Raw genomic sequence first — 111749 nt, forward strand, 5'->3', positions numbered from 1 at the left:
GGTTTGCCCTCGCCGAAGTTGTGCCACAGGCCGAGCGAGATGGCCGGGAGGAGCAGGCCGCTGCGGCCGCATCTGCGGTACGGCTGACGTTCGTAGTCCAAAGGATGACCTTCCCACCGATGAAAACGTTTTACGGGGCCACGTTACCGATGGCCGAGAACCTTCTCCACTTCACCGGCCCCGGGTCGACCTCGCCCACGGCCAGGACGACGTGCCAGGCCCGGCCCGCCGCCGCCCGCAGCACCGTGCGATAGAAGTCGGGCCGGTGGTTGTAGCCGGTGCCGAGCGAGACCAGCGCGACGGGCAGATCGCCGGCGGCTCCGATCCGCCCTGGTAGGCACGCTCGGTGAGGGCCGGGCCGACGGCCCCACCAGCACATCGGCCCGTCATGAACCACCAGGCCGGGACGCTCGGCCCGCTCCAGCCGGCCGAGCGTCGCCCTGGTCTCGTCCAGCAGCAGGCCCATGGCCCGGATGAACTCCTTGCCGCGCATCTGCGGCGGCTCGATGTCGCGTCCCTCCCAGGTGGAGGTGATCGGCACGACCTCGGCGCCGGTGTCGGCGACCCGCTCGGCGAGCGTCCCCGTGGTGGCGTAGGTGACGCGGTGGCCGCGCCCTGGACATGCCGGAGCTGGCGACCGTGCGCTACCACCTGGACCGGCTGGCGCAACCCTAGTTCTTTACTGATCTGTACAGAATCCGATTACCTCCCCTCATGGGCAGGCCGCGCGAGTTCAGTGACAGGGCGGTGGTCGACGCCGCGATGGAGGTGTTCTGGGAGAAGGGCTACGAGGCCACCACCACCCAGGACCTGTGCGCCCGCACCGGGCTCGGGCGTGGCAGCCTCTACAACGCCTTCGGCTCCAAGCACCGCCTCTACGAGGAGGCGATCCGCCGCTACGCCGAGACCCGGGCCGAGGCCCAGCTGGCGATGCTGGCCGAGCAGGGCTCGGTGCGGGAGCGGCTCAGGGACCTGATGCTGGGCGTGATCGACGCCGACATGGCCGACCCCGGGCGGCGCGGCTGCCTGGCGCTCAACGCCGCCACTGAGGCGAGCGGGCGCGACGAGGCCGTCGCCGGGCTGGTGCGCCGGCAGTTCACCGACCTGGAGCAGGCGCTGCACCGGTTGGTGGCGATCGGGCAGAGCACGGGCGAGCTGTCCGGCGACCGGCCGGCGCTGCAGGTGGCCCGGGCGTTCCAGAGTGCCTACTACGGCCTGCGCGTGCTCGCCAAGGTCACCGACGACAGGAAGGCCCTGCTGGACGTCGTCGAAGGCGCCATCGCCGCCCTCTGACCAGCCACGTAGCCGCTATGGGCATCTTTGTGCCCGTTTTCTGTACTGAACAGTCAAGAAAGAGAGTGACGTCGATGCGATCAGGTGTGGTTCCCTCGCTGATGGTGTGCGTCTTCGGCATCACGACGGGCCCCGCCGGGACGGCAGGCGTCGGCGGTGTCCAGGCTCGCGTTCGGCATGAACCTGTCGATGATCCTCGGCGCGCCGATCGGCACCGCCATCGGCGACGACCACGGCTGGCGGGCGACGTTCGCCGTCATCGCCGCGTGCTGCGCGCTCGGATTCCTGCTGGTGTGGTGGGTGGTGCGCGACGTCGGCGGGGCGACGCCCGCCACGTCCGCGGTGGCGGAACTGCGCGTGTTCCGCAGCCGGGACGTGCAGCTGGCCATCGCCGTCACCGCCGTGGCGAACGCGGGGCTGCTCATGGTGTTCACGTTCTTCGCGCCGCTGGTCACCGAGGTCGCCGGATTCGGCGCCGGCGCGGTCGCGGTGCTGCTGCTGGTGTACGGGGTCGGCGCCGCCGCCGGCAACCTGGTGGGCGGCCGGCTGTCGGACCGCGCGCCGATGCGGTCGCAGCTCGGCCTGCTGGCCGCCCTCGCCGGGGCGCTGGTGCTCATGTGGGCCGCCGGTGCCGGCGCGGCGGTCACCGCGGTCATGGTGTTCGTGCTCGGCGCGCTGGGCTTCTCCGTCATCCCCGGCATGCAGGCGCGGGTCCTCACCACCGCGGCCGCGGCGCCGACCCTGGCCATGGCCGTGAACGCCTCCGCCTATCAGCTCGCGGCAGCCTTCGCCGGCTGGCTCGGAAGCCGGGTCATCGACGGCGGGCTCGGCCTGCGCTCGATCTACCTCGTCGCCGCCCTGGTCACCGCCGCCGGGATCGCCGTGAGCGGCTATACCTGGGCCCGCGACCGCCGGGCCGTACGCGCATCCGCTGAATCCCCTGTGACGTGAGTCAGAAGCGAAGCCGCGCCCGGACGGCACTCAGCGTGCCGTCCAGCGTGGTGTGCACGACCTCGCCCGGGCGCGCGAGCCGCGCCTGCCAGCGGACGTCCTCGACCCGCCGGTACCCCGGGTCCGCCCCGATCGTCAGCCGGCGGGCGGGGTTGTCCAGCGCGGCCCCCAGCTCCAGCAGCGCGATGGGCTGATCGCTGTCCCCCGGCGGGAACCAGAACATCGTCAGCACCTCCGGCAGGTGCAGGTGGTGATGCTCCCACGCGATCTGCGCCGGCGCCTGCGCGGGATCGTCGATCGGGAAGCGGCGGCGGCGCGGGTTGAGCACGATCGCCCCGAGCCGCCCGAGCTCGGCCGCCGCCCGCCGCTGCCAGTCCTCGACCCCGGTGATCCCGCCCGCCAGGAAGACCGCGGGGGGATCCCCGGCCGCCGGCTCGTAGGGATCGGGGGCCTCGTAGTACGTGCGAATGACACTCATGGACTCATGCTTATTGACGTGCTCCTCCACATGAATGAATGTGGAGGATTCCTGTGCTGCTTACGCAGCAGCTCGCACCGCGGGTGCGGGCGAGACTGTGGGACAGGATGCTTGACGCTTCACAGGCCCCGGTATCCCGGAGTCTCCACGTCCTGTGACCGCCCGTCCGGCGGCAGAGTTGTACCGATGAAGCTGGTTTCGGGCGGCGTTGGTATCAGCGTTGCCGATCCATCCGCACGCCAGGTTCTTGCACGCGAACCGCGACTGCGTTTCGCGTGATCCTGGAGTGGTGGTGTGGCAGCGGTGGCACTCTTGGCTGGTGCCGTGCGGGCGGACCTTGGCGACCAGGCCGCCACGGTCTGTGGTCTTGTAGGTCAGGAAGTCCACCGTCCGGCCCCACGCCTCGCCTGCGATCGAGCGGTTCAGGCCCCGCTTTTGGGCGACGTTGGCCCCCGGCTCCTGCACAGTCCCAGACGCCGAGGCCATCATGTTGGTGATGTTCAGGTCTTCGACCAACCTCGCGCTGAATCGCCGCGCGAGGTTGGTCGTGCTCTGATGCTGCCAGTCGACGGCTCGGCGCTTGGCTGTCGCGCGGAGCCGGGCGATCTGGTCGTAGGTGCGGCGTTCCCGGTTGGAGACCGGGTCGCCTTTCTGGCGGGTGGCACGCTGACGGGCGCTTTTGCGCTCCAGGCGCAAGAGCCGCTCGCTCTCCCCGCTGGTGAGCCACGGGCCGTGCCGAAGGTGTTGCCCGTTGGAGAGGGCGAGGGGGACCGTGATGCCCCGGTCCATGCCGGCCTTCGGCCCGGTGTGCAGGACGGGTGCGGATACCTGCAGTTCGATACGGAAGACGATGTTCCATCCGTGGGCTTCTTTCACCAGGCGAGCCCCGGTGACCCTCCCGGATGGTCCGCCCTTGGTGAGGCCGGGCAGGTCTTTTGTCCACCGGAACTTCACCCGCCCGACCTTGGGCAGGTTCACCGCGCCCCACCTGCGGTTGATCCGGGTGATCTGCAGGTCGCGGGCCTGGGGGACGTCCACGGCCGGCCGGGATCGGAACCGGCCCTTGAACGTCGGGCGCTTGGCCGGGTGGTCGGGGTTGAAGAAGTTCGCCCACGCCTGCCGGTAGGTCTTCAGTACGGCTTGCGCGGCCTGAGCGGGGAGCTGTCCCATCCACTCGATCTCGTGGCGGGCTTGGCGAATCGCCGTGTCGCACTCCTGCAGTGATGCCAGCCGGCCCTGGCGGAAGGTGGTGAACTCATGAAGCAGGTTCCACAAGGCACGCGCGGTGTGGGCTTGACCGTCCAAAACGGCCACCTGGGCCGGGCTGAGGTCGAGTCGCGCCACGTGTGCACGCGTCCGCTTCACCTTCTCCACACACTGATCATCTCATTTGGTTTATGTCACCGCGATGGAATCCGAACCCCGATGTGAGAACGGGACGGCATGTCGTCTACAGCCTCCACGCCCATTTGGTTTTTGTCACAAAATATCGGCGTGGGGCCTTCACCGACGAGATGCTGATCCGCTGCGAGGAACTCATGCGCGAGGTATGCGCAGACTTCGAGGTCGAACTGCGCGAGTCAACGGCGAGCACGACCACGTCCACCTGCTGGTCCACTACCCGCCCAAGGTCGCCCTGTCCAAACTCGTCAACTCGCTGAAGGGGGTCTCGGCCCGGATGCTTCGCAAGGAATACAGCGCACACGTCCGCAAATACCTTTGGGGCGGACATTTCTGGTCTGGTTCCTACTTCGCCGGGTCGGTAGGCGGGGCGCCGCTCACCGTGCTCAAGCAGCACATCGAGCAGCAGAAACGACCTGTGTGAGTGAAGCTGCCGGCAAACCTGAAAGGTCAGGGCACACTCGCGCCCCAGCGGGCACTCCCGCGTGGGCCTTCACCCCCGGCGTGAACGCCGGAGCACTGGCCCACATTCTGGTAGATGACCGATCCATCCATCGTGCGGTTCTACAAGGACAACGGGTACGCGCTGGTCAAAGGCCTGCTCACCAAGGAAGAGGCGCGGGCGTACCGGGAGGAGTGCCATGGGGTGCTGGCGCGGCTGCGGCGGACGGACCCCACCTGGGGCAGCGCCCGCGAGATCGCCGGCCGCCCCACCGAGCTGCGGCACTGCCACGACGCGCAGTTCTACTCGGCGGCGTTCGCCCGGCTCATGGTCGATCCGCGTTTCACCGACGTGGCGGCGGCCCTAATCGGGTCGGAGAACGTGCAGCTCCACCACACCAAGATCTTCGTCAAGCCGGCGGAGAAGGGGTCGCCGTTCCCCCTGCACCAGGACGCCGCGCATTTCCCGCACACCAGGCACACGGTCGGGGCGGCGATCTTCCACTTCGACGACGCGCCGGAGGAGAAGGGGTGCGTGCGGGTGGTGCCGGGCAGCCACAGGAACGGGCCGCTGCCGCACATCGAGGAGGGCGGCTGGCACCTGCCGCCGTCGCAGTGGCCGCTGCAGGACGCCGTTCCCGTCGAGGCCGAGGCGGGGGACGTGCTGTTCCTCGGCTATCTCACCGTGCACGGGTCCGGGATCAACCGGGCGGACGAGGCCCGTACGACCCTGCTCATCCAGTTCCGCGACCCCGAGGACCCGCCCGCCGGCGACGTGCACCACTCGCGCGGACAGGGGATGATGCTGCGGGGCGTCGATCCGGCGATGCGCGGAGGGTGAACAAACCATGCGAGCGCGATGGATGTGGGCGGCCCTGGCCGGGCTCGTGGCCGTGGTCGTGGTGGTGGTCGTCGCCGTCGTGGTGTTACCCGGCTCCCCGGCCGGGGAGCGAGCGGGCGGCGCGCGGATCGTGGCGCGGGAGCAGGCCGGAGAGCGCGGTCAGGACCTCACCGTCCGGTCCCCGGGACTCGGCCGGGAGACTCCCGTACGCGTGCTGCTGCCGGAGGGGTGGACGCGGGGGTCGGGCCCGTGGCCGGTGCTCTATCTGCTGCACGGCTGCTGCACCTCCAGCCACCTCGTCTGGGTGGACGAGGGCGGCGCGGAGCGGCTCACGGCCGGGCTGCGGGCGATCGTGGTCGTCCCCGAGGGCGGCCCGGCCGGATGGTATTCGGACTGGCTCCGCGGCCCGAAGTGGGAGACCTACCACGTCAAGGAGCTCATCCCGCTGATCGAGGCCGAGTACGGCGCGGGGCCCCAGCGGGCGATCGCCGGGCTGTCGATGGGCGGGCTCGGCGCCATCGGGTACGCCGCCAGGCACCCCGGCACGTTCCGAGCGGCGGCGTCGTTCTCCGGGGTGCTCGACACGACCGGCGACCGCAGCGAGACACGCGCCCTCGTCAGACGCAACGGCGAGAACCCCGACGACCTGTGGGGCGACCCCCACAGGGACAGGCACGTGTGGGAGGCCCACAATCCCACGGCGCTCGCCGCGCGGCTGAAGGACGTCCGGCTCTACGTGTCCTGCGGCGACGGCCGGCCGGGCCCGCTGGACCCGCCCGGCGCGACGGCCGACTACGAGGGCGCGCTGCTGGACCAGGCGCTGACCTTCGCCGAGCGGGCCAAGGCGGCCGGCGCGCAGGTCACCACCGACTTCTACGGCGCAGGCACGCACAGCTTCCCCTACTGGGAACGCGCGCTGGAACGGGCGCTCCCGATGCTGCGCGCGGCCATCGGCGCGTAGCGCGTTCAGGCCTTGAGGTGCAGCGTCGCGGGATCGACCGCGTGGCGCAGCGGGCGCCCGGCCGCGATGCCGGCCACCTCCGCCACCGCGCCGGCGGCCAGCCGGTGCAGTTCGGTGCCCACCGAGCCGGCCACGTGCGGCGTGAGCAGCGCCCCCGGCAGCGTGAACAGGGCGTCGTCCGGCTCGATCACGTCCAGCACCGCGTAGACGCGGCCGCGGGCCACGGCCTTGGTGAGCGCGTCCTGGTCCACCAGCGAGGGCCGGGCGGTGTTGATCAGGGTCGCGCCGGGGCGCATCAGGCCGATCTCCTCCGCGCCGACCAGGTGGTGGGTCTCGGGCAGCGCCGGGGCGTGGATGGTGACCACGTCGCTGCGGGCCATCAGCTCCGGCAGCTGCACCAGCTCGGCTTCCAGCCCGTCGGCGGAGCCGAGGGTGGGGTCGTACAGGAGGGCGTGCAGGTCGAAGGGGCGCAGCAGCTCCAGGAGTTTGCGGCCGACGGCGGAGGCGCCGATCACGCCGACCGTGCGGCTCGCGTTGCCGCCCGCCGACCAGATCGTGTCGAGGCCGGGCGCGCGCCGGCTCTCGGTGTACGCCCGCGACAGCTGCCACACCTGCTTGTTGGCCAGCAGGATCATCGCCAGGGTGTACTCGGCCACGGGGACGGCGTTGGCCGCGGCCTGTGAGCTGACCTGGATCCCCCGGGCGAACACCTCCGGCCCGGCGATCCACTTGACCGTGCCGGCCGTGTGCACGACGTACCGCAGGTTCGGCGCGGCCTCCAGGGCCCGCGCGTCCAGTGGCGGCGCGCCCCAGCCGGTGAGGAGGATCTCCGCCCGCGCCAGCGCCGGGCCCTCGTACGCGGTCAGGACCAGCTCCGGGTCGATCTCGACGTGCCGGCGCAGCTCCGCCAGCAACTCGGGGGTGAAGAAGCGCTCGACCTGCGAGGGCGGATCGAAGACGAAAACCGCGATCATCCAGTCTGCTTTCCGTCGATGGGTGCTTGCCGGATCGGGCCGGGGTACGCCACGAGTGTTTCATGATCGGCCGTGGCCATGGGGGACAGGCGCGGGCTCAGTGCCGGTGGTATTGGTGGACCACCGCGTGCCCCTTGCCGCGCGAGATCATCCACTTGTTGATCGGCGTGGTCAGCACGAACGCCACCAGCAGCGACCCGGCCAGCGACCCCCAGAACAGCCAGCTGGCCAGGCCCGCCTCCATGGCGCCCGGCACGGTGAGCATCACCAGGTTGTCGAGCACCTCCATCACCGCGATCGACACGGTGTCGGCGGCCAGCGCGACCTTCAGCGCCGTGCGGAAGTTCACCCCGGCGCGCAGCACGCCGCGCATGGTGAGCGCGTATCCGAACACGAACGCCAGTGCCACGGCCAGCACCACGGTGGCGGCGTTGGACATGCCGGCCGCGGTGCCGATCACCATGCCGAGCACCTCGCCGATGGCGCACCCGGTGAGGCAGTGCGCCGTCGCCTGCGCCGCCATTCCCCAGGTGGCCGTGGCCGCGGCCGCGTTCTCGTGGTGTTCGTGGTGTTCGTGAACGCCGTGGTCCATGCGAAGTCTCCTCGGTAGTCGTATCAGAATACCCAGGCGGGGTATAGGGCAACGCTACTCGCACCCTGCCCGGAATGTCTACTACGTATGCTCGTAGACGCCGGCACCGCCGGGATCGGCGGCCGGGAAAACCGGTCGCCGAGCGCCCGGGACCCGCCCTAGCGTGATCACCATGCCGGACCTGCCCGACCATCCGCCGGACCGCCCCCAGTCGTGGGCCGACTGCGACCCCGACATCCGCGACCACGTCACCGGGACCCTCGACGCGGCCGGCGTCCCCCTGCTGGGCGCCTACCTGCACGGCTCGCTGGCCATGGGCTGCTACCACCGGGCCAAGAGCGACCTGGACCTGCTGCTCGTGACCCCCGGGCCGCTGACCGGCGCGCAGCGGGCGAGCGCCGCCCGGGCCCTCGCCCTCAGGAGCGCGGGCCGCCCGGTCCTGGGCGATCTGGAGGTGTCCGTCCTGACCCGCGAGCAGGCGGCGGCACACGAGCATCCCCGCCCGTACGAGGTCCACTACTCGTCCGCGTGGACCGAGGACATCCTCGCCGGCCGCGTGGACCACGACGCGCCGCGCGCCGACCCGGACCTGGCCGCCCACATCACGGTCGTCAGGGAACGCGGCGTCACCCTGCTCGGCCCGCCCGCCGGGTCCGTCTTCGCACCCGTGCCCCGGGACGACTACCTGGCCGCCATCACCGACGACCTCGCCTGGGCCGTGGAACGCTTGCCGCAGTCGCCGTACTACGGCGTGCTCAACGCGTGCCGGGTGCTCGCGGTCCTCGACGGCGGCCCGGCGACCGTGCCCAGCAAGGAGGAGGGCGCCGCCTGGGCACTGGGCGAGCTCCCGCACGCCCTGCGGCCGATCGTCCGGCAGGCGCTGAGCTGCTACCGCAGCGCGCGCCCGGTCTCGGCGCAGGACAGGGAGACCGACGGGCACGCCTGGGACGAGGACGCGCTGCGCGCGTTCGGCACGTACGTTCTGCGCCGGGCGGGCCCGTCCCCGCACGGTCAGGCTGGTGCGGTGGCGCCGTCAGTGGCCGTGCCCGTGGCCGACGAACGCCCCCGCGGGCTTGCCAGGCGGCACCAGGCCGAGTGACACGACGGCCGCGACCCCGGCCGCCACGGCGCAGAGCGTGAGCCCGGCGACGAACCCGCCGATACCCGTCGATCCGGGCGCCAGGCTGGAGGCGGCGACCGTGGAGACGACGGCCACGCCGATCGAGCCGCCGAGCTCGTGGAAGGTGTTGATGACGCCGGACGCGACGCCGTTCTCGCCCGGAGGGATGTTCGCCATCGTCGTCGTGGTGGCCGTCACGAACGCCGGCCCGATGCCCAGCGCCGCCAGCGCGAACCCGGGCAGCAACGTGGCGTACGCGTTCGCGTCGGGCGAGATGCGCGTCATCAGCAGCGCCCCCGCCGCCGTCACCACGAACGAGCCCACCGCCACCGGCCGCCCGCCGAGCCTGCCGATGAGGTGCCCGCCGAGTTGCGTGCCCAGCGTGATCGCGATCGCCACGGGGAGGAAGAGCAGCCCGGTCTCCAGCGCGCTGAAGCCCATCACGTGCTGCAGGTAGAGCGAGCTGAGGAAGAACAACCCCAGCATCAGGCCCGTGGCCAGCAGCATGACGAACGTCCCTGAGATCACCGGGCGCCGGGCGAGCGTCTCGGCGCGCATCAGCGGCGCCCGTACCGACCGCTCGACCACCACGAACAGCACGTAGCACAGCACCGCGCCGGCCAGCGGCAGCAGCGTGCCCGCCGACCCCCACCCGGCGTCGCCCGCGGTCACCAGCCCGTAGATCAGCAGCGCCGTCGCCGTCGTGACGACCAGGGCGCCCGGCACGTCGAGCCGCTCCGGCCTGCCGGGCGCGGCCGGCACGACGGCGGGCACGGCGGCGAGGACCAGCAGCCCGATCGGCACGTTCACGAAGAACACCCAGGTCCAGCCCGGACCCGCGGTCAGGATCCCGCCGAGGAGCACACCCAGGGCCGCACCGGTGCCGCCGATGGCCGCCCAGACGCCGAGCGCGCGCCCGCGCCGCTCGCCGTGGAAAGTGCTGGTGATCACGGCCAGCGCCGCGGGGGAGAGCAGCGCCGCGCCGACCCCCTGGAGCCCCCGGCCGGCGATCAGCACGGCGCCGCTCCCGGCCAGCCCGCACATCAGCGAGGCCGCCGTGAACAACCCGAGCCCGGCGAGCAGCGTCCGGCGGGCGCCGAGCGCGTCGGCGAGCCGCCCGCCGAACACCATCAGGCCGCCGAAGCACAGCGTGTACGTGGTCACCACCCAGGTCAGCGACTCGCGGTCGAGCGCCAGCTCCGCGCCGATCGTCGGCAGCGCCACCTGCACCACGGTGATGTCGACGATCAGCATGAACTGCGCCAGGCAAAGCAGGACCAGCACGGGCCATCCGCCCGCCCGCGCCTTGACGGGAGACGTGTCGGTTTTCATCCAGAACCTCCGCTAACTCGTACACTCATGTTCAAGTTAGCACACACGGCGAACCATACGCAGGTAGGGTTTCTGGAAGAGCCGTCGGAGGAGGGACCTCGCAGGCAGGAGTGCTCGCTACCGGGCTCGTCGGCAGTGTTCGGGCCTTCAGGCCGGGGCCGACTAGCCCGCGTAGCGGGGGCAAGAGCAGCCGATTCGCCGCCAGGCGGACCGGCGTCCTCCGGGCTCAGACCGGTCGATTCTGCTGCTCGATGTACTGGCGCACGATCGACAACGGTGCACCGCCGACAGAGCCGGCGAAGTAGGAGCCCGACCACAGTTTGCTGGCCCGGTAGTAGTGGGCGGCCAGTTCGGGGAACTCTTGCCGCATCCGCCGGGATGACACTCCCTTGAGGCTGTTGACCAGCTTGGACAAAGCGATCTTGGGCGGGAAATTCACCAGAAGATGGACGTGGTTGTCCGCGCCGTTGAACTCTCGCAGTTCGGTTTCGAAGTCGGCGCACACGGAACTCATGATCGCTTCCATGCGGGTCAGGTGGGTGCCGGCGAAGACCCGGTGGCGGAACTTCGTCACGAAAACCAAGTGTGCGTGGAGCATGAAAACGCAGTGCCTGCCGGTCCTGATATCACTGTATTCGGCCATAGCCCAACTGTAGGATGAGGCCGTGCAGCTTCGTTACTCCTTCCGCCTGGACCCGGCCCCCGCCCAGCGCATCGCGCTGGCGCGAGCGTTCGGGTGCGCGCGGGTGGTGTTCAACGACGCACTCGCGCTACGCCGCCAGGCGCACACCGACGGGCTGGCGTTCATCACCGATGGCGAGCTGTCCAAGCAGGTCATCACCGAGGCCAAACAACGTCCCGATCGGGCGTGGCTGGGCGAGGTGTCGGCGGTGGTACTCCAACAGGCCCTCGCAGACGCCGCCATGGCCTACCGTAACTTCTTCGCCAGTCTGTCCGGCAAACGCAAGGGACCGAAGATTGCCGCGCCTCGGTTCCGCTCCCGCAAGGACAAGCGGCAAGCGATCCGGTTCACCAAGAACGCCCGGTTCAAGGTCGGGGAGAAACTGACCCTGCCGAAGATCGGTGACATCGCGGTCCGCTGGTCACGCCCCCTGCCGTCCGATCCGTCCAGCGTGACGGTGATCAAAGACGCGGCGGGCCGGTACTTCGCTTCGTTCGTGGTCGAAGTCACCGAACGGCCCCTGCCCCGCATCGAGGCTGAGACCGGTATCGATCTGGGGCTGGGGCATTTCGCGGTGCTGGCCGATGGCCGGAAGATTGACTCGCCCCGGTTTCTGCGCCGGGCGGAGAAGAAACTCAAGCGCCTTCAGAAGGTGTTGTCGCGCAAGGAGAAGGGATCTGCGAACCGGGTCAAGGCCCGCAGGAAAGTGGCCCGTCAACATGCGAAGGTCGCCGATGCGCGCCGGGAGTTCCACCACCAGACCTCCACGCGGATAGTTCGCGAAAACCAAGCGATCTATGTGGAGGCCTTGGCGGTCAAGGGGCTGGCACGCACGAGGCTGGCCAAGAGCGTGCACGATGCGGGCTGGTCGGCGTTCGTGAGCATGCTGGAGTACAAGGCGAAACTGTACGGTCGCGCCTTCGCCCGGATCGACCGGTTCCATCCCTCCTCCAAGCTCTGCTCGGCGTGCGGGAACCTGGCGCAGGTGATGCCGCTGAACGTCCGGGAGTGGGAGTGCGCCTGTGGCGTGAGGCATGACCGGGATGTGAACGCCGCGATCAACATCCTGGCCGCCGGGAGGCGGCAGGTCGCCGCTGGACGGAAACCCGGACCTGAGATGGGCGGGAAGCGGAGACCCGAAACGCCTGTGGAGGCAGGTAAGACCCCACGCCCAACGCGCAAGCGCCGGGCACGGGGCGCGGCCGATGAAGCAGGAAGCCACCGAAGTGCCGCATGACACCATGTGGCACAGGCGGAATCCTCGGGATTCATCCCGAGGAGCGCGTCAATCGGTGCGGGACCGCACGCCGGACGTCAGGAGCGACAACATCGTCGTGACCAGCACCCGCTCCACTTCCTCGGATGCGATCCGCCCCGCCTCACGCTCCTGCGCGGCACTGTGGATGATCGCGAAGAACGTCGTCACCAGCCAGGGCAATGGCAGGTCGGTACGGAAGTCGCCGTCCCGCTGCCCGCGCACGATCAGCCGCTCCACCCGCCGCAGCGGCCGGTCGTGATGCTCCCTCATCCGCTCGGTGGCCATGACCCGATCAGCGGCCACGAACAGGCGGCGATGCCGGTCGAGGATCTCCCACGACGACCGCAGCAGGGCGGCCATGGCCTCGGGCGCCGGCGCCGTGTCGATGGAGGAGTCTTCCAGCACCGTGTCCGCCACCCCGACCGCGTGGTCCATCACGGCGTCCACCAGCGCCTCCCGCGAGGGGAAGTGCCCGTACAGCGTGACCCTGCCCACCCCGGCGGCCTTGGCGATGTCGGCCACGCTGGCGCCCGGATCGGCGCTGAGCAGGCGGGTCCCGGCCTCGAGGATCGCGGCGATGTTGCGCTCCGCGTCGGCCCGCCGGGCGGGTACGGGCTGCCGGGCGGGTACGGGCTGTCGTGCCGCGGTCTTCCCCATGCGACCACCCTACGACGCCGGGCGCGGAAGGCCGCACGACACGCTTGCATCGGACGCGGCGTCAGGGTCTACCGAGCGTTCGGCGGACGGGCACCGCGTCTCCGCCCCCGCGGACGTACGCGCAGCGCGGGACTGCCCCGGCCGCGCGTGCCGGGGCCGGCGTGACGTCGCTACCGCCGGGGAAACGTACGATCGTAGGCCAGGTCGAATGTCTGCTTGACCCAGCCGGGGGCGCCGCGCCGGCCGTCCGGGTCTGGGATCTCGCCGCCGACGATGGAGCGGCGGATCTCGACGATCTCGCGCGAGCGGTCCCGCCGCTCCGTCACGTGGCCGCCGTCCAGGACCAGCTCGATGACGTGCTCGTACTTCCAGCCTGGAGCGAAGCCCATGTGCATGTACAGGCCGCTGATGAAGTCCCGCGCGGCGAGCAGCCGGCCCGAGAACGGGATCTCCAGCCGCAGCGGCGCCGCGGTGTATTCGCCGTATCCGTCGTCCGCGAAGCCGGCCCCGAGGAATCTCGGACGGGCGGAGACCGGATGGCCGTGTACCGTCGTCTGCGGGCCGAGCGTCAGGGCGTGGAGGTGCAGGCGGCTGTCCCCCACCGTGTAGGCGCAGATGTGGCCTCGCCAGCAGCCGGTGTGCAGCATGGCGACCTTGATGCCGTGGCGGGCGGGATCGAAGAGGGGGCCGCCATCGATCGCCACGATCGCGTGCTCCGTGCCGTCAATGGCGACGGTGTCCGGGATCTGTGCGGTCACCGGGGCAGGGTCTCACGCCCTTCTGTAATCGGGTAGCCGTGGGGTGGGCGGGCACGGGAGCATGGCGGGTGATGGACGAGCGGCGCATGATTCGCATTTCGAAGTACCTGGCCCGGCATCTGCGGCACGATCCGCAGCGCATCGGCATCACCCTCGACGAGGGCGGCTGGGTGCCCGTCGACGTGCTGCTGGGGGCCGCCGCCGAGCACGGGTTCCCGATCACGGCCGCCGAGCTGTGGCACGTGGTGGAGTCCAACGACAAGCGGCGGTACACGATCGAGGACGGCAGGATCCGGGCCAGCCAGGGGCACTCGGTGCCGGTGGACCTCGACCTGCCCGCCGTCCAGCCGCCCGAGATGCTCTATCACGGAACCGTGGCGCGGTTCCTGGGGGCCATCAAGGAGGAGGGGCTGCGGCCGATGAGCCGCCATCACGTGCATCTGTCGCCGGACCGGGAGACGGCGACGCGGGTGGGGGCGCGCCGGGGTGTTCCGGTCGTGCTGGTAGTGGGGGCCGGGGCGATGCACGCCGACGGGCACGTGTTCCGGCGCAGCGCCAACGGGGTGTGGCTGGTCGATCACGTGCCGCCCGGTTACCTGCGCTTCCCGTCGTGAAGGGCGTCGCGGGCGGCCATCAGGGCGAAGCCGAGCAGATTCAGGCCCTGCCACGTCGCCGGTGAGGCGGCCCGCTCGTCGCCGGCCGTCAGCCCGATGCCCCACACCCGGTCGCGCGGGCTGGCCTCCACGAGGACCCGGTTCGCCGTGCCGAGCAGGAACGCGCACAGGTCCGCGTGCTGCCCGAACTTGGCGGCGTTTCCCCGCACGACGATCCCGAACCGCCGCGCCTCCCACGTCGCCTGGTCGAAGCCGCGTACGGTGCGGCCGAGCGTCTTGGCCTCGCCGGGGTGGCCGGCCGCGAGGATCTTGGCCGCGCTCTCCTCGTCACCGAACAGCCATGCCTTGTGCGCCATCATGTAGTGCTCGGCCGAGGCGAACGCGTGCCCGTCCTCGGTGAAGGTCACCGGCCACCACTGGCTGAGGCAGCCGGGGCCGACGCCGCCGTCCCGGGAGGGCTGGTGGCCCCAGAAGTACAGATATTTGAGCTGCCGGCCGGATCGCTCGGCGGCGACGGCCTCGTCGACGGTCATGGGGAGATCGGACATGTCCCCTACCGTGCCACAGGTCTCACCGGGCGGCGCGGCGGAGCCGGTCGGAGAGCTCGCGGAGCACCGGCACCAGCTCCGGCGGGTCGAGGACCTCGAAGTCGAAACCCTTGACCGCGATGTAGACGGCCAGCTCGTCGAGCGAGTTCGAGCCGGTGGTGTACAGGCACGTGTCCGCGTCCACGGCCTCCAGGCGTCCGGCACCCGGAGTTCGACCACGGCGGGCACTTCGCCGCCCTGGAGACGCCCGGCGTGATGGCCGCCGAGCTGCGCGCGTTCTTCCGCTCCCTCTCCTGACCTGCCCCGCCGCTGCCTTGGAGAGGGGGCGTCGATTCGGGGCCATCCGCCTGGCCTGTTACCTTAGTGCGCGGTGCGCCGGGAAGTCGGGTCGGCTCGGACTGTCGGCTGAGCTTCTCGCGGAGGGCGTTCACGGTGTGTGACGCGTATGGCGGTGATCGATGATGGCTGCGGCACCGCCGTTCTTAGCCAGGTTCGGGCATCCGACCCAGGCGGTGGCCGCCGGCTTCGGGCTGGCCATCGGGATCGGCACGGCCCTGCTGTCCCTGCCCGTCGCCACCACGACGGGTGAGTCGGCCGGCTGGGTGACGGCCATTTTCACGGCGGCCTCGGCCGTCTGCGTGACTGGACTGGTGCTGGTCGACACCGAGTCGCACTGGTCGGTGTTCGGCGAGCTGGTGATCGCCGGGCTGGCCCAGGTGGGCGGCCTCGGGATCATGACGATGGCCACGCTGTTCACCCTGCTCGTCTCGGGGCGGCTGGGGCTGCGGGCCAGGATCGCGGCCCAGGCGGAGACCAAGACGCTGAGCATGAGCGACGTGCGTCAGCTCGTGCGCAAGGTGGTCCTGTTCAGCCTGGTGTGCGAGCTGGTGGCCGCCGCCGTGCTCACCGGGCGCTTCGTCATCGGGTACGGCGAGCCGTTCGCCCGTGCGCTCTACCAGGGCGGCTTCCACGCGGTCATGGCCTTCAACAGCGCCGGGTTCACGCTCTGGCCGGACAGCCTCATGCGGTTCGTCGCCGACCCGTGGATCTGCCTCACGATCGCGGCCGCGGCCATCGTCGGCGGCCTGGGCTTCCCCGTGGTGTTCGAGCTGGCCCGCCACTGGCGGCGCCCGCGCAAGTGGACGATCCTGACCAGGATCACCGTCGGGGCGACGGTGTTCCTGCTGGTGCTCGGCACGCTGGTCTTCCTGGCCACCGAATGGCGCAACCCGAAGACGCTCGGACCGCTGGACGACTCAGGCAAGCTGCTGGCCGCCTTCTTCACCGCCGTCATGCCGCGCTCGGCCGGGTTCAACACGCTGGACATCTCGCAGATGTACCCGTCGAGCTGGCTGACCACGGATCTGCTGATGTTCATCGGCGGCGGCAGCGCGGGCACGGCGGGCGGCATCAAGGTGACCACGTTCGGGATGCTGGCCTTCATCATCTGGGCCGAGATGCGCGGCGAGAGCCGGGTGAACATCGGGCACCGGCGGCTGCCTGAGGCCACGCAGCGCCAGGTCATCACGATCACGGTTCTGGGCGTCGCGCTGGTGGCCTTCTCGACGTACCTCCTGCTCGCGCTCACCCCGCACGGGCTGGACCAGGTGCTGTTCGAGGTGATCTCCGCCTTCGGCACGGCCGGGCTGTCCACCGGCATCACCGCGAGCGTGGGGCCCGCCGGGCACGTCCTGCTGGCTCTGCTGATGTTCATCGGCAGGATCGGCCCCCTCACGCTGGGATCCGCGCTGGCGCTCAACCGGCGCGCCCGCCACTACGAGCTACCCGAGGAGCGTGTCATCGTTGGGTGAGTACACGAGTAACCCGGTCGTCGTCATCGGGCTGGGGAGGTTCGGCTCGTCGCTGGCTCTGGAGCTGACCCGGCGCGGCACCGAGGTCCTGGCCATCGATCACCGGCCCAAGATCACACAGGCGCTGGCGGGGCAGATCACCCAGATCGCGACCGCGGACGCCACCGACATGGAGGCACTGCGCCAGCTGGGCGTGCCGGACTTCTACCGGGCGGTGGTGGCGGTCGGCAGCGACATCGAGGCCAGCATCCTGACCACGTCGCTGCTGGTCGAGCTGGAGATCAACGACATCTGGGCCAAGGCGATCAGCACCCAGCACGGCCGCATCCTCAGCCGCATCGGCGCCCACCACGTCGTCTTCCCCGAGCACGACATGGGCGAGCGCGTCGCGCACCTGGTCAGTGGCCGGATGCTGGACTACATGCAGGTGGACGAGAACTTCGCGCTGGCCAAGACCAAACCGCCGAAGGAGTACGTCGGCCTGCCCCTGGGCCAGTCGAACCTGCGCCGCAAGTTCGGCGTGACGATCGTCGCGGTCAAGGCCCCCGGCGAGGACTTCACCTACGCCACCGCCGAGACCGAGCTGTCCTACGGCGACATCATCCTCGTGTCGGGGCGTACCGAGCAGGTCGAGCGCTTCGCCGAGCTGCCGTGAGGCCCGGTTTGGCTAGGCTGAGAAGCGGAGGCCATTGATGCGCGCACGCGATCTCGCCGTCGAGTTCCCGACGGTCACGCTGGACAGCCCGGCGCTGGAGGCGGCCAAGCTACTGGCCGAGCAGGACCTGCCGGGTCTCATCATCGTCGACGACGACAGCCGGCCGCTCAGCATCCTGCCCGGCACCCAGGTGCTGCGACTGGCGGTGCCACCGTACTGCCAGGATGATCCGGCGCTGGCGCGGGTGGTGGACGAGGCCCACGCCGACCTGTTCCTGCGCAGGCTGGGCGGCAAGACCGTCCGCCAGTGCCTGCCGGAGCAGTCCCGGGAGCTGCCGGTGGCCGATCGGAAGGCGACCGTGCTGGAGCTGGCGGCGCTCATGGCCCGCACGCGCAGCCCGCTCGCCGCCGTCGTGGACGGCGACGGGCGGCTGGTGGGCGCGGTCACGTTGCAGTCGCTGATGGATCATGCCCTGGAGCTGTGACCGGCCGGCTCTTCGGCTCGCTGGACGCCCCGTATACCGGCGCAGATCCAAGACGACAGCCACGACGGCTGATCAGTTCAGCCCCAACTGTCTCCGGACGGCCTTGATCAGTTCCAGCAGAGCGCCCATCCCGACGCCTATGACCATTTTGGTCTCGCCGGCGACGAGCAGGCTGCGAATGCCTTCCGGCGACGTGGACGGCTGCACCCTGACGAGTTCCTCGATGGACTTCCGGAGGGGCTCCGGGACAGGGCTCCCCAAGGAGGAGGGGCCTCTGCCCCCAGGGCGGCCCCTTAGTGGTTGGTTGGTCACGACGACGTAGAACGGCGGCACGTTGGGATTGCCCATGACGACCTCCTAGCGGGTCGCCCCAGACGCTAGGAAGCGCCTGCCCGGCAGGTCCATGAACAGTTACGGGCGCGAACCTGACGACGGGCCGCGGGAACCTGCCGGATCGGCGCGACGATCCTGGGCACTCGGCAATCTTGATGCTTAGGCTCGTAGCCTGTCCAGAAGGGATCTCCTGCCACCGGTGGCCGTCCACGTCGCGGTTGTCGACCGCCTGCCCATGTATCGGGAGGGGGTCGCCGCCGTCTTGTCCGCTGCAGGTCATGCCGTCGAGACGCCCGCGGATGTGCTGTCATGGGTACGCCACGGACAGCGCCGGGTGGTGTTGTTGACGTTGGAGCGCGAACACGATTGGGAGCTCCTCAGGAACTTGTGTCACACCGGCGGGACGCACGTCGTGATCGCACTGATCGGTGAGGAGTCCGCGGCGCTCGGGGCTCAGGCGATCCACGTCGGCGCCCGCTCGGTTCTCCCGCGTGGAGTGACGGCGGGAATGTTACGCCGCACGGTGGAGGCGACGTCCGAGGGGCAGTCGGTGATGCCGGCGGTGGTGGCAACCGCGCTCGCCGCCGGAACGGGCAGAGCCGGCGCCGCCCCGACGTCTCTCACCACGCAGAAGGTGTCGTGGCTGCGGCAACTGGCGGAGGGGTCGACGGTGGCCCAGCTTGCCAGGCGGGTGGGATATTCCGAACGCGCGATGTTCCGGCTCTTGCAGGCCCTCTACCAGGAGATGGGCGTGTCCACGCGCATCCAGGCGATCGTCCGGGCGCAGGAAGAAGGATGGCTCCGCGCCGAGGCGGACTCTCCCGAGGACGTGCGGGCGGGCTTCAGGCGGACGAGCGGCTGAAGCCCGCGTGCGGGCTCAGGCCTCGGCGGGACGTGTTCCCGCCGCCGGCAGAGCCTGGATGACGGGCTGCAGTCGTCCAGGTGACCCACCGTATTCATCAAGTCGTTCGAGCAGGCGGACGAGGGGATCGACGCGGTTCGGCGCGGGCGGAGTGGTCTTGACACAGGCCGTCTCGAACGCCTTGCGGGCGTCGTCGAGATCGCTCTTGCCGTTCAGACCGCAAAGGGCGAAGCCACGGTAGTTCCATGCAGTGATGTCCCGCCTGTCCCGCCTGTCGCGCTTGATCCGCTTCTCCGTCTCCGCGAGCAGTTGTCGGAAGAGCGTGGTGGCGTCGTCACTCTCGCTGACCTGTTCCGGTGCGGCCAGCGAGATCAGCGCGCGCAGTGCCGGCACGATGAGCGGGCCGCCCTGCCGCCGGTATCGGGCGGCGCCTTCGATGTGTCTCGCCGCTTCGGCGAGATCGATGTCGTCCCGCATCAGGTACGCGGCACCCAGGGTCGCCCGTGCCTGCGGCAGGGTGATCGGATCGCCGTATTTGAGTGCAAGTTCCACCGCTTGTTTCGCCGCGTCGATCGCTTGATCGAAGTGGTGGCGCTGGAGCCGGTAGCCGGCGAGCCCGGCCAGGTACGAGGCCCACAACCAGTCCTCGTTGCGTGCGTTCATCTCTCGCCCGGCGATCATGATGAGAGGCTCGACGGTATCCGTCTCGCCCAGTTCAACGCGCCATCGGGCCATCTTCAAGGTGATGCCGATGCGCCGGGCCGCGTGATCCCGCGCTTCGGCGGTGTCCGGGTACTCCGGCTTCTCGGGCACGCCGAAGGCCTCCTCGGCGAGCTGGATGGCCTCGTCGTACCGCCCCCAGTGCCGATGGCAATCGGCCATCTTCTCAAGGGTCCCCATCTGGACTATGAGGAGGTCGCGACAGCGCTCAGGGTCGCTGCGCATCAGCTCCTCGGACTCGTCCCGAGCCCGCGCGTAGGAGTCGTAGGCGCTGTTGACGTCGTTGTCCCACCAGTACGCTCCTGCCAGGTTGGCGCGAATCCTCGCCCGATTGTCGAGGTCTTGCCGGTCGTCCGCGCAGCGCAGCGCGTCGCCGTACGCCTTGCTCGCTTTGCTGAAGTCCCCGTCCGACGCGTAGAGATGGCCGAGCGCGTTCTCGTTGCGCATGAGCCGATCCGTGGTGCCGAGCTGCCGCCTGAGCGTTTCGCGCTGCCTGAGCAGCAGGAAGCCGCAGTTCCACCTGCGCAGCTCGCGGTCGAGGTCCTCGAGCCGCCGGAAGGCCCAGGTGGGCATGCCCGTCCGCATCATGGCCCGCAACTCGGCGAAGTGGAAGCGCAGGTCTTCGACGCCGCCGGGATTCCGCACGTGCCGATCCGCCAGTTCGATGCCGGCACGGATCAGCAGCTTCGTCCGCTTCTCGGCGTTGGGCCGGTCCGCTTCCGCGATGCCTTCCAGCAGCCAGGCGGAGTCGGACGGCGGCACGTAATACCGGCCATCGGGGGTTTCCCGCACGACGCGCTTGCTCACCAGCGACGTTAGCGCGTCCACCACCTCGTTCTCGGAATGCTCCTCGGCGAGGAGCGTGGAGACCGCGCCTGCGTCGATCGACGTGCCGAAGGCGTCAAGAGCTTCGAGAACGTGGGCCCCCGCTGGATCAAGGCTTCTGACCAGGTGTCCAGTGAGGACCCTCGAGACGTCCCCGGCCCCGGTCAGGCTCCTGGAGAGCCGGATGGGATCGTACTCCGGCGATTCGAGGATCGCGTGAGCCATCTCGGCAAGGCGGGGATTGCCTTGCAACCGGTCGTAGTGCCGGGCGAGTGCGCCGGTCAGACCGTGTCCGCACACGTCGTCCAGCGTGCGGAGGTATTCGGTGAAATCCTCGCGACCAAGCCCGCGGACCGTGATGGGAGGCCGCGCCGCAGGCCATTTACGGTGTGCGGGGGCTTTCGGTGGCAACCGGGTCACGAGAACCACGGTGACCCGGTGTTGTTGTGGAGCGGTCGTGAGAAATTCGAACGCCGCGTCCAGCTCGGAATCGAGGAGTTGTCCGGTTTCGGGGTTCAGCAGGTTTTCGGCATGGTCGATGATGCTCACCATGGAGACGTCCCCGAGCGCTTCCAGAGCCGCCTTGAGCCGATCGAGTGAAGACGCGCCGATGAAAGCGTCCGGTGCTGTGGGCCGCTCGTCGAGCAGGCGCCCCATGTCGCCGATCAGAACGTCGAGGCGCACCTGCAGGTCCGGGTCGGCCTCGTGCCGGAAAATTCGTGGGCAGGCCTGGCCTTGCCTCTCCTGGGAACTCTCCAGATCGGCCAGGACCTCCGCCACGAGCCTTGACTTTCCGACCCCTCGTCCGCCGCTGACCACGACGATGCCTCCTGGGCCGTCGAGCAGCCTCGACCGGAGTTCCGCCTGTTCGCCATCGCGGTCGATCATCTCCGTATCCGGGACGATCGTCTTCACAGGCGGTATGTCGGTGCCACGGTCCGGAGTCGCGGCGGGCTCGCTGCGGCCGGTTTCCTCCGCTCGTACCTCTCGGCGGTCTTCCTCGTCCGAGCTGGAGCGCGGCCGTTTGAGCGTTTTATCGAGAACGTAGAAAATGATCATGAGGAGGACGCCCACTATGGCCGCTATCCAGCTGGCCTGTTCCAAAGGAGGGTTGTTCTCCTCGGCGGCGGCCGCAATATGCCGCCGGTCCGCCTCGTTCGCAACAGCAAGGAGGAAGGTGATAACGCCTGTATTCGATGCCCCCCGTTGCCAATCTTGTCGCCCCACGCGGTCATCATTGCGCCATTCACAGCGCCGAAAAAGTCAGCATCATGACACCCTGCTCCCGGCGTCAGGAGTCGAGGCTCAGGGCCAGGCGGCGGGCCAGACCGGTGTTGCGGCGGTGGCCGATCCGGTGGACCGCCATCTCCAGGGCCTCGCGCTGCCCCACCAGCACCACCCACGCCTTGGCCCGCGTCACCAGCGTGTACAGCAGCTTGCGGCGCAGCATGATCCCCCCGGACTCGGCCACGATCGGCGCCACCACGAACGGGTATTCGCTGCCCTGCGACCGGTGCACGCTGATCGCGTACGCGTGGGTCAGGTCGTCGAGCTCGTCGAAACCATAATGGACGGTCTCCCCGTCGTCCGTCCGGATCGTGATCGTGCGCTCGGAGGGCACGACCGCCGTGACGGTCCCCGTCTCCCCGTTGAAGACGCCCTTGTCGTAGTTGTTGCGGATCGGCATGACCCGGTCGCCCACCCGGAACACGGTCGCCCCCGACCAGTGCTCGGGCTTGTCGTCGGCGGCCGGGTTGAGCTGGTCCTGGATGAGCCGCCCGAGCGCGGTGGCACCCGTCTCGCCCTTGCGCATCGGGCACAGCACCTGGACCTGGCCGGGCTCGACCCCCTGCTTGCGGGGGATGGCCACCATCGCCAGGTGGGCCACCCGCTGGGCGACCTGCTCGGGATCGTCCAGCTCCTCGAACCAGAACCCGCCCCGGCCCGGCGTCACCGGCATCCGGCCGGCGCGCACGCGGTGCGCCGCCTCGATGATGCCGCTGCCGCCCGCCTGCCGGAAGACGTGCGTGAGCTGGACCCGCGGGATCTCCGGGACGCGCAGCAGGTCGGCCAGCACGTCGCCGGGCCCGATGCTGGGCAGCTGGTCGCTGTCGCCGATGAGCAGCAGGTGGCTGCCGGTCGCGACGGCCGCCGTCAGCCGGGTGGCCAGGTGCAGGTCGAGCATGGACGCCTCGTCCACCACGATGAGATCGGCCTGCGCCGGCGTCTCGTGGAACAGCGTGTCCGGGTCGGGGTCGGGCTGCTGGGCGAGCATGCGGTGCACGGTCATCGCGGGCATCCCGGTCAGCTCGGACAGTCGCTTGGCTGCCTTGCCGGTCGGCGCGGTGAGCGTGACCGTGCCGCCGGCGGCCCGGACGGTGGTCGCGATGGCCTTCACCGTGTGGCTCTTGCCGCACCCCGGGCCACCGGTGATGACCGAGACGGTGCTGGTCAGGGCCATGGTGACGGCCGCGCGCTGGTCGTCGTGCAGCGTCGGGTCCTCGCGGAACGAGCGCAGCGGCAGCGTCGAGCGGGCCTGCGCCAGCCTGGTCAGCTGGGCGGCCAGCGCGATCTCCCGGGCGTGGACGTGCTTGGCGTACGCCACCATCTGGCCCGGCTGGTCGGGAGAGGTCTCGACGACCAGCCGGCGGTCGGCGACGAGCGCGTCCAGCATCGGCCGCACCAGGTCCTGGTCCTGCTCGATCAGCTCCGCGGTCTCCCTGACCAGCGCGGCCACCGGAAGGTAGCAGTGCCCGTCGCGGGTGGCGGCCGCCTCCAGCCGGTCCAGCAGCGCCGCCTTGACCCGCTGCGGGCTGCGCTCGGGCACCCCGGACTGCAGCGCGATCCGGTCGGCGATGCGGAACGCGATGCCCCTGACCCGCCCGATCAGGCGGTACGGGTCCGTGGCGAGCACCTCGTCGGCGTCCTGCCCGAACGCCTGGTAGATCTTGGCGGCCAGCAGCGGGCTGACCCCGAGCCCCTGCAACGTCACCATGAGCGCGGCGATGGCCTTCTGCTCCCGCCACGCCTCGACGATCTGCGCCTGCCGCGTGGGCCCGATGTTGACGACCTCCGTGAGCCGCCCGGGCTCGGTGTCGATCACCTTGAGCGTGGCCTCGCCGAAATGGTCGACGATCGCGTACGCCAGGCGCGGCCCGATCCCCCTGACCAGCCCCGACCCCAGGTAGATGCGGATCGCCCGCACCGACGACGGCGTCACCCGCTCGCACCCGGAGACCGCGAACCGCCGGCCGTAGCGCGGATGCCGGCCCCACTCGCCGAGGATCCGCAGCGTCTCGCCCGGCTGCACCCCGGCCAGCGCCCGTCCCGTGGCCACGAAGTCGGGCATGCCGTCGGCGCTCATGCGCGCGACGGTGTATTCGTCCTCCCGGACGTACACGAGCTGCTCGACCGAAGCCTCCACAGCAGAGATCAAACCACCCGCCACTGACAAACGGGTTCACCCGGCGGGTCACATCGCGGTGGGATACGTCTCCGGTTCGGCATCACCCCAGGGCTCGTTGTGCAGGGGATGCAGGGCCTTGGTCTCGTCGATCCAGAGGAACGCGTCGTAGCGGCGGCCCGCCACCGTGGGCACGTAGTTGCCCCAGCGCTCCCGCTCCGGGCGGTACACCACGCCGATGGCCCGGTGCCCCATCGGCTCGTCGTACCAGACGGGCCTGGGGCCGGAAGGGACCAGGAACAGGGCGCGCGGGGCGGCAAGGGACTCGTGCAGCAGCGCCTCCAGGGACGCGGGCCGCGCCGGCGGCACCGGCATGACGTGGTGCTGCTCGCCCCACCGGCTCCCGGCCACCACCGACCCCCGATGGCTGCCGAACCCCACCAGCACCGCGTCCTCGCCGTGCCGTTCCCTGGCCAGCTGCCCGAGGTTGGTCATCCCGGCGGCCGCCATGTCGGTGGCGCGGGCGTCGCCGATGTGCGTGTTGTGCGCCCAGACGACAGCCTTGGCGTCGTGGTGGCCGGCGAGCCGGTCGAGGGTGTCGGCCATGTGCACGTCCCTGACATTCCACGAGTCGGGGCCGCCGCGCAGCATGGCCCGGTAGTAGCGCTCGGCCCCCGCCACGACCTCGGCGTTCTGCCGGATCCCGAGCTCGCCGGGCGCGGCGCGGACCACGGCGGCCAGCAGGTTCACGACCTCGTCCTCGCACGTGCCGGGGATCAGCCGGGTGGCCATGCCGTACTGCTGGGGGTCGTGGCCGTAGGACTCGAAGCAGTACAAGGCGTCCATCACCGCGTCGAGCTCTCCGGGCAGGTTCGCCGCGGCGTAGCGGCGGATGGCGCGCAGGGAGTCCCACAGGCTGTAGACGTCCAGGCCGTGGAAGCCGCAGCGCTCGACGGGCGGCCGGCCCGCGTTCCAGCGGCGCAGCCAGCGGCAGAAGTCCACGACCTCGTGGTTGGCCCACATGAACGTGGGCCAGCGCGCGAAGGCGTACAGGGCCTCGAAGGGGTCCGTGTCGGACGTGACGGCCCGGTGCACCCGCTCGCAGTCGGGCCAGTCGCCCTCGACCGCGACGAACCGGAAGCCCTTCTCGGCGATCAGGCGGCGGGTCAGCTGGGCCCGCCAGACGTAGTAGTCGTGGGTGCCGTGGCTGGCCTCGCCGATCAGCACGAACCTGGCCTCGCCCACGCGGTCGAGCAGCGGGTCCAGGTCCTCGGGGCCGGTCAGCGGGAGCGCGGAGCGGCGTACCCCCTCCAGCTCTGTCATTCGTCCTCCTCCGCGAGCACGCGCAGGCATTCGCGGGCGAGCTGGAGCTCCTCGCGTACCTGCACCACCAGGACGGGGACGGCGGCGCCGTACGCGCTGACGGGGCCGTCGTCGTGACGGTCGCCCCGCACGGGCGGCTCGACGCCGAGCAGGCCGAGGCGGCGGCAGACCGCCTCGCGGACCTCGGGCTGGTCCCAGCCGATCTCCCCGGTGAACACCAGCGCGTCGATCCGCGTGAGCGACGTGGCCGCGGCGGCGATCTCGCGGGCGACCCGGTGGCTGAACACACGCAGCGCCAGCGCGGCCGCCTCGTCCCCGTCCCGCTCGGCGGCCACCAGCTCCCGCGTGTCCCCGGACCGCCCGCCCGACAGACCGAGCAGTCCCGAGCGCCGTTCCAGCCCGTCGCTCAGCTCGTCCACGGACAGGTGGCCCTCGGACAGCAGCCACATCAGCATCCCGGGATCCACGCCGCCCGAGCGTTTGCTCATGGGCACGCCGTCCAGCGGCGTGAACCCCATCGACGTGTCCACGCTGCGCCCGCCCGACACCGCGCACACCGAGCACCCGCCGCCCAGGTGCGTCAGCACCAGCTCCAGCTCGGTCACCGGCCGGCCGAGCAGCTCGGCAACCCGGTCGGCGGCCCACGCGTAGGACAGGCCGTGGAAGCCGTAGCGGCGCAGGCCGTGCCGCTCGCGCCATTCGGGCGGAAGGGCGTACGTGGCGGCCGTGTCCGGCAGGCCGGCGTGGAAGGCGGTGTCCGGGCAGAGCACGTGCGGGATGGCCGGGAGCTGCTCGCGGGCCGCCTCCAGCAGCGCCAGCGACGGCGGCAGGTGCAGCGGCGCCAGGCTCGTGATCTTGCGGAGCGCCGCCGCGGTCTCGTCGTCGGCCACCGCCGGTGTGCGCACGACCTCGCCGCCGTGCACGAGACGATGTGCCACGGCCTTGATGTCCCGGTCGAAGTGGCCGCCGAGGAACGCCGCCAGCTCCTCCCCGGCCGCCCCCTCGTCGACGGCGCGCTCGGCGTGCGCGCTGTCCAGCACGCTCCCGCCCTGCACCAGGTCCAGCCGGAGGCTCGACGAGCCGGCGTTGACGGTGAGTATCGCCGCCGACTCGGTCATCTGATCGTCGAACGCCTCGCCCATGCGGCACGGCTACCCGTCACCGTCATCACAAAACGGACATTCGGCTTTACCGCCCTCAGAGGTTGCCGCGTGAGGACGTCGGGTAGGCGAGCGCCATGGACATCACCCTTCAGGTCAACGGCGTGCCGCGCTCAGCGGACGTCGACCCCCGGATGTCGCTGCTCGACCTCCTGCGCGAACGACTCGGCCTGATCGGCTCGAAGAAGGGGTGTGACCACGGCCAGTGCGGGGCCTGCACGGTGCTCATCGACGGGCGGCGGGCCAACTCCTGCCTGGCGCTGGCGGTCGCGGTGGACGGATCTGAGATCACCACCGTCGAGGGCCTGGCGAACGGCGACGAACTGCATCCCCTGCAGGCCGCGTTCATCGAGCACGACGCCTTCCAGTGCGGCTACTGCACGCCGGGACAGCTCTGCTCGGCGGCCGGGATGCTCGGCGAGCCGGGGCCGAGCGCCGTCACCGAGGACATCCTCGCCGACCCGGGACTGACGCCCGAGGAGATCAGGGAGCGGATGAGCGGCAACCTGTGCCGGTGCGGCGCGTACGCCGGGATCGTCGGCGCCATCTCCGAGGTGGCATCCGGGGAGACGCGGTGAAGCCCTTCGAGTACGCCCGGGCCGGCAGCCCGTCCGACGCGGTGCGCCGGTTCCGGCCCGGCACCATGTACCTGGGCGGCGGCACCAATCTGGTCGACCTCATGCGCCTGGGCGTGGCCCGGCCGGAACGGCTCGTCGACGTCAGCCGCCTGCCGCTCGACGCCATCGAGCAGGTCCGCGACCGGCTGCGGATCGGCGCCGCCGTCCGCAACAGCGACCTGGCGGCCGACCCGCTCGTCCGCGGCCGCTACCCGATGCTCGCCCGCGCCGTCCTGGCCGGCGCGTCCGGGCAGGTCCGCAACATGGCGACGGTGGCCGGCAACCTGCTGCAGCGCACCCGTTGCGCGTACTTCCAGGACGTGAGCAGGCCGTGCAACAAGCGCCGCCCCGGCTCCGGCTGCCCGGCCATCGAGGGCGACCATACGAACCTGGCCGTGCTCGGCGCCTCGGACGCCTGCGTGGCCACCCACCCGTCGGACCTGGCCGTCGCGCTGGCCGCGCTGGATGCCGAGGTCCACGTCACCGGGCCGGGCGGCGACCGGATCGTCCCGATGCCGGGGCTGCACCGTCTGCCCGGCGACGCGCCCGAGCAGGACACCGTCCTGGAGCCCGGCGACCTGATCACCTCCGTCGAGCTGCCCGCGCCGCCGCCCGGCGCCTCCGCCTACCGCAAGGTACGCGAGCGCGCGTCGTTCGCGTTCGCCCTCGTATCCATCGCCGCCGTGCTCGACGTCCGCGACGACGGGATCGTCGGCGACTGCCGCATCGCCCTCGGCGGCGTGGCGCACGCGCCCTGGCGGGCGGAACGGGCCGAGCAGGCGCTGATCGGCGGCCCGGCGACCGGCGAGGCGTTCCTGGCGGCCGCCGAGGCCGAGCTGGAACAGGCCCGCCCGCTGCCGCGCAACGCCTACAAGATCCCCCTGGCCCGCAACCTGATCGTCAACACGCTCGAGGAGCTGGCATCGTGAACCGCGTCGAGGGCCGTGTCAAGGTCACCGGGCTGGCCACGTACGCCGCCGAATACCCGGTCGAGGGCGTCACTTACGCCTGCCCGGTGCAGTCGCTGATCGCCAGGGGCCGCGTCGCCCGCGTCGACGTGAGCCAGGCCATGGAGATGCCCGGCGTGCTCGGCGTGCTGTCCGTCGACGACCCGCCCGAGCTGGCCGAGGACGCCGACGGCGAGCTGGCCCTGTTCCAGAGCCGCGACGTCGCCTACCGTGGGCAGCTGATCGCCGCCGTCGTCGCCGACACCTACGAGAACGCCCGCGCCGCCGCCGACGCCGTACGCGTCGAGTACGAGCCCGCCGACCACGACGTCGGCCTGCGCGCCGACCACCCCCGCCTGTACCGTCCGGACGTCGTCAACCCGAACCTCCCGGCCGACACCGAGCAAGGGGACGTCGAGGCCGGGCTGGCCGGGGCGGCGACCGCTGTCGACGTGACGTACACGACCCCGGTCCTGCACAACAACCCGATGGAGCCGCACGCCTCGCTGGCCCTGTGGGACGTCGAGGGCAGGCTGCTGGTCTACGACTCGGCGCAGGGAGCCTCCCCGGACCGCGACACCATCGCCAAGACGCTCGGCCTGCCGCCCGCCCGGGTCCGCGTCGTGTCCCGGCACGTCGGCGGCGGCTTCGGCTGCAAGGGCACCACCCGGCCGCAGGCCGTGCTCGCCGCCGTGGCCGCCAGGGCCGTGGGCCGCCCGGTCAAGGTCGCGCTGACCAGGCAGCAGATGTTCGACGTGACCGGCTACCGCACGCCCACGATCCAGCGGCTGCGGCTGGGCGCGGACGACGAGGGCCGGCTGACCGCGCTGGAGCACGTCGCGTACGAGCAGAGCTCCACGCTCGTGGAGTTCGCCGAGCAGACCGCGACCCCGGCCCGCACCATGTACGCCGCCCCCGCGCTGCGCACCGCGCACCGGCTGGTCCGGCTGGACGTGGCCACCCCGTCGTGGATGCGCGCCCCCGGCGAGTGCCCCGGCATGTACGCCCTGGAGTCCGCCATCGACGAGCTGGCCTGCGCCGCCGGCATCGACCCGGTCGAGCTGCGCGTGCGCAACGACCCGGAGACCGAGCCGGAGAGCGGCCTGCCCTTCAGCTCCCGCAACCTGGTGGCCTGTCTGCGGGAGGGCGCCCGCCGCTTCGGCTGGGACCGGCGCGACCCGGCGCCGGGAGTCAGGCGCGAGGGGGAGTGGCTGATCGGGACCGGGGTGGCCGCCTCCACCTATCCGGCCAGGCGGCGGCCGTCACAGGCCGTGGCCAGGGTGCGTGACGGCGACTTCCTCGTCCAGGTGGCCGCCGCCGACATCGGCACCGGCGCACGTACCGCGCTGACCAGGATCGCGGCCGAGACGCTCGGCGTCGCCCCCGGCCGGGTGCACGTCGAGCTGGGTGACAGCGACCTGCCGGACGCGCCGGTCGCGGGCGGCTCCATGGGCACGGCCTCGTGGGGGTCCGCCGTGGTGCGCGCCTGCGAGGAGCTGATGAAGAACGGCAAGGAGGGCCGCGCCGACACCACCGAGGAGATCAAGGGCGAATCGGAGCTGGCCAGGCACGCCTTCGGCGCCCAGTTCGCCGAGGTCAGGGTCAGCGCGGTGACCGGTGAGGTCCGCGTGCCGCGCCTGCTCGGCGTGTTCGCCGCCGGCCGCATCGTGGACGCCAGGCTGGCGCGGTCGCAGTTCGTCGGCGGCATGACGATGGGCCTGGGCATGGCGCTGATGGAGGAGACGCTCACCGACGAGGAGTTCGGCGGTTTCCTGCGGCGCGACCTGGCGCAGTACCACGTCCCCGCCTGCGCGGACGTGGAGAGCATCGAGGCGGTCTGGCTGGACGAGCAGGACGACGCGCTCAACCCGATGGGCTGCAAGGGCATCGGCGAGATCGGCATCGTGGGCACCGCCGCCGCCGTCGGCAACGCCGTCCACCACGCCACCGGTCACCGCGTCCGCGACCTGCCCATCACCCCTGCCAAGATCCTCCTGCCGGCGTCCTGACCCGTCTGGTCGAGCAGGGTTTTCGAAGGGGAGGCCTTTCCGTCACTCCCGCCAAGGGGGTCTTGACCTTTCCCGGGGAGGAGGCCCGAGGTTTTGACCCGCTTTGGGGAGGAAGTAGAGGTCTCTTGTGGAGGAGGACGGAGGCCGCGTGAAACCGGAGTCGGAGCAGGCACGCGATCGCGGGGAGTCGGAGCAGGAGCGCGCGGACCGGAACTTCGTGGAGCTCCTGCAGGGCGCTCGCGTGGCGGTCACCGGCGTGCAGGTGCTGTTCGCGTTCCTGCTGACGGTGCCGTTCTCGCCGGGTTTCGCCCGGCTCGACCTGGCCGACCGATGGCTGTTCTACGTGGCGCTGGTCAGCGCGGCCGTCGCGTCCATCTGCTACATCGCGCCGACCGCGCAGCACCGGGTGCTGTTCCGGCAGGGCCGCAAGGAGACGCTGGTACGCCGCTCCAACTTCTACGGCATCCTCGGCGCGCTCGCGCTGGCGGTGTCGATGACCACGGCCACCATGCTCGTGATCGACTACCTCTTCGGCGTCACCCTGGCCTGGGTCACCGCCGGGATCCTGGCCGCGCTGTCCCTGTGGACGTGGTTCGGCCAGCCGGCGCTCAACCGCTCCGACGGGGACGATCAGGACGGCAAGGCGGTCCCGTCGCCGTCATCGTCGTCGCCCGACGACTGACGCGCGTAGGCGGCCCGCGCCACCATGTACGCCGCCACCGCCACGGTGACCACCTGAGCGGCGGCCACCAGCAGCAGCGGCCCCGCGGTCGCCCACGCCGGCCGGTGCAGCCACATGCCGAGCAGCACCAGCAGCACCCCGGCGACCTGCGGCTTCGTCCCGGCGTGCATGCGGTCCAGCGTGGTACGGAACCGCACCAGCCCCACCCCGGCCGACAACGCCAGCGCCGCCCCCAGCAGCAGGCAGCAGCCCGCCGCCGCGTTCACCGCGACGGCCCGGCGAAGAACCGGGCCAGCGACACCGACCCGACGAACCCCAGCAGCGACAGCACCAGCATGATCGGCAGGTCCGAGTAGTCGTCCCTGGCCACCGCGAACGCCCCCACCCCGCACATCGCCAGCGACGTCGCCACGTCCAGCGCCACCGCCCGGTCCAGCATCGACGGGCCGCGCGCCGCCCGGTAGAGGGTGGCCGCCGCCGCGCATCCGAGCAGCGCCAGCGTCACCGCGTACACCAAGGTCATCCCAGCTCCTCCCGGTCCCGGCGGGTGCCGAACGCCGCCACGATGCGCGACTCCAGCCCGGCCACGTGCGCCCGCACTCCCTCGGCGGCGTCGCCGCGCAGGCCGAGCACGTGCAGCAGCAGGCGCCGTTCCCCGACGTACGCCTCCACGACGATGCTGCCGGGCACGTTCGCCAGCGCCGCCATGATCAGCGTGATCATGGACTCGGACGAGGTGCGCAGCTCCACCCGGACGAACTGCGTCGGCGGCGGCCCCGGCCGCACCACCCACCACACCACCCGCGCCGTCGAGACCACCATGTCCCACCCGAACCAGGCCAGGAAACGCGCCAGCGCCACCGGCCGCAGCCGGATGCCGGGGTCGAGGAAGGGCAGCGGCAGGAGCCACGTCACCAGCAGCGCGGCCGCCACCCCGCCCAGCACGTTGCCCGGCGACACATCGCCCCACAGCGTCACCCACACCAGCACCAGCCAGCCGATCTGCAGCAGCCGCGGGCTCATCGCGTCCTCCCCAGCACGGCCGTGACGTAGGGGTCGCGGGCCATGAGCTCGCCGGCCGCCCGCTGCGTCAGCGCCGACAGCGGCCCGGCCAGCACCGTGAGCGACAGCCCGAGCGCCACCAGCGCCGCCACCGGAACCGACAGCGCCAGGGGGAGCGTGGTCGTGACGACGGTCGGTTCCTGGCCGGTGTACTCCTCGCTCTCCACCACCGCGCCCGCCCTGGCCTCCCTGGGCGCGCGCCAGAACGCCTTGGCCCACGTCTTGGCGACGGCGTACAGGGTGAGCAGGCTCGTCACCAGCCCCGCCGTCACGAGCACGACCGGCAGCGGCCCGCCGTCGGCCAGGCCCGCCTGCACCAGCATCAGCTTCCCCAGGAAGCCCGACATGGGGGGAATGCCGGACAGGTTCATGGCGGGGACGAAGAACAGCACGGCGATCAGCGGGGCCGTCTTCATCAGCCCGCCGAGCCTGCTCACCGAGGTGATGCCGGTACGCCGCTCGATCAGCCCCGTCACCAGGAACAGGCTCGTCTGCACGGTGATGTGGTGCATGACGTAGAAGATCGCGCCCGCCATCCCGGCCACCGTGGACAGGGCCACGCCGAACACCATGTACCCGACGTGGCTGACCAGCGTGAACGACAGCATCCGCTTGAGGTCCGTCTGCGCGACCGCGCCCAGCACGCCGGCCAGCATCGTGGCCAGCGCCACCCACATCAGCAGCGTCGACACCGGCCCGCCCGGGAACAGCAGCGCCTCCAGCCGGATGATCGAGTAGACGCCGACCTTGGTGAGCAGCCCGGCGAACACGGCCGTGGCCGGGGCGGGCGCCGTCGGGTAGGAGTCGGGCAGCCACGCCGACATCGGGAACAGGGCCGCCTTGATCCCGAACACCAGCAGCAGCATGAGCTCCACCAGCAGCTTCACCTGCTCGGGCAGCGTGGCGAACCGCTCGGCGAGGTGCGCCATCGACAGCGTCCCGGTGGCCGCGTACGTGACCGCCAGCGCGATGAGGAACAACATCGACGAGGCCAGCGCCATCAGCGTGTACGTGGCCCCCGCCCGGATCCGCGACTCGGTGCCGCCGAACGTGAGCAGCACGTACGAGCCGCTCAGCAGCAGCTCGTACGCCACGAACAGGTTGAACAGGTCCCCCGACAGGAACGCGTCCGCCACCCCCGCCACCATGACCAGGAACGCCGGATGGAAGATCGCCATGGGCGCGTCGTGCTCCTGCTCGGCGTAGGCGTTCGCCACCGAGTACGCCATCACGCACAGCGTCACCGCCGACGACACCACCAGCACCAGTGCCGACAGCCGGTCGGCCACCAGGCAGATCCCGATCGGCGCCGGCCACCCGCCCAGCTCGGTCACCAGCGGCCCGCCCGTGTCCACCGCCACCAGCAGCAGCACCGACACCACCAGCGACACGGTGAGCGTGCCGAGGCTGATCAGCGACTGCAGCCGCCGCAGCCGCCCGCCGATCGCCAGCTTCACCCCGGCCGCCAGCAGCGGCAGCAGCACGGGCACGCAGACGAGACTCCCAGTAATGTGCGCGGGCGCCGTCACGAGTCCTCGCCCTCCAGCTCGGGGTCCTGCGCCAGGGCCTGGCGTTCGAGCTCCTCCCTGATGGCGGCCCGCATCTGCCTGCGGGCCTCCCGCTGCCGCGCCTTGAGCCTCCTGCGCAGGTCCCGCTCCCCGGCCGCCTGGGCCTCCCGCCGCCGCTCGTGCTCCTCGCGCAGTTCCTCGATGCGCAGGACGTTGTCCATGGCGGCGGCGTCCGCGCGCAGCGCCGCCTCCTCCAAGCGGGTGTGCAGCTCCTCCTCCGTCAGGCCCTCCTGAAGGAGCCCGCGCGTCCAGCGCTCCAGCTCGATGTGCACCCGGGAGATGCGCCGCTCCAGGTCGGCCTCCTCCAGGCGCTCGCGCTCGGCCCACTCGGCCTCCAGGTGCGCCATCTCGGCCCGCTGCTCGAGGACGAGCCGCCGGTAGGCGTCCCGCCTCCGGCGCACGGCGTCGCTCAGCTCGCCGCGGCGGGCGCGCAGCCGCACGCGCCGGTCCTCGGTGTCGTCCTGGACCTCGTCGCTGCCGGTGAGCTGCCACGAGCGGTGCACCACGGCCAGCAGGAACGCCGTCACGCCCAAGGTGATCACGATGGCGGTGAGCACCATGGCCTGCGGCAGCGGGTCGGCCATGCCCGTGGTCCCCGCGAAGGGCGGGCCGCCCGCGCCGCCGCTCGCGGTCACGATGAGCAGGTTCACCCCGTTGCCCAGCATGATCACGCCGGCCAGCACGCGGACCAGGCTCCGCTCCAGCAGCAGCGTCACCCCGGCCGCGATCATCGCCAGGCAGGCGGCGAACGGCAGCAGCGGCACGGTCACGGCCGCTCCCCGGCGTCGATCTGCCGGTCCAGCTCCGCCCCGAGGCCGCGCAGCACGTCCTGCACCATGCCGATCACCGAGACGTACACGCCGATGTCGAACAGCAGGCCCGTGGACAGGTGCACGTGCCCCATCAGCGGCACCGTCACGTCCGCCGCCAGCATGTCCAGCGCCGCCCGCCCGAACAGCAGCCCGGCCAGCGCCGCCCCGGCCGACAGCGTCAGCCCCGCGCCCATCAGCACGCCCGCGTGCACCGGCACCGCCGTGGCCAGCTCGTTGCGGCCGCCCGCCAGGTACCGCACCGTGATCGCCAGCCCGGCCACGATGCCGCCCGCGAACCCGCCGCCGACCCCGCTGTGCCCGATGAACAGCAGGAACACCGACAGCACCAGCACCGTGTGGAACGTCAGCCGGGCCGCCACCTCGAACGCGATCACCCGCTGCCCGCGTGGCAGCGTGGCCGCCAGCCAGTGCGTGCGCTCGCCTGCCAGGTGCTCGCCCGGCTCGATGTGGTACGACCTGCGCCGCAGGAACACCAGGCTCGTCACGCCCAGCGTCAGCACGACCAGCACCGTGCTCTCGCCCATGGTGTCCCAGGCGCGGATGTCGACGATCAGCGCGCTGACGACGTTGCGCATGCCCGCCTGCTCGGCCGCCGCCTCCATCAGCGCACCCACCGGCTCGGTGTCGCGCGCGCCCATCGCCAGCATGCACGCGCCCGTCGCCACCACGCCCACGGCCAGCCCGAGCCCCGCGCGGAACGGCGCCGCCAGCCTGCTCCTGACCGGGGTGAGCGGCAGCCGCCGCAGCACCAGCGCGAACACCACCAGGCTCAGCGTCTCGGCCAGGAACTGGGTGAGCGCCAGGTCGGGCGAGCCGTGCGCGAGGAACAGCAACGCCGTGCCGTAACCGGCCAGGCCCACGACGAGTGCCAGGAAGATGTACGCGCGGGCGAACAACGCGAGCACGGCCGCCGCGATCGTCAGGACGGCGACGACCGGCTGCTCGGGCCGCTGCCAGCCGACGACCGGCACGTCCAGGCGGGGCGCGCCCCCGTACCCGAGGGAGAACAGGCCGACGCCGACCGTGGCCAGCAGCGTGAGGATCAGGTAGTCCGGCACCGAGCCGCGCTGGATCAGGCCGGTGACCTGGATGGCGAGCCGGTCCAGCCGGCGTACGGCCGCCCAGAAGACCTGGCCGGAGTCGATGACGTGCAGCGCCGCCCCGGCCCTGGCCACCGGCTCCCTGGCCAGGAACAACACCGCGCCCGCCGCCAGCGCCCCCGCCGACAGCAGCAACGGCAGCGGCTCGGCATGCGCCGGCCACGAGGCCAGCCCCAGGCCGGACAGCAGCGCCGCCGGCGCGAACATGGCCGCGGGCACCCCATGCACCGGCCGCGCCGCCACGCCCGGCTTGGCGGCGAACGCGCCCCACAGGAACCGCAGCGTGTAGGCCGCCGTCAACGCCGACCCCGCCACCACGCCCGCCAGCGTGAGCGGCTCGCCCAGCAACGCCTCGAGAGCGGCCTCCTTCGCCACGAACCCGGTCAGCGGCGGCAGCCCGGCCATCGACGCACCGGCCGCCACCGCGACCGCGCACACCCACGGCATCGCCCGCCCGACCCCGCTGAGCTCGCCTGCCTCCCGGGTGCCGGTCGCGTGATCGACGATGCCCACCACCAGGAACAACGCCGCCTTGAACAGCCCGTGCGCCAGCACCACGGCCGCCCCGGCCCGCGCCGCGGCCTCGTTCCCCGACCCGAACAGCACCACCATGAATCCGAGCTGGCTCACCGTGCCGTAGGCCAGCAACCGCTTCAGATCCGTCTCACGCAGCGCCCGCCAGCCGCCCTGCAGCATCGTCACCACGCCGAGCGGCACCGCCACCGCCCGCCACAGCGGCACGTCGCCGGCCACGGGGCCGAGCCTGGCCAGCAGGTACACGCCCGCCTTCACCATGGCGGCCGCGTGCAGGTACGCCGACACCGGCGTGGGCGCCGCCATGGCGGCCGGCAGCCAGGTGCTGAACGGGAAGATCGCCGACTTCGCCAGCGCCCCGGTCAGGATCAGCGCGACGGCCACCGGGCCCACCGCCCCGATCTCGGAGATCCGGTACGTCCCCGCCGCCTGCCCGGCCAGCACGAACCCGGCCAGCATCGCCAGGCCGCCGGACGTGGTGACCATCAGCGCCTTCATCGCCGCCTGCCGGCTCATCCGGCTCCGCGGGTCGTACCCGATCAGCAGGTAGGAGAAGACGGTGGTCAGCTCCCAGAACACGTACAGCAGGAGCAGGTCGTCCGCCGTCACCAGCCCCAGCATCGACCCCGCGAACGCCACCATGGCGCCCCCGTAGCGCCCCAGCCCGTCGTCCCCTTCCGGGAAGTAGCGGACGCTGTAGACCAGCACCAGCACCCCGACGCCCGTGACCAGCCCCATCATGAGCACGGCCAGCGGGTCCACCCGGAAGGCGAGCCCGAGCCCGATCGCCGGCGCCCAGCTCGTGCTGTGCGTGCCGGCCGCCCCCGGCCAGAACGTGTAGCAGAAACCGGCCGCCGGGGGGACGGCCAGGAGGACGAAGGAGCGCCGCCCCATGCGGCGGGCCAGCCAGGGAGCGCACGCCGCCGCCACCGCGTGCAGGATCAGCAGCGACTCCATGAGCTCCTCGGGCGGCGATTTCCGGCTACGTCCGCCCAATCTCCCCCGCCGCACCACCACCGCCACGCAGGCACGACGGGGGTTGACCCGCCCTTTAGGCGGCCGGTGCGGATCACCTGCGACAAGCGCGGCCACGCGGGTAGCGGGTGGGGACGGAACGACTCACAGGGGGGCAGTCCCATGGCGCTACAGCACCGGCCGGTCCGCGGCGAGCACAAGTACGAGCAGGTCATCACCTCGATCGAGGAGCACGAGGAGCGGCCAGGACGCAGCCTCATCACGACCGAGCACGAGGTGATCCGCCAGTGGGCCGAGGAGCGTCACGCGCGTCCCGCCAAGGTGCCCGGCACCGAGCACGAGGGCAGGGCGGGCGTGCTCAGGTTCGACTTCCCCGGCTACGGCGGGGAGGACCTGGAGGAGATCTCCTGGGACGACTGGTTCAGGACGTTCGACGAGCGGGAGCTGAACTTCATCTTCCAGGAGCACAAGAAGGACGGCTCGCAGAGCAATTTCTTCCGGCTGGAGAACCCGGACCGCGAGGACGCCTGACCCCCGCTCATGAGCCGGGGGCGGGCCCCGTGCTGTGCCGCTCCACCAGGACGCTCGGCACGAGCCGCTGGGCCGGCTCGGCCTCGGGTGCGGCCAGGTGGTCGATGAGCGCCTCCACCGCGGCGGTGGCGATCTCGGTGGCCGGCGGCGTGGCGGTCGTCAGCTCCGGGTCGGTCGACTCCGGCTCGCCGTTGGAGCACAGCACGAGCGACAGCCGCTCCGGGATCGGCCGCCCGAGCGCGCGTGCCTCGTGCATCGCGCCCAGCGTGGCCTCCCAGTTGTAGGAGATGACGCCCGTCGTGTCCGGCGCGGCGTCCAGCAGTCTGCGCAGCGCCTCCCGGCCCGCGCGCACGGTGTGCCGGCTTTCGACGACCGTGCACTCCAGCCGCCGGCCCGCGCAGGTGCGCCGGACTGCGTCGGCGAAGCGGACCGCCGCGCCGATCCCGTGCGTGCCGCGCTCGTACGGCGCGTTGAGCATGCCGATCGTCCGGTGCCCGAGACCCGCGAGGTGATCGACCACCAGCCGGGCGATCTGCTCGAAGTCCGCGTCCGCGAACGGGACGTGGCCCGGCGTGCGCGTCCGGCCGATCAGCCCGACGGGGATGCCGGCCGACCTGAGGAACTTCACGCGCTCGTCCGAGAGCGCCACCTGCATGAGCAGGAACCCCTGGACCAGCCCCGCCCGGACGAGCTGGCCCAGTTCGTTGAGGTCGTCGGCGCCCGAGGTCCACAGGACCACGTGGAAGCCCCGTGCGCGGGCGGCCTCGGTGGCGGCCAGGACGTATTCCAGGTCCGATCCGACGATCGTGCGCGGCTGGGAGGGGAAGACGACGGCGATGATGCGGCTGCGGCCGCCGGCGAGGGCGCTGGCCATGGCGTTGGGGATGTAGCCGAGCTGGTCCATGGCGTCGAGCACCTTGCGGCGGGTCTCCGGGCGGATCGAGCGCGCCCCGGTGAGCACATGCGAGACGGTGCCGGTCGATACACCGGCGAGTCGAGCGACGTCAGCTCTGGTGACCATGCCTGAAGTGTCCTGAAGGTCGGGGGGACGGGACTGACGACTACCACATGTTGCGTAAATGTTACCGAGAGATCGGTTCGTCGTCCGTAGATCATACCGGTCGTTGACTCGCGTCATTTCACCGTGGAGCGTCGCCCCGCGGCGCTTCTTCGTCCGCGCGCTGACGGCCGGGCCGGTAAAAGCCTGACCGGCCGTCCGCCGTCAGCCGGAGTCGTGGACGCGGCGGGTGACCTCGTCGGCCAGGCGGTCAAGGGAGCGGTCCAGCAGCTCGCGCACCTCGTCCGCGCGGGCTCCCGAATCGGGCTCGTCGAGCAGGGAGATGTGGACGGTCACCTCGCTCGTCCCGGCGGCCGAGTCCGCCACCTGGAGCCAGCCGGCGTAGTCGGGATGGTCGCGGCCGCCCCACTCCACGCGGAGCTGCTCCTCCGACGCGCGGAACAGGCCCTCGTGCGCGCCCGCGCCGGGAACCAGGTCGCCGTCCGCCTCCACCGTGCCGGGTCCGGCGTCGGTGACGTGCAGTCCCTGCGGCAGCCACCGGTCCATGACGGCGACGTCCGAAGCGACGCCGTACACGATCATGCTGTCGGCCGGCATCCCACGTGTTGCCTCGAATTCAGCCACTTCGGCCCCCGTTCTCATGCTTCGTTCCCCGGGCCAATGACAGCGCCGTACCCGTGTGATCTGGCGGCAAACCGCGGCCGTCCGGCGGGGGTTCACCGCTACGGTTGCGGGGGTGGGAAGCGTGCGGCGAGGGGAGCAGGGCGATGGCGGAGCTGCCACGGGTGCCGCCGGAGATGTTCCGGTTCACCACCACGGAGCGGGCGGATCTGCACACGGCGGTGCTCTACGCCTTCGGCGAGGCCAACGAGCGGCTGGAGACGGCGCTCACCGTCGACGAGGTGCGAGAGCGGCTGCGGGCGGTCGGGTGGTACGCGCCGGTGGGCGAGCAGGACCTGGCCGGGACGCTCAAGCAGCTCGTCGGGTGGGGGCTGCTGGACGTGATCTTCAACCACGCCGGGAGCTTCGCCACCGCGGAGGAGTATGAACGGAAGAACCTGCAATATTCGCTGACCAAGCGGGGCGAGGCGGCGTTCGCGGGCGTGCAGCACGCGATGGCGATGCTGGCCTCTGCGGGGGCGCTGCAGACCGCGGTGCTCGACGCCATCGGCGACCGGCTCGGGGAGCTGGAGGAGCTGCTGCGCGATCCCGATCCCGGGCACAACCGGCGCGTCTTCACCAGCCTGCAGGAGCTCGAAGGGCACCTGGACGGGCTGCGGAGCAACACCAAGCAGTTCAACGGGGAGCTGCAGCGGCTGCTGCGCGTCGAGGGGACGGATCTCACCACGTTTCACGAGGTCAAGGCCGCCACCGTGGCCTACCTGCAGGAGTTCGTGACCAATCTGGAGCAGCGGGGTGACACCATCGCCCAGGCGCTGGAGGCGGTCGCCCGGCACGGGGTGAGCGTGCTGCACGCGCGGGCCCTCGACGGGGCCGACCTGCCCGACGTGCCGGGAGCCGATCACGCCACGCCGTGGCTGGCCGTCCGGGCGGCGCGCTGGGACGGGCTGCGGCTGTGGTTCGCGCCCGCGGACGGGAGCGTGCCGCGGGTGCGGCAGCTGCACGACGTGGCCCGGCGGGCCATCGTGTCGCTGCTCCAGGTGCTCGATCGGATCACCGACTCGCGGCGGCGGTCGTCCAGCGCGGCGGCCGACTTCCGTACGCTGGCCCGCTGGTTCGCCACGGCGGCCGGCGAGGACGACGCGCACCGGCTGTGGGACGCGGCGTTCGGGCTCGGGCCGGCCAGGCACGCCCATCTCGGGCACGCCGACGCGGAGCTCGTCCCGGCCGGGGTGCCGTGGGCGGAGGCGGAGCCGGTCGAGGTGTCGGCGTTGTTGCGGGCGCGGGGGCGCACCGAGCGCATGGGGCGCACCGGGAAGGTGCGCGACGTGGTGGCGCTGCGGGCCGAGCGGCGGGCGCGGGCCGAGAAGGAGCGGGCCGAGCTGGAGGCCGCGTGGTCGGCGCTGGCCACCACGGGGGCGATGCGGCTGTCTCAGCTGGCGGAGCTGGAGCACGACACGTTCGGGCGGCTGCTGGATCTGCTCGGGCGGGCCCTGGCCGAGCGGCCCGACTCCACCGGGTTCCGGCGGGCGGTGACCTCGGACGGGCGGGTGGAGATCGTGCTGCGGGACCCGGAGGACGGCGCGGTGGCCGTGCTGCGCACGTCCGAGGGGTGGTTCCGGGGGCCCGACTATCTCATCGACATCCGGTCGCTCGGACGGCGGCCCAGCCGCGATCAGCGGGTGGTGGGCGCGTGAGCACGCTCGCCAACCAGCTCGTCAGGGCCGAGAAGGAGGAGATCGCGCGGGCGATCAAGACCCTGCTCGGGCGGCCGCTGGTGTCCCAGCACGACGACCCCGCCGCCTTCGACCTGATCAGGAAACGGCGGCAGCCGCTCACCCAGTGGTTCGACTACTTCTGCGGATGGCGGCTCGTCGTGGAGCCGCGCCAGGGCTACGCCCGCCTCGTGAAGGTGCGTTCCGAGGCGAGCGCGACGCGGCCCGCCCGCCGGCGGCGCACGACGCGGGCGCCGTTCGACCGCCGCCGCTACACGCTGCTGTGCCTGTGCGCGGCCGAGCTGCTCACCTCGCCGGTCACCACGATCGGGATGCTCGCCCAGCGCGTGGTGCAGGCGGCGGCGGTGGAGGCGGAGGTGCCGGCGTTCGACCCGGTCAGGGCGGAGGAGCGGGCGGCGTTCGTCGACGCGGTCAAGCTGCTGGAGCACTACGGGGCCGTCTCCGCCATGGACGGCACGACCGACTCCTACCTGGCCGACGAGGACGCCAAGGTGCTCTACCGGGTCGACACGACCCGCGTGATCCGGCTCCTCGCCGCCCCGGTGCCGCCCTCCCGGGCCGCGGACGTCACCGCGCTCACCGCGGAGGCCAGGTACGGCGGCGACGAGCCGACCGAGACCCAGCGCAACCTGTGGGCCAGGCACTCGATCATCCGCCGCCTCCTCGACGAGCCCGTCGTCTACCGCGACGAGCTCACCCCCGCCCAGTCCGCGTACGCGGCCTCGCTCACCGGCCGCCAGATCATCCGCCGCGCCGCCGAGGAGGCCGGATTCGTGCTGGAGGAACGCGCGGAGGGCTTCCTGCTCGTCGACCCGGACGCCACCGCCACGGACGCCAAGTTCCCCGACGACGGCAGCCACGCCAAGGTCGCCGCCCTGCTCCTGCTCGACCTGCTGGTCTCCGCCGGCCCGGTGACCGCCGCGCGGCTCGACGCCGAGGCCGCCGGGCTGCTGCGCCGCTTCCCGCAGTGGGCCAGGGCGTACCAGTCGGACGGCGGCGGTCCGCGGCTGGCCGAGGACGCGCTGGACATTCTCACGCTGTTCGGGCTGGCCCGCCGCAGCGGCGACCGGGTCGCCGCCCTGCCCGCCGCCGCCCGCTACCGGGTCGATCGTGGTACGGATCTCGTGGAGGATTGATGACTGTCACCGAGCTCGCTCCCGCGCGCCCCGCGCCGGGGGGAGAGGCCCGATGGACGCCCGTACGCGCCGGGATCCTCAACGTGTGGCGCTACTACGACGAGGTGTTCGAGTTCCACCGGGGCCGGTTGCTGCTGCGCGGCCCCAACGGGAGCGGCAAGTCGAAGGTGCTGGAGCTGCTCCTGCCGTACGTGCTGGACGCCAGTCTCAAGCCGAGCCGGCTGTCGACGTTCGGCGGCACCGAGCGGACCATGCACTGGAACCTCATGGGCGACGGCGCCACCGGCACCACCCGCGTCGGCTACGTATGGCTGGAGTTCCAGCACGCGGACGGGCGCTGGTTCACCTGCGGCGCCCGGCTGCAGGCGACCATCCACACCAAGAACGTCACCGCCACCTATTTCACGACAGAAGCCCGCATCGACCTGCCGGACGGCGTCCAGCTCAGCGGCGAAGCCGGCCAGCCCCTGACCAAGGCCCAGCTCATCGAGGAGCTCGGCACGTCGGGCAAGGTGCACGAGTCCGCCGAGGCCTACCGCACGGTCGTCCGCCAGACGCTCTACCGGGGGCTCAACGAGCAGCGCTACGACTCGCTGCTCACCGCCCTGCGCCAGCTCCGCACCCCCAAGCTGTCCGAGCGCCTCGACCCCGGCCTGCTGTCCGAGCTGCTGTCCAGCGCGCTTCCGCCGCTCGGCGAAGGCGAGATCCACGAGATCGCCGAGGGGTTCGAACGGCTGGACCGGCAGCGCGAGGAGCTGCGGCTGCTCGACCGGGACGTGGAGGAGGCCGACCGGCTCGCCGGCCGGCAGCGCGGATACGCCCAGCGCGTGCTGCGGGCCGCGGCCGCCGCCGTCACGTCGGCGGGATACACCATGGACTCGCTCGCCGCCGAGGCCAAGGCCAAGCGGGAGGCGCTGAAGGAGGCCGAGGGCGAGCTGCTGGCCGCGACCGCGCGGCTGGGGGAGGAGGAGGCGCAGGAGCTGGCGCTGGCGGCGCAGATCGACGGGCTGAAGGAGAGCGAGGCGTACAAGGCGGGCAGTGACCTGCACCGGCTCCGCATGGAGGCGCAGACCGCCCACGAGACGGCCGCCGGGCTGCGCGACCAGGCGGGGGTGTCGGCCCGGTCGTCGGCCGCCAAGCAGGAGGCGTCGGCCCGCGCCGAGACCGCCGCCCACACGGCCGCTGCCCTCGCCGACCGCGCCCGCGCCGAGGCGCGCCAGGCGGCCGAGCGCGCCGGGCTGCTCGCGGTCCACGAGGAGAGCGAGCGCGCCGGCGGCACTGACAGCGAGGAGGGCGTGCGCCGGGGGCGGGAGCTGTTGCGGGCCGCCGTGACCAGCCGCAACGCCCAGATCAGGGAGGTGAGGGCCGCGGCCCTGGCGCACGAGGAGGCGATCAACCGCCGCACCGCCGCCGAGCAGGACCGCGACCGGGTCAGAGACGATCTGGCCACCGCCCAGGAGGCCCACGACCGCGCCGTGCGCCTCCGCGACGACCGGCTGCGCGACCTGGCCGGCGCCCTGGCCGAGTGGACGCAAGGCTGCGCCCAGCTCCGCCTCGACGCCGAGGAGCTGGCCGGTCTGGCCGACCGGTTCGAACAGGCCGACGAGCTGGTCAGCACGGCCAGGGCCACGGCCGCCGTCCGGCTGGCGGCCCGCGAGCAGCACCTCACGACCCTCCGCGACGGGCTCGTGGACGAGCGCGCCGAGCTGGCCAGGGAACGCGAGGGCCTCGACGGCCAGGCCGTGCTGGAGCCGCCCGCCCCGCACACCCGTGCCGCCGCCAGGCAGGGACGCGCGGGCGCGCCGCTGTGGCGGGCGGTGGCCTTCAGATCGGGCGTCGACCCCGTCGCCCAGGCCGGGGTGGAGGCCGCGCTCGAAGCCGCGGGCCTGCTGGACCTGTGGCTGCTGCCCGACGGCGGCTTCGACGCGGGCGAGCACGACGCCTTCGCCGTGGCCGCGCTGGCCGCGCCCGCGCCCGGCTACAGCCTCGCCCACGTGCTGTTCACCGAGGCGGGCTCCCCGGCCCCGGCCGACGCCGTGCTGGCCGGGATCGCGTTCGCGCCCACCGCGATCGGCGTCGACCACCCGGCGGTCGTGGGCGCGGACGGCACGTGGCGGCTCGGCCCGGCGGCGGGCCGCTGGGTCAAGCCCGAGCCCTCCTACATCGGCGCCGCCGCCCGCGAACGCGCCCGGCGCCGCCGCGTCGCCGAGCTGGACGACCGGCTGAGCGACCTCGCCGGCACGATCGCCGAGTGCGACCACCTGCTGGCCGTGGTCGAGGCGGACCGCGAGGCGCTGGCCGCCGAGCTGCGGCGCAGGCCCGGCAGGAAGCCGTACGCCGACGCGGTCCAAGCGCTCGACGGCGCGGTCAGGAAGGTCGCGCTGCTGGAGGACCAGCTGCGGGCGTACGAAGGGCGGCTGCACGAGCGCGAGAAGGACGTCGGCAGATCGCTGCGGCGGCTCACCGAGCTGGCGGCCGGTCACGCCCTGCCCACGGGGCTGTCCGCCCTGGACAAGCTGGAGGAGGCGCTGCGGACCGCCGAGACCACCGGCACCGTCTGGCACGACCGCCGCGGCGACGCCCGCACCGCCCGGGAGCGCGCCGAGCACGCCGCCGAGACCGCCCGCGAATACCAGGACCTCGCCGTCCGGGCCGTCGAACGCGCTGAGGAGGCAGCGGCCGCCGCCGTCGTGCTGGCCGAACGGCTGGCCGCCATCGAGTCCACGGTCGGCGTCGAGCACTTGCGCGTGCTGGAGCAGCTCCAGGAGACCCAGGCCGCCTACCAGGCCTGCCGCCGGCTGATCAAGTCGGCCAACGACGACCTGGCCCGGCTCAACGCCCGGCTCGGACAGCTCAGGGGCGAGCTGGCCACGGCGGAGGACAAACACGCCGAGGCGGGACGGGTGCGCGAGGCGGTGTCGGAACGGTTCCGCCGCCTGGCGGCCGGGCACCTGCCGGCGGACGCGCGGGTGACGGTCGAGCTGGCCGCGGACTCCGGGGTGCGGGCCGTGCTGGAGGCGGCCAGGGCCGTGGCCGAGCAGCTGGCGGCGGTGTCGTACGAGCAGAAGAACGTCAGGGAGGCCGAGGCGCGGCTGCAGGACGCCTTCCACCACGCCAGGGAGATCCTCGCGAACCGGGCGGATCTGGAGCTGGCGCCCGACGACGACGTCCAGGTGCTGACCGCCACCGTGGGCGGCGTCCGGGCGGGGGCGGCGGCGCTCAGCACGGCGTTGCGCAAGGAACGCGACGAGCGGCGCTCGGACATCACGGAGGCCGAGCGGGACCTGTTCGACCGCACGCTGGCCGGCGACACGCGACGCCATCTGGCCGACCGGATCAGGCAGGCGACGGCGCTGGTCGAGGGCATGAACCAGCGCCTCGAGCGCGTCCGCACCGCCTCCCGGGTGGCCGTGCGGCTGGTGTGGCAGGTCGACCCCGCCCAATCGGCCGGCACCCGGGCCGCCCGCGACCTGCTGCTGCGCGACCCGGCCGGGCTGAACGAGGCCGACCGGGAGGCCCTGTACGTCTTCTTCAGGGACCGGGTGGAGGAGGCGCGGGCCGACGACTCCTCGGCGAGCTGGGAGGACCAGCTCATGAAGGTGCTCGACTACACGGCCTGGCACCGGTTCGTGGTCAAGGTCGACCGCGGGGACGGCCAGGGGTGGCAGGACCTCACCAGGAAGCTGCACGGGGCGCTGTCGGGCGGGGAGAAGGCGATCGCGCTGCACCTGCCGCTGTTCGCCGCCGTGGCCGCGCACTACCAGACCGATCCGGGGTGCCCGCGGTTCATCCTGCTGGACGAGGTGTTCGTGGGGGTGGACCGGACGAACCGGGGGCAGGTGTTCGACCTGCTGGTGGATCTGGGGCTGGATCTCGTGCTCACGTCCGACCACGAGTGGTGCGAATACCGCGAGCTGGACGGGATCGCGATCCACCAGCTCATCACGGGGGACGGCGACGACGCGGTGACCACGGCCCGCTTCGTCTGGAACGGCTACCGGACGGTGCCCGGAGAATGACCGCTTCCGACACGCCCGCCGTACCGGAGCGGCTGCGGGTGGCGGCGCTGCGGCCGATCTGGCAGGCCCTGCACGAGCGGCTCTCGTCCGGCCACCAGGTCAGCCGCGTCAAGGTGACCGGGCTGGCGGACGAGGAGCAGGCCGCCGTCGCCGACCTGCTCGGCCTCGACCGCTACCCGGGCCCGTCGATCACCCTGGACGTGGGCAGGCTGGAGGGCGTGCTGGGCGGACTCGACGTACGCACCGTCACCGAGGCCCTGATCGGCCCGCTCGACGACCGCAGGCGCCGGCGGGCCGAACGACGGCTGGAGCGCGAGGCGCTGCTGGACTGGTTCGCCACGCACCCGGTGGTCGCCGCCGAGCCGGCGCTGCTGGCCCTGTCCGCCGTCCGCGCCGGCCGCGACCTGCTCGAACAGGCCCTCGCCGTGCTCGCCGCCCTGCCCGCCTCGGGACGGCCGCTGGCGGCGGTGGCGGCCGACGTCACCGGCGACCCGCACGCCCTCGACGAGGGCACCCGCCTGTCGTCGCTGGTGCTGAAGGCCCTGTCGGTGCTCTATGACATCCCCGCGCCGGAGGGCGCCGAGGCCCGGCGGGCGCTGTGGGAGCGGGCCGGCGTGGCCTGCGACGCCCTGTCCACGACGGTCCTGGTCGCCGGATTACGGCCGCGAGGGGACTCCGCCCTGGCCAGAGTCCTGCGGATCTGGGACGGCCAGGCCAGCGTGATCACCCTCGCCCAGCTCCGGGACCCGCTGGAGCTGCGGGAACGGGATGTGTGGGTGGTGGAGAACCCGACCGTGCTGGCCCTCGCCCAGCAACGCTTCGGCCTGTCGTGCCCGCCGATGGTGTGCACCTCCGGCTGGCCGAACAGCGCCGCCGTCCGCCTCCTGCGTTCCCTGCCGGGGACCAGGCTGCACTACCACGGGGACTTCGACGGGGAAGGGCTGCGGATCGCCGCGTACACCATGGCCAAGACGGGTGCCGAGCCGTGGCGCATGTCCACCGCCGACTACCTGCGGGCGATCGGGAGCCGATCCGGCGAGCTGCCGCCCGGCCGGGTGACGGATGCACCCTGGGATCCCGGGCTGGCCCCGGCCATGCGCGCGCACGAGCTCGCCGTCCCCGAGGAACTGGTCGCGGAGCCCCTGCTCGACGACCTGGCCTGATCGCATGGAACGGAGTGCATTGTTCGAACAACTCGTTCACCGGCTCAGCGGATCCGGCGTCATCGGCTCGCGGCGGACCCCGCCAGCTGGGCCGCCCAGGGCGGGTTGGCGCCCGCCACCGAGCAGGTCAGCGCCGACACCTGCGCCGCGAACGCCGCCGCCTCCATGGCCGTCGGCAGGTCCAATCCGTCCAGACGGCCGCCCAGCAGTCCCTTCGCGCCCAGATGGTGCAGGAGCCCGGCCGTGAAGGAGTCGCCCGCGCCGACGGTGTCCACGACCTCGACCTTCGGCGCCGGCACGGTCGCGCGCTCGCCGTCCAGCGACACCAGCGCGCCCGCCGCGCCCCTGGTGATCAGGATGAGGCGGGCGCCCGCGGCGTGCCAGATGTCGCAGGCACGTTCCATCGGCACGTCCGGCAGCAGGAACCCGAGGTCGTCGTCGCTGAGCTTGAGGATGTCGGTCCACTCGCACCACCGCGTGACGTGGTAGTCGTCCCTGGAGGCGAGAGTGGGGCGGACGTTCGGGTCGATCGAGATCGTCGCGTGGGCGGCGGCGGACCGCACCAACTCCTCGATCGCCGTCCGGCCCGGCGGCCTGACCAGGGCCAGCGATCCGGTGTGCAGGCAGCCGGCCGGGCCGAGGCGGGCCGGATCCAGCTCGTACGGGGTCCACTGCCAGTCGGCGGTGCCCTCGGCGTAGAAGCTGTATTCGGCGTGGCCGCCCGCGTCGAGCGCGGCGACCGCGAGCGTGCTCGGCTCCTCGGCCTCGACGCACGCCGACAGGTCGACGCCCGAGGCGGCCAGGTGCCCGCGGAACAGCTCACCGAACACGTCGCCGGAGATCCGGCCCAGGAACCGCGTGGGGGAGCCGAGCCGCGCCAGCGCCACCGCGGTGTTGGCAGGCCCGCCGCCCGGCAGCACCCGCATCGCCAGCCCGCCCGCGGCATCGCCCGCCGCGCCCGGATGCGGGCCGGGGGGACGCCGGTCGGTGAAGCCGTCGGCGACGCATTCGCCCAGGACAGCGATCATCGGGCTCGCCTTTCTGACACGTTGCCGATTTGTTACGGCGTGGGGGCATTGACGTTTCTCGGATCGGAGTCCATCATCGCAGCACGGCGGATGTCAACGTTGACATATGTCAACGATGACATTGAATCCCCCCAGATAGGAACCGCTCATGAACGCACGACTTTCAGCAGGCCTTCTGATCACCGCGCTCCTCGTCACCGGGTGCGGCGGTGGCGGTGGTGAGACCACGACGTCCACCACGCCCAAGGTCGGACTGATCACCAAGACCGAGACCAACCCGTTCTTCGTCAAGATGAAGGAGGGCGCGCAGAAGTCCGCCCAGGCCAACGGCTTGGAGCTGATGACCGCCGCGGGCAAGTTCGACGGCGACAACGCCTCGCAGATCACGGCGATCGAGAACATGGTGGGGGCCGGCGTGAAGGGCATCCTCATCACGCCGAGCGACACCAAGGCCATCGTCCCGGCGATCAAGAAGGCTCGCGACGCGGGCGTCCTCGTGATCGCGCTCGACACGCCCACCGAACCGCAGGACGCCACGGACGCGCTGTTCGCCACCGACAACTTCAAGGCCGGCGAGCTGATCGGCCACTACGCGAAGGCCGCCATGGCCGGCAAGCCGGCCAAGATCGCCACGCTGGACCTGGCGCCCGGCGTCACGGTCGGCCAGCTCAGGCACGACGGCTTCCTGAAGGGGTTCGGCGTCCCGGCGGGCGACCCGTCCGTCGTCTGCTCCCAGGACACCCAGGGCGACCAGTCCAAGGGCCAGACCGCGATGGAGAACTGCCTGCAGAAGGCCCCTGACATCAACGTCGTCTACACCATCAACGAGCCCGCCGCGATGGGCGCCTACACCGCGTTGAAGGCCAAGGGCCGCGAGAAGGAGGTGCTGATCGTGTCCGTGGACGGCGGCTGCACCGGCGTCAAGGCCGTGCAGTCCGGTCAGATCGCCGCCACGAGCCAGCAGTACCCGATCAAGATGGCCGAGGACGGCGTCAAGGCGGTGGCCGAGTTCGCCAAGACCGGCAAGAAGGCCGCCGGCTACACCGACACCGGCGTCACCCTGATCACCGACAAGGCCGTCACCGGCGTCGAGGCCAAGGACACGGCTTTCGGCCTGGCCAACTGCTGGGGCTGACATGGCCGTCATGGAAGCGACGCTGTCGCGCCGCCTCATCTCCACACCCGTCGCGGGCCCGCTGGCCGCGCTCCTGCTGGCCTGCGTGTTCTTCGGCCTGAACAGCGAGCAGTTCTTCACCGGGTCCAACTTCTCGCTGATCATCCAGCAGGTCATGGTGGTCGGCACGCTCGCCATCGGGCAGACCCTGATCATCCTCACCGCGGGCATCGACCTGGCCAACGGCGCGATCATGGCGTTCGGCGGGATCGTGATGACCAAGCTGGCCGTGCAGAGCGGGCTGCCGCCGCTGCTCGCGGTGGCCGCCGGGCTCGCGGTGTGCGCCGGGTTCGGGCTGGTCAACGGGCTGCTGGTGACGCGGATCTCGTTGCCGCCGTTCATCGTGACGCTGGGCATGCTGAACGTGGCCTTCGCGCTCACCCACATCTACTCCGAAGAGCAGACGATCACGGACCTGCCGCCGCTGCTGACGTTCCTGGGGCAGACGTTCCAGATCGGGCAGACGAACGTCACGTACGGCTCGCTGCTGACGATCCTGCTGTTCCTGCTGTTCGCGTACCTGCTGGGGTCCACGGCGTGGGGCCGGCACGTGTACGCGCTCGGCAACAGCCCCGAGGTGGCCCGCCTGACCGGCATCGGGACGCAGCGGCTCACGATCGGCGTCTACACGCTGGCCGGCTTCGTGTACGGCATCGCGGCCCTGCTGCTCGTCTCCCGCACCGGCGTCGGCGACCCGCAGGCCGGTCAGACCGACAACCTCGACAGCATCACCGCGGTCGTGCTCGGCGGCACGAGCCTGTTCGGCGGCCGCGGCCTGGTGATCGGCACGCTGGTAGGGGCGCTCATCGTGGGGGTCTTCCGCAACGGCCTGCAGCTGATGGGCGTACCGTCGATTTACCAGACGCTCATCACCGGCATCCTGGTGATCCTCGCCGTCACCGTCGATCAGCTCTCCCGGAGGAGGAACCGATGACGAGCTCCCAGACACCGGTGCTGTCAGCCCGCGGCCTGGTCAAGCGGTACGGCCACGTGACCGCGCTCGACGGCGCCGACTTCGACCTGATGCCCGGCGAGGTGCTCGCCGTCATCGGCGACAACGGCGCCGGCAAGACCAGCCTCATCAAGGCGCTGACCGGCGCGCTCGTGCCCGACTCCGGCGAGATTTTGCTCGACGGCGAGCCGGTGCGCCTCCGATCTCCGATCGACGCGCGCCGGCACGGCATCGAGACCGTCTACCAGGACCTCGCGGTCGCGGCCTCGCTCGACATCGCCACGAACATGTTCCTCGGCCGGGAGCTCCGCAAGCCCGGCCTGCTCGGCAGCGTCTTCCGCATGCTCGACAAGAAGCGCATGCGCGAGGAGTCCGCCAAGCACATGGCCAGCCTCAAGATCGGGCTGCGCTCGCTCACCCAGCCGGTCGAGTCCCTGTCCGGCGGGCAGCGGCAGGGTGTGGCCGTGGCCCGGGCGGTGGCGTGGGCCACCCACGTGGTCGTCATGGACGAGCCCACGGCCGCGCTCGGCGTCAAGGAGTCGGGCCAGGTGCTCGACATGATCAAGCGTGTCCGCGACGGCGGCACGCCGGTCGTGCTGATCAGCCACAACATGCCCCACGTGTTCGAGATCGCCGACCGCATCCACGTCCAGCGCCTCGGCCGCAGGGTCGCCCAGATCAAGCCGGGTGACCACAGCATGGCCGAGGTGGTGGCCATCATGACCGGTGCGCTCCAGGTGTCGGAGGGCAAGGCCGTGGTGGCGGACAAGGACGCGGCGGAGGCGATCGGCCTGTCCTGAGATGCCCGTTCTGATGATGATCGCGAGCCATTAGCATGGGCCAAGTGCGGCGTCCGACGATGACTGACGTGGCCCGCGAGGTCGGCGTCACGGCCAAGACCGTCTCGCGGGTGCTGAACGACGAGGGCCCGGTCGCCGTCGAAACGCGCGAGCGGGTCATGGAGGCCGTCAGGAAACTCGGCTACCAGCCTAACCTGATGGCCCGCAACATGCGGGTGGGCGCGCGGGACGCCGCGATCGGCCTGGTCATCCCCGAGATGGGCAACCCGTTCTTCGGCGCGGTCGCGGGCGGCATCGAGAGCGTCGTCCGCGCCCGCGGCCTCACCCTCATCGTCGGCTCCTCCAGCGAGACGGCCGACCTGGAGCAGTCGCTGATCGCGACGTTCCTGGCCCGCCGGGTGAGCGCCCTCATGGTGGTGCCGTCGGCCACCAGCGACCACCGCCACCTGCGCAGCGAGCGCGTGGCCGGCCTGCCGATCGTCTTCCTCGACCGCCCGGCCGTCGGGCTGACGGCGGACTGCGTGGTCAGCGCCAACCGGGAGGGCGCCAGGGCCGGGATCGCCCACCTGATCGCTCACGGCCACCGCCGGATCGGCTTCATCGGCGACCTGCCCGCCACCCTCTACACCCGCCGCGAACGTTTCCAGGGCTACCGCGACGCCCTCGACCAGGCGGGACTCCCGTTCGATCGCGCCTTAGTCGAGACCGGCCACGACCAGGAGGCCGCCGAGGCCGCAGCGCTGCGCCTCATGGCCCTCCCCGACCCGCCGACCGCCCTGTTCGCGGCCAACAACCTCGCCTCGACGGGCGCCGTGGTGGCGCTGGCGCGGACCGGGCGCAGGGACGTGGCGCTGGTCGGCTTCGACGACCTGCCCCTGGCCGAGTGCCTGGATCCGCCGCTGACCGTGGTGGCCCAGGACCCGGCGGGGATAGGGGTCGCCGCGGCGGAGCTGGTGCTGGCCCGGCTGGACGGCGACAAGTCCAAGGCCCGCAGATCATTGGTCTCCACGCGCTTGATCGTCCGAGGCTCGGGCGAACTGCCCGCCCCCCGGCCGATCGACTGACCATTGTCCTCCGCAGTTATTGCAAATTCTTCGCATGTAGGGTGATCAAGCAACAAGCCCCAGAGCGAAGGAGGGCAGATGTCCCACCCCTGCCACGTGCACGACGGATCCGGCATCGCACCGATCTCCGGGCAGGTCATCGACCTGTACCGGGAGTGCTACGCCGCCCCGCCGTGGTCGGAGACTCCCGAGCAACTGGACGCGTACCCCGCCCGGCTCGCCGCGGTAACCGAGCGGGCGGGCTTCAGGGCCATGACCGCCCATGACGACGGAGGACGGCTCGCCGGCGTCTGCTACGGCTGGCCCACTCCCGCCGGCCTGACCGGCGGCGGCCTCTACGACGCCCTGGTGGAGACCTTCGGAGCCGCGACCGTGGCGGCGTTCACGCGAGACGCCTTCGAAGTGGCAGAGCTCTTCGTCCGGCCGGGTAGTCAGGGACAGGGAATCGGGCGGCGGTTGCTCACGCGGCTGACCGCCGGATGGCCGGCGGCCTGGCTCATCACGGATCCGCACAAGCCGGCCGCCGCTCTCTACCGCAAGCTCGGCTGGCGGGAGGCCGGGCAGTTGCCGGCCGGGTTCTATCCGGGGGCCAGGCTCTCCGTCTACGCGCTGGACGGGCGCCACGGTCCCGCGGTCACGCCGGAAAGTCGATCCGCATGACCACCCGCCGGAGGGTGGGGTGGTTGACCTCCTTGAACCCGGCGTCCTCGAACACCTGACGGGCACCCACGTGCACCTCACCCCAGGTGATCTCCTTGCCTGGCTGGGTGATCATGGGGTAGGCCTCGAGCGCACGGGCGCCGCCATCGCGGGCGAAGCCGATCGCCGCCACCGCAAGGGGATAGGTGAGGCCGCGGCCCCGATAGCCCTTGCGGACGACGAAGCAGGTCACCGCCCAGACGCCGTCATCGTCCTTGTCCTCGTCCCGGCCGGCCCACGGGACGCGAAGGGTGCGGAGTTTGGGGTACGCCGTCCGCGGCTCGACCGCGACCCAGCCCGCCGGGTCGCCGTCGACGTACGCCACCAGGCCGCTCGTGGCCGGGGCGTCCGGGTCGCCGCAGGCGGTCTGCGTCCGCAGCATCGCGGTCCGCCCCTCCTGCGTGGAGTCGCGCCAGATCCAGCCGGCGATCTTGAACCTCTGGCACATGCACCGGCCCGCGTCGGCGGTGCCGAAGATCGCGGCGAGGTCGTCCCATGACGCCTCGTTGGCGGGGACGATGCTCAGCCGCTCGGCCGGGATCGGCGCCGGCACGGCCCTCATCATGGCGCCGGCCGTCATCGGAGGCTCGTGAATCGTGGTCTCCTCGGTCATGCTCCGCATGTTAGGGTCTTTTCCGGACGTTCTGCTTCCGGATTGCGGGGACGTTGTGAGCCCTGAGACGAGCCCCACGGCACGGGCACTGCTCACCCTCGAGCTCCTCCAGGCCGCCCCGGGCATCACCGCCGACCGGCTCGCCGGCGAGCTCGGCGTGTCGGAGCGCGCCGCCCGGCGCTACGTCGAAATCCTCCGCGAGGCCGGCATCCCGATCGAGTCCGTACGCGGGCCGTACGGCGGCTACCGCCTCGGCCGCGGCCTGCGGCCGCCGCCCCTGATGTTCACCGCCGCCGAGGCCCTCGGCCTGGTCATGGCGGTGCTCGACGGTCACCACGACGCGAACGATCCCACCGGCCCGATCGGCGGAGCGCTCGGCAAGATCGTGCGGGCGCTCCCGGAGCCGGTGGCCGACCAGGTCGAGGCCGTCCGCCGGACCACGGCGCCCGCCCCCGACCGCGCCGCCGCCCGTCCCGACCCGGCGACCACGACCACCCTCGTCCAGGCCTGTTCCCGCCACCGCCGGGTGCGGCTCGGCTACCGCTCCGAGGCCGCCAGGGAGCGGGTCATCGAGGCCGACCCGTGGGCGGTCGTCGTCCGCCACGGCAGGTGGTACCTCCTGTGCTGGTCCCACCACGCGCGCGCCCGGCGGGCATACCGGATCGACCGGGTCCGTGACGTGGAGGTGCTCGACGACGCCTTCAGCCCGCCCACCGGACTCGATCCGGTCGCCGCGCTCGAAGAACATCTCGCCGTCGGATGGGAGTACGACGTCGAGGTCGTCATCGACGCGCCCGCCGACGCCGTGGCGCGTTGCCTGCCCCGCGCCCTCGGACGGCTCGAGCCGCTCGACGCCGGGACCACTCGCCTGACCGGCAGCACCAGCAATCCGGTGTGGTACGCCGAGCAGCTCGTCGTGATCCCGGCGGCGTACCGGATCGTGAAGTGCCCCGAGATCCAGGAGGCCGCGCGCTTGCTCGGGCGGCGGCTGCTGGCGGCGGGCGAGGGTGCGGATCCGCGCTTCGTGCCAGACTCCGAGGTATGACCCACACCCATGACGAGGACCCGGCGTGTGAGGTGGCCCACAGCGAGGCTCCGGCCGAGGAGGGCGGGCGGACGCTGGTCGCCGTCTTCGCCTCCCCGGTGGCCGGCTGCCTGCTGAGGTTCGGCGCCGAGCTCGGCTTCCACCCGATCCTCCTCGAGCCCGATCCCGGGCGCCGCCTCGACGGATTCACCGCTGAGACCCGGATCGGCGGCTACATCGACGCCACGGCCGACGTGGTGCTCACCGACCATCACCGTGAGGAGATCGGGCCCATCCTGCGCGACCTGCTCGAGTCGCCGGCCCGGTGGATCGGCATCATGGGCAGCCCCCGCCACACCGGGCCGCACGTGCGGGCCCTGGCCGACCTCGGCGTGCCGCAGGAGGAGATCGCGCGGGTGCACCGGCCCATCGGCCTCAACATCGGCTCGCGCACCCCTCCCGAGATCGCCCTCGCCACCCTGGCCGGCCTGATCGCCGACCGCAACGCCCGCCCCGGCGGCTTCGCCTTCCAGGCCACGGACGCGACGGCGTAGCCGCGGGGACAGGCACACGTCAGGGCAACTCGGTCAGTATGCTCAGGCTTCCACGGCTCGGGGCCGGGGCGCCGGTGCCGGCGACCAGGCCGGCCGGGGCAGGATGGCTTCGACGCCGCAGACTTCGGATACCGGAGGTGACGCACATGGCGCACTACAGCAGGCTCTGCACGATCGTGATCGACGTCCCCGAGGGGGACCACGACAAGGAACTCGACTTCTGGGAGGGCGCGATCGGCCGGCGGCTGACCAGAAACGAGCGCTTTCCCGAATACCATGGCGTGCCGCTGGTGGACCAGGCCATCAGCCTCATGGTGCAACGGATCGAGGAGGGACCGGGCCGGGTGCATCTCGACTTCCACACCGACGACCTGGAGGCGGAGGTCGCCCGGCTGGAACGGCTGGGCGCCAGGCGCGTACAGCAGGCGCACAGGTGGTGGATCATGGAAGACCCGGCAGGCCTGCCCTTCTGCGTCATCCCCGACCCCCCGGGCACCCTGAACGACGGCAACGCCCAGCGCTGGGAGTAGGTCCCCGCCCGGCAGGAGCCGGTCGCCTGGTCGAGGCCGGCCGTCACCGCAGTCCGGCGAACAGATCCTCCTCGTGATCGGGGGCGTCCACCTTGCACAGCACCCGCTCGAACGCCTCATTCGAGAACGCCTGCTGCTGCGCCTCCTCCGGCATGCGCAGCAGGAAGATGTTCTCCCCCTGGCTCTCGTGGGCCTTGAGCGCCTTGAGCTTGCGCTCGGTGTAGGCGGCCACGTCGATGATGCTCGTGACCCGCTCGTCGGGGGTGCCGAAGTCGTCGGAGGGCTCGAAGCCGCCGAGGTCGACCCCGTGGTCGCGCATCATCTCGAACATGCGCTTGATGGCAGAGCGGGGGATGGCCGTGTAGTAGAACTTGTCCGGGATGCCGGTCGACTCCACCGCGGCGGCCGTGATGCGGTGCGCCTGGACGTGGTCCGGGTGGCCGTAACCGCCGCCGCCCGTCTCGTCGTATGTCACCACGACCTGCGGGCGGTAGTGCTCCATCAGCGCGGCGAGCTTGCCGGCGGCCACCTCGACGGGCACGTTGGCGAACGCGTCCGGGTGGCCGTTCGCCGTCCAGCCCTCCATGCCGGAGTCGCGGTAGCCGAGCAGCTCCAGGTGGTCGAGGCCCAGGTGGGCGACCGACTCGCGCAGCTCGGCGAGCCGGCGCTCGGCCACCGCCGCGTCGTCGTGGCCCGCCTCGCCCGGCTTGACGCCGTCCTGGTCGTCGCCCTGCTCGCCGTTGGTGCAGGTGACCAGGACCGTGCGGATGCCCTCCTCGGTGTAACGGGCCAAGATGCCCCCGGTGCTGAGGCACTCGTCGTCGGGGTGGGCGTGCACGACCATCAAAGTGAGTTGCCGATCCATGTGCCGAGACACTACCGGCCGCCACCGACAACCTCGCTCCCGCCCTGGCCGCCGGCCGTGAGCGGAGGATGAGCGGGGCGGCCGTCCCCAGGGCGATCCGGCCTCGCACGGGCGTGCGCTCACCGTGATCCTGAACCGGCGGGGGACATCCTCCTGGCCGGTTCAGGATCGTGTCACGAGCCGTGGAGGCCGGCCTCCTGAAGGAGATCGGTGACGGTGGTGGCGCGCAGCATGTTCGGGTGCAGGCGGCGGGCCCGCTGCTCGGGGATGCCGCCGGCGAGCGCGGCCTCGGTCAGCGCGTCCCTGAGCCAGTCCAGGTCCGGCGGGCGGCCGTCGGACCGTCTGATCAGCGGCTCGCCGGCGGGGCGGCTGGCGCACAGCAGGCGGAGCAGCGGGCGGGCCATCGGCGGGACGCGGAAGGCGGCGAGGTCGTCGCGGCCCTGGCGTACGATGATCACGACGGGCACGGTGCCGCCGCCGGCGCCGGGCCCGCTGTGGACGTCCTGCCGTGTGAGAGCGGCCAGCGCGTCCGCTGAGGCGCCCGTGGACTCCAGCAGCGCGACCGCGGCGGCCTCGCCCGTCCGGCCGTCGGCGGCCAGCCGGGCGATGCCCTGGCGGAGCAGCCGCCGCTCCTCCCGGGTGAGCGTGCGCGTGCTGTCGGCCCGGTGGACTCTGGCCGCCCTCGAGCCGGGGACCGGGTTGTGCCGCACCACGCCGCACTGCCAGGCGAAGGTGTAGAAGGACAGCAGGGTGGAGCGTTTCCTGGCCACCGTCTTGTCCGTCAGGGGCCTGCCGGGGGTGCGGGGGAGGGCGCCGATGCGGGCGGCCGCGCAGTAGGCGTCCAGGTGGGCTCCGGTGACGGAGAGGAGTTCGAGCGCCGGCTCCTGGGCGCGCAGCCAGCGCAGGAACGACGCCAGGACCTGCAGCCCGACCTGCCGCGTGGCCAGGGATGGCCTGCCGTGCAGCCAGGCGGCCACCGTGCGCCAGGTCAGCGGGTCCAGCGCGTCCATCAGGTCCATGTCGGCCCCGGCCACCTCGCCCCCGTCACGGGGCCGGCGCCGTGGCCGCAGCCCCGGCAACTGCCCGACGCTCGTCATCCCGGGAGCGGGCGGCGGCACCTGCCCGGCCCCGGGCGTTCCGGGACCAGCCGCCGCGGATTGCCCGGCTCCGGGCGCCCCAGAACTCGCCGCCGCGGATTGCCCGGTTCCGGGCGTTCCAGGAGCAGCCGCCGCGGACTGCCGGGCGCCGGCGACACCGGCTCTACGTTGCGGTAACCGGCTGGGGCCGGTCATGTCCGGGGCAGGCGGCGGGGCCTGGCCGGCGCCGGCGGCAGGCGGCGGCGCGGGCTCAGGGCGGGGGTCGCCGGCGGGGAGGGAGTCGGGGGTCGGGTCGGTGCGGTCCCCTTGCTGCATGGTCAGCATGCGATCGAGGTCGTGCCCGCGCGCGCGGCCCCGAGATGGCCGCGTGCGCCGATCCGCGTAAGCGCTCCTGGCCGGCCAGGCATGAGACTGGCGCGGGAGGAGCTCATCGGCACGATGATCATGGGGATGGCCGTCGCGAGGGCATGGCAGCCGCGACGGCCCGAACCTGGCAGACCGATCATGATCTCGATCTTCTCACGGAACGCGCCCCGCCCGTTACCCCGAGACCAGGCCCCGAGAGATCAGACCCGAGATCAGCCCCCGAATCAGGCCCTGAATCACGCACTGCGTACAAGCTCGTCCGCCCGCACCCGGGCGGCGGCCGCGGCGGCCCGGTCGCCGAGCGCGTCGGCCAGCGCCGCCTGCTTGAGCCAGTTGTACGGGCTGCACGGCCGCACGCTGACCCGCTCGCTCACCAGCACCCGCGCCACGTCCCGCGCCCCGGCCCGCAGCGCCGCCTCCAGCAGCGTCTTCTGCACGGCGTCCCGCTGCGCGTGGCTGCCGCCGAACTCGTTGATCCGGTGCCGGATCGGATACAGCAGGTCCACCACGGAGGCGTGGTCGCCGCGCCCGAACGCCACGATCGCCCGGCACACCGGCAGCCCCACCCGCAGCGTCATGTCGTGGTTGGTGACGCCGGGGCGCGGCGCCAGCACATAGTCCTCCCGCGACGCGATCAGCTTCTGCGCGTCCCCGATCCGCCCGGCGCCCACGTAGGACATGACGGCGTGCATGTCGTTGAACGCGTAGAACGGCTCGGCCACCCGCACCGGCCACGCGTCGGCCAGCGCCCGCCACCGCTCGTCGAGCTCCGGCCGGCCGGCGCCCTCCAGGTGAAGCCGCCACAGCAGGGCGGCCGCGTCCAGCAGCTCCATGCACGACTGCCCGTCGGCCAGCACCGAGTCGTAGATCGCCAGCACCCGCGGCAGGTCACCGGCCTCCAGCGCGTACAGGCAGTAGTGCCACCAGTTGTGCACGTTGAAGAACGTCCCGGTGGACCAGTCCGGCGTCCGCGCGTCGAGGTAGCGCAGCCCGTCGCCGAACCTGCCCTGCATCTCGTACGTGTGCACCACCGCGTGGATGCCCCACACGTCGCGCGCGTTCAGCTCGACCGCCCGCAGCCCGGCCTCCTCGGAGCGGTCGTAGTGCCCGGCCTCCTCCAGCCCGAACGCGTACATGCCGAGCACGTGCCCGAAGTGCGGGTCGTCCTCGCGCCACGCGCTCAGGGCGCCACCGATGCGGTCGCGCAGCGAGCGGGCGTCGCCGGTGAAGAAGTCGATCTGGTGCCCGGCGGCCAGCGCCAGCGCGTCGCGCGGATGCGCCACCGAGATCTCGCCGAGCAGCGCCCCGCAGGTCAGGAAGTCGCCGTCGAGCAGAGCCTGCAGGGCCGCCACGTGCGCGCGCTCGCGCGGCAGCAGCGCCGATTCGTCGATCCTGCGGCGGAAGGCCCCGAACCGCGCCCGGGCCGTCCGCGCGTCCTCCACCTCGGTGGTCAGCAGCCCGAGGTAGGCCGCCAGGACGTTGCCCATCGGGAAGTCCGGCGACTCGGCCAGCGCCGCGTTCGCCTCGGCGTCGACCTCCGCGCGGAAGTGCAGCAACTCGTCGATCGCCTGGTCGTAGTGCCGTGCCGCGGCGGCGCTCGCCCCGCTCATCGCCAGGCCGTGCTGGTCGGTGGTCACCCGATCACTGTAGACCGCCGCCGGGCCGAGGCGTAGAAGGCCGTTTCCCGGGCACTGCGGAGGTCCGGGGCGAGCTCTTGGAGGAGCGGTGAGCACTGCGGAACGGGCGGGACGCGAGATGACGGGCGCGGCGCGGCGGGCGGCCCGCAGCCGGGCGCTGGACGTGGCCACCCGCGTGGGCCTGGCCTGCCGCGGGGTGCTGTACGCGCTGATCGGCGTGGTGGCGGTGCAGATCGGCCTCGGTGACGGGTCGCAGGAGGCCGACAAGGCGGGAGCGATCTCCACGGTCGCGGCGCTGCCCTTCGGCGCCGTGCTCCTGGGGATCATGACGGCCGGGTTCGTCGCGCTGGCGCTGTGGCAGGCGTCGGAGGCGGTGTTCGGCGGCGGGGAGGCCATCGAGAGGGTGGAGGCGGTGGCGCGGGTCGCGGTGTACGTCCTCGTCGTCGCCACTCTGTTCAGCGTGCTGACGGCAGGCAAGTCGTCCTCGGACGACGAGAAGTCGCGGGACCTGACCGGAACGCTGCTCGGTCTGCCGGGCGGGCAGCTGATCGTGGGCGCGATCGGGCTCGGTCTGCTCGTGCTCGGCGTCTACTGGGTGCGCCAGGGCGTCACCAAGGGTTTCAGGGAGGAGCTCGCCCGCGGGCGCATGTCGCCGCGCGCGCGTACCGCGATGGACCGGCTCGGGACCGGCGGGTACGTCGCCAGGGGCGCGGTCGCCGCGCTGGCCGGGGTCCTCGTCGGCCAGGCGGCGATCACGTTCGACGCGAACCGGGCGGGCGGCATCGACGCGACGCTCAGGCGCTTCGCCGACACGCCCGCCGGGCCGCCGCTGCTCGTGGTGGTGGCGCTGGGGCTGCTGCTGTTCGCCGCCTACTGCTTCGGCGAGTCCCGCTGGCGCCGCACCTGACCTACGGGGACCGCCTGGCCACCACGGCCCTGCCCATGGCCGGGTCGTCGCAGAAGGCGCCGTCGATGCCCAGCTCGACGAGCCTGGACAGCCAGCCCATCACGTCCCCGGTCGCCCGCGCGTACACGGGGCTGGCCTGGTTCCCCATCCGGTAGTCGGCGGGGAGCTGGGAGTTCTCGTTGCGCACGGTCCAGACGTGCACGTCGAGCCCCTTGCGGTGGGCGTCGGAGACGAGCGTCGTGGGCGGCAGCGTCTTGCCCGCGGCGTCCAGCGGCACCACGCGGCGCGTGTCCACGCCGATCCCGTCGGCGTAGCCGGCCACCTCGCGCAGTCCCTCGGGCTTCACCATGTCGTCGTAGGTGCGGGTGCTGCCGGAGGCCACCCAGTCGTACGGCGCGCCGGTGGCGGTGATCAGCTGGATCAGCGGCAGCCGCGTCTTGCCGCTCAGCTCGCGCAGGTTCGCGGTCTCGAAGGACTGGATGTACGCCTTGCGCACCCGGTGGCGGTTCAGCACCTCCAGCAGCGGCTCCTCCAGGGACAGCCCGATGGAGTCGAAGTAGGTGGGGTGCTTGGTCTCGGGGTAGACCCCGACGCCGTGCCTGAGCGCGAGCTGCACGACCTCCTCGAACGTCGGGATCTCCGCCAGCCCGTCGAACGCGGTGTTGTCCGGCCGCAGGTCGGGCACGCGTTCCTTGGCGCGCAGCGTCTTCAGCTCGGCCAGCGTGAAGTCCTCGGTGAACCAGCCGGTGACCGGCCGGCCGTCCACGGTCTTGGTGGTGCGCCGGTCGGCGAACTCCGGCCGCGCGGCCACGTCGGTCGTGCCGGAGATCTCGTTCTCGTGCCTGGCCACGAGCACGTGGTCCTTGGTGGGGACGAGGTCGGGCTCGATGTAGTCGGCGCCCATCGCGATGGCCGCCTCGTACGACAGAAGGGTGTGCTCGGGCCGGTGAGCGCTGGCGCCCCGGTGCCCGATCACGATGGGAGCGTGGCCGCGGCGGTCCGCCGTGGCGGGTGGTGTCTGGATCAGCACGACGGCGACGGTACCGCCGGCGAGGACACCGGCCAGCACGCTCGCGAGTAACCTGCGCATCGTCATGCGCGCACGGTAGACCTCCGAGGTGGCCCGCGAGTTACGGGTGGGCACACGGGGACTGACGGGGCCGGGGGATCCGCACGGGGAACAGGCGTCGAACCGTTCCGCGATGGTGCGCGTATCTCCGTACATGCGTGTGAGGATGGTGCTCGTCGCACTGGTGGGCCTGCTGTCGGTGGCCGGGTGCGCCGCGGCGGCGGAACCGGCCGAAGCCTACGAGCAGGCGGACGTGCGGTTCAGCCAGCAGATGATCACCCATCACCGCGAGACCATCCAGCTGGCCGAGCTCGGGGCCGAGCGCGGCAACGCGTACGTCAAGGAGCTGAGCGGGAAGATCATCCCTGCCGAGCAGGCCGACATCAAGACCATGTCGAGCTGGCTGACCTCCTGGAAGGAGCAGATCCCCGCGGAGGCGGAGGCCGCGAAGCGGGGATCCGAGCTGCCGGCCGGGTCGGGCTTCGAGCGGGGCTGGCTGACCCTGCTGTCCGGGCACCTCGAGCACGGGATCCACATGGCCAAGGAGGTCCAGTCGGCGGGCAAGCACCAGCCGACCCGCAGTCTGGCCGATCGGATCGTCCGCGAGCAGGGCGAGCAGCTGGCGGAGATCGGCAAGCGGCTGGCCTGACCCCGGCCTAGGACGGCACTGCCCGGAGGGCCGCCTCGAACAGCGACGGCTCCCGGCCGGGGCGGCAGACGAGCTGCAGCCCGACGGGCAGGCCGTCCACCGTGCCTGCCGGGACGGTCAGCGCGGGCAGGCCGAAGACGTTCCACGGGCTGGTCAGCGCGAGCAGCGCGGCCCGGACGGCGGCCGGCTCGCCGTCGATCATCATGTCGCGCTGATCGATCGGCGGGGCGGTGATCGGCACGGTCGGCAGCGCCAGGACGTCATGCCGGTCGAACAACGCCCCCACGGCGCCGGCCAGGCCGGCTCGGGCGTCCATGGCGCGGACGTACCGCCAGCCGGGGATCTCCGCGGCGGCACGCACCCGTTCGAGCAGCTCGGGGTCGAACAGCTCGGGCGCGTCGGCCAGGCGGCCGGCGTGCACGGCCACCGCCTCGCAGCTCTGGATGACGGTGTAGGTCTCTCTCAGCTCGCCCGCGACGCCCTCGGGCATCCGCACCTCCTCCAGCGCCCCGGCCGCCGCACGCACCGCGCTCACGACCCGCGGGTCGCCGGGGAAGATCCCGGCGGGATCGAGCCAGGCCACGCGGACCCGGCCGGCGCCTTCAGGGCCGTGGGGCCGGACCCGGCGCTCCCCATCCGCGTCATCACTGTCGTGCGGCCAGGCGGGTTGTGCCCCGCCGGGGCCGGCCAGGCAGTGGTAGGCGAGCAGGCAACCTTCCGCGTCGGCCGCCAGGACGCCCACGTGGTCGAGCGTCCGGGACAGCGGGAACACGCCGTCCGCCGGGATGGCGCCGTAGGCGGGCTTGAAGCCGGACACCCCGCACAGAGCGGCCGGGATGCGGACGGAGCCGCCGGTGTCGGTGCCGAGCGCGAGCGGGACCAGGCCCGCCGCCACGGCCGCCGCGCTCCCGCCGCTGGAACCGCCCGACATGCGCGCGGGATCCCAGGGGTTGTGCACGGGACCGGTGGCCGAGCGGTCGGCCGTGGGGCCGTAGGCGAACTCGTGGGTGGTGGTCGTGCCCACGATGACCGCCCCCGCCCGGCGCAGCCGGGCCACGCACGCGGCGTCGGCCTCCGGGACGTGGCCGGCGAAATGCCGTGAGCCCATCGTCACCGGAAGCCCGGCCACCATGATCAGGTCCTTCACGGCCACCGGCATCCCGTGCAGCGGCCCCCGGTCGGTGCCGCCGGCCAGTTCCTCGTCCGCCCGCCGCGCGGCGGCCAGGGCGCCGTCCGCGTCCACGGTGACGAAGGCGTTCAGCCGGGGGTTGAGCGCGTCGATCGCGTCGAGGGCCGACCGGGTGAGGCCGGCCGACGTGGTGCGGCCGCGGCGCAGGTCCTGGGCGAGGCCGGCGAGGGTGCGGCCGGTGAAGGGGCCGGAGAAGGAGCGAGGGGAGAACGCCATGGGGTCATTGTTTCCGCGCGGGCCAGGTCATGGGCCGCGGAACGGAAATCGCCGGTCACGCCGCGCCGAGCCGGTGGGCCAGGCGGTCCAGGGCCAGGTTGATCAGGATGAAGATGGCCGCGATGAGGATCGCCGCCGGGATGACGTTGGAGAAGTTGGCCGCGATCCCGTTCAGCCCCCGGTCCACCAGCTCGTCGTAGCCGACGATGAGCCCCAGCGCCGAGTCCTTCAGCAGCACGATGAACTGGCTGACCAGGGCGGGCAGCATCGCCCGCAGCCCCTGCGGCAGCAGCACCAGCCGCATCACCTGGTTCTTGCGCATGCCCGTGGCGTACGCCGCCTCCTGCTGCCCCTTCGGCAGGCTCCGCACCCCGGCCCGGACGATCTCCGCGATCACCGACCCGTTGTAGAGGGTGAGCCCGAAGACGACCGCGGCGAACGCCGAGACATGGAGCCCGGTGAGCACGTACGACCCGAAGAACGCGAAGAAGATCAGCAGCAGCAGCGGGACGGACCTGAAGAACTCCACGACCACGGCCGCGGGCACCCGGATCCACCGGTGGTCCGACATGCGGGCGGTCGCGAACACCAGCCCGAACAGCCCTGCCAGCACCACCCCCGCCACGGCCGCGCCCAGCGTCCCGGCCAGCCCCGGCAGGATGAACGTGGCCCACACGTCGCCCCGCAGCAGCGGCGTCCACTTCTCCGCCGCCCACTGGTCCTTCTCGTCGAACCGCACGTACACCACATAGGCCAGGCCCAGCAGCCCGAGGGCGACGGCCGCGGCCAGCGCCCGGTTGCGGCGGACGCCGCGCGGCCCGGGTACCTCGTAGAGGTTGGCGTAGCTCATCGCGCCACCGCCATCCGACGCGACAGCCAGCCGAACACCAGCCCCATCGGCAGGCACAGCAGCACGAACCCGGCGGCGAAGCCGAGGAAGATCTCGATCACCTGGTCGCCGTACGTCTCGATCATCTCCCGCATCCGCACCGACGCCTCGCTCACGCCCACCACCAGCGCGATCGTGGTGTTCTTGGTCAGCGCGATGAGGATGCTGCCCAGCGGCGCCACGACCGCGCGGAACGCCTGCGGCAGCGTGATCAGCCGCAGCGTCTTGACGAAGCCCAGCCCCAGCGACCGGGCCGCCTCCGCCTGCCCGACCGGCACCGTGTTCAGCCCGGACCGCAGCGCCTCGCACACGAACGCCGAGGTGTAGGCGGTCAGGCCGATGACCGCCAGCCAGAAGTTGTTGGTCGCGATGTCGTCCGACAGCTCCACGCCCAGGTTCGCGCCGACGCCGAGCCCGGTGAACAGCAGCACCAGCGTGAGCGGAGTGTTGCGGGCCACCGACACGTAGCAACTCGCCGCCCCGCGCAGGGACGCCAGCGGGGCCACCCGCATGGCGGCCAGCAGCGTCCCCAGCACCAGGGAGCCGAGCGTGCTGACCGCCGTCAGCCGCACCGTCATCCAGAACGCGGCCAGGACGGTGTCGCGTTCGATCAGCAAGGCCTCCACGTCAGTACCGCTCCAGCGCCGGGGCCTGCGGCAGGGCGAAGCCGGAGGCGCCGACGCTGGCCTGCAGCGCCTTGGTCCAGCTCCCGTCGGAGAACATCTTCTGCAGCGCGTCGTTGACCGCCTTGCGGCCCGCCGTGTCGTCCTTCTTCAGCCCGATGCCGTACTTCTCCGTGCTGAAGGTCTTGCCGACCACCTTGAGCTTGCCCGCGTGCTGCGCGGCGTAGCCGGCCAGGATGACGTTGTCGGTGGTGATGGCGTCGAGCTGGCCGCCGAGCACCCGGTCCACGCATGCCGAGTACGTCCGCTCCTCCTGCAGCTGCACCTGCTCGGCGTACTCCGACTTGACCTTCTGCGCGGGGGTGGAGCCGGCGACCGAGCACAGCTTCTTGCCGTTGAGCGCCTCCGGCCCGGTCAGCGCGCCGTCGCCGGCCCGGACGAGGAGGTCCTGCCCGGCCACGAAGTACGGCCCGGCGAACGACACCTTCTGCTTGCGGGCGTCGGTGATCGAGTACGTCGCCACGACCATGTCCACCTGGCCCTGCTCGATGAACGCCTCCCGGTTGGCCGACACGGTCTCCTTGAAGGTGATGTCCGCCGGGCCGACGCCCAGCTCCTTGGCCACGTACTTGGCGACCTCGATGTCGAAGCCGGTGAACGCGCCGTCCGGCGTGCGCAGCCCCAGTCCCGGCTGGTCCGCCTTCACCCCGATGACCAGCTTCTTGTCGTTCTTGGCCTTGTCCACGACGGAGGCGTAGGTCTCCTGACCGCTTCCGCAGGCGGTCGCGGCGAGGGCGAGCAGAGCGAACGTCGCGTACAGGGATTTTCCAAACATGGGGGGCTCCTTAGTGGGTGAGGATCTTGGCGAGGAAGGACTGGGCGCGGTCGCTGCTCGGCGCGCCGAAGAAGCCGTCGGGGGTGTCCTGCTCGACGATCTCGCCGTCGGCCATGAAGACCACCCGGTCGGCGGCCCGCCGGGCGAACCCCATCTCGTGGGTGACGACGACCATGGTCATGCCGTCGCGGGCGAGCCCCGTCATCACCTCGAGCACCTCGTTGACCATCTCCGGGTCGAGCGCCGAGGTGGGCTCGTCGAACAGGATCACCTTCGGATCCATGGCCAGCGCCCGGGCGATCGCCACCCGCTGCTGCTGGCCGCCGGACAGCTGGGCGGGGTACTTGGCCGCCTGCCCGCCGATGCCCACCCGGTCGAGCAGTTGCCTGGCCTTGGCCACGGCGGCGTCCTTCGGCCGCTTCAGCACGTGGACCTGCCCGAGGACGACGTTGTCCAGGACGGTCTTGTGCGCGAAGAGGTTGAACGACTGGAAGACCATGCCGACCTCGGCCCGCAGCCGGGCCAGCGCCCGGCCCTCGGCGGGCAGCGGGGTGCCGTCCAGGCTGATCGTGCCGGAGTCGACGGTCTCCAGCCGGTTGATCGCCCGGCACAGCGTCGACTTGCCCGCCCCCGACGGGCCGATGATCACGACGACCTCGCCCCGCCGGACGGTCAGGTTCACGTCCCTGAGCACGTGGTGGTCGCCGTAGCGCTTGTTGACCTGGTCCAGGACGATCAGGTCCGCCTGGGTCATGCGTCACGCTCCTTGTCTCGGTCCGCGTTGGCGTAACCGTAGGAGCCGCATGTTCCGTGAAAAGAGTTATGCGCTTTCTGCTCAGAAAGTGGTTATTCTGCTCACCGATGCGCAGGCTTGGACTGGTCGGACGTCGCCCGATAGACGCCGATCGTGTCCCGGTAGGCCCGGTCCCACTGGCCGTCGCGCAGCCAGCGGGCGATCAGACCGTTGAGATGGTCGCGGAAGACCACGTCCCCCTTGCGGATGCCCATCCCGTACGGCTCCTGCCCGAACGGCTTGCCGACCAGCCGCAGCCGATCCTGCTCGGCCTGCAGGCCGAGCAGGATGGTGTCGTCGGTGCTGATCGCGTCGACGCGGGCGGCCAGGAGCGCCGGCACGCACACGCTGTAGGCGTCCACGATCTCCAGCTTCGCGCCGGGGGCCTCGGAGTTCAGCCGCTCGACGGAGGTCGATCCCCTGGCGGTGCACACGGTCTTGCCGTCGAGGTCCGACACGCCGCCGATGCGGGTGTCGTCCACTCTGACCAGGAGGTCCTGCCCGGCGGAGTAGTAGGGCTCGGTGAACGTCACCAGCTCGGCCCGCGCCGCGGTGATCGAGTACGTGGCGATGACGAGGTCCACGACCTGCTGGGCGATGAAGTTCTCCCGCTCCCGCGAGACGGTCTCGACGAAGCGGATGTTGCGCTCGCTGCCGGTCAGGTCCTTGGCCACCAGCCGGGCCATCTCCGCGTCGAACCCGGTGATCCGCCCGCTGACCGGATCCTTGTAGCCGAACAGCGGCTGGTCGAACTTGATGCCCACCACCAGCACGCCGCGGTCCCTGATGCGGTCCATGGTCGAGCCCTCGGGGAACTCGCCCGGCCCGCCGGAGCCCGCGCAGCCCGTGGGCAGCAGGCACAGCAGCGCGGCCAGCAGGACCCTGAGCGTGCTCACCGCGCGCGGTACCGGTGCTGGGGCCGGCCGGTCGGCCCGTATCTGGGCCGGGCCTCGACGAGCCCGCGGTCGGCCAGGTGCTCCAGGTAGCGGCGGGCGGTGGCGCGGCTGACGCCGATCGTCGCGGCCAGCTCGTTCGCCGAGGCGTCCTCGACCTCCGCCAGCGCGTCGAGCACGGCCTGCTCGGTCGCCGCGGAGATGCTCTTCGGCCGGGTCGCCGGGTCGAGGTGGAGCAGGCGGAAGATCCGGTCGATCTCCTGCTGCTCGGCGAACCGGCCGCCTGACTCCAGCTCATGGGCCGTGGCCGCGTACCGCAGCAGCGTCTGCTCCAGCGTCCCGGCCCGCGTCGGCTTGACCAGGTAGTAGAGCGCGCCCCGCTGCATGGCCGCGCGGACCGTCGCCGACTCCTTGCGCCCGGAGATCACGATGATGTCGGCGGGCGGCTGGTCGGGCCGCCGCAACCGGTGCGCCACCTCCAGCCCGGGGAGGTCCGGCAGGTGCAGGTCGAGCAGCACCAGCCGGGGCGCGAACCGCTGGGCGGCCGCCAGCGCCGCGTGCCCGCTGTGCGCGATTCCCACCACTCTGAATCCGAGGACCCGGTTGACCTGCGCCTGCAACGCGGCCGTCACGACCGGGTCGTCGTCCACGATGAGAACGGTGATGTCCCTGGATACAGGCACCGCACCCTCCTCGCTTCTTATGACAGAGGTTCAGTGCAGCTTAGGTGGCTTTTCGTAAATAAGATCGACTTTAGCGCATTCTGCTCACGCCCATCCTCCCGCGTGCGCCCGATCCCTCCTACTCTGTACCCCGGGGTGACAGGGGAGGAGACGGACGCCGGTGAGATGGCTGCTCGCGGTGACGGCCCTGTGGACGCTGCTCGGCCTCCTGCCCCTGGCGTTGCTGACCTCCTCCAGCATCTCCCTCTCCGAGAACGCGGTGAACGACGAGATCTACGGCCGGGTCAGGACCACCGCTTCGGTGAGCAGGGTCGTGGTGGAGCAGCAGATGGGCTCGCTCAAGCAGCTCGTCTCCGCCTTCGCCCAGCAGCCCCGGGTACGCGACGCGGTGGACCGTCCCACCGCCGAGACCATGAAGGGCTATCTCGACGAGCTGAAGCGGATGCGTGACGGCGTCAGCGGGCTGATGCTCATCTCGCCGGAGGGCGACATACGCCGAGCCGAGCCGGAGAGCGCTCTGCCCCAGGACATCAGCAGCACCGACTGGTTCGAGGCGGTGCGCGACGGGCGGCAGGCGCACATCTCGCAGGCGTACACGCCGACGATGCAGGACGTGTCCAGAGCCGTCGCCGTGGCCGCGCCGATCCTCAGCGACGACAAGCAGCGCATGTTCGGCATCCTCGCCGTGGTCTACAGCCTCGACGCCATCCAGGTGTTCGCCAAGGGCGCCGCGGACGCCCAGGGCGTCAGCCTGCTGATCACAGACCGGGCCGGCGTGCTCGTCGCCGACCCCGGCAGGAGGTTGTACGCCCTCACCTCGCTGCGCGAGGACCCGCGGGTGGACGCGGCGCTCGCCGGCCGCACCTGGAGCGGCCCCTTCAGCGGCATCGACGGCATGGTGCTGTCGGCGTCCGTGCCGATCCCCGGCATCGGGTGGACGGTCACCGCCGAGGTGTCCGCCGCCGAGGCCCTCTCCTCCGCCGAGAAGCTGCGCGGCAACGTGCTGACCGTCGCCGCCCTGCTGGCGATCCTCATCCTGGCCGGCCTGGGGATCCAGATCCACACCACCCGCGGCCGCCGCCGGGCGCAGGCCACCCTGTCCAGGTACGCCGCCGAGCTGGCCGCCGCCAGGGACGAGGCGGTCAGCGCCTCCAGCGCCAAGTCCGAGTTCCTGGCCAAGATCAGCCACGAGATCCGCACCCCGATCAACGGCGTGCTCGGCATGAACTCCCTGCTCATGGGCACCCGCCTGGACGACGAGCAGCGCCACTACGCCACCACGGCCGAGGAGTCGGCCCAGAACGTGCTGCGCCTGCTCGACGACTTTCTCGACCTGTCCAGGATCGAGGCCGGCCACCTGCAGGTCGAGGACGCGCCGTTCGACCTGCCGCGGCTCTGCGACGAGGTGGTGGCGCCCCTCGCGCCGCACGCCTACGAGCAGGGACTCTGGCTCACGCTGCGGCTGGAGGAGCACGTGCCGCGGCAGGTGGCGGGGGATCCGGCGCGGTTGCGGCAGATCCTCTCCAACCTCGTCGGCAACGCCCTCAAGTTCACCGTCAAGGGCGGCGTCGACCTGCACGTGACCCTCGACGAGGGGGAGCCCGGCGACGAACGGGTGATGCTCAGGTTCGACGTCTCCGACACCGGCATCGGCGTCGGCCCCGACGACCGGGAACGGGTCTTCGGCGTCTTCCGCCAGGTGGACTCGCCGATCACGCGCAGGACCGGCGGCAGTGGCCTGGGGCTGGCCATCGCCAGGCAGCTCACCGAGCTCATGGGCGGGGAGATCGGGCTCGACAGCGTGGAGGGGGTGGGCAGCCGGTTCTGGGTCCGGCTGCCGCTGGACGTCCTGACCTGGTCCGAGCCGGGGGCCGGGGTGCTGGAAGGGCGGCGGGCGCTCGTCGCCGACCCGCGGCCCGAGGACCGGGCACTGGCCGGGCGGTTCCTGTCCGACGCGGGGCTCGCCGTGGAGGAGACCAGGGACGCCCGGTCCGCGCTGGTCCTGCTGCGCACCGCCGCCGACGGCGGCGACCCGTACGAGCTGGCCGTCGTCGCGCTCGACCTCGGCTCCGAGGAGCCCGGCGCGGACGGCGAGAGTGTTGCTCTCGCCCACACCATCCTCGGCGACCCGCTGCTCCAGGCCACCAGCGTCGTCGTGGTCGTCACCCCCGGGCGGGCCCGCTTCGCCTGGCCGGTCGCCGCGGGCGAGCGCGCCGTGCAGTCGATCACCCGGCCGCTGAGCCGGCGGCGCCTGGTCGCCGCCGTCGAGAACGCCCTCGGCACGGGGGAGAGTCCCGGCGAGGTACGCGAGGGCGTGCCGGAGACCGTCTCCGGAGGAGTGCGCATCCTGGTGGCCGAGGACGACGAGGTCAGCCGCCAGGTGGCGATGCTCGTCCTGCGGCAGGCCGGGCACGAGGTCGACACCGTCCACGACGGCGCGCAGGCCGTGCGGGCCGTGCTGGCCGGCGGCTACGACCTGGTGTTCATGGACTGCCAGCTGCCCGTGCTCGACGGCCTGGCCGCGACGGCCGAGATCAGGGACCGCGAGGAGACGCACACCCCGATCATCGCCATGACCGCGGCCGCGATGCCGGACGACCGGATCCGCTGCCTGGAGGCGGGCATGGACGACCACCTGGCCAAGCCGGTGGACTGGCCGCGCGTGCTCGCCCGGATCCCGGAGTGGGCCGCGTACGCGAACCTTCCGCCCGAGCTGGCGGGCCTGTCGCCGGAGGCGGTCGCGGACGTCGCGCAGGCGTACCTGGCGACCGCCCGGCGGACGTTCGAGGACCTGCGCCGGGCGGTGCGGGAGGGGGACCTGCCGGAGGTGGCCGCGCTCGCGCACCGCCTCAAGGGCAGCTGTGCGACCGTCGGCGCCACGAGCGAGGCCGCGCTGTGCGGGCGGGTGGAGGACCTGGCGCGTACGGGGGCCGTGGAGGAGGAGCTCGTCGAGGAGCTGGGCGAGCTGCTCAAGGTGACCCCGGAGTGGATGGGCCATCCGGCCGGCTGAGCGGGCGCGTCAGGCGACGACGACGTCCAGGAAGATCGGTTTCTTGGCGGCGAACAGCTCGTGCCCGGCCTCGTTGGTTATCTTCCAGTAGATCTTGCACCGGCCGGGGGAGTCGGCGGCGCGGACGCGTACCTCGATGTCGACGGACTCGCCCGGCTCGACCGGGCGGATCTCGACCCGCTCGGGGGCGCGGCACGAGGTGTCGTTCAGGCGGGTGAGAAAGCGTCCCCTCCACGGGACGGTGCCGGCGTTCCTGATCCGCCACACCTTCGTGAACTGCGTGCCCTTCTTCACCACTGTCCCGTCCGGATGGGTGATGTCCCCTTCGAAGACCGAGTCGTCGTGCGGCGAGACGGTCGTCGCCGGGGTGCTCCGGGCGGCGGGCTCACCCTCTCCGACGAGCGGGGACAGCCACGTGAACAGGCCGGCGCCGACGCCTGCCGCGGCGGTCGCGACCGCCGCGATCACGGCCGGCCTCCTGGCAAGGGGCGGCCGGGCCTGGGGAGGTATCTGGGGTTGCTCCGCCATCGGGGCCTCGGTCTCGGTGTGTGCGGCGCTCGCGGCCCGCTCCCAGTGACCGCGCCACTCGCGCCTGGTGTCCTCCGCGTCCTGCCCCAGCCGGTCGACCGCCAGGACGCGGACGAACTCCCACGTCGTCTCCCAGGTCGGCAGCACCTGCCCCCGGGCGGCGGCCGCCAGGGACGACTTCGAGGCCGCCGCGCCCAGCCGGGCCGACATCTCCGCGAAGGAGGGGTCACCCGCCTCCGCCTTCAGCTCCCACAGCCGGTACGCGAGCGCCGCCACCGGCCCCGCGGCCGGATCCGGCCGGACCGGCTTCCGTCCTGGCCGCGTACCGCGTTCCGTCCAGCGCGAGTCAGGCTCATCTCCATCCAATACCGGCATCTCCCCTGCTCCGTCCAGCGCCGTCACCCGGCTGTGCCGACGATTCGGCACAGCCTGCGATACACCTTGAGAGCGAATAAGATTACCGGATTTGTCCAAATAGCTCCGGAATTCCGGGGGTTATCCCGGGCGGCGTGATCACTCGCCCGCGCACGCCCGGAAGCCGTATTCCGCGGCGAAGGTTCGCAGCGCCTTCTCGTTCTCGTCCGGTTCCAGGGACCGGTCAACCGCCTGCCTCGCCTCGCCTTCCCGGCCCGCGCGCATCGCCGCCTCCGCCCTTGCGCTGAAGTCGCGCACGCTCGCGGCCAGCGCCCGGGCGGGCGCGTAGAACCCCTCCCGTATCCGCGCGACGTCGGCGCCGGGCGGCGCGATCGCCTCGATCGCGGCGATGGTCCCGGTCATCGACTCCGATGCCCGGCGCAGTTCGTCCACCTCCTCGCGCAGGTTCGCAGGCTGTTCGGCGTGGAGCTCCGACTGCCGGGAGGCTTCCTCGCACACCGCGTCGACGGCGGCGATGTACCGCTTCTTGACGTCCGCGTACGTTTCCTCCGCCGCCATCGAGACCGTCGCCCCCAGCACGACGGTCACGACCAGCACGATCCCGCCGGCGACCACACCCCACACCGGGACACGTCTGTCGCGCGACCTCATCGCCGCTCACTCCTTCGGAAGAAAGGCCCTTGGCGCTTTGACGGGCGCCAAGGGCCGGCGTTCGGCAGGGCTGGGTCCGGCCCGGGATCAACACCGGATCCGACGCTCATCCGTTCGCTGCTGCAGGGTCCTCGCTTTGCTGCCGCGCAGGACGGAATAGAGGTGCACCTTCGTCTGGTTGCGGTAGAGCTGGCTGCCGCCGGAGCACTTCCAGGAAGCGGTCGTCGTCACCGTGAACGCGTCTCTTCCCTTCTTCTCCGTGTCAGTGGCCTTCGTCCGCCATAAACCGAGCCCGCGGTACTGCTGGAGGCTCGTCTTGACCACGGACTGGCGGCCCCACTCGCCCTTCTTGCAGTGGACCTGCCGGCTCGTCTTGATGTGGTTGCCGCTCCTGTACGGGGGGATGATCCGATACCAGCCCTTGCAGCGATCGTGGTACCCCATCAGCAGCTGCCGCTTCGCCGACCAGCCCGGCGCCATGGCGGCCGAATTGTCCCCGGCGGCGGCATCCGTCCGCGCCTGTGCTGCCGACCCCGTCATGAGCTGGGCCGCTGTCAGCCCGGCTACGAGAGCCACCCCCGCGATCCCTTTTCGTCCGATCATCGGATCTCCTTTCAAAGAAATCCTCTGTGCTTTCCGGCTCGGGAGTCCCCATCAACCACGCGCGGCGATTCGGCGCGGTTTCCGTGAACGGGGAACGGCATCACTGTGACCGGCTGCACTCCCGCACGGCAAGCGGCTCATAGTCCAAACATTGTCCAGAGCCATTCGGACAACCAAACCCGCAGGTCACAAAACTTGGAAATGAATATCCGGCGTGCCGCTGGAATACACCGTCCGCAGTTGCGGAAATTCCGGCACCCGCAACAATCCGCGTGCCGGAAACAGCACCGGCCGCCGATGTCCTGCGCGGTGCGCGGGCGAATGATTCCGGACACGCGACCTCGCAAGGGGGAGAACACCTGGCAGCGCATCGCATGAAGAACCTGCGCGATGGCGGAGAGCACAGTGCGGACGGGTATTTCTGCGCGGTCACCCGCCAGGCCGCGGACTTACCGTTCGTGGACAGGCCGGAGGCGTCCCCGTTCGCTTCCGGCCTGACGACTTACGGTTTCCCGCCATCAAGGTCGGCGCCCTGACCGCCAACCCGGCCCGGCAGGCGCTGCTGGAGGAGCGCGTCAGCTGGGCTCAGAACGCCATGCGGGCCAGCCAGTGCTCCAGCAGCACCCCATCTCCGGTGACCTCCACCCGCTCGTCGTCGAGCGGAAGGCGGCGCGAGCACACCAGCATGAGGTCGGCCATCTCACCCGACAGCACCACGTCGGCCTCCACCGGCCCGCGCTCGTACCGAATCCCGCCGGGCGTCCTGATGATCACCCAGCCGTCCATGCCGCGGGGCCGCACCCCGATCCGCTCGCCCCGGCCGCGCAGCTCGACGAGCTCCGGCTTGAGCGTCTCCGCGCCCGGCGCGGCCAGCATCTCGACGCCCTCCGCGAACACGTCGGCCGCGAGGTCGCCGGCGATCTCGAACGCCACCCCGGTCGTGACCGCCGCGTCGTAGTGGTGGACGGCCGTGTCGGCCAGCATCCGCCGCAGCCAGAAGCGCGCGGGCCGCGGCCCCAGGAACGTCCACCGCTCGGTGTCCGCGCCGGTCTCCCTGACCGCGCCGATCAGGTCCTCGGTGCTCTCGCGCAGCCACGTCTCCCACCCGGCCGGCGCGCCCGGCTCGGCCTGCCACGGGTCGGGCACGGGCGGGACCTCGCCCTTGCGCACAACGCGGGCCGCATACCCGTACGCCTGCCCGATGTGCCCGACGAGCACGCGCAGCGGCCATTCCGGGCAGGTCGGCACGACGGCCTCCGGATCCCCTCCGGCGACCGCGCGGGCGAACCCCGCGGCCACCTCCCGCAGCCCTTCCTCGAGCCGCACGTCGTCCAGCGTCGACGCCATGATGATCTCCTCTCGAACGTCCATGCCGGTACCGTAGAAACTCCAGTCCGGTGGAGGTTCAAGTGCCTGAGATCGATCCGCGGCGGAGCGAGGACATCGATCTCAGGATGCCGGGCTCGGCTCGGCCAAGGGTGCTGCTCGAAGACACGCTCGGGATCGGCGACCTGTCCAGGATGACCGGCGTGCCGGTGCGGACGATCCGCTTCTACTGCGACGAGGGCCTCATCGACTCGATACGCAGCACGGGCGGCCACCGCAGGTTCGACCCGGCGACCGTGGAGCGGCTCGGGCTGGTCAGGCGGCTGCGCGGGCTCGGGCTCGGGCTGACCTCGATCAGGCATGTCCTCAGGGGCGAGCGATCCGTCGGCGAGGTCGTCGCCGCCGAGCGGGCCGCGCTCGACGTCCGGCTGGCGGACCTGGCCTGGCGGCGGGCCTCGCTGCGCGCGGTCGAGGAGGCGGGCCCGGCCGAGCGGGCGGCCCGGCTGGAGCTGCTGGCGGCGGTGGAGCGCGGGCCCGCCGCCCGCGACGTGGTGGTCGACTTCTGGCGGCGGGCGATGCTGGCCCCGATCTCCGGGGAGATGTTCGCCGCGTTCGTGGCCATGGCCGTGCCCGAGCCGCCGATCGAGCCGACCCCGCCGCAGGTGGTCGCGTACGCCGAGCTGGCCGCCCTGGCCGCCGACCGGTCGCTGACGCGCCGCCTGCTGGAGCGGGCCCGCGTCAACATCGAGCTGATCTCCGACGAGGAGGCGCTGATGTCCGGCGTCGGGGAGGCGTGCGCGCTGGCCGAGCCCCTGGTGCTGGCGGGGGAGCGGCCCCGCGAGGGTCCCGAGCTCGACCGGTTCGTGGCGGCGCACGCGTCCGTGCGGGGCCGCGGCGACACCCCGGAGTTCCGGCGCCGGCTGCTGGCCGACGTGGCGCACGACCGGGAGCCGTGGATGCGCCGCTACTGGCGGCTGGTGACCGAGGTCAGCGGCGAGGTGGTCACGCTCGGCTCCACCCACCTGTGGCTGGCCGATTCACTGGAGCGCTCGCTCACACCTCACCGCTTGTAACACACGACGCCATCGCCCGAAACATAAATTTCCTAAATTCCGGGCATGGCGGACATCTTTGATACATATGTCATGGCCGGTGCGTGGGATGAGATGTTCGAGCGGCCGGGCGTCCCCCGGCGTCAGTACCAGGCGCTGTTCGCGGCACTCCAGCCGCTCGGCGCTCACGAGCTGAGGTCCAGGGCCGACCAGCTCGCCAGGATGTTCACCGATCGCGGGGTCACCTTCGACTACGCGGGCGTCGAGAGGCCCTTCCCGCTCGACCTGGTCCCGCGCGTCATCGACGCCGCCGAGTGGGACCTCGTGACCCGCGGCGTGCGGCAGCGGATCCGCGCCCTGGAGGCGTTCCTCGACGACGTGTACGGCGAACGCCAGGTCTTGCACGACGGCGTGGTCCCCTGGCGGCTCCTGCACTCCAGCCCCCACTACCATCGGGTCGCCCACGGCTGGCGCCCGCCCAACGGCGTCCGCGTCCACGTCGGCGGCACGGACCTGATCCGCGACGAGCAGGGCGTCCTGCACGTGCTGGAGGACAACGTCCGCACCCCGAGCGGGGTCAGCTATGTGCTGGAGAACCGGCTCGCCATGACGCGCACCCTGCCCACGCTGTTCTCCGAGCAGTTCGTCCGCCCGGTCGAGGAGTACCCCGCCAGGCTCCTGGCCGCGCTCCGCGGGGCCGCCCCGGAGGGGATCACCGATCCCACCGTGGTGCTGCTCACGCCCGGCGTCTACAACGCCGCCTACTTCGAGCACGCGCTGCTGGCCCGCCTCATGGGCGTGGAGCTGGTCGAGGGCCGCGACCTGGTCTGCGAGAACAACCGCCTCTTCATGATCACCACGTACGGCCGCCGCCAGGTCCACGTCGTCTACCGCCGCGTCGACGACGACTTCCTCGACCCGCTGCACTTCCGCGGCGACTCCGTGCTCGGCTGCCCCGGGATCGTGAACGCCGCACGCGCCGGCAACGTCACCATCGCCAACGGCGTGGGCAACGGCGTCGCCGACGACAAGCTGATCTACACCTACGTGCCGGACCTGATCGACTACTACCTGGGGGAGACACCGCTGCTGCCCAACGTGGAGACCTACCGCCTGGACGATCCGGACGTGTGCGAGCAGGTGCTCGCCGACGCCGCCAAGGTGGTGCTGAAACCCGTGGACGGCGCCGGCGGCAAGGGCATCGTGATCGGGCCCATGGCCACGCCCGAGCAGCTGGCGGCCGTGCGGGAGGCCGTACGCGAGGATCCGCGCGGCTGGATCGCCCAGCGGCCGGTGCTGCTGTCCACCTCGCCCACCCTGGTCGGCGAGCGGCCCGCGCCGCGCCACATCGACCTGCGGCCGTTCGCCGTCAACGACGGCGACGACGTGTGGTTGCTGCCCGGCGGGCTCACCCGCGTCGCTCTGCCCGAGGGCGAGCTCGTGGTCAACTCCAGCAGGGGAGGCGGCTCCAAGGACACCTGGGTGCTCGGCGAGCCCTCCGCACCCGCACCCGCCGCCGCCTTCCCGGTCGCGGCCGGCGCCGCCCAGTGGAGCCCCATCCGCACCGCCGCATGGGAGGGAGAGCAATGACCCGTCCGCTGCTCAGCCGCATCGCCGAGACGCTCTACTGGATCGGCAGGTACGTCGAGCGCGCCGACGACACCGCCCGCCTGCTCGACGTGTCCGTGCACCGCATGCTCGACGACCCGGAGACCTCCCGCTCGCTGTACGCCGTGCTCGGCCTGAATCCCGCGGCTCCCGCCAGCGCCCAGGCCCTGATCCGGCGGATGGCCTACGACCTGGACGAGCCCGCCTCCATCGCGTCCTCCGTCCGGTCCGCCCGGGACAGCGCGCGCGGCGTGCGCGAGGTGCTGTCCAGTGAGGTGTGGGAGTGCCTCAACGTCACCTGGCACCACCTGTCCGGCCTGGAGTCGTTGCCGCCGCACGCGTACCTGGCGTTCGTCCGCGAGCGGGCCGCCCTCTTCTTCGGCCTGGCCGACGCCACGATGAGCAGGGACGACTGCTGGCGCTTCATCGTGCTCGGCCGCAGCCTGGAACGCGTCGACATGACCACCCGGCTGCTGGCCGTGCACCTCACCAGCGACTGGCGGCTGCTGCTGCAGGCCAGCGGCGCCGACGAGTCGTTCACCAGGACCCACGGCGCCAGGGACGGCGAGGTGCTGGAGTTCCTGCTGCTCGACCGGCTCTACCCGCGTTCGGTGGTCTACTCGCTGCTGACCGCGGAGAAGTGCCTGCGGGCCCTGGCGCCCGACACGGCCAGGGCCGGCGTGACCGACTCGGCGCAGGCCGCGATCGGGCGGGTGCGCGCCGGGCTGGAGTACGCCGACCTGGACGAACTCCAGGACCGGCTCCCGGAGCTGCTCGGCACCCTCCAGGAAGCGTGCGCGGCCGCCGGAGAAGCGATAACGAAGCGGTTCTTCCAGCGCAGGGAGGCGATGGCATGGGTTGGCGCGTGAAGGTCTCCCACGTGACGCACACGGAGTACGACGGCGAGGCTCACTCCTCCTACAACGAGGTCAGGATGACGCCCGCGCACCACGTGCTGTCCAGCCGCATCAAGGTCACCCCGTCCGTGCCGGTCTACACGTACGAGGACTACTGGGGGACCACGGTGAAGGCGTTCGACGTGTCGGAGCCGCACCGGTCGCTGACCATCGAGGCCGTCAGCAGGGTGGAGACCGGCGGGCCGCGCAAGCCCAGGCGGACCGCCTACGACCCCGACCCGTCGATGGAGGAGCTGCTGCGCCGCACCCCGATGACGGCCGTGAACGCCGACCTGGAGGAACTGGCCAGGACCCAGGCGAAGGGCCGCGACGTGCACGAGACGGCCGGGACGATCTGCGAGCTGGTGGCGGCGCGGGTGGAGTACATGCCGGGCTCGACCGGCGTGCAGACCTCCGCGCAGGAGGCGTGGGACCTGGGGCAGGGCGTCTGCCAGGACATGGCGCAGCTGACCGCGGGGCTGCTGCGCGCGGCCGGGCTGCCCGCCCGCTACGTCTCCGGCTACCTGCACCCGCGGCCGAGCGCCGAGATCGGCGAGCCGGTCGTGGGGCAGAGCCACGCGTGGGTGGAGTACTGGGCGGGGGAGTGGCTGCCGCTCGACCCGACGAACCGGACGTATGTGGGGGAGGCGCACGTGGTGGTGGCCCGCGGCCGGGACTATTCGGACGTGCCGCCGCTCAAGGGCGTCTACCAGGGGCCACCGGGCAGCCGCCAGGAGATCACGGTGACCGTCACGCGGCTGGGACCGGCTTCGCCCGCGCTCGGCCGGCTGTGAGGATTTCCCGCCTCAACGCGGGCTCGGCATCTCGTCAACGGCCGCCTCCGCACGCTGGGCGGGCCGGCTCGGGACACGGGCCGGGTCACAGGCGAGGAGAACCAAGAGCGTCGCCGGTGATGAGCTGCGACGTTTCCCGTCAGACTGGTCCCATGACACAGGACGGAGACGGCGGCCCGGGACGGCGTGCTGACGTGGCGGCACATCCTGGCCGAGGAGGTGCCGGAGGCGTGACCGGCCGGTTCCGGGCCATCGTGGACGTGCACGTCATGCTGGTGCGCGGTGACGAGCTGCTGCTGGCCCGCCGCGAGGGCACCGGCTATGGCGACGGATTGTGGCACCTGCCCTCGGGTCACCTGGAGGAGGGAGAATCGGTCACCGCCGCCGCCGTCAGGGAGGCGGCCGAGGAGATCGGAGTGACGATCGACCCGGCCGACCTGACGTTCGCCCACGTCATGCACCGCGCCCCCGAACGCGTCGGCCTCTTCTTCACCGTGGAGAAGTGGACCGGCGAACCGTACAACGCCGAGCCGCACAAGTGCTCGGAGATCGCCTGGTGGCCCATGGCCGCCCTGCCTCCGGACATGGTCGCCTACCCGGCCGCGGCCATCGCGGAGATCCTGGCCGGTGTCCCGTTCGCGGAGCATGATTGGTCTACAAATCATTGATGGCTCGTTAGAGAGTTGTATACAGTCGGAGGCATGCTCGACGGACGACTGCTCATCGACGCCCACCTGCATCCGCCCAGGATGTCCACGCTCAAACCCGCCTGGACCCGGTGGGCGGAGCAGTACGGAGCCCCCGGATGGCAATCGGCCTTCGACGACGACGGCGTGATCGTCCCGGCGGCGTTCGACGCGCTGCTGGAGGCCGAGGGCGTGGACCGGGCGATCCTGCTGTGCGAGTACAGCCCGAAGGCCACCGGGATCCAGCCGGTCGAGGACCTGCTGCCGATCGTCAAGCACAACCCGGACCGGTTCGCGTTCCTGGGCAACATCAACCCGCACCTGCACTATCCCATCGCCGCCGAGGTGCACCGGCAGGTGGACCTGGGCGCCGTGGGACTCAAGCTGCATCCGGTCCACGGCGGCTTCTCGGCGGCCGACCCCATGCTGTACCCGGCCTACCAGGCGTGCGTCGAGCGTGGCGTCCCGGTGGTCGTGCACTGCGGCACCAGCACGTTCCCCGGCTCGGTGAACGCCATGGCCGCGCCCGAGCTGCTCGATCCCGTCCTGCGCGACTTCCCCGAACTCACGCTGGTGCTGGCGCACGGCGGGCGCGGCTGGTGGTACGACCAGGCGGCCTTCCTGGCGCTCATGCACGACAACGTCTGGATCGAGCTGTCCGGCCTGCCGCCCTCCCGGCTCCCCGACTACTACCAGCGGTTCGACTTGCGGCGGCTGGCCCGCAAGTTCATCTTCGCCACCGACTGGCCCGGCGTCCCCGGCGTGGCGCGCAACGCCCGCGCCGTGGCCGCCCTGGACCTCGACGACGACACGCTCCGCGGGGTGCTCGGCGGCAACGCGATGCGCGTCTACTTCTCACGTACTACATAGCCTTGACGCGGCGACGGGTCGCCGTTGAAGTTGGAAGCATGGCGGGCATTGACTACTCCGAGCGCATCCCGAACAACGTCGACCTCGCGGAGGACCGCCGGTTGCGGCGGGCGCTGGAATCCTGGCAGCCGCGCTTCCTGCAGTGGTGGTCGGAGATGGGGCCGGCGCTGCCGACCCAGGACGTCTACCTGCGCACCGCCGTCTCCGTCGGCCGCGCGGGATGGGCGCACTTCGACCACGTGGCGCTGCCCGACTACCGGTGGGGCATCTTCCTGGCCGAGCGGGACGCCGACCGGCGCATCGCGTTCGGGCAGGACAAGGGCCGGCCGGTCTGGCAGCAGGTGCCCGGAGAGCACCGCGCCGACCTGCAGCGGCTCATCGTCATCCAGGGCGACACCGAGCCGGCCAGCGTCGAGCAGCAGCGCCGGCTCGGCCTGACCGCCCCCTCGCTGTACGACCTGCGCAACCTCTTCCAGGTGAACGTGGAGGAGGGGCGGCACCTGTGGGCCATGGTCTACCTGCTGCACGCCTACTTCGGCAGGGAGGGCCGCGAGGAGGCCGACGCGCTGCTGCTGCGCAACTCCGGCAGCGAGGATTCCCCGCGCATCCTGGGGGCCTTCAACGAGGAGACGCCGGACTGGCTGTCGTTCTTCATGTTCACGTACTTCACCGACCGCGACGGCAAGTACCAGCTCGGCACGCTGAAGGAGTCCGCGTTCGACCCGCTCAGCCGTACCTGCGAGTTCATGCTCAAAGAGGAGGCCCACCACATGTTCGTGGGCACCACGGGCGTGGACCGGGTGGTGGAGCGTACGGCGCAGCTCATGCGCGAGCACGACACCGACGACGTCGCCGCGCACGGCGGCATCCCGCTGGACGTCATCCAGAAGTACCTCAACTTCCACTACAGCGTCAGCGTCGACCTGTTCGGCAGCGAGACGTCCACCAATGTGGCCAACTACTTCACCGCCGGGCTCAAGGGCCGCTGGCAGGAGGAACGGCGCGCGGACGACCACGTGCTCACCGAGGCGTACGCGGTCGTGCCGCAGATCGAGCACGGACGGCTGGTGGACGTGCGGCTGCCCGCGCTCACGGCGCTCAACGCGGACCTGCGCGGCGAGTACATCGCCGACTGCGCCACCGGCGTCACCCGGTGGAACCGCATCCTCGCCGGGCACGGCCTCGATGCCGCGCTCTACCTGCCGCACATCGGGTTCAACCGCAAGGTCGGCGCGTTCGCCGGGCACCGCATCGCCCCGGACGGGCGTGTCCTCGACGAGGCGGCCTGGGCGGCGGGCAGGGATCGGTGGCTGCCGACGGCCGACGACAAGGCGCACGTCGAGGCGCTGATGCGGCCCGTGTACGAGCCGGGTAAGATCGCCGCCTGGGTGGCGCCGCCGCGCAACGGGATCAACGGCCGACCCTTCGACTACGAGTACGTCCATCTTTAATGCTACAAGCGGTTGACGCCACATCCGATCTATGTAGAGGATGCGCCTACGAATGTCCGCCTGGGGATGGGGACGGCCATGATGCCCGAGTCGTTCAACGCCAGCGTCTTTCTCGTGGACCGCCAGGTCGAGGCCGGCCGCGGCGATCACGTCGCGGTGACGGGGCCCACGGGCGCCATCACGTACGCCGAGCTCGCCGTCCGCGTCGCCGAGCTGGCCGCCGGTCTGCGGGAGCTGGGCGTCCGGCCGGAGGAGCGGGTGCTGCTCGTCATGTCGGACCGCCCCGAGACGGTGATCACCATCCTGGCGGTCATGCGGATGGGCGCGGTCGCCGTGCCGATCTCCACGATGTACAACGCCGCCGAGCTGGCCACGCTGTTCCGGGACTCGCGGGCGCGGGTCGCGGTGGCCACGCCCGAGTTCGCGCCCGCCGTGCGCGAGGCCGTCCAGAGCGCCCCCGAGGTGAGCACGCTCATCCTGATGGAGGACGCCGGGGCGCCGGCCCGGCTCTGGTCCGACGTGCTCGCGGCCGGACGGGCGGGCGGGCCCGCGTACGACAGCTGGCGGGACTCGCAGGCCCTGTGGCTCTACACCTCCGGCACCACCGGAGCCCCCAAGGCCGCCATGCACCGGCACGGCGCGATCCGCGACGTCTGCGAGACCTACGGGCGCCAGGTGCTCGGCATCCGGCCCGAGGACCGGTGCTTCTCCGTCGCCCGCCTGTTCTTCGCCTACGGCATCGGCAACTCGCTGTTCTTCCCCCTGTCCGCGGGCGCGACCGCGATCCTCGACCCGGCCAGGCCGACCCCCGCCGGGGTGATCACGCGGGTGATGGAGGAGCGGCCGACGCTGTTCTTCGCCGGCCCCACGTTCTTCGCGGCGCTGCTCGCCTCCGACGCACCCGCGGACGCGTTCCAGTCCGTACGGCTGGCCGTCTCGGCCGGTGAGGCGCTGCCCGCCGAGATCTACCGCCGCTTCACCGAGCGGTTCGGCGTCGACATCATCGACGGCCTCGGCTCCACCGAGGCCCTGCACATCTTCGTCTCCAACCGGCCGGGACAGGTCCGGCCGGGCAGCTCGGGCACGGTCGTGCCCGGGTACGAGACCAGGCTGCTCGACGACTTCGGCGCCCCGGCCGCGGACGGGGAGCCCGGCCACCTGTACGTCAAGGGCGACTCGATCGCCACCGGCTACTGGTGCCGCACCGCCACCACCCGCCAGGTGTTCCAGGGCGAGTGGCTGCGTACCGGCGACACCTACATCCGCGACGAGGACGGCTTCTACCGGTGCCTGGGCCGCTCCAACGACCTCATCAAGGCGGGCGGCATCTGGGTGTCGCCCATGGAGGTCGAGGCCAGGCTCCTGGAGCACTCGTCGGTCGGGGAGTGCGCCGTGGTGGCCCACATCGACGGCGACGGGCTCGAGAAGCCGGTGGCCTGCGTGGTCCCCGCCGCGGGCCGCGCGGTGGACGCCGCCGAGCTGGTCGCGTTCTGCCGGGAGGGCCTGGCCGCCTTCAAGCGCCCGCGCGAGGTGCTGGTCGTGGACGAGCTGCCGAAGACGGCCACCGGCAAGATCCAGCGCGTGGTGGTCCGGCAACTCGCCGCCGACCTGCTGGGCAAAAGCCACGCCCAGCCCGGATCCGCACCCGAGGATCGATCCAGCTGATCCCACGCCACCCGGTCATAAAAGCCGATCACGCTCGCCATCGGCTCACGATCCTGCCGCAACTCGACGTCGCCCACCCGGCCCACCGGCGCCACGCCGCGCGAGTTGCACAGGAAGACCTGGTCGAGGTCCGGCAGAGTGGACACCTTCAGCGGGCGGCGCCCCTGCGGCACATCCATGCGCTCCAGCAGCCTCATCGTGATCCCGTGCAGCATCGGTGCGTCCGGCCAGACCAGCCGGCCGCCCGCGAAGCCCCCCAGGTTGGTGATCGCGCCCTCGCTGATCAGCCCGTCCGCGGTGGTCAGCAGCACCTCGTCGAAACCCTCGCGGGCGGCCTGGCGGACGAGGTGCAGGTTGGCGCTCTCCAGCCGCTCGACGTGCAGGTCGAGCCCGCGCACGCGCCGGTCCCTGACCTGCATGGCGGTGAAGTGCCCGTAGCGTGCCTCCAGCGCGAAGCGCGCGTCGGCGTCCACCAGCCTGCTCTCGATCGCGGCGCGTCCCATCACATTGATCTACTTTGCGTAGACCGCGGTCGACCAGCGGACCGGGCGGTTGGTGTGATCGCCCCACATGCCCACCCGCCCGGTGATCGTCACCCGCTTGCCCTTGGGAACCGCGAACTCGCTCATCGCCATCGGGTACGGGCCCTCCTCCCAGACGGCGCAGCCCTTCACCGAAGGGTCACCCTTGCCGTTGACCTTGTAGGTGAACCACATCCGCGGTGCCAGATCGCCCGTGCAGAGCTGCTCGAGGCCGATCTTCCCGCTCGTGCTCTCCACCACAAGGGTGAAGGTTGTGTCCTCCCCCCACATGCCGGACACTGTGTCGCCCAGCTTCATGCCGCCCAGCTTGCCGGGGAAGTCGCGGAGCGGACCCGGGTCGACCGGCTCGGTGGGCGGCGTCCACTCGTAGACGGCCAGCCCCCAGTCGCCCCGCTTGGGCTTGACCGACACACAAGGTCCGCCCTTCTTCGCGACGGTGCACCCCCAGCCGGAGGTCTTCGTGTCGAACTCCACCGTGACCTCCGTGGCGTCCTTGGGCACGACGAGGGGGTGCAGCCGCATCTTGTTCTTCTCGAAGCACGGCCCGAAGCCTGGAAAACCCGTGTGCTTGCCGTTCACGGAAACCCTCGGAGTGACGATGCCGGGGCTGCCGCTGCAGAGCCCGGCCACGTCGATCGGCTTGCCGGAGACCGGCACGGTGACCGACACCTTCTCCGGACCGTTCGCCTTCATCGTGAGCGTGGCCAGCCGGCGGTACTCGGTGCCGTCGCCGGAGGCGAACGACTCCGGCAGTGCGGGCATGGGCTTGGCCGCCGCGGTCGTCTCAGGCGGCTGCTCCGTCGCGCCCGGGATCAGGCTCACCCCGGCCGCGACCGCCGCCACCACCGCGGCCCCCGCCGTCATCCGCCGCCGCAGGCGGGTCCTGCGGATGCGGGCGCGGACCTGGTCGTGGCGGCGCGGGTTCGCGGGCGACGGCGTTCCGGCCCGCTCCCGCAGGACGTCACGCAGGTCTTGCACGGTCATCGGTGCAGCTCCTTCACGATCGACTCGTCCACTCGCAGCTTGGCCAGCGCCTTGGCGGTCTGGCTCTTGACCGTGCCCTCCTGGCAGCCGAGCACCCTGGCCACCTCCGCCACCGGCAGGTCCTCGTAGAAGCGCAGCACGATCACCGCGCGCTGCCGGGCGGGCAGGCGGCCCACCGCCTGCCACAGCTCCTCGCCCGGCCCGGCGTGCCGGTCGTGCGCGGCCTCGTCGGGCAGGTCCGCGCTGGGCAACTCTCGGCGCCACCTGCGCCGCCACCAGGACGTGTACGTGGTCACCAGCACCCTGCGCACGTACGCCTCGGGCTCGTCGATGCCCGGCCACGCGAACCACGCCTTGGCCAGGGACTCCTGCAGCAGGTCCTCGGCCGTGCCCCAGTCACGGGTCAGCAGGTACGCGGTGCGTAACAGCCGGTCGGACCTCGCGACCACAAAGTCTAGAAATATCGCCCTATCCGCCAAGTGGATGCCTCCCGTCGAAGCCTGCTGACGGTAGTGACGCATCGAGTGCGACGCCAGGTTGCCCATGTGTCAAGCCACTTTGAACCGTACGAAGACCGCCCGCGGCAGAGGCCGGGCCGTATCCCGGCCGGCACGGGACGAGTCGGTGGGGTGGATCTCCGGCATCTTGCGACGGGCGGCGTGGCCGGTCAGGTGGCGCCTGCCCGGACGACCGTGAACGGCGCCAGCTCGCCCAGCCCGCGCACCGACAACCGGCTGACCGGCCGCAGCAGGAAGGCCCGGTCGCCCTCCAGTTCCTCGGCCAGCGCCGGGTCGGCCAGGATCGTGCCGGGCAGCGCCAGTGCGGTGAGCCTGCTGGCCAGGTTGACGGTGGTGCCGAACACGTCGCCCATCCGCCAGATCACCGGCCCGGACGCCAGCCCCACCCGCAGCTCGGGCAGGCCTTTGGCACGCGCGTGCAGCTCGATGAGCCGCAGCGCGATCTCGGCCGCCACGTGCGACTTCTCGGCCACGAACAGCACGGAGTCGCCGAGCGTCTTGATCACCCGCCCGCCGGACGTCGCGTATCTCTGGGACAGCAGCGGTCCGCCGACGGCCTCGTCTGCACAGAACAGCGACGGTAGGCAGTCCGGCGCCGCGGTGGCCGATATTCCGTCCCCGCCCGCCAGCGACAAGCATTGGCAGTACGGCTTCAGTTCGATATCGCTGCAGAAGAACTGGATTCTCGGCATCGCGATGGCCTCCCATTGGGAGCCGTTCCCAAACTGTTCGCCCAGTTCGTGCTCGAACAACGTGGTCCAGTGGAAACTCGACCCGGTCAGGAACGCCATGAAGTTCTACCCGAGGGGGTCGTAGCTGGGGCACCGGTCTCAACGCGCCGACGGCGAGCTGGACCAACGCGCTCGGCAAGTACATTCTGAAGAACTCCTCGGCTTCGATCACCTCCACGTTGTGCTTCAAGGTGGCGAAGAAGAGCACGACGTCCACGATCGGGTTCAGGCTCGGATTCGAGGGGAGGCAGGGAGCAGGCGACGTCAACGGCAGCTTCCAGGTGTCGACGTCGATGGATGACATCTGCCAGAACGTTACCGCCAAATGGAAGCGCGGCTACGCGAACAAGCCCGTCACCTTCGACCCTTATCTCGGGCGGGGCGAGTGCGCGGATGTCCTGGGCAACTGCAGGATCATGGCCTACCGATCGGAGCTGACCGGCCATCTCACCTTCGCGTACTACACCGACAAGGACGGTAAGGAGAAGACCTATCAAGAAGAGCGGGTCGGCATTTCCTGCAATTGGGCGGTGCCCAACGGCACGCAGGCCGGCTCACTGACGAAGAACTGCCTCAGAAGCCTCTGATACAAGCGATCCGGGACGGGGCGCGGGCCCCGCGCCCCGTCCCGGGCCCATCAAGGAAAGGTGTGATGCCGAAAGTGCGCGGAATAGCGATGACGGCAGGATTGTGTTCGGTGCTGCTGATGGCGTGCGGCGCCGCGGACTCGATTCCCCGGTACACGGACATCGATCACTTCGGATATGTCATGGCCAACGCCTTCCGTGCGTCTCACCCTGAGTACGTCGTGGGCTCCGGCGACTATGCCTTCGAGCGGCGGCCGGACGAGATGGCCATCGACCTGCACGCCTCGCCCAACGGGGAATCGAGCGGCGCCGTCGCGGCGTTCGGTATCCGCCAGGACCGGGACTCGGGAGGTTTCTCCTGCACGATCGGCGGCGACCGCGAGCCGGTTCCGCTTGAAGCGGCCGTCCGGCGGCTCGACACCCCCGAATCCCAGGCTTTGTCCGCCGCGCTGCGCCGGGTCGGGCAGCGCGGCGGGTCGGCAAAAGAGGACGTCGACGCCGCTTTACAGCAGGCGAGCCGCACCAAGGAGGTCACGGCGGTCGTGGAATTGACGCAGCCTTTGACGGCGGACGAAATCCGCGGCCGCAAGCATCTGCCCGTGAACAACGGGGTCTTCTCCCCCGCGCTCGGCGGGACGCCGGTTTACTGGGACAGCCGGGTCGGCCTGTTCTGCCACGTATGCGGAGGCGACGGCGACGCGGTCACGCGAGACTTCCGTCATTGGGTGGATTCCTTGCTGCCGTCCGACGAACCCGCGCTTCAGCACTTCGGGCTGGGCCTTGCCCGGTTGAATGAGGCGGCACGGGCCGGAAGGATTCATGCCTACATTCAGCATGCGGAGAATCCTGCGCTTCTGCGCAAGCTCCTGAAGCAGGACTATGTCAAGACCATGTACATCGTGCGCGTCGCCGGCCATTGCGCCGACGACGAACCCGATGAGTGCTCGTGGCCCGGCGACGGGCAACTGTACGGCTGACGGGCGAGCGCGTCGCCGGCTTCCCGGGGAGGTCCTTGTTCGGCGGGCGCGAGCCTGGCGACCGGCCGTCTGCCGCGAAGATGACTCGACCCCTGGAGCACCGCATGCGAGCGAGACCAGGCGTGGACGGCTGCCGAGCTCACCGGTTCATCCGTGATCGCGCTCAGGATCGCGTTGGTGGAGATCGTTTAGCTCACGGCGCCCATGACGATCAGCTTCCAGAGATCGAGGACGTCCAGCCGCCTCCTGTCGCGCCCGGTCTCCATGATCGTGGGCTCGCCGGACTCGTGATGCTCCGTCCGGCGGATCACGTCGCTCCCACCTTCAATGCACAGCTCGTACTCCACGTTCCCGCGCGTGGCGAAATCCCTCACCCGTGATCGCGGCACCCTTCGGAAATCGTACGGGCTCCACTCCGCGGCGATTGTCCCGGAGACGGCGGTCATGCCCACCGCTCCGGCCCGCTGCCGACCGCCGTGTGCCGGAGACGGTTCAGGTATGTCGTCGGCCCGTCGATCCGGCCCAGGTTTTGCGACCATCGTGGGCAGGTCTTGAGCGCCACATCGAAGGCGACGACTTCGCCCCAACCGCCCTCGGCTAGCCCTTCGATCAGCCACGTCCACGCGAACATGAGATCCGTCGTGAGAATCGCCCCCGAAACCTCCTCAGGCTTCACCGAGTTGACGTGAGCCTGCACGAGGTAGACGTTCAGCGCGTTCGGGGGCACGTAGATGACCATGCCGTTGATCTCGACGGCCACTTTGTCAGCAGGCGGCGCTTGTGCCACGTTTTCCATCACATCGAGCCCCTCAGGTCTGACTTGCAAGAGCGTCGCCTGCGCCACGACGCTGAGCACGTTCCGGCCGGTGCCTTGAACAAGGGCGTGTAGATCGGCGTCGGTCATCGGCTTTCTCCGAGTAGCTGTCGCTGGTCGTAGTTGTGCAGCTACCGTGAAGCATGTTCCGCTGTGTGCCCGTAGATCGAGAGGTTGCCTGGACGGGGCAACAGGCAACGGAGAGAGGCAACGATGGGATTCGGCGAGCAACTGCGACACTGGCGGGAACGCCGCAAGGTGTCACTGTCAGGGCTCGCCCGTGCCACCCACTACTCCAAGGGGTACCTGAGCCGCGTTGAAAGGGGCCTTCGGCGCCCCGAGCGGCTGCTGGCGGAACTCGCCGACGAGGCTCTGGGCGCGAACGGCAAGCTCGTCGAGGCATGGGTGAGTGAGTTCGGTGAGAAGCCTATGCTCAGGTCAAGCGCAGGAGGTGAGACAACGAAACGGCGTACGTTCCTCAAGAGCGCGAGCACGGCACTGGTCGCGCCCGCTCTGGCTGAGCCGAGCCCGAGTGCCGATGCTGTCTCGCGGCTTCGTGATGCTCTGGTTCCAGACGCGCCCGCCCAGGTCACGACCCTGGTGCCCGCGCACCTCGCTCGTGCGGTCACCCGCGCGCGCCGCGACTTCACCGCGGCCCGTTATCAGGGCCTGGCCGATGATCTCGCCGAGCTGATACCCGTTGCCCGCAGTGCCGCCGACCCGGCAGGGCACGCGCTGGCCGCGCAGGTCTACCACCTGGCCGCCCGGACGCTCATCAAGCTGTCCGCTCCGCCGTATGCGTGGGTGGCGGCGCACCAAGCCGAGCAGGCGGCGAGAGTGAGCGGCGACCTCCGCGCCATCGCCGAGGCGCGACGAGACATGGTCAGTCTCTTCCACCGTGCTGACGACTACCGCAAGGCTCGCGACCTCACCGCCAGTGCCGCCGAGCTGCTGCGCCCTCATCTGCCCGAGGTGACTCCCGCTGCGCGGGGTGCGTACGGAGCCCTGATGTCAACTGGTGCCATCGCCGCCGCCCGGTTGGAGGATCGGCACAGCGCCCTGAGCATGCTGGAAGAGGCCGACGAGGCGGCCCAGCACGCGCCCAAGCTCGTTCTGTCGGCGGGGCATGTGATGACGTACCGAATCGGTGTGTCCATCATCCTCGGAGACGCAGGAACGGCCATCGACCACGCTCGGCATGTCACCCCTGACGAGATCCCAACCGTGGAGCGGCGCGCGAGCTACTACATAGGGATCGCAGAGGCGTACACGCTGTGGGGCAAGACGGACAGAGCTGTCCGCGCCCTGCTGGTCGCCGAGAAAATCGCGCCCGCCGAGGTACGCCGGTCGAGCCCACGACGAGTCATTGAGGACCTGCTGCATCGCGACCGGCACAGCAACCTGTCGGGACTGCGGGCACTCGCACGCCGTGTATCCGTGACGTTATGAGCTGGCTTGCCGGCGAGCGGCTGACCCCGACGGGGCGGGCATTCGCACTTTGCTAGCATGTTGATGTGTCTGGGATCATCTACATTCGCGATGTCGACGACGATGTCATTGAAACCCTGAAACAGCGCGCGGTCGAGGCACGCATGTCGCTGTCGGCCTATGCGGGGCAGCAGCTAGCCATGATCGCCAGAAGGCCCAGCAACGCTGATGTGATCCGGCGTGCCCGCCAGCGCGGAGCGGCCCGGCGCGAGCGTGGAGCCGTTACTCCTTCCACAGAGGAGATCGTCGAGGTGGTACGGGCCGGGCGGGATCGCGATGCCATGGGTGGCGCTGAATGATCGTCGATTCCTCAGCGCTGGTCGAGGCGTACACGTCCAGCACTCCCGATGACGAACTGCTGGGGGCGTTGGAGTCGGGAGATCTTCATGCTCCTCATCTGCTGGAATTGGAGTTCGCGTCGGTGCTTCGCGGACTTGCGCTCGGCAAGAAGCTGGACGCGCAGGTGGCCGAGGAGGCCAGGCAACTCTATGCCGAGACGTGGATTCAGCTTCAGCCGGTCACAGGGCTGATAGATCGGATCTGGGAGCTGCGCCACAACTTCACCCCCTACGATGCTGCTTATATCGTGCTGGCCGAGGCGCTTGAGATGCCACTGGTCACCTGCGACGCCAAGCTGCTTCCTGAACAGGGCAACAAACGCTTGCATGGTGCCGAGGTCCTTCTGTATCCGAAGACGGCGCAGTAACAACCCGCCTCTGCGGTCATGAGATCCGCCGGATCGGGAGCTATGATCTGGCAACCGTGATACCTCCACCCGTGCCCAAGCTGGACGTCGGGCGGCATCTGCGGGATCTCCCCGTCCCGCTCGCCTACGACGGCCCCTGTCCCGGAGGCCAGGTCGGGGCCGCCTACGTGCGCTGGCCCGACGGGCACCGCTCCGTCCTCACCCGCGGGCCCGACGTCGGCCCGCTGCTCGCGGTGGCCCGCGCCCACGGCATCCCCGCCCCGGCGTACGAGCTCGTCCACCCGCCGGTCGTGGTCCAAGAGCTGCTGCCGGGCGTCACCCCGCGGGAGCCGGACGCTCGGACCGTCCGGTCCATGGTCGAGATCAACCGGCGCTGCCGCGGCGTTCTCGCGGGGCGCGCCGACCTGCCCGCGCTCCGGCTGCATCTGCGTGCGGACGGGCCCGGCTTCTGCCTGCATGGTTCGCTGCGCGCCTACGACAGCCGCACCCGCCGCCTGCTCGACCAGATCGAGGAGATCGGCCGGGCCTTCCCGGACACGCTGGAGGGCGACGACCTCGTCCACACCGACTTCCATCCGGAGAACGTCCTGGTGGACGAGGCCGGCACGGTCACCGGCGTGATCGACTGGGACGGCGCGACGCGCGGCGATGCCGACTTCGACCTGGTCACGCTCCGGTTCGACCTGGCCAACCGCGCCCCCGGCCTGTTGTCCCGCGTACCGGGCACGGTCAACGCGGTGTGCTGGGCGCACATGAGCCTGCGTCAGGTGGACTGGGCGATCCGCCACTTCACCGCCTCCGACGTCAGCGCCTGGCTGTACATCGCCGAACGCCTCAAGCCGGCCGAGTAGCACGCATCCGTCAGGTGGCGCCTGCCCGGACGACCGTGAACGGCGCCAGCTCGCCCAGCCCGCGCACCGACAACCGGCTGACCGGCCGCAGCAGGAAGGCCCGGTCGCCCTCCAGTTCCTCGGCCAGCGCCGGGTCGGCCAGGATCGTGCCGGGCAGCGCCAGTGCGGTGAGCCTGCTGGCCAGGTTGACGGTGGTGCCGAACACGTCGCCCATCCGCCAGATCACCGGCCCGGACGCCAGCCCCACCCGCAGCTCGGGCAGGCCTTTGGCACGCGCGTGCAGCTCGATGAGCCGCAGCGCGATCTCGGCCGCCACGTGCGACTTCTCGGCCACGAACAGCACGGAGTCGCCGAGCGTCTTGATCACCCGCCCGCCCGTGGAGGTGACGATGTCGGCCGAGCGCCCCTCGAACCTGTCGATCAGCCGGGCCAGCTCGCTGCCCGTGATCTGCCGGCTCAGCCGGGTGAAGGCGACCAGGTCGGCGAAGCCGACGGCCAGGCGTACCGAGCTCATGTCCTGGTCGGCGATGCGGCCCGCGGCGGCGGCGAGCTGCCGCTGCCAGGCGTAGACCAGCAGCTTGGCCAGGTCGGGCACCACCCGCTCGGCCCGCCTGCGCCAGGCCCGCGTGCGGTCGGCCAGCGGCACCCCGGCCTGGTCGAGCACCTCGACGCCAAGCTCGGCCTGTGACTCGGCGAGCCGGGCCGTGGCCGCCCCCAGGGAGCGGGCCATCAGCAGCACGTGTTCCTCGTCGTAGATGCCCGAGCTGACCATGCCGAGCAGCGTCTTGAGCGCCTCGACGTCGGAGTCGGTGAACTCGACCGCGTCGTCGGCCACGTTGGCGAACCCGAGGGCACGCCAGAAGCGCCGCGCGCGGTAGACCGGCACTCCCGCCATCTCGGCGACCTGGTGGCTGGTATAGCGGCGCGGCTCGCGCAGAAAGGCCTCTGCCAGCCCGTCCCCATCGCGCGCCACGTGGGAAAACATAACACCCTGTGGGGCAAATCACTCCAGAAGCGTCCGCAGCGCCGCGCCGGTGGACATCGACTGTGCAGGCGTGTACGCCTCTTGACCGGAACGGCCGCTGACTGGCAATGTGCGTAGCCTACTGGTCCGACCAGTGCACTGGCCAGGAGGCTGCAGGACGTGAGGCGCATCGGACTCCCGGCCGGCGACCGGCTGCCGAGCCGCTGGACGCGGTCGGGGCTGCCCGCCGGCGAACCGGTCAGCGCCCTGGACGTATTCGTACGAGGGCAGATACTCAACCTGCCGGCCGGCCTCGTCGGCGAGTTCTGGCTGACGCTCGTGTTCGTCTCGCACGACCTGTCCGTGGTGCGGCACGTGCGCAGGCCGTACCCACCTTGGAGGGATTGTTGTGATCGACGTCGATGCCGACGGAGTCGTGGAGTTCACGCAGGCGCTGGTGCGCATCCCCAGCACCAACGACCCGGGGAGGCGTGAGCGCCTCGCCGCCGAGCTGGTGGCCGCCAAGATGCGGGAATGGGGCTGGGAGCCGGCCGTCTACGAGGTGGCGCCCGACCGGCCCAACGTGATCGCCGTGGTCGAGGGCGGCGGCGGGGAAGGGCCGACGCTGATGTTCGAGGGGCACACGGACGTCGTCACCGAGGGCGACCTGTCCACGTGGACCGTGGACCCGTTCGGCGGGGAGATCCGCGACGGGAAGCTGTGGGGCCGGGGCAGCGCCGACATGAAGTCAGGCCTGGCCGCCACCCTGTACGCCACCCGCGCCCTGCAACTGGCCGGGCCGTTCCCCGGGCGGATCAAGGTGTGCGCGCCGGCCGACGAGGAAGGTCTCATGCTCGGCGCCCACCACTTCGTCTCCGAAGGGCTGGCGGCCGGCGTGGACGGCGCGATCGTGGCCGAGCCGGAGGCCGGCGAGATCTGCGCGGTCGCCAAGGGCGCGCTGCGGCTGCGGGTGGACCTCGCCGGCAAGATGGCGCACGGCGCGATGCCGCAGCACGGCCGCAACCCCATCCAGGCCGTGGGCCCGCTGCTGGTGGGCCTGCGGGCGCTGCAGGAGGAGCTGCAGCGGCGCCACCCGGCGCACGTACACCTCGGCGAGGTGTACGTGACGCCGACCGTGCTCCAGGCCGGCTCCGAGCCGCAGGTCAACGTCATCCCCGCGGTCGCCTCGGTCTTCGTGGACGTGCGGACGATCCCCGGGGCCGAGCACAAGGACATCGCCGACCGGGTGGCCGCGCTGGCCTCCCACGACGGGATCGCCGCCGAGGTGTCGGTGCTGGTGGACCGGCCGCCGGTGGACGTACCCGTGTCCGACCCGGTGGTGGCCGCGCTGGCCGCCGCCCATCGGGCCGTCACGGGGGAGGAGCCGGTGTACGGCGGGGTACCCGGCTCGACCGACGGGACCGTGCTGACGCACTGGGGCGGGATCCCGTCCGTCGTGTACGGGCCCGGCGGGAAGTGGATCGCGCACCAGGCGGACGAGTACGTGGAGGTCGACGAGATCGTCCGCTGCACCCGGGTGTTCGCCGAGGCGGCCCGGCGTTTCCTCGGCGGTGACCACTGATGGCCCGCCCTGGTCCGACGAACTCGCTGGTGGACGTGGCGGGGCTGCGCGTCGGCCACGTCCACCGGGTGGGCGGCGGCCACCGCACCGGCACCACCGTCGTCCTCGCCCCCGCCGGGGGCGCGGTGGCGGGGGTGGACGTGCGGGGCGCCGCCCCGGGGACCCGGGAGACCGAACTGCTCGACCCGCGCAACCTGGTGGAGCGGGTGCACGCCGTGGTGCTGACGGGCGGGAGCGCATACGGGCTGGCGGCGGCGTGCGGGGTGATGGAGCGGCTGGCGGACGCGGGCATCGGCTACCCGGTGAGCGGCGGCGTGGTGCCCATCGTCCCGGCCGCCGTCATCTTCGACCTGGGCCGCGGCGGCTCGTTCCGCGCCGTCCCGGACGCGTCCCTCGGCATGGCCTCCTATGACGCCGCCACCACCCCTCCTCCCGGAGGGGCCGCGCCTCCGGACGGCGGGAACGTCCACGTCCTCCCTCACCCTCAGCGGACCGCACCTTCGGACGGCGGGCGGTCTTCCTCACCCTCCTTCTCTCAGGAGACGGCGCCACCGGCGGCGAGCGGGTCGATCGGGGCCGGGACCGGGGCGGCGGCGGGCGGGCTGGCCGGAGGCGTGGGGACGGCCAGTGTCGTCCTGCCCGACGGCACCACGGTCGCCGCCCTGACCGTCGCCAACCCCGTGGGCTCCGTCCTGGACCCCGCCGACGGCACCCTGGCCGGGGCCCGCTACGGCCTCCCGGGCGAGTTCGGCCACCTCCACCCTCCGGCGCGCCACGAGGTCGAAGCCTGGAATCCCCGGAAGGCCCCGTCCTTCAACACCACCATCGGCGTGGTCGCCACCGACCGCACCCTCACCAAGGCCCAGTGCGGCAAGCTGGCCGCCGTCGCGCACGACGGCCTGGCCAGGGCCATCAGACCGGCCCACACCATGACCGACGGCGACACGATCTTCGGCCTGGCCACCTGCGCCCGCCCCGCTCCCGCCCAGGACGCATTCCAGGACGTCCTCGCGGCCGCGGCGGACGCGTTCAGCCGCGCCGTGGCCCACGCGATCCTCGCCGCCACCGGCCGCGAGGACGCGCCCGCGTACCTCGACGTGTTCCCGAGCGCCACAGTGTTCCCGGACACGGGGGGATCTTCATGACCATCGACAACGCGTGGGCATCGGCCTGCCCACCGGGGACGGATGGCAGGAAACCGGCCGGACCACGGACGTGAGATGCGGGGACGCGGGACCGCACCCAGTTCGCCATCCACGTCGCCAAGTCCAGGTGACCGGGACGAGCGGCGTCGAGGCCGGCCGGCCGTCGATGCCGCTCGCCGGTGCGAACGACGCTACTTCCTGAAGGCGTCCTTCACCTTCTCCTTCGCCTGCCTGAGAGCGGCCTTGGCCTTCTCTGCCTTCCCCTTGGCCTGCAGAGACTCGTTGCCGGTGACGTCTCCGAGACGCTCCTTGGCCACACCCCTGGCCTCCTCGGCCTTGCCCTTGGCCTTGTCCTTGCGAGCCATGTCGGCCTCCACCTGATTGCGGCTCATGTGCGGTCTCTCCTGCCCGAAGAGCCGACGAAGACCGCTACATGTCGCAAAAATCCCTTTAAAGCCATTGTTGTCCCTTATGTGTTTGTTCGTCCAGTTCGGAGGGTAGGTGGGGCACGTCAATGGCGGGGCGGGAGTTGCTCCCTTCCCCAGCGGCACTCTTGCGATCGCTTCTCAGCGCACAGCATCCCCGTCGAGGCGAGGCAGGAGAACGAGGAGCAGGAATCATGAAAGACAACATCCGCCTGGCGCTGGCCATCGCGGCCGGCTACTACCTCGGCAGGCGCCACAAAATGCGTTTGGCGGCCACACTGGTGGCGGCCGGCGTGGCCGGACGAATGCGACGAGGTGGCGGCGGCCTGCTGGAGCAGGCGCTGACGACGCTCGGCGCGTCGCCCGAGATGGAGGAGGCCTTCGAACGCCTGCGCGGCGACCTGACGAAGGCCGGCAAAGCGGCCGCCGTGGCCGCCACGAGCAGGCAGATGGAAACGCTCAGCGCCAAGGTCCACGATCGCGCCGAAGCGTTGCGCGTGCCCTCCATGTCCGGAGCGGAAAGCGGCGAGGAGGAGTACGAGGAAGAGGAGCGCGAGGAAGAAGAGCCCGTGGCCAAGACGAGGCGCAGGCCGCGCATGGCCGGCAGGGACCGGGGGTGAACGAGGTGGCTCAGGAGACGAAGGTCAAGCCGGAGATGGACGCCATGCGGGAGCTTCCGACGGATCGGCTGACGCACGAGCTGCGGAACCTGGCCCAGGCCATGGCGGAGCGGTCGCTGATCTCCTTGACGAAGCGGGTCGAGGGAGCGACCGGCCGGCTGACAGATTACGCGGAGGGAACCGGATCGGGTCTCGTGTCCACGCTCACGGGAGACGGCGGATCAGTCGCGCAGGGCGCCGTCAAGGGTGGACTCAAGGGCGGACTCAAGGGCGGACTCAAGGGGGCGATCAAGGGAGCGTTCGGAGGGTTGTTCAAGCGCGGCAAGAAGGACAAGAGCAAGAAGCTGAAGCTCACCAACATCGTGGAGACGGTCGACATCGGGGCACCGGTACGGGTCGTCTACAACCAGTGGACGCAGTTCCAGGACTTCCCGAGCTTCATGAAGAAGGTCGAGACCGTGGAGCAGGCGTCCGACGACAAGCTCCGGTGGAAGGCGCAGGTCTTCTGGTCGCATCGGACGTGGGAGTCGCAGATCGTCGAGCAGGTGCCCGACCATCGGATCATCTGGCGGTCCAAGGGGAACAAGGGCCACGTCGACGGCTCTGTGACGTTCCACGAGATCGCGCCTGACCTCACCCGGGTCATGCTCGTGCTCGAGTATCACCCGCAGGGGCTGATGGAGCGCACGGGCAACATGTGGCGGGCGCAGGGCAGGCGGGCACGCCTGGAGCTCAAACACTTCGCGCGGCACGTCGTGACCGCGACCATGCTGCACCCCGACGAGATGGCGAAGGGCGGCTGGCGCGGCGAGATCCACGACAGCAAGGTCGTCAAGGACCACGAGACCGGTCTTCGGGAGGAGCAGGCCGAAGAACGCGCGGAAGAGGAAGAGAAGCCGGAGGCGGCCGCTGAGGCCGAAGAGCCGGAGGAAGAGGCCGAAGAGGAGCCCGAGGAAGAAGAGCTCGAGGAAGAGGAAGAGGAAGAGGAGCCGGCGGAAAAGGCCGAACTCGAGGAAGAGGAGCCTGAGGAAGAGGCCGAAGAGGAAGAAGAGCCTGAGGAAGAGGAGCCTGAGGAAGAGGCCGGACCCGAGGAAGAAGCCGAAGAGGAAGAGGCCGAGGAGGAAAAGGCCGTCCGGGAACGTCCGCAGAGGGAGCGTGCCGAGCGTCCGGAGAGAGAGCGTGCCGAGCGTCCGCAGAGGGAGCGTGCCGAGCGTCCGGCGCGTCCGGTTCACGCGGAGGAGCCGGCCTCGCGGCCGGTGCGCCGCAGGCCGGCCGCCCGGCGGGCATGACCGGCTCGGTGCGGCACGCCACGCAGCCGGAGGCGGTCGCCTCCGGCCCAGACGCCGGTGTGTACGTGTACGGCCTGATCCCCGAGGACGTCGAGGTGGCCGAGGACGCTCGCGGCGTGGGCGATGAGCCGGGAGAGGTCAAGGTCATCCGGCACGGTGAGATCGCCGCGCTGGTGAGCGAGGTCCCCCTCGATCACCCGCTGGGCACGCCCGACGATCTCCTCCGGCACGAGGGGCTGCTGGACGCCACGGCGGCCGAGGTCCCGGTGCTGCCGCTCCGCTTCGGTGCGGTTCTGACCAGCCCCGAAGCCCTCGTGGAGGAGTTGCTGGCCCCTCATCACGATGAGTTCCTCGCCGCGCTGAAGGAGATGGAGGGGCGGGCGGAGTACGTCGTCAAGGGCCGTTACGTCGAGCCGACGATGCTGCGAGAGGTGCTGGAGCAGATCCCCGAGGCCGCGCGACTGCGCGAGGAGATCCGCGACCTGGGCGAGGACGCGGCGCGCGACGCGCGGATCCGGCTGGGGCAGTTGGTCGAGAGTTGGATCTCGGCCAAACGCGAGGCCGACACCCGGGCGCTGCTCGACGCCGTCGAGCCGGTGAGCGTCCTGTCCGCGGTGCGGGAGCCGTCTCACGAGGAGGACGCCGTCCACCTGGCACTCCTCCTGGACAAGGACCGGCAGGGCGAACTGGAGCAAGTGGTGGAGGAGTTCGCCGGCCGGTGGGCGGATCGGGTGGAGTTGCGCCTGCTGGGGCCGCTGGCGGCGTACGACTTCGTGGGATCCCGGAAGGGCCGCGACTGATGGCTCGTGGGGCCGTGGCCCGCCCGCGTCGGGCGGGCCACGGCCCCACCTGGGGTGTGCCGTTACTGTTCGGCACGCACCATGCGGAGGTGGTGCCGGATCACGGGGGCGCTGTCGCGTGCCAGGTCCTCGACCCACCGCGAATGGCCGCGTCGTAGTTCGACCTGAACCAGCCGGAGCGACCGGTAATGGGATTCGGCCTGCAGCCGCAGCCATGCCCGGTCGAAGCGCTGACCCCACCTGGCGGTCACGTCACGCAGGGCGGCCCGTTGCTCGGCGCTCGGTGCGCTGGGCAGCCGGACGTCCAGCCGGTCGGCGACGTCGCGCAGCCGCGCGTCCAGCCTGCGGTGATCGCGGATCAGCCGCCAGGCGATCTCGCGTATGTCCCTGTCACGGGACTTGCGCAGCGCGGCCCGGCCCGCCGCGATCTCAGCGAGGTGCCCGCGGTGCGCCTGCCGCAGGTACGCCTTGTCCTGGGCAGAGGCGTGCAGCGCCTGGCCGGACACGGCGATGGAGGCGGGCCCGGGGGCGGCGGCCGTCTGGGCCTGTGCCGCCGGGGCGATGGTCAACGCCAGCACGGCCGCGATACCCGCGGGTGCTAATTTCCGTGCCGTACTCATGGGTTGGGTCTCTCCTTTCTTGGGACCCGTGCCTGCTGCCCTATTGGGGCGGGGCTATTCACCTCAATTCGGCGGGTCGAAACGGCCGTCCCCGGCGGTCCAGCCGCCGTCCACGTACAGCACCGACCCGGTCACGAAGCTCGCCGCGTCGCCGGCCAGGTAGACCACCCCGTGCGGCCCGAACTCGGTGGCGGCGGTCCGCAGCAGCAGACGCGCTGCCCCGGCTCGGTGACGGACGCCCGGATCGACGCGAAACCGATGATCGACCCGCCCCCCACCCCCCGCTCCACCGTTCCCGCCCCGAACGCCCGCACCACGTCGAACGAGGCCCGCGGATTCAGCCCCACCATCCGGTCGAGTTCCTCGCCGGAGTAGTCGAGCAGCCGTTTGCGCACGTTCGTCGCGGCGGTGAAGACCAGCACGTCGGCCGGTTCCTGCGCGGCGGCCGCGTGTACGGCGCCCGCCGCCCGTCCAGGCGGAACAGTGCGTCATATAACTGGTCTGACCAAGTTATCCGTCCGCGGACTGTCGGTGGCCACCGGCATGATGGCCGTCATGACGAAGTCCGCCGCCTTCTGGGACGCCGCCGCCGACTCCTTCGACGAGGAGGCCGATCACGGGCTGCGCGACCCCGGGGTGAGGGCCGCCTGGGCCGGCCGGCTGGCCGCGTGGCTGCCCGAGGGGCACCTCGACGTGCTCGACCTGGGATGCGGCACGGGGTCGCTGTCGCTGCTGCTGGCCGAGCGTGGGCATCGCGTCGTGGGCGTGGACCTGGCGCCCCGGATGGTGGCGCGGGCGCGGGCGAAGCTGGCCGGCAGGGAGGCGACCGTGCTGATCGGAGACGCCGCGCGCCCGCCTGTGGGGGACCGGCGTTTCGACGTCGTGCTGGTCCGGCACGTGCTGTGGGCCCTGCCGGAGCCGGAGGCCGCCCTGGCCCGGTGGGCGGCGCTGCTGCGGCCCGGCGGGCGGCTCGTCCTCGTGGAGGGACGCTGGAGCACGGAGCAGGGCGACGAGGGCCTGCCCTGGGACGGGGGAGTGCGCGCCGTTGACCTGATGGCGGCGTTACGGCCGATCATCGCGGACCTGCGCGTCGATCGGCTCACCGATCCGGCGCTGTGGGGCAGGGAGATCGACGACGAACGTTACGCGGTCGTGGCGCGGACCTAGATCGATCTTGCGGCAAGCTCACGTCCGGCGCCGGGCCTCCCAATCGGCGCGCACCAGCTCATACTCGACCTCGCCGAGCTCGGCGCCCTCGAGAGGCTCGGGCCAGTCCACGAAGAAGGTCCGTGCGTACTTCAGCCCGCACTTCTCCATGACCCGCCGCGAGCCCTGGTTCACCGCCATGGTCTGGGCGAACACCCGGCGCGCGCCCAGCTCGCCGAACGCCTCGCCGATCAGCGCGATCGACCCCTCGGTCGCATACCCCTTGCCCCAGGCCGATTTGTGCAGCCGGTAGCCCAGCTCCGGCTCGTCGGCCGGCATGCCCTCGGGCGCCCGCAGGTGGAACCAGCCGAGGAACGCCCCGGAAGACTTCTCGATCGCGGCGAGGAAGCCGGCGCGGATGAACGCGGGCAACGTCTCCTCCACGATCACCTCGCGCGGCGTCGGCTTGCCGCCGTTGAGGTGCCTCATGACGTCCGGGTCGTTGTGCAGGGCGAAGAGGTCGTCGGCGTCGGAGTCCGTGAAGTGGCGCAGGATCAGCCGGTCGGTCTCCAGGTAGATGTCCACGCCGAAACGTTAGCCAGTGGGCGGACCCGGGCTCGACGGGTTTTTGCGTGGGCCGGGTCAGGTTCTTTCGGGTGGGTCAGGTCAGCCTCATTCGGTGCGGATCAGGTCAGGCGGGGATCGATGAGGATCTTCGGGGCGTCGCCCCATTCGGGCCGCCGCTTTCCCGCCAGGACCGCGGCCGCCTCCTCCAGCGGCACGGTGGCGGCCACCAGGGGGCGGGGATCGACGGCGCCGGAGGCGTACAGGTCGACGGCGCCCGCCAGGCCGCCGGAGGCGCTGAGCACGCCCACCGCCGTCACGTCCTTGAGCACCAGGCGGCGCGTGTCGGCGAGGCTGGGCTCGGCCGACAGCCCGATGAAGACGACGCGGCGTCCCGGCTCGACGACGTCGAACGCGAGCGCGGGGGAGCCGGCCCCGGTCGAGGCGTCGATCACGGCGTCGAAGCGCGGCCGGTGGGCGGTGTCGAACCACGGCACGTCAGCGCCCGCCCTTGCCGGCGCGCCGGCACCCGCCTCTTCCACCGCGCCGGCACCTGTTCTCTCCGGCGGGCCGGCAGGCGACCTTTCCAGCCCGCCGACGTGCGATCTTTGTGGCACGGTGGCGTGCGGCCATGCCGGTCCGCCGGCGATCGGCCCGTTCGGTCCGGTGGTGCCCGGTTCCGGGGTGGTGGCGGCCGAGCTTTCCGGTGTGCCGGGTCCCGGATGGTGCGGCGGCATCGTCCACAGGTGCGTGAAACCGAGTGAGCGGGCGAAGCCGAGCGAGCGCTCGGTGAGCCCCAGCAGGTGCACCTCGGCCCCCTGGGCCGCCGCGATCATGGCCGCCAGCAGCCCGATCGTTCCCGGCCCGATGACCAGCAGCCGCTCGCCGGGCTGCAGCGCGGCGGCGCGTACGGCCCGCAACGCGTTCCCGCCCGGCTCCACCAGCGCGCCGAGGACCGGGTCGACGGGGCCGGGCAGCGGCTGGAGCGCCCGCACGGGTACGGGCAGCCGCTCGGCCAGCGCGCCCGGCCACCCGTTGCGGATGCCGATCTCGTGCCGGTCCGCGCACAGATGCTGCCGTCCCGCCGTGCACCGCGCGCAGCGCCCGCACCCCAGCATGGTGTCGCCGGTGACCCGCCGCCCCAGCCAAGCCCGGTCGACGCCGTCGCCCACCTCGCGCACGACGCCCGCCCACTCGTGGCCGATCCGCATCGGATAGCGGGCCTCGCCCGTCCGCAGGTACGCCATCGCGCCCGTGAAGAACTCCATGTCCGTGCCGCACACCCCGGCCCGCTCGACCTCGACGACCACCTCACCGGTCCCCGGCGCGGGCGGTTCGGCCTCCTGGACCTCAGCGCGTCCCGGACCTGTGATGACGAAGGCACGCATGCGGGCAGACGTTACCGCAGCCCCGACACCACGTCGACGATCATGCGGAAGCGCGCGAGCCGGTCGCCCGGCCCGCGCGCCTGCCCTGACGGGTCACCCGCACGTGACGTGGACGTCGGTCCCCGTCCTGGCACGTGTGCCTGTCGCCGTGCGGGTCACTCGCACTTGCTCTCGACGTCGGTCCCCGGGCCCCCGTTGCAGGAGTCCGTGCCGGGTCCGCCATTGAGCTCGTCAGCCCCCTGGCCGCCGTACAGCTCGTCGTTGCCGGCGCCGCCGCGGACGTCGTCGTCGCCCGCGCCGCCGCCGAGGTCGTCGGCGCCGTCCCCGCCGCGGATCTCGTCGTTGTCCCCGCCGGCCCGGATCCGGTCGTCGCCGTTCCCGCCGCGCGCGAGGACGTCGCGGCCGTGACCCTCACCGCCCCGCCCGACTTCGGGCCGGGCAACCCGTAGCGTCTCTGATCGGCCCTCCGGGCGCCGGCCGGCCCCATCAACGAGCCTTCTTCCCTGGAGGGGCAGGCTGGGGCAATGTGGGGATGAACCTCAAAGTTGTCCAAGACCAGCTGAGAGGAACAGGAACATGCACGCGAACATCGGTGACACCTTGCTCGTGCACGGTCACAACGTGGGTCACGGCGACAGGAAGGCCGTGATCGTGGAGGTCCGGGGCCCGGACGGCTCGCCGCCCTACATCGTCCGCTTCGACGACGGGCACGAGTCGCTGGTCTACCCGGGTCCGGACGCGGTGGTCATGCCGGCCGCCGGCCAGCCCGGGTGACGCCACGGCGGCGGCTCGGCGAGGGCGCGCAGCGCCTCACGGGCGCTGCGCCCTGCCCCGGCCGAGATCTCGGCGCCGTCCTGATCGCGGGCGACGGCCACGACGAGCTTTTCCACGGGATCGTGGGAGAGCGTGATGGTGTGGCCGCCGGCCAGCAGCGCGTCGGCGTCCGGATGGTCTGAGGCGGCGGCCCGGTCCAGCAGGACGCGGGCCGCGACCAGGCCGGCGACCGGGGTGCGGTGGCGGCCCAGCAGCACGGGCTCGCCGTACGGGTCGGCGACCTGGCGGACGAGGTCGCCGAGCTTGGACCGCGCCGTCGACAGCGGCACGAGGGTCAGGCCGCTCCACACCCCGCCCACCTTCGACAGCGGCACCAGCGCGGCCCACTCCCAGCGCTCGCGGGTGATCATGATGGTGCTGCCGTTCTTGGCCGCGTCCACGAGCGAGCTCCAGCGGGCGCGGGCGTCCTCGACGGAGACGGGGACGCCGAGCAGCGTCACGAGCTCGTCGTACGACGGCCGTTCTGCGTTGATCATCGGGGCATCGTAAGGCGCCTTACAGAATTTTCGCAAGCCGCCTTACAAAATGTCGCGATGTGCGGACGTTGACGTTCTTCGGTTTCGCTTCTTAAACTCATCATGTAGTGAATTCAGTGGTGAGGAGCGATCCCATGCGCAGGACTCCCGCAGCCGTCGTCAGCGCCGCCTTCTGGTGGCCGCGCCTGCGTCCGTATCACCGCTGACGCCCGGAGGTTGGAGCCCCATGTCCGGCACGGTTTGACTATCAGTGAGGAACTATGGTCGTCTCGTGACCATTGTTGCTGAAGGTAGAAATTAGACCGGTCCGGGGGAGAACGTTTCATGCCGCGCACCCTCCTGCGCGTGCTCGCTTCTGCATCCATAGCAAGCACCGTCCTGGTCGCCGTGCCGTCCGCGGCCGCCCAGGCCCAGCCAGTGCCCGCGACTGCCGTCCAGGCCCGGACCATGCCCGCGACGGCCGTCCAGGTCCCGCCCGTGCCCGCCGTCGAAGAGCCGCCCGCGGCCGTCGTCGCCGTTCCCACGCGGCCGTCGCTCGCCGTGCGGACGGCCGGGAACGAGCGGGTGGGGCCGGACGCGCCCGAGGTGACCACGCCCGCGGGGGCGGGTCTCGTCGACCGGATCACCGCCGACGCGGCCGCCGTCCAGGAGGAGCAGGGCCTGGGCGGGGAGGCGCCCGACGTGCGGAAGGTCCTTCCGGACACGACCGACGCCCCGACGCTGACGCTCATCAAGCCCCTGGCCGCGGTCGCCAAGCTGTTCGACGATCTCGGCAAGGCCCTGCCCGGGCTGACGTACCGGCTCTGCGTCGAGAGCGCCGACGTGCCGGTGTCCTGCTCGATCAGGCAGCCCGTCGGCGTGCCCGTGGCCGCCGACGTCACCGGCGACGGCAGCCCCGACCTGGCCGCCGACCTGGTCCCCGCCGCCCTGCCGGGCGAGGGCTCGGCCGGGCTCGGCTTCGCCGTCAAGCGGCTGGGGCGGGAGAACCTCAAGGCGCGGGTCTGGGCCGAGTACGACGGCAAGGTGGCGGTCGGATTCGACGGGCTGCGGCGCGGCTCGTCGCTGTCGGAGTTCGACAAGGGCACGTTCACGGTGGACCTGACGGGCAAGCGGGTCAAGGCGGAGCTGGAGCGCACGGCCCCGGGCGCGTCCGCGGCCGTGGTCGCGGGGCTGATCGGACGCAGCGCGGTGAGCCTGCGCCAGTCGCCGGCCACCGAGAAGCTCACCGTGAACGCCGCGCTCGACCCGCCCGCGCTCGACGTCGCCGCCTCCGCGCCGGCCAAGCTGGACGCGCTGGCCGTCACCGGACGCCAGTTCACCCGGGCCGTGCTCGACCGGATGCCCGCCCGCGCGAAGGTGCGGCTGTCACATGGCGAGATCCGCTTCGCCAGCCCGTCCCCGATCGCCCGCGCCGAGGTCCACCACCACACCTACCGCGACGGCCACCTGGCCCGGGTGCTGAGCGCCCGGCTCCGGAAGGCGCCGAAGACCCTGACCGCCGAGTACGGCTCCGCGAACGGCAGGCAGACCCTGTCCGTCGACGCGGGCCGCCCCCGCGCCGGCGCCGCCGAGCTGCTCTTCTTCGACAGGAACGCCGACAGGACCGTCCTGCGCGCCGAGCTGAGCGACCTGCCCGCCAAGCTGCGCCTGGTCAACGACCTGGCCGAGCACCGTGTCACGCACAAGACCAGCTCGCCGATCGGCAGGTTCGCCGTCGTGTTGCAGCGCAACGGAGGCGCCATCTCCAGCCCTCGCGGCGGTCACGTCACCATGATCAAGGACGGCGCCGCGTTGGGGGTGTCGGGGCTGCTGACGGGCCTGTCCGGATTCGACGTCACGTACGGGGCCGCGCCGCACGCCCATCTGGAGGTGGGCTCCAGCGGCCGGTCCTTCGTGGGCGCGGCCAGCATCGACGGCACCCACGTGGCCCGGCTGGAGATCTCGAACACGCCCTCCACCGTGGACGTGACCCTCGACCCGGCCGCCAGGAAGGCCTCCTACCAGGCCAGCGGCGTGATCGAGAAGCTGCGGGCCGCGTACGCGAACCTCAGGTCGGGACCCACGATCGACGGCACCGTCCTCGGCGTGCACGACGACGTCAAGGCGTCGTGGGACCTGGGGGAGCGCACGACGGTCAAGGTGGAGACCTCCGCCAAGATCAAGCAAGTGCAGATTTATGCCAATAAAGCACACGTGACCTCGGCCGGCGGCACGGGCGACGACCTGCGCGCCACCGTCGAAGGGGTGCGCAAGCACGCCGAACTCGTCGCCGACACCAAGGCCCAGACCCTCCAGTGGACCTCCGACGCGCCCGTCGCCAAGGTCACGGCCCTGGCCAGGGCCAGGATCGGCGAGCGCTACGCCAGGGCCGCCGCCGAGGTGACCGGCGTGCCGGCTCGTTTCGACGCCTCCTGGAACGCCGCCTCGTACCGCTTCCGCGGACTGTCCGGGCCCGTCGGCACCGCCGCGCTGGCCTTCACCAACCACGACGGCGCCAAGGCGCCCACGGGAGCGCACCTCGCGGCGCACTACGACCAGGCCTCCGGCGACCTGGACGCCAGCGTGCTGGTCAAAGGCCTGTCGCAGGTCGAGTTCAGCCCGGCGGCGCAGGGGTTCACCGCCGACTTCCGCTCGGCGCGGCAGACTCTCGCCGTGGACGCCGACGTCACCCAGGGGGACCTGCGCTTCGGCCTGATCGGCAGCCTCGGCCCCGTGCCCGGCCGCCTTGCGGTCTCCGTCGCCGACGGCAAGCTCACGTACTCCGGCTCCCGCCTGGACGTGCGCGCCCGCGCCTGGCTCGGCAAGACCGGGGCCCTGCAGCGCATGCGCGCCGCCCCCGCCGTGCCGGGCGGCGTGTCGCTCGTGGACGGCGGCTGCGCGGCCGGCACGCCGGGCTGCACGCAGGGGCCCTTCTGCACGCCCGCGCGCGGCTGCTTCGGCCTGCAGGGGTACCTCGACGTGACCGGGCTGCCCGACCAGGTGTCGGTCGACCTGGCGGGCAAGACGTTCACGTTCTCGGGCTTCCAGCCGCGCCGCCGCAGCCTGGGCGTCTACCTCGCCAGCAGCGTCCTGTCGCCCGTGCCGATCAAGGCCATGGCGACCCTGACCGGCCTCCCCTCCAAGATCACCAGCATGTCGCTGGGACCGTTCGGCGTCAGTCAGGGCAACACCGTGCAGGCCGGCTACCGGATCGAGCCGGCCGCCACGCTCGGCGCGCTCGACGTGCGGGCCGAGACCACGGGACTGCGTGGCCAGGTGGCGATCAACCCGGTGCCCGCCGCCCTGTCCGTCCAGGGCACGTACGGCGCCCAGACCCGCATCCGCGTGAACAACTCCGCCGCCGTCGAACGCCTCACCGCCAAGGTGACGTCGGCCGGCAAGGGCACGGGCGAGCTGCGGTTCGGCGACGTGCCCGCCGTGTTCGGGGTGGACGCCGACGCCTCTGCCGCCGGGCTCAGCGTGCCGGCCGTCACGTACAAGGCGGAGGGCGGCGCCAGCACCCTCGACGGGTACCTCGGGGTGGAGGGCGGCCTCGCCGACCCCTCGGGGCGGCTCGGCGACGTGTCGTTCGCGGTCAAGGACCTGGCCGCCGACACGACGATCAGGCTCAACCCCGACCAGACGCTCGACCTCCTCTCCAAGCCCGTCCCCACGGGCCGCGTCGCGCTGCGCGCCGGGCTGAAGGTGGACCCCGTCGCCCGGCAGAACATCGGCGTGAGCAAGGAGGTGCCGTACACCAAGGGGTTCCTGACGTACCACGTCGGCGGGAGCTTCGGGCTCGGGGCCAGCTCCGTCCAGGACCTCGGGCTGTCCGTACGGCGCGTGTCCTGGCTGCGCGTCCGGCCGGGCAAGGTCCCCTTCGGGATGAAGGCGCCGCCCGCGCTCGGGTACATCGCGCCCGGCTTCGAGGGGAACTACGATCGCCTGGACATCGCCGCCAAGGGCGTGAACCTGCGGCCTGACGTCGCTCTGGACGTCAAGCTGAGCAGGGAGATCGGCGACGACGTCTTCCACGAATCCATGCGGCTCGGGCCCGCCACGTCGCTCGCGCTGCGCCGCTACGACCAGCGGATGCGGCGCATCGGAGCCAAGCAGGAGATCAAGGCGGGCGGGATCAGCCTGGCCTGCGTGACCGTGGACGCCAAGCCCGGCTTCGCCGCCGGCAACGGCACCAACACGATCACACTGCGCGGCGCGGACGGCCCCCAGATGGTCTCCCTGCTGGATCCGGGCGGGCAGGTGCCCGACTACGCGGTGGACCTGCTGACCCACTTCATGAGCCCGTTCCCGGGGGCGGAGTGGAAGGTGGCCGGTGCCGAGGCCGGCTCCTGCACCACCGACCGTCCGGCCCGCCCGTCCCCCCAGCCCCAGGCCCACTCCTGAGGCGGGAGATCACGAACAGGGCGTGCCCGAACCGGTTGACCATGAACGCGGGTGTCGATATTCGTTTGTCGGCCGCCATGCGCATCGTCGATGATTGCGGCCATGGCTACTACACGACGAGCCGACATGTTCACCGCGGACGGCAAGCCGTCTGACGACGACCCGCGTGAGAACGGGCCGACGTTGGGCGACGAGCGCGCCACGCTGGTCGAACACCTGCGCTGTGCCCGCCTCACATTGGAGATGAAGTGCTCAGGTCTTGACGCGGAGGCCATGGCGCGGCGTTCCGTCGAGCCGTCGACGATGTCGCTCCTGGGGCTGGTGCGGCACCTGGCCGAAGTGGAGCGTGCGACGTTCCGGGTGCTGATGGCGGGACAGGACGTGCCCCGGCTGTACTCCACCGAGACCGACCGTGACGGTGATTTCGATGGTGCTGTTCCCGACCCTCAGGTGGTGGCGGAGGCGTGGGACACATGGCGTGCGGAGGTGGACTTCGCCGAGCGGTTCGTGGCCGAGGCGCCCAGTCTCGGCATCACCGCCGACGATCCCTCGAATCTGCATGGCAGCGGTGGAGGGCTGATGTCGCTGCGCGAGGTGCTGGTCGGAATGATCTGGGAGTATGGCCGCCACATGGGTCACGTCGACCTGTTGCGCGAGCGGATCGACGGACGCATAGGCCAGTAATGATCACGGGTAGGGCGCGCCGCACCTACACCGCCACGCTTTCCGTGCGGGCGGAGGCCGTGCTGTAGCTCGCGAGGCTTCCGGTGAACGGTGAAACCGGTGCCGAATGCGTGAAACCAGGTCGAGGGCATCGTGAAACCCGGGCCGTCGAATGTGGAGCCATGAGCATCACAGAACATGACGGCGCCGGGGGCCGGCTCGCCCTCTCCGGGGGAGCCGACCTCGCAGTCCGTGCTGAGGCGTTGGTGAAGACGTTCGGCGATCAGCGTGCCGTCGACGGGATCGACCTGGCTGTGCGCCCCGGTGAGATCTTCGGCGTTCTCGGGCCGAACGGTGCCGGCAAGACCACCACGCTACGCATGCTGGCGACCCTGCTGAAGATCGACGCCGGCCGTGCCGAGATCTTCGGTGTCGACGTGGCCGGCAGCCCGCACGTGATCCGGCAGCTGGTCGGCGTCACCGGACAGTACGCGTCGGTCGATGAGAACCTGACCGCGCGCGAAAACCTCTGGCTCTTCGGCCGGCTGCAAGGGATAGCCTCCGCGCGCGCCCGGCGGATCGCCGCCGAGTTGCTCGGCCGGTTCGGCCTGGAAGAGGCCGCGGACAAACCGATCGCACAGTTCTCCGGCGGCATGCGGCGGCGCCTCGACCTCGCCGCCAGCTTGATCAGCAAACCACCGCTGATCTTTCTGGACGAGCCGACCACCGGTCTTGATCCGCGCACCCGTGGCCAGATGTGGGAGACCATCCGCGGCCTGGTCGCCGACGGCTGCACGGTGCTGCTGACCACGCAGTACCTCGACGAGGCCGACCAGCTCGCCGATCGGATCGCCGTGATCGACCACGGCCGCAAGGTGGCGGAGGGAACCCCCGATCAGCTGAAGACCGCGGTCGGCGACTCCACTCTTCAACTGCTGCTCGCCGAACCGGGGGAGGTGCTCGCTGCCGCGGAGGTCGTCCGGCGCGTCCTCGGCTCCGATCCGGTCCTCAGCCCGGAGCGGGGCCGCCTCAACGTCGCTCTCGACCAGGCCGACCTGGCCGCCGACGTACTGATCGCGCTGCGGACCGCCGGGGTCTCGATCTCCTCGGTGAGCGTGGCCAAGCCCAGCCTGGATGAGGTGTTTCTCGCCCTCACCGGCCACGAGACCGGCGGCGGCAACGAGCCCGGCAACGAGCCCGGCAACGAGGCCGGCGCGAAGGAGAACCGATGAGCACCACGATGGCACCTGCCCGCGAGACCGTGCGGGCGGCGGACCGCGTGGCGGCCGCCCGGCGGCAGGTCTCCATGGGCGAGACGATCGGCCAGACCCTGACGATGGCGTGGCGGGCCCTCAAGAAGATGCGCCGCAACCCGGAGCAGTTCTTCGACGTGGCGCTGCAGCCCATCCTGTTCACCGCGATGTTCGCCTACATCTTCGGCGGCGCCATCGCCGGTGACGTGGAGAGCTATCTGCCGCTGATGATCCCGGGCATCCTCGCCCAGACCGTGCTGACCACGTGCATGGCCACGGGGACGCAACTGCGCGAGGACATGGAGAAGGGGGTTTTCGACAGGTTCAAGTCGTTGCCGATCGCCCGGATCGCGCCGCTGGCCGGTCCGATGGTGGCCGACCTGCTGCGGTACACGATCGCGGCGACCCTGACCTTCGGCATGGGCCTGCTGATGGGTTACCGGCCCGGCGGGGGAGCGTACGGCGTGCTCGGCGCGATCCTGCTGGCGATTTTCACGGGCTGGTCGCTGGCGTGGGTCTTCACCTGGGTCGGCACGATCGCCCGGAGCGCCCAGGCCGTGCAGGGCATCTCCATGATGATCCTGTTCCCGCTGACGTTCCTGTCCAACGCGTTCGTTCCGATCGAGACCTTGCCGCACTGGCTTGCCGCATTCGTCCGGATAAACCCGGTCTCACACCTGGTCACGGCAGCTCGCGACCTGGCCAACAGCGGTCTCGTCAGCGGGGCGGTGGCCTGGACGCTCGTGGCCTGCCTGGTCGTCATCGCGATCTTCGCGCCGCTGTCGGTGCGCAGCTACAAGCGGCACATCTGACACCTTCTCGACGAGCCTGCGCGCCTCGTCGAGAAGGTCCGCGCCACGCCGATCGCCGTACTCGTCGCGCACGGCGGCGATCATCCCGGGCGCGGCCCCTTCGGCGTACGGTTCGATCCGCTCGAAGGACATGCTGGGCATGTGGTTGTAGGCGAACCGCTCGGCCAGCACCAGCAACCTGACCGCGTCGCCGGGCGCCATGGCACCGCGCAGCAGCCCCCAGACGCCGAACGCGAAAAGCATCGACCCCCACACCGGGTAGTCGAGGAAAGGGCTTCCCGCGGACAGCACGTCGCCGGCACGGACGGAGGCACGGGAGTGAAACAACTCTTCGCCGTACGAGAGGTCTGCCGGCCCGGCGTGGTAAGCGTGCGCAGTCAGGGCGAGTGCCTCGGCGGTCACCACCCACGGCTCGAATCCTGTCTGCGGCACCCCGGGCAGGCGCATGTCACGTGCCCGTTCTACGGCCAAGCGGTATTCCGCCAGGGCGTCGGCCGTCTGGCCGCGGGCGAGGGCGAGTTCGGCGGTGCACAGCGGGACGATCGCCAGCCCGCCGAGGACCGCCTCGCTGTCACTCATCCGAGAGATCTCCATGAGCTCGGCTTCCGCGGTCGCAAGGTCGCCTTCGGCGAGCGCGGCGACCATCAGCACGGATCGCAGCTGAGTCTCGTCGTCCGTGGCGCCGAGCCGGCTCAGAACCGGAAGGGCGGTGCGCGCGTGGCCGACCGCCCGCCGGTGGTCGCCGAGCCGCATGACCAGGTGCGCCAGTATGGCATGCAAGGTCGCCGCGAACCACGGTCCGTCGTCCTCGCGTATCAGCGCGAGAGCTCGCTCGGCTGCCGCGACTGCCCCTGCCAAGTCGCCCGCGTTCTCCAGGATGTGGGATCTCATCTGC

Annotated in this window: 109 protein-coding genes and 5 pseudogenes (1 of these 114 running past the window's edge); 57 read left to right on the top strand and 57 right to left on the bottom strand. The window is 71.5% G+C overall.

Annotated features, from left to right (window positions below; genetic code table 11):
- Window positions 1–101: pseudogene (locus ACIBX3_RS18530) on the bottom strand (L-glyceraldehyde 3-phosphate reductase); the annotation flags it as partial.
- Window positions 102–130: 29 nt separating this feature from the next.
- Entirely contained in the window at window positions 131–541 is a 411-nt protein-coding gene (locus tag ACIBX3_RS18535) for a hypothetical protein (protein WP_397118404.1), read from the bottom strand.
- Between the two features lie 173 nt (window positions 542–714).
- Here ACIBX3_RS18535 and ACIBX3_RS18540 point away from each other — a divergent pair, with 173 nt between their 5' ends.
- Both ACIBX3_RS18540 and ACIBX3_RS18545 read left to right on the top strand, forming a co-directional pair.
- Complete coding sequence (locus ACIBX3_RS18540) at window positions 715–1293, top strand: TetR/AcrR family transcriptional regulator (protein WP_397118406.1); 579 nt, start codon at window positions 715–717, stop codon at window positions 1291–1293.
- A 126-nt stretch (window positions 1294–1419) separates the two neighbouring features.
- Window positions 1420–2244: pseudogene (locus ACIBX3_RS18545) on the top strand (MFS transporter); the annotation flags it as partial.
- A 1-nt stretch (window position 2245) separates the two neighbouring features.
- Here the strand turns inward: ACIBX3_RS18545 and ACIBX3_RS18550 are convergent.
- Together ACIBX3_RS18550 and ACIBX3_RS18555 are read right to left on the bottom strand one after the other, a co-directional pair.
- Window positions 2246–2722 (bottom strand): nucleoside 2-deoxyribosyltransferase domain-containing protein, encoded by a 477-nt coding sequence (locus ACIBX3_RS18550; protein WP_397118408.1) that lies wholly within the window; start codon window positions 2720–2722, stop codon window positions 2246–2248.
- Window positions 2723–2782: 60 nt separating this feature from the next.
- On the bottom strand, window positions 2783–4096 hold the full coding sequence (locus ACIBX3_RS18555) for an RNA-guided endonuclease InsQ/TnpB family protein (RefSeq protein WP_397118410.1): 1314 nt from the start codon (window positions 4094–4096) through the stop codon (window positions 2783–2785).
- Between the two features lie 23 nt (window positions 4097–4119).
- On the opposite strand from ACIBX3_RS18555, the pseudogene tnpA (ACIBX3_RS18560) reads away from it, so the two are divergent.
- The 3 genes and pseudogenes from tnpA (ACIBX3_RS18560) to ACIBX3_RS18570 all read left to right on the top strand — a co-directional run bounded on the left by tnpA (ACIBX3_RS18560) (window position 4120) and on the right by ACIBX3_RS18570 (window position 6366).
- A pseudogene (tnpA, locus tag ACIBX3_RS18560) lies at window positions 4120–4547 on the top strand (IS200/IS605 family transposase).
- Between the two features lie 114 nt (window positions 4548–4661).
- Window positions 4662–5405: a phytanoyl-CoA dioxygenase family protein gene (locus tag ACIBX3_RS18565; RefSeq protein WP_397118412.1), complete on the top strand. Its 744-nt coding sequence runs from the start codon at window positions 4662–4664 to the stop codon at window positions 5403–5405.
- Window positions 5406–5412: 7 nt separating this feature from the next.
- Window positions 5413–6366, top strand: a complete 954-nt coding sequence (locus ACIBX3_RS18570) for an alpha/beta hydrolase (protein ID WP_397118414.1) — start codon at window positions 5413–5415, stop codon at window positions 6364–6366.
- Between the two features lie 5 nt (window positions 6367–6371).
- Here the strand turns inward: ACIBX3_RS18570 and ACIBX3_RS18575 are convergent, their stop codons facing one another.
- Window positions 6372–7340 (bottom strand): hydroxyacid dehydrogenase, encoded by a 969-nt coding sequence (locus ACIBX3_RS18575; RefSeq protein WP_397118416.1) that lies wholly within the window; start codon window positions 7338–7340, stop codon window positions 6372–6374.
- Window positions 7341–7437: 97 nt separating this feature from the next.
- Window positions 7438–7932 carry a DUF4396 domain-containing protein gene (locus ACIBX3_RS18580; protein ID WP_397118418.1) on the bottom strand — a complete coding sequence of 165 codons (495 nt, stop codon included), beginning with the start codon at window positions 7930–7932 and terminating at the stop codon, window positions 7438–7440.
- A 172-nt stretch (window positions 7933–8104) separates the two neighbouring features.
- Here ACIBX3_RS18580 and ACIBX3_RS18585 point away from each other — a divergent pair, with 172 nt between their 5' ends.
- Window positions 8105–9031, top strand: a complete 927-nt coding sequence (locus ACIBX3_RS18585) for an aminoglycoside adenylyltransferase domain-containing protein (RefSeq protein ID WP_397118420.1) — start codon at window positions 8105–8107, stop codon at window positions 9029–9031.
- On the opposite strand, the gene ACIBX3_RS18590 is transcribed toward ACIBX3_RS18585, so the two are convergent.
- Window positions 8966–10384 (bottom strand): MFS transporter, encoded by a 1419-nt coding sequence (locus ACIBX3_RS18590; RefSeq protein WP_397118422.1) that lies wholly within the window; start codon window positions 10382–10384, stop codon window positions 8966–8968. The genes ACIBX3_RS18585 and ACIBX3_RS18590 overlap by 66 nt on opposite strands.
- Before the next feature lie 226 nt (window positions 10385–10610).
- A complete protein-coding gene (gene tnpA, locus ACIBX3_RS18595; RefSeq protein WP_397118424.1) occupies window positions 10611–11027 on the bottom strand; it encodes an IS200/IS605 family transposase in 417 nt (138 codons plus the stop codon).
- A 22-nt stretch (window positions 11028–11049) separates the two neighbouring features.
- Between tnpA (ACIBX3_RS18595) and ACIBX3_RS18600 the strand changes: the two genes are divergently transcribed.
- Window positions 11050–12303, top strand: a complete 1254-nt coding sequence (locus tag ACIBX3_RS18600) for an RNA-guided endonuclease InsQ/TnpB family protein (RefSeq protein ID WP_397118425.1) — start codon at window positions 11050–11052, stop codon at window positions 12301–12303.
- A gap of 48 nt (window positions 12304–12351) precedes the next feature.
- On the opposite strand, the gene ACIBX3_RS18605 is transcribed toward ACIBX3_RS18600, so the two are convergent.
- Both ACIBX3_RS18605 and ACIBX3_RS18610 read right to left on the bottom strand, forming a co-directional pair.
- The gene (locus ACIBX3_RS18605; RefSeq protein ID WP_397118427.1) at window positions 12352–12981 is read right to left on the bottom strand and encodes a TetR/AcrR family transcriptional regulator; all 630 of its coding nucleotides are present in this window, start codon (window positions 12979–12981) and stop codon (window positions 12352–12354) included.
- Window positions 12982–13151: 170 nt separating this feature from the next.
- A complete protein-coding gene (locus tag ACIBX3_RS18610; RefSeq protein WP_397118429.1) occupies window positions 13152–13739 on the bottom strand; it encodes a hypothetical protein in 588 nt (195 codons plus the stop codon).
- A 71-nt stretch (window positions 13740–13810) separates the two neighbouring features.
- On the opposite strand from ACIBX3_RS18610, the gene ACIBX3_RS18615 reads away from it, so the two are divergent.
- Window positions 13811–14353, top strand: a complete 543-nt coding sequence (locus ACIBX3_RS18615) for an RNA 2'-phosphotransferase (protein WP_397118431.1) — start codon at window positions 13811–13813, stop codon at window positions 14351–14353.
- Here the strand turns inward: ACIBX3_RS18615 and ACIBX3_RS18620 are convergent.
- On the bottom strand, window positions 14332–14901 hold the full coding sequence (locus ACIBX3_RS18620; RefSeq protein ID WP_397118433.1) for an NADAR family protein: 570 nt from the start codon (window positions 14899–14901) through the stop codon (window positions 14332–14334). The genes ACIBX3_RS18615 and ACIBX3_RS18620 overlap by 22 nt on opposite strands.
- 22 nt (window positions 14902–14923) lie before the next feature.
- Complete coding sequence (locus tag ACIBX3_RS18625; protein ID WP_397118435.1) at window positions 14924–15085, bottom strand: hypothetical protein; 162 nt, start codon at window positions 15083–15085, stop codon at window positions 14924–14926.
- Between the two features lie 277 nt (window positions 15086–15362).
- Between ACIBX3_RS18625 and ACIBX3_RS18630 the strand changes: the two genes are divergently transcribed.
- The 3 genes from ACIBX3_RS18630 to ACIBX3_RS18640 are packed head-to-tail and all read left to right on the top strand — an operon-like array spanning window position 15363 to window position 17851.
- On the top strand, window positions 15363–16712 hold the full coding sequence (locus ACIBX3_RS18630; RefSeq protein WP_397119320.1) for a TrkH family potassium uptake protein: 1350 nt from the start codon (window positions 15363–15365) through the stop codon (window positions 16710–16712).
- Window positions 16705–17367, top strand: a complete 663-nt coding sequence (locus ACIBX3_RS18635) for a potassium channel family protein (protein ID WP_397118437.1) — start codon at window positions 16705–16707, stop codon at window positions 17365–17367. Before ACIBX3_RS18630 ends, ACIBX3_RS18635 begins: the two co-directional genes overlap by 8 nt.
- A gap of 37 nt (window positions 17368–17404) precedes the next feature.
- Window positions 17405–17851, top strand: coding sequence for a CBS domain-containing protein (locus ACIBX3_RS18640; RefSeq protein ID WP_397118439.1), 447 nt, complete (start codon window positions 17405–17407; stop codon window positions 17849–17851).
- Window positions 17852–17923: 72 nt separating this feature from the next.
- Here ACIBX3_RS18640 and ACIBX3_RS18645 read toward each other — a convergent pair whose 3' ends face one another.
- Window positions 17924–18199: a hypothetical protein gene (locus ACIBX3_RS18645; RefSeq protein ID WP_397118441.1), complete on the bottom strand. Its 276-nt coding sequence runs from the start codon at window positions 18197–18199 to the stop codon at window positions 17924–17926.
- A gap of 184 nt (window positions 18200–18383) precedes the next feature.
- Between ACIBX3_RS18645 and ACIBX3_RS18650 the strand changes: the two genes are divergently transcribed.
- Window positions 18384–19046 (top strand): hypothetical protein, encoded by a 663-nt coding sequence (locus tag ACIBX3_RS18650; protein ID WP_397118443.1) that lies wholly within the window; start codon window positions 18384–18386, stop codon window positions 19044–19046.
- 15 nt (window positions 19047–19061) lie between these two features.
- Here ACIBX3_RS18650 and ACIBX3_RS18655 read toward each other — a convergent pair whose 3' ends face one another.
- The 4 genes from ACIBX3_RS18655 to ACIBX3_RS18670 all read right to left on the bottom strand — a co-directional run bounded on the left by ACIBX3_RS18655 (window position 19062) and on the right by ACIBX3_RS18670 (window position 26459).
- The gene (locus ACIBX3_RS18655) at window positions 19062–21818 is read right to left on the bottom strand and encodes a tetratricopeptide repeat protein (RefSeq protein ID WP_397118445.1); all 2757 of its coding nucleotides are present in this window, start codon (window positions 21816–21818) and stop codon (window positions 19062–19064) included.
- A gap of 64 nt (window positions 21819–21882) precedes the next feature.
- Complete coding sequence (locus ACIBX3_RS18660) at window positions 21883–24015, bottom strand: ATP-dependent RecD-like DNA helicase (RefSeq protein ID WP_397118447.1); 2133 nt, start codon at window positions 24013–24015, stop codon at window positions 21883–21885.
- A gap of 48 nt (window positions 24016–24063) precedes the next feature.
- A complete protein-coding gene (locus ACIBX3_RS18665; protein WP_397118449.1) occupies window positions 24064–25317 on the bottom strand; it encodes an erythromycin esterase family protein in 1254 nt (417 codons plus the stop codon).
- Window positions 25314–26459, bottom strand: a complete 1146-nt coding sequence (locus tag ACIBX3_RS18670) for an acetate/propionate family kinase (protein ID WP_397118451.1) — start codon at window positions 26457–26459, stop codon at window positions 25314–25316. Before ACIBX3_RS18670 ends, ACIBX3_RS18665 begins: the two co-directional genes overlap by 4 nt.
- 95 nt (window positions 26460–26554) lie before the next feature.
- Between ACIBX3_RS18670 and ACIBX3_RS18675 the strand changes: the two genes are divergently transcribed.
- The 4 genes from ACIBX3_RS18675 to ACIBX3_RS18690 all read left to right on the top strand — a co-directional run bounded on the left by ACIBX3_RS18675 (window position 26555) and on the right by ACIBX3_RS18690 (window position 30732).
- Complete coding sequence (locus tag ACIBX3_RS18675) at window positions 26555–27055, top strand: (2Fe-2S)-binding protein (protein ID WP_397118453.1); 501 nt, start codon at window positions 26555–26557, stop codon at window positions 27053–27055.
- Complete coding sequence (locus ACIBX3_RS18680) at window positions 27052–28023, top strand: FAD binding domain-containing protein (RefSeq protein ID WP_397118455.1); 972 nt, start codon at window positions 27052–27054, stop codon at window positions 28021–28023. The genes ACIBX3_RS18675 and ACIBX3_RS18680 overlap by 4 nt, the downstream gene beginning before the upstream one ends.
- Window positions 28020–30050, top strand: a complete 2031-nt coding sequence (locus ACIBX3_RS18685) for a xanthine dehydrogenase family protein molybdopterin-binding subunit (RefSeq protein ID WP_397118457.1) — start codon at window positions 28020–28022, stop codon at window positions 30048–30050. Before ACIBX3_RS18680 ends, ACIBX3_RS18685 begins: the two co-directional genes overlap by 4 nt.
- Before the next feature lie 148 nt (window positions 30051–30198).
- Complete coding sequence (locus tag ACIBX3_RS18690) at window positions 30199–30732, top strand: DUF6328 family protein (protein WP_397118458.1); 534 nt, start codon at window positions 30199–30201, stop codon at window positions 30730–30732.
- Here ACIBX3_RS18690 and mnhG read toward each other — a convergent pair.
- Genes mnhG through mbhE form a run of 6 tightly spaced genes read right to left on the bottom strand, consistent with a single transcriptional unit; the run spans window position 30681 to window position 36786 of the window.
- Window positions 30681–30998 carry a monovalent cation/H(+) antiporter subunit G gene (gene mnhG, locus ACIBX3_RS18695; RefSeq protein ID WP_397118460.1) on the bottom strand — a complete coding sequence of 106 codons (318 nt, stop codon included), beginning with the start codon at window positions 30996–30998 and terminating at the stop codon, window positions 30681–30683. The genes ACIBX3_RS18690 and mnhG overlap by 52 nt on opposite strands.
- The gene (locus ACIBX3_RS18700; protein ID WP_397118462.1) at window positions 30995–31255 is read right to left on the bottom strand and encodes a monovalent cation/H+ antiporter complex subunit F; all 261 of its coding nucleotides are present in this window, start codon (window positions 31253–31255) and stop codon (window positions 30995–30997) included. Before ACIBX3_RS18700 ends, mnhG begins: the two co-directional genes overlap by 4 nt.
- Window positions 31252–31755 (bottom strand): Na+/H+ antiporter subunit E, encoded by a 504-nt coding sequence (locus ACIBX3_RS18705; protein ID WP_397118463.1) that lies wholly within the window; start codon window positions 31753–31755, stop codon window positions 31252–31254. Before ACIBX3_RS18705 ends, ACIBX3_RS18700 begins: the two co-directional genes overlap by 4 nt.
- Window positions 31752–33284 carry a Na+/H+ antiporter subunit D gene (locus tag ACIBX3_RS18710; protein WP_397118465.1) on the bottom strand — a complete coding sequence of 511 codons (1533 nt, stop codon included), beginning with the start codon at window positions 33282–33284 and terminating at the stop codon, window positions 31752–31754. The genes ACIBX3_RS18705 and ACIBX3_RS18710 overlap by 4 nt, the downstream gene beginning before the upstream one ends.
- Window positions 33285–33319: 35 nt before the next feature.
- On the bottom strand, window positions 33320–34132 hold the full coding sequence (locus ACIBX3_RS18715; RefSeq protein ID WP_397118467.1) for a Na(+)/H(+) antiporter subunit C: 813 nt from the start codon (window positions 34130–34132) through the stop codon (window positions 33320–33322).
- The gene (mbhE, locus tag ACIBX3_RS18720; protein ID WP_397118468.1) at window positions 34129–36786 is read right to left on the bottom strand and encodes a hydrogen gas-evolving membrane-bound hydrogenase subunit E; all 2658 of its coding nucleotides are present in this window, start codon (window positions 36784–36786) and stop codon (window positions 34129–34131) included. The genes ACIBX3_RS18715 and mbhE overlap by 4 nt, the downstream gene beginning before the upstream one ends.
- A gap of 180 nt (window positions 36787–36966) precedes the next feature.
- Between mbhE and ACIBX3_RS18725 the strand changes: the two genes are divergently transcribed.
- Window positions 36967–37335 (top strand): hypothetical protein, encoded by a 369-nt coding sequence (locus ACIBX3_RS18725; RefSeq protein WP_397118470.1) that lies wholly within the window; start codon window positions 36967–36969, stop codon window positions 37333–37335.
- 7 nt (window positions 37336–37342) lie between these two features.
- Here the strand turns inward: ACIBX3_RS18725 and ACIBX3_RS18730 are convergent, their stop codons facing one another.
- Together ACIBX3_RS18730 and ACIBX3_RS18735 are read right to left on the bottom strand one after the other, a co-directional pair.
- Window positions 37343–38356 carry a LacI family DNA-binding transcriptional regulator gene (locus ACIBX3_RS18730; protein ID WP_397118472.1) on the bottom strand — a complete coding sequence of 338 codons (1014 nt, stop codon included), beginning with the start codon at window positions 38354–38356 and terminating at the stop codon, window positions 37343–37345.
- Between the two features lie 201 nt (window positions 38357–38557).
- Complete coding sequence (locus tag ACIBX3_RS18735; protein ID WP_397118474.1) at window positions 38558–38977, bottom strand: SRPBCC family protein; 420 nt, start codon at window positions 38975–38977, stop codon at window positions 38558–38560.
- 143 nt (window positions 38978–39120) lie between these two features.
- Between ACIBX3_RS18735 and ACIBX3_RS18740 the strand changes: the two genes are divergently transcribed.
- The 4 genes from ACIBX3_RS18740 to ACIBX3_RS18755 are packed head-to-tail and all read left to right on the top strand — an operon-like array spanning window position 39121 to window position 47028.
- The gene (locus ACIBX3_RS18740) at window positions 39121–40671 is read left to right on the top strand and encodes a TIGR02677 family protein (RefSeq protein WP_397118475.1); all 1551 of its coding nucleotides are present in this window, start codon (window positions 39121–39123) and stop codon (window positions 40669–40671) included.
- Window positions 40668–41846: a TIGR02678 family protein gene (locus tag ACIBX3_RS18745; protein ID WP_397118477.1), complete on the top strand. Its 1179-nt coding sequence runs from the start codon at window positions 40668–40670 to the stop codon at window positions 41844–41846. The genes ACIBX3_RS18740 and ACIBX3_RS18745 overlap by 4 nt, the downstream gene beginning before the upstream one ends.
- Window positions 41846–45865, top strand: a complete 4020-nt coding sequence (locus ACIBX3_RS18750; protein ID WP_397118478.1) for a TIGR02680 family protein — start codon at window positions 41846–41848, stop codon at window positions 45863–45865. Before ACIBX3_RS18745 ends, ACIBX3_RS18750 begins: the two co-directional genes overlap by 1 nt.
- Entirely contained in the window at window positions 45862–47028 is a 1167-nt protein-coding gene (locus ACIBX3_RS18755; RefSeq protein ID WP_397118480.1) for a TIGR02679 family protein, read from the top strand. Before ACIBX3_RS18750 ends, ACIBX3_RS18755 begins: the two co-directional genes overlap by 4 nt.
- 59 nt (window positions 47029–47087) lie before the next feature.
- Here the strand turns inward: ACIBX3_RS18755 and ACIBX3_RS18760 are convergent, their stop codons facing one another.
- A complete protein-coding gene (locus tag ACIBX3_RS18760) occupies window positions 47088–48056 on the bottom strand; it encodes a carbohydrate kinase (protein ID WP_397118482.1) in 969 nt (322 codons plus the stop codon).
- A gap of 148 nt (window positions 48057–48204) precedes the next feature.
- On the opposite strand from ACIBX3_RS18760, the gene ACIBX3_RS18765 reads away from it, so the two are divergent.
- From ACIBX3_RS18765 to ACIBX3_RS18785, 5 genes are all read left to right on the top strand, one after another.
- Window positions 48205–49191 carry a sugar ABC transporter substrate-binding protein gene (locus ACIBX3_RS18765; protein WP_397118483.1) on the top strand — a complete coding sequence of 329 codons (987 nt, stop codon included), beginning with the start codon at window positions 48205–48207 and terminating at the stop codon, window positions 49189–49191.
- Window positions 49192–49201: 10 nt separating this feature from the next.
- The gene (locus ACIBX3_RS18770; RefSeq protein WP_397118485.1) at window positions 49202–50164 is read left to right on the top strand and encodes an ABC transporter permease; all 963 of its coding nucleotides are present in this window, start codon (window positions 49202–49204) and stop codon (window positions 50162–50164) included.
- Entirely contained in the window at window positions 50161–50982 is an 822-nt protein-coding gene (locus ACIBX3_RS18775; RefSeq protein ID WP_397118487.1) for an ATP-binding cassette domain-containing protein, read from the top strand. The genes ACIBX3_RS18770 and ACIBX3_RS18775 overlap by 4 nt, the downstream gene beginning before the upstream one ends.
- A 59-nt stretch (window positions 50983–51041) precedes the next feature.
- Entirely contained in the window at window positions 51042–52046 is a 1005-nt protein-coding gene (locus tag ACIBX3_RS18780) for a LacI family DNA-binding transcriptional regulator (RefSeq protein ID WP_397118489.1), read from the top strand.
- A gap of 78 nt (window positions 52047–52124) precedes the next feature.
- A complete protein-coding gene (locus tag ACIBX3_RS18785; RefSeq protein WP_397118491.1) occupies window positions 52125–52706 on the top strand; it encodes a GNAT family N-acetyltransferase in 582 nt (193 codons plus the stop codon).
- On the opposite strand, the gene ACIBX3_RS18790 is transcribed toward ACIBX3_RS18785, so the two are convergent.
- Entirely contained in the window at window positions 52681–53358 is a 678-nt protein-coding gene (locus ACIBX3_RS18790) for a GNAT family N-acetyltransferase (protein WP_397118493.1), read from the bottom strand. The genes ACIBX3_RS18785 and ACIBX3_RS18790 overlap by 26 nt on opposite strands.
- 55 nt (window positions 53359–53413) lie before the next feature.
- On the opposite strand from ACIBX3_RS18790, the gene ACIBX3_RS18795 reads away from it, so the two are divergent.
- The 3 genes from ACIBX3_RS18795 (at window position 53414) to ACIBX3_RS18805 (ending at window position 55466) form a co-directional block, all read left to right on the top strand.
- Window positions 53414–54403, top strand: a complete 990-nt coding sequence (locus tag ACIBX3_RS18795; protein WP_397118495.1) for a helix-turn-helix transcriptional regulator — start codon at window positions 53414–53416, stop codon at window positions 54401–54403.
- A complete protein-coding gene (locus ACIBX3_RS18800; protein WP_397118496.1) occupies window positions 54400–54936 on the top strand; it encodes an XdhC family protein in 537 nt (178 codons plus the stop codon). Before ACIBX3_RS18795 ends, ACIBX3_RS18800 begins: the two co-directional genes overlap by 4 nt.
- 146 nt (window positions 54937–55082) lie before the next feature.
- The gene (locus ACIBX3_RS18805) at window positions 55083–55466 is read left to right on the top strand and encodes a VOC family protein (protein ID WP_397118498.1); all 384 of its coding nucleotides are present in this window, start codon (window positions 55083–55085) and stop codon (window positions 55464–55466) included.
- 43 nt (window positions 55467–55509) lie between these two features.
- Here the strand turns inward: ACIBX3_RS18805 and ACIBX3_RS18810 are convergent, their stop codons facing one another.
- The 3 genes from ACIBX3_RS18810 to ACIBX3_RS18820 form a co-directional block, all read right to left on the bottom strand.
- On the bottom strand, window positions 55510–56331 hold the full coding sequence (locus tag ACIBX3_RS18810; protein ID WP_397118500.1) for a PIG-L family deacetylase: 822 nt from the start codon (window positions 56329–56331) through the stop codon (window positions 55510–55512).
- Between the two features lie 173 nt (window positions 56332–56504).
- Complete coding sequence (locus ACIBX3_RS18815) at window positions 56505–57428, bottom strand: tyrosine-type recombinase/integrase (RefSeq protein WP_397118502.1); 924 nt, start codon at window positions 57426–57428, stop codon at window positions 56505–56507.
- Between the two features lie 602 nt (window positions 57429–58030).
- Window positions 58031–59431 (bottom strand): tetratricopeptide repeat protein, encoded by a 1401-nt coding sequence (locus ACIBX3_RS18820; RefSeq protein ID WP_397118504.1) that lies wholly within the window; start codon window positions 59429–59431, stop codon window positions 58031–58033.
- A gap of 88 nt (window positions 59432–59519) precedes the next feature.
- On the opposite strand from ACIBX3_RS18820, the gene ACIBX3_RS18825 reads away from it, so the two are divergent.
- Window positions 59520–60338: a DUF1206 domain-containing protein gene (locus ACIBX3_RS18825; RefSeq protein WP_397118506.1), complete on the top strand. Its 819-nt coding sequence runs from the start codon at window positions 59520–59522 to the stop codon at window positions 60336–60338.
- Window position 60339: 1 nt separating this feature from the next.
- Here the strand turns inward: ACIBX3_RS18825 and ACIBX3_RS18830 are convergent, their stop codons facing one another.
- On the bottom strand, window positions 60340–61434 hold the full coding sequence (locus tag ACIBX3_RS18830; protein ID WP_397118508.1) for a glycerophosphodiester phosphodiesterase: 1095 nt from the start codon (window positions 61432–61434) through the stop codon (window positions 60340–60342).
- A 127-nt stretch (window positions 61435–61561) separates the two neighbouring features.
- On the opposite strand from ACIBX3_RS18830, the gene ACIBX3_RS18835 reads away from it, so the two are divergent.
- A complete protein-coding gene (locus tag ACIBX3_RS18835) occupies window positions 61562–62056 on the top strand; it encodes a DUF305 domain-containing protein (RefSeq protein WP_397118510.1) in 495 nt (164 codons plus the stop codon).
- Window positions 62057–62063: 7 nt separating this feature from the next.
- Here ACIBX3_RS18835 and ACIBX3_RS18840 read toward each other — a convergent pair whose 3' ends face one another.
- From ACIBX3_RS18840 to ACIBX3_RS18870, 7 genes are all read right to left on the bottom strand, one after another.
- A complete protein-coding gene (locus ACIBX3_RS18840; protein WP_397118512.1) occupies window positions 62064–63461 on the bottom strand; it encodes an amidase in 1398 nt (465 codons plus the stop codon).
- A gap of 55 nt (window positions 63462–63516) precedes the next feature.
- Window positions 63517–64311: an amino acid ABC transporter permease gene (locus tag ACIBX3_RS18845; RefSeq protein WP_397118514.1), complete on the bottom strand. Its 795-nt coding sequence runs from the start codon at window positions 64309–64311 to the stop codon at window positions 63517–63519.
- A complete protein-coding gene (locus tag ACIBX3_RS18850) occupies window positions 64308–64976 on the bottom strand; it encodes an amino acid ABC transporter permease (RefSeq protein WP_397118516.1) in 669 nt (222 codons plus the stop codon). The genes ACIBX3_RS18845 and ACIBX3_RS18850 overlap by 4 nt, the downstream gene beginning before the upstream one ends.
- A 1-nt stretch (window position 64977) precedes the next feature.
- Complete coding sequence (locus tag ACIBX3_RS18855) at window positions 64978–65808, bottom strand: glutamate ABC transporter substrate-binding protein (protein WP_397118518.1); 831 nt, start codon at window positions 65806–65808, stop codon at window positions 64978–64980.
- Between the two features lie 10 nt (window positions 65809–65818).
- Window positions 65819–66562: an amino acid ABC transporter ATP-binding protein gene (locus ACIBX3_RS18860; RefSeq protein ID WP_397118520.1), complete on the bottom strand. Its 744-nt coding sequence runs from the start codon at window positions 66560–66562 to the stop codon at window positions 65819–65821.
- Window positions 66563–66663: 101 nt separating this feature from the next.
- Window positions 66664–67497, bottom strand: coding sequence for a glutamate ABC transporter substrate-binding protein (locus ACIBX3_RS18865; protein WP_397118522.1), 834 nt, complete (start codon window positions 67495–67497; stop codon window positions 66664–66666).
- On the bottom strand, window positions 67494–68177 hold the full coding sequence (locus tag ACIBX3_RS18870; RefSeq protein ID WP_397118524.1) for a response regulator: 684 nt from the start codon (window positions 68175–68177) through the stop codon (window positions 67494–67496). The genes ACIBX3_RS18865 and ACIBX3_RS18870 overlap by 4 nt, the downstream gene beginning before the upstream one ends.
- Window positions 68178–68337: 160 nt before the next feature.
- Between ACIBX3_RS18870 and ACIBX3_RS18875 the strand changes: the two genes are divergently transcribed.
- Complete coding sequence (locus ACIBX3_RS18875) at window positions 68338–71187, top strand: response regulator (RefSeq protein ID WP_397118526.1); 2850 nt, start codon at window positions 68338–68340, stop codon at window positions 71185–71187.
- Between the two features lie 9 nt (window positions 71188–71196).
- Here the strand turns inward: ACIBX3_RS18875 and ACIBX3_RS18880 are convergent, their stop codons facing one another.
- The 4 genes from ACIBX3_RS18880 to ACIBX3_RS18895 all read right to left on the bottom strand — a co-directional run bounded on the left by ACIBX3_RS18880 (window position 71197) and on the right by ACIBX3_RS18895 (window position 74715).
- A complete protein-coding gene (locus tag ACIBX3_RS18880; RefSeq protein ID WP_397118528.1) occupies window positions 71197–72090 on the bottom strand; it encodes an NBR1-Ig-like domain-containing protein in 894 nt (297 codons plus the stop codon).
- Window positions 72091–72228: 138 nt separating this feature from the next.
- Complete coding sequence (locus ACIBX3_RS18885) at window positions 72229–72741, bottom strand: hypothetical protein (protein ID WP_397118530.1); 513 nt, start codon at window positions 72739–72741, stop codon at window positions 72229–72231.
- An 87-nt stretch (window positions 72742–72828) separates the two neighbouring features.
- Window positions 72829–73344, bottom strand: a complete 516-nt coding sequence (locus tag ACIBX3_RS18890) for a hypothetical protein (RefSeq protein ID WP_397118532.1) — start codon at window positions 73342–73344, stop codon at window positions 72829–72831.
- 585 nt (window positions 73345–73929) lie between these two features.
- Window positions 73930–74715, bottom strand: coding sequence for a maleylpyruvate isomerase family mycothiol-dependent enzyme (locus ACIBX3_RS18895; protein WP_397118534.1), 786 nt, complete (start codon window positions 74713–74715; stop codon window positions 73930–73932).
- A gap of 38 nt (window positions 74716–74753) precedes the next feature.
- On the opposite strand from ACIBX3_RS18895, the gene ACIBX3_RS18900 reads away from it, so the two are divergent.
- From ACIBX3_RS18900 to ACIBX3_RS18935, 8 genes are all read left to right on the top strand, one after another.
- A complete protein-coding gene (locus ACIBX3_RS18900) occupies window positions 74754–75743 on the top strand; it encodes a MerR family transcriptional regulator (RefSeq protein WP_397118536.1) in 990 nt (329 codons plus the stop codon).
- 45 nt (window positions 75744–75788) lie between these two features.
- Window positions 75789–77312 (top strand): circularly permuted type 2 ATP-grasp protein, encoded by a 1524-nt coding sequence (locus ACIBX3_RS18905; RefSeq protein ID WP_397118538.1) that lies wholly within the window; start codon window positions 75789–75791, stop codon window positions 77310–77312.
- Window positions 77309–78199 carry an alpha-E domain-containing protein gene (locus ACIBX3_RS18910; RefSeq protein ID WP_397118540.1) on the top strand — a complete coding sequence of 297 codons (891 nt, stop codon included), beginning with the start codon at window positions 77309–77311 and terminating at the stop codon, window positions 78197–78199. The genes ACIBX3_RS18905 and ACIBX3_RS18910 overlap by 4 nt, the downstream gene beginning before the upstream one ends.
- Window positions 78184–79020 (top strand): transglutaminase domain-containing protein, encoded by an 837-nt coding sequence (locus ACIBX3_RS18915; protein WP_397118542.1) that lies wholly within the window; start codon window positions 78184–78186, stop codon window positions 79018–79020. The genes ACIBX3_RS18910 and ACIBX3_RS18915 overlap by 16 nt, the downstream gene beginning before the upstream one ends.
- Window positions 79021–79250: 230 nt before the next feature.
- Window positions 79251–79688, top strand: coding sequence for an NUDIX domain-containing protein (locus ACIBX3_RS18920; protein WP_397118544.1), 438 nt, complete (start codon window positions 79251–79253; stop codon window positions 79686–79688).
- 33 nt (window positions 79689–79721) lie between these two features.
- Entirely contained in the window at window positions 79722–80576 is an 855-nt protein-coding gene (locus ACIBX3_RS18925; protein WP_397118546.1) for an amidohydrolase family protein, read from the top strand.
- Window positions 80577–80614: 38 nt separating this feature from the next.
- Entirely contained in the window at window positions 80615–82027 is a 1413-nt protein-coding gene (gene boxB, locus ACIBX3_RS18930) for a benzoyl-CoA 2,3-epoxidase subunit BoxB (protein WP_397118548.1), read from the top strand.
- Window positions 82028–82105: 78 nt separating this feature from the next.
- Window positions 82106–83692 carry a benzoate-CoA ligase family protein gene (locus ACIBX3_RS18935; protein ID WP_397118550.1) on the top strand — a complete coding sequence of 529 codons (1587 nt, stop codon included), beginning with the start codon at window positions 82106–82108 and terminating at the stop codon, window positions 83690–83692.
- 89 nt (window positions 83693–83781) lie between these two features.
- On the opposite strand, the pseudogene ACIBX3_RS18940 reads toward ACIBX3_RS18935, so the two are convergent.
- From ACIBX3_RS18940 to ACIBX3_RS18955, 4 genes and pseudogenes are all read right to left on the bottom strand, one after another.
- Window positions 83782–84195: pseudogene (locus ACIBX3_RS18940) on the bottom strand (aminotransferase class IV); the annotation flags it as partial.
- A 9-nt stretch (window positions 84196–84204) separates the two neighbouring features.
- Window positions 84205–85218 (bottom strand): hypothetical protein, encoded by a 1014-nt coding sequence (locus ACIBX3_RS18945; RefSeq protein ID WP_397118552.1) that lies wholly within the window; start codon window positions 85216–85218, stop codon window positions 84205–84207.
- Window positions 85215–85667: a SigE family RNA polymerase sigma factor gene (locus ACIBX3_RS18950; RefSeq protein ID WP_397118554.1), complete on the bottom strand. Its 453-nt coding sequence runs from the start codon at window positions 85665–85667 to the stop codon at window positions 85215–85217. The genes ACIBX3_RS18945 and ACIBX3_RS18950 overlap by 4 nt, the downstream gene beginning before the upstream one ends.
- 218 nt (window positions 85668–85885) lie before the next feature.
- Complete coding sequence (locus ACIBX3_RS18955; protein ID WP_397118556.1) at window positions 85886–86527, bottom strand: adenylate/guanylate cyclase domain-containing protein; 642 nt, start codon at window positions 86525–86527, stop codon at window positions 85886–85888.
- A 131-nt stretch (window positions 86528–86658) separates the two neighbouring features.
- Between ACIBX3_RS18955 and ACIBX3_RS18960 the strand changes: the two genes are divergently transcribed.
- On the top strand, window positions 86659–87054 hold the full coding sequence (locus tag ACIBX3_RS18960; protein WP_397118558.1) for a hypothetical protein: 396 nt from the start codon (window positions 86659–86661) through the stop codon (window positions 87052–87054).
- A gap of 65 nt (window positions 87055–87119) precedes the next feature.
- Entirely contained in the window at window positions 87120–88031 is a 912-nt protein-coding gene (locus tag ACIBX3_RS18965; RefSeq protein WP_397118560.1) for a hypothetical protein, read from the top strand.
- A 188-nt stretch (window positions 88032–88219) separates the two neighbouring features.
- Here ACIBX3_RS18965 and ACIBX3_RS18970 read toward each other — a convergent pair whose 3' ends face one another.
- Both ACIBX3_RS18970 and ACIBX3_RS18975 read right to left on the bottom strand, forming a co-directional pair.
- On the bottom strand, window positions 88220–88342 hold the full coding sequence (locus tag ACIBX3_RS18970) for a hypothetical protein (protein WP_397118562.1): 123 nt from the start codon (window positions 88340–88342) through the stop codon (window positions 88220–88222).
- A gap of 131 nt (window positions 88343–88473) precedes the next feature.
- On the bottom strand, window positions 88474–88935 hold the full coding sequence (locus tag ACIBX3_RS18975) for a hypothetical protein (protein ID WP_397118564.1): 462 nt from the start codon (window positions 88933–88935) through the stop codon (window positions 88474–88476).
- A 123-nt stretch (window positions 88936–89058) separates the two neighbouring features.
- On the opposite strand from ACIBX3_RS18975, the gene ACIBX3_RS18980 reads away from it, so the two are divergent.
- The 4 genes from ACIBX3_RS18980 to ACIBX3_RS18995 all read left to right on the top strand — a co-directional run bounded on the left by ACIBX3_RS18980 (window position 89059) and on the right by ACIBX3_RS18995 (window position 91890).
- Window positions 89059–90294: a helix-turn-helix domain-containing protein gene (locus ACIBX3_RS18980; RefSeq protein ID WP_397118566.1), complete on the top strand. Its 1236-nt coding sequence runs from the start codon at window positions 89059–89061 to the stop codon at window positions 90292–90294.
- A 65-nt stretch (window positions 90295–90359) separates the two neighbouring features.
- Window positions 90360–90632: a hypothetical protein gene (locus tag ACIBX3_RS18985; protein ID WP_397118568.1), complete on the top strand. Its 273-nt coding sequence runs from the start codon at window positions 90360–90362 to the stop codon at window positions 90630–90632.
- Entirely contained in the window at window positions 90629–91039 is a 411-nt protein-coding gene (locus tag ACIBX3_RS18990; RefSeq protein WP_397118570.1) for a type II toxin-antitoxin system VapC family toxin, read from the top strand. The genes ACIBX3_RS18985 and ACIBX3_RS18990 overlap by 4 nt, the downstream gene beginning before the upstream one ends.
- 71 nt (window positions 91040–91110) lie before the next feature.
- On the top strand, window positions 91111–91890 hold the full coding sequence (locus tag ACIBX3_RS18995) for a phosphotransferase (RefSeq protein ID WP_397118572.1): 780 nt from the start codon (window positions 91111–91113) through the stop codon (window positions 91888–91890).
- A gap of 10 nt (window positions 91891–91900) precedes the next feature.
- Here the strand turns inward: ACIBX3_RS18995 and ACIBX3_RS19000 are convergent, their stop codons facing one another.
- On the bottom strand, window positions 91901–92863 hold the full coding sequence (locus ACIBX3_RS19000) for an adenylate/guanylate cyclase domain-containing protein (protein ID WP_397118574.1): 963 nt from the start codon (window positions 92861–92863) through the stop codon (window positions 91901–91903).
- 400 nt (window positions 92864–93263) lie between these two features.
- Here ACIBX3_RS19000 and ACIBX3_RS19005 point away from each other — a divergent pair, with 400 nt between their 5' ends.
- Together ACIBX3_RS19005 and ACIBX3_RS19010 are read left to right on the top strand one after the other, a co-directional pair.
- The gene (locus ACIBX3_RS19005) at window positions 93264–94436 is read left to right on the top strand and encodes a M20 family metallopeptidase (RefSeq protein ID WP_397118576.1); all 1173 of its coding nucleotides are present in this window, start codon (window positions 93264–93266) and stop codon (window positions 94434–94436) included.
- Window positions 94436–95581 carry a P1 family peptidase gene (locus ACIBX3_RS19010; RefSeq protein ID WP_397118578.1) on the top strand — a complete coding sequence of 382 codons (1146 nt, stop codon included), beginning with the start codon at window positions 94436–94438 and terminating at the stop codon, window positions 95579–95581. The genes ACIBX3_RS19005 and ACIBX3_RS19010 overlap by 1 nt, the downstream gene beginning before the upstream one ends.
- A 191-nt stretch (window positions 95582–95772) precedes the next feature.
- On the opposite strand, the gene ACIBX3_RS19015 is transcribed toward ACIBX3_RS19010, so the two are convergent.
- Complete coding sequence (locus ACIBX3_RS19015) at window positions 95773–95973, bottom strand: CsbD family protein (protein WP_397118580.1); 201 nt, start codon at window positions 95971–95973, stop codon at window positions 95773–95775.
- Between the two features lie 227 nt (window positions 95974–96200).
- Here ACIBX3_RS19015 and ACIBX3_RS19020 point away from each other — a divergent pair, with 227 nt between their 5' ends.
- Genes ACIBX3_RS19020 through ACIBX3_RS19030 form a run of 3 tightly spaced genes read left to right on the top strand, consistent with a single transcriptional unit; the run spans window position 96201 to window position 98715 of the window.
- Window positions 96201–96626, top strand: coding sequence for a hypothetical protein (locus ACIBX3_RS19020; RefSeq protein WP_397118582.1), 426 nt, complete (start codon window positions 96201–96203; stop codon window positions 96624–96626).
- Window positions 96623–97915, top strand: a complete 1293-nt coding sequence (locus ACIBX3_RS19025; protein ID WP_397118584.1) for an SRPBCC family protein — start codon at window positions 96623–96625, stop codon at window positions 97913–97915. The genes ACIBX3_RS19020 and ACIBX3_RS19025 overlap by 4 nt, the downstream gene beginning before the upstream one ends.
- Complete coding sequence (locus tag ACIBX3_RS19030) at window positions 97912–98715, top strand: GvpL/GvpF family gas vesicle protein (RefSeq protein WP_397118586.1); 804 nt, start codon at window positions 97912–97914, stop codon at window positions 98713–98715. The genes ACIBX3_RS19025 and ACIBX3_RS19030 overlap by 4 nt, the downstream gene beginning before the upstream one ends.
- A 62-nt stretch (window positions 98716–98777) precedes the next feature.
- On the opposite strand, the gene ACIBX3_RS19035 is transcribed toward ACIBX3_RS19030, so the two are convergent.
- Both ACIBX3_RS19035 and ACIBX3_RS19040 read right to left on the bottom strand, forming a co-directional pair.
- Complete coding sequence (locus tag ACIBX3_RS19035) at window positions 98778–99335, bottom strand: DUF4142 domain-containing protein (protein WP_397118588.1); 558 nt, start codon at window positions 99333–99335, stop codon at window positions 98778–98780.
- 131 nt (window positions 99336–99466) lie between these two features.
- A complete protein-coding gene (locus tag ACIBX3_RS19040) occupies window positions 99467–99757 on the bottom strand; it encodes a hypothetical protein (protein ID WP_397118590.1) in 291 nt (96 codons plus the stop codon).
- 133 nt (window positions 99758–99890) lie between these two features.
- On the opposite strand from ACIBX3_RS19040, the gene ACIBX3_RS19045 reads away from it, so the two are divergent.
- The gene (locus tag ACIBX3_RS19045; protein WP_397118592.1) at window positions 99891–100502 is read left to right on the top strand and encodes a class I SAM-dependent methyltransferase; all 612 of its coding nucleotides are present in this window, start codon (window positions 99891–99893) and stop codon (window positions 100500–100502) included.
- A gap of 18 nt (window positions 100503–100520) precedes the next feature.
- On the opposite strand, the gene ACIBX3_RS19050 is transcribed toward ACIBX3_RS19045, so the two are convergent.
- From ACIBX3_RS19050 to ACIBX3_RS19060, 3 genes are all read right to left on the bottom strand, one after another.
- Window positions 100521–101066 (bottom strand): GNAT family N-acetyltransferase, encoded by a 546-nt coding sequence (locus ACIBX3_RS19050; protein WP_397118594.1) that lies wholly within the window; start codon window positions 101064–101066, stop codon window positions 100521–100523.
- Between the two features lie 101 nt (window positions 101067–101167).
- A complete protein-coding gene (locus tag ACIBX3_RS19055; protein WP_397118596.1) occupies window positions 101168–102433 on the bottom strand; it encodes a zinc-binding dehydrogenase in 1266 nt (421 codons plus the stop codon).
- Between the two features lie 155 nt (window positions 102434–102588).
- Entirely contained in the window at window positions 102589–102948 is a 360-nt protein-coding gene (locus ACIBX3_RS19060; protein WP_397119322.1) for a hypothetical protein, read from the bottom strand.
- A gap of 61 nt (window positions 102949–103009) precedes the next feature.
- On the opposite strand from ACIBX3_RS19060, the gene ACIBX3_RS19065 reads away from it, so the two are divergent.
- The gene (locus ACIBX3_RS19065; RefSeq protein WP_397118598.1) at window positions 103010–103207 is read left to right on the top strand and encodes a DUF1918 domain-containing protein; all 198 of its coding nucleotides are present in this window, start codon (window positions 103010–103012) and stop codon (window positions 103205–103207) included.
- Here ACIBX3_RS19065 and ACIBX3_RS19070 read toward each other — a convergent pair.
- Window positions 103156–103743, bottom strand: coding sequence for a hypothetical protein (locus ACIBX3_RS19070; RefSeq protein ID WP_397118600.1), 588 nt, complete (start codon window positions 103741–103743; stop codon window positions 103156–103158). The two genes, ACIBX3_RS19065 and ACIBX3_RS19070, sit on opposite strands and share 52 nt — an antisense overlap.
- A 324-nt stretch (window positions 103744–104067) precedes the next feature.
- On the opposite strand from ACIBX3_RS19070, the gene ACIBX3_RS19075 reads away from it, so the two are divergent.
- The 4 genes from ACIBX3_RS19075 to ACIBX3_RS19090 all read left to right on the top strand — a co-directional run bounded on the left by ACIBX3_RS19075 (window position 104068) and on the right by ACIBX3_RS19090 (window position 110854).
- On the top strand, window positions 104068–108126 hold the full coding sequence (locus tag ACIBX3_RS19075; protein ID WP_397118602.1) for a hypothetical protein: 4059 nt from the start codon (window positions 104068–104070) through the stop codon (window positions 108124–108126).
- 102 nt (window positions 108127–108228) lie between these two features.
- A complete protein-coding gene (locus tag ACIBX3_RS19080) occupies window positions 108229–108810 on the top strand; it encodes a DinB family protein (protein ID WP_397118604.1) in 582 nt (193 codons plus the stop codon).
- 161 nt (window positions 108811–108971) lie between these two features.
- Window positions 108972–110021, top strand: coding sequence for an ATP-binding cassette domain-containing protein (locus ACIBX3_RS19085; RefSeq protein ID WP_397118606.1), 1050 nt, complete (start codon window positions 108972–108974; stop codon window positions 110019–110021).
- A complete protein-coding gene (locus ACIBX3_RS19090; protein ID WP_397118608.1) occupies window positions 110018–110854 on the top strand; it encodes an ABC transporter permease in 837 nt (278 codons plus the stop codon). The genes ACIBX3_RS19085 and ACIBX3_RS19090 overlap by 4 nt, the downstream gene beginning before the upstream one ends.
- Window positions 110855–111280: 426 nt before the next feature.
- Here ACIBX3_RS19090 and ACIBX3_RS19095 read toward each other — a convergent pair.
- Window positions 111281–111749 (bottom strand): annotated as a pseudogene (locus tag ACIBX3_RS19095) (ATP-binding protein); its annotated part runs 2159 nt beyond the window's last position; the annotation flags it as partial.

Source organism: Nonomuraea sp. NPDC049480 (assembly GCF_044465905.1).
GTDB lineage: Bacteria > Actinomycetota > Actinomycetes > Streptosporangiales > Streptosporangiaceae > Nonomuraea.

Bases quoted from the DNA above. Each gene is read 5' to 3' on its own strand.
- ACIBX3_RS18910 (WP_397118540.1), top strand. From the start codon at position 77,309: ATGACCCGTCCGCTGCTCAGCCGCATCGCCGAGACGCTCTACTGGATC.
- ACIBX3_RS18765 (WP_397118483.1), top strand. From the start codon at position 48,205: ATGAACGCACGACTTTCAGCAGGCCTTCTGATCACCGCGCTCCTCGTC.
- ACIBX3_RS19015 (WP_397118580.1), bottom strand. From the start codon at position 95,973: ATGAGCCGCAATCAGGTGGAGGCCGACATGGCTCGCAAGGACAAGGCC.
- ACIBX3_RS19085 (WP_397118606.1), top strand. From the start codon at position 108,972: ATGAGCATCACAGAACATGACGGCGCCGGGGGCCGGCTCGCCCTCTCC.
- ACIBX3_RS18975 (WP_397118564.1), bottom strand. From the start codon at position 88,935: ATGACCGACGCCGATCTACACGCCCTTGTTCAAGGCACCGGCCGGAAC.
- ACIBX3_RS18860 (WP_397118520.1), bottom strand. From the start codon at position 66,562: ATGACCCAGGCGGACCTGATCGTCCTGGACCAGGTCAACAAGCGCTAC.
- ACIBX3_RS18815 (WP_397118502.1), bottom strand. From the start codon at position 57,428: ATGACGAGCGTCGGGCAGTTGCCGGGGCTGCGGCCACGGCGCCGGCCC.
- ACIBX3_RS18700 (WP_397118462.1), bottom strand. From the start codon at position 31,255: ATGACCTTGGTGTACGCGGTGACGCTGGCGCTGCTCGGATGCGCGGCG.
- ACIBX3_RS18925 (WP_397118546.1), top strand. From the start codon at position 79,722: ATGCTCGACGGACGACTGCTCATCGACGCCCACCTGCATCCGCCCAGG.
- ACIBX3_RS19010 (WP_397118578.1), top strand. From the start codon at position 94,436: ATGGCCCGCCCTGGTCCGACGAACTCGCTGGTGGACGTGGCGGGGCTG.
- ACIBX3_RS19075 (WP_397118602.1), top strand. From the start codon at position 104,068: ATGCCGCGCACCCTCCTGCGCGTGCTCGCTTCTGCATCCATAGCAAGC.
- ACIBX3_RS18935 (WP_397118550.1), top strand. From the start codon at position 82,106: ATGATGCCCGAGTCGTTCAACGCCAGCGTCTTTCTCGTGGACCGCCAG.
- ACIBX3_RS18615 (WP_397118431.1), top strand. From the start codon at position 13,811: ATGGACGAGCGGCGCATGATTCGCATTTCGAAGTACCTGGCCCGGCAT.
- ACIBX3_RS19055 (WP_397118596.1), bottom strand. From the start codon at position 102,433: ATGCGTGCCTTCGTCATCACAGGTCCGGGACGCGCTGAGGTCCAGGAG.
- mbhE (WP_397118468.1), bottom strand. From the start codon at position 36,786: ATGGAGTCGCTGCTGATCCTGCACGCGGTGGCGGCGGCGTGCGCTCCC.
- ACIBX3_RS18785 (WP_397118491.1), top strand. From the start codon at position 52,125: ATGTCCCACCCCTGCCACGTGCACGACGGATCCGGCATCGCACCGATC.
- ACIBX3_RS18945 (WP_397118552.1), bottom strand. From the start codon at position 85,218: ATGACCGTGCAAGACCTGCGTGACGTCCTGCGGGAGCGGGCCGGAACG.
- ACIBX3_RS18990 (WP_397118570.1), top strand. From the start codon at position 90,629: ATGATCGTCGATTCCTCAGCGCTGGTCGAGGCGTACACGTCCAGCACT.
- ACIBX3_RS18855 (WP_397118518.1), bottom strand. From the start codon at position 65,808: ATGTTTGGAAAATCCCTGTACGCGACGTTCGCTCTGCTCGCCCTCGCC.
- ACIBX3_RS18590 (WP_397118422.1), bottom strand. From the start codon at position 10,384: ATGAAAACCGACACGTCTCCCGTCAAGGCGCGGGCGGGCGGATGGCCC.
- ACIBX3_RS19065 (WP_397118598.1), top strand. From the start codon at position 103,010: ATGCACGCGAACATCGGTGACACCTTGCTCGTGCACGGTCACAACGTG.
- ACIBX3_RS18725 (WP_397118470.1), top strand. From the start codon at position 36,967: ATGGCGCTACAGCACCGGCCGGTCCGCGGCGAGCACAAGTACGAGCAG.
- ACIBX3_RS18805 (WP_397118498.1), top strand. From the start codon at position 55,083: ATGGCGCACTACAGCAGGCTCTGCACGATCGTGATCGACGTCCCCGAG.
- ACIBX3_RS18835 (WP_397118510.1), top strand. From the start codon at position 61,562: ATGCGTGTGAGGATGGTGCTCGTCGCACTGGTGGGCCTGCTGTCGGTG.
- ACIBX3_RS18730 (WP_397118472.1), bottom strand. From the start codon at position 38,356: ATGGTCACCAGAGCTGACGTCGCTCGACTCGCCGGTGTATCGACCGGC.
- ACIBX3_RS18760 (WP_397118482.1), bottom strand. From the start codon at position 48,056: ATGATCGCTGTCCTGGGCGAATGCGTCGCCGACGGCTTCACCGACCGG.
- ACIBX3_RS19090 (WP_397118608.1), top strand. From the start codon at position 110,018: ATGAGCACCACGATGGCACCTGCCCGCGAGACCGTGCGGGCGGCGGAC.
- ACIBX3_RS18665 (WP_397118449.1), bottom strand. From the start codon at position 25,317: ATGACAGAGCTGGAGGGGGTACGCCGCTCCGCGCTCCCGCTGACCGGC.
- ACIBX3_RS18750 (WP_397118478.1), top strand. From the start codon at position 41,846: ATGACTGTCACCGAGCTCGCTCCCGCGCGCCCCGCGCCGGGGGGAGAG.
- ACIBX3_RS19030 (WP_397118586.1), top strand. From the start codon at position 97,912: ATGACCGGCTCGGTGCGGCACGCCACGCAGCCGGAGGCGGTCGCCTCC.
- ACIBX3_RS18705 (WP_397118463.1), bottom strand. From the start codon at position 31,755: ATGAGCCCGCGGCTGCTGCAGATCGGCTGGCTGGTGCTGGTGTGGGTG.
- ACIBX3_RS18770 (WP_397118485.1), top strand. From the start codon at position 49,202: ATGGAAGCGACGCTGTCGCGCCGCCTCATCTCCACACCCGTCGCGGGC.
- ACIBX3_RS18550 (WP_397118408.1), bottom strand. From the start codon at position 2,722: ATGAGTGTCATTCGCACGTACTACGAGGCCCCCGATCCCTACGAGCCG.
- ACIBX3_RS18905 (WP_397118538.1), top strand. From the start codon at position 75,789: ATGGCGGACATCTTTGATACATATGTCATGGCCGGTGCGTGGGATGAG.
- ACIBX3_RS18620 (WP_397118433.1), bottom strand. From the start codon at position 14,901: ATGTCCGATCTCCCCATGACCGTCGACGAGGCCGTCGCCGCCGAGCGA.
- ACIBX3_RS18630 (WP_397119320.1), top strand. From the start codon at position 15,363: ATGGCTGCGGCACCGCCGTTCTTAGCCAGGTTCGGGCATCCGACCCAG.
- ACIBX3_RS19045 (WP_397118592.1), top strand. From the start codon at position 99,891: ATGACGAAGTCCGCCGCCTTCTGGGACGCCGCCGCCGACTCCTTCGAC.
- ACIBX3_RS18840 (WP_397118512.1), bottom strand. From the start codon at position 63,461: ATGGCGTTCTCCCCTCGCTCCTTCTCCGGCCCCTTCACCGGCCGCACC.
- ACIBX3_RS18640 (WP_397118439.1), top strand. From the start codon at position 17,405: ATGCGCGCACGCGATCTCGCCGTCGAGTTCCCGACGGTCACGCTGGAC.
- ACIBX3_RS18955 (WP_397118556.1), bottom strand. From the start codon at position 86,527: ATGGCGTTCCTGACCGGGTCGAGTTTCCACTGGACCACGTTGTTCGAG.
- ACIBX3_RS18880 (WP_397118528.1), bottom strand. From the start codon at position 72,090: ATGCCGGTATTGGATGGAGATGAGCCTGACTCGCGCTGGACGGAACGC.
- ACIBX3_RS18790 (WP_397118493.1), bottom strand. From the start codon at position 53,358: ATGACCGAGGAGACCACGATTCACGAGCCTCCGATGACGGCCGGCGCC.
- ACIBX3_RS18740 (WP_397118475.1), top strand. From the start codon at position 39,121: ATGGCGGAGCTGCCACGGGTGCCGCCGGAGATGTTCCGGTTCACCACC.
- ACIBX3_RS18775 (WP_397118487.1), top strand. From the start codon at position 50,161: ATGACGAGCTCCCAGACACCGGTGCTGTCAGCCCGCGGCCTGGTCAAG.
- ACIBX3_RS18965 (WP_397118560.1), top strand. From the start codon at position 87,120: ATGCCGAAAGTGCGCGGAATAGCGATGACGGCAGGATTGTGTTCGGTG.
- ACIBX3_RS18895 (WP_397118534.1), bottom strand. From the start codon at position 74,715: ATGGACGTTCGAGAGGAGATCATCATGGCGTCGACGCTGGACGACGTG.
- ACIBX3_RS18845 (WP_397118514.1), bottom strand. From the start codon at position 64,311: ATGAGCTACGCCAACCTCTACGAGGTACCCGGGCCGCGCGGCGTCCGC.
- ACIBX3_RS18670 (WP_397118451.1), bottom strand. From the start codon at position 26,459: ATGGGCGAGGCGTTCGACGATCAGATGACCGAGTCGGCGGCGATACTC.
- ACIBX3_RS18800 (WP_397118496.1), top strand. From the start codon at position 54,400: ATGACCCACACCCATGACGAGGACCCGGCGTGTGAGGTGGCCCACAGC.
- ACIBX3_RS18585 (WP_397118420.1), top strand. From the start codon at position 8,105: ATGCCGGACCTGCCCGACCATCCGCCGGACCGCCCCCAGTCGTGGGCC.
- ACIBX3_RS18540 (WP_397118406.1), top strand. From the start codon at position 715: ATGGGCAGGCCGCGCGAGTTCAGTGACAGGGCGGTGGTCGACGCCGCG.
- ACIBX3_RS18570 (WP_397118414.1), top strand. From the start codon at position 5,413: ATGCGAGCGCGATGGATGTGGGCGGCCCTGGCCGGGCTCGTGGCCGTG.
- ACIBX3_RS18645 (WP_397118441.1), bottom strand. From the start codon at position 18,199: ATGGGCAATCCCAACGTGCCGCCGTTCTACGTCGTCGTGACCAACCAA.
- ACIBX3_RS18565 (WP_397118412.1), top strand. From the start codon at position 4,662: ATGACCGATCCATCCATCGTGCGGTTCTACAAGGACAACGGGTACGCG.
- ACIBX3_RS18780 (WP_397118489.1), top strand. From the start codon at position 51,042: ATGACTGACGTGGCCCGCGAGGTCGGCGTCACGGCCAAGACCGTCTCG.
- ACIBX3_RS18885 (WP_397118530.1), bottom strand. From the start codon at position 72,741: ATGAGGTCGCGCGACAGACGTGTCCCGGTGTGGGGTGTGGTCGCCGGC.
- ACIBX3_RS18755 (WP_397118480.1), top strand. From the start codon at position 45,862: ATGACCGCTTCCGACACGCCCGCCGTACCGGAGCGGCTGCGGGTGGCG.
- ACIBX3_RS18580 (WP_397118418.1), bottom strand. From the start codon at position 7,932: ATGGACCACGGCGTTCACGAACACCACGAACACCACGAGAACGCGGCC.
- ACIBX3_RS18980 (WP_397118566.1), top strand. From the start codon at position 89,059: ATGGGATTCGGCGAGCAACTGCGACACTGGCGGGAACGCCGCAAGGTG.
- ACIBX3_RS18915 (WP_397118542.1), top strand. From the start codon at position 78,184: ATGGGTTGGCGCGTGAAGGTCTCCCACGTGACGCACACGGAGTACGAC.
- tnpA (WP_397118424.1), bottom strand. From the start codon at position 11,027: ATGGCCGAATACAGTGATATCAGGACCGGCAGGCACTGCGTTTTCATG.
- ACIBX3_RS19070 (WP_397118600.1), bottom strand. From the start codon at position 103,743: ATGATCAACGCAGAACGGCCGTCGTACGACGAGCTCGTGACGCTGCTC.
- ACIBX3_RS18575 (WP_397118416.1), bottom strand. From the start codon at position 7,340: ATGATCGCGGTTTTCGTCTTCGATCCGCCCTCGCAGGTCGAGCGCTTC.
- ACIBX3_RS18890 (WP_397118532.1), bottom strand. From the start codon at position 73,344: ATGATCGGACGAAAAGGGATCGCGGGGGTGGCTCTCGTAGCCGGGCTG.
- boxB (WP_397118548.1), top strand. From the start codon at position 80,615: ATGGCGGGCATTGACTACTCCGAGCGCATCCCGAACAACGTCGACCTC.
- ACIBX3_RS18605 (WP_397118427.1), bottom strand. From the start codon at position 12,981: ATGGGGAAGACCGCGGCACGACAGCCCGTACCCGCCCGGCAGCCCGTA.
- ACIBX3_RS18675 (WP_397118453.1), top strand. From the start codon at position 26,555: ATGGACATCACCCTTCAGGTCAACGGCGTGCCGCGCTCAGCGGACGTC.
- ACIBX3_RS18810 (WP_397118500.1), bottom strand. From the start codon at position 56,331: ATGGATCGGCAACTCACTTTGATGGTCGTGCACGCCCACCCCGACGAC.
- ACIBX3_RS19080 (WP_397118604.1), top strand. From the start codon at position 108,229: ATGGCTACTACACGACGAGCCGACATGTTCACCGCGGACGGCAAGCCG.
- ACIBX3_RS19035 (WP_397118588.1), bottom strand. From the start codon at position 99,335: ATGAGTACGGCACGGAAATTAGCACCCGCGGGTATCGCGGCCGTGCTG.
- ACIBX3_RS18830 (WP_397118508.1), bottom strand. From the start codon at position 61,434: ATGACGATGCGCAGGTTACTCGCGAGCGTGCTGGCCGGTGTCCTCGCC.
- ACIBX3_RS19020 (WP_397118582.1), top strand. From the start codon at position 96,201: ATGAAAGACAACATCCGCCTGGCGCTGGCCATCGCGGCCGGCTACTAC.